We start from the raw sequence: 115,343 nt of genomic DNA, 5'->3' as shown, positions 1-115,343 counted from the left end.
TTTTCAGCTTTAAATGCTATTGTGAAGTGAAGGTACTTTTAGAAAAGAGGGGAATTCCAATTATGGAGGAAAGACTTTTTCGGGATGCAATGGGCAAATTTGCGACCGGCATTACGATTGTCACAACTGACTACAATGGTGAAGTTATGGGAATGACAGTAAATGCATTTATGTCAGTATCATTAAAACCTAAATTGATTGCCATATCGATAGATGAAAGAGCTAGGATGTATGAAAAACTGCAAGAAACGAAAGAATTTGGTTTAAGTATATTATCAGAAGACCAAAAAGAGTTATCGATGATTTTTGCAAAACAAATGGAAAAAGACAGAGATATCCCAATTATTAAACAAAACAATATACCTGTTATTAAAGATTCGATAGCTACTTTATCTTGCCATGTAAAAGAAACAGCAGTAGCGGGAGATCATATGATTTTCATTGCGGAGGTTTCTGAGGTTAGGATGGAAAAGGCTGATCCAGACCCTATATTATTTTATGGTGGTAAATACCGAAACATCCAGTCCTTATAGGGGTACCGCCAACATTTCGGGAATTTTGTACGCTAAGCAAATTTCGACATGATTAAAGCCAAATTCTTGTACGTTAAGTAATTTGGCTTTTGTTATTGGTTTAAGTTTTATTTAATGGTCTGAGAGAATTAGGTGGTTGATTTGTGTGAAAGCTCATGAAAACCCGTCCATTTCGCAACTTCCATTAATAAATCAGTGAGTTTAACTCTTGGAAGCATATTATAAAGAGATAAACTAAATTTTCTAGATTCTTCAGGTGTATCGGCTTGCAATCTCTCCACATGTATCTTTTGTTTTTCTATGTTGATACTTTCAATCTTATCTATATTCTTTGAAATCCATTGAATTTTTGCGTTTAGAGTTTCTATCCTCTCCTGAATATACTTATCAAAACTGATATTAGCAGCTAGCTTAGTTCCTTTGACTTTTACTAATTCCCAATCGTCTTTAGATACTAAATACTCTTCAAAATCCTTATGTAACCGACTACCTTCAACCCAAACATCTCCTGAATGTATGTGGTTTTTGAGTTCTGTTAAAGCTACCATTTCATAATATTGACGATTAATGTTTCCTTCATCATCAAAAACATGTTTTTGCCAACGTTTAGGAACAAAATCTAAAGGTGAACCATCAGGAATTTTCCTTTTCCCAGAATCATTTAATTCACGTATGGTTTCTAATGCTTTCAATAAAGGCTCTGCTGATTTAATCGATTTAAACTTTAAAGACTCTAATAGACTGGGTGTATATTTCCTTAAATAATTAAATCGAGTTTTGATTAAATCTAAATAGTCATAACATTGGTCTTGATAACACTTTAGCTTCTTCAATGGATTCCACGATTTTCTCCCAAGGCATTACCCTTTCTAGTGCGACATAAGGATCAATTCCCTATTCTTTTGCAGTAATTAAAGCAGCACCAATATCTGCGTAATGTACAACTTTTTCATTAACTGATTTACCATTCTGTTTTTGCATTTCTTCCTGAGTTTTTCTGCCTTTAGCTTGTAACACCATCATTTGCCTGTCATGAATTTCAATAGCATGATCAGTTAGGTCTTGAGAGAGAGTTAATAAGTGGTCGATCAATAATGCATATCTTTTTTCTTCTTTAAATCGTCTAAAAGAATAGGTTCATATCTTGATCCAATTCGAGCCAATTGTAAAAGTTTATTAGAATGTATCAATGAAGCTTCCACTGTAATATTCATTTCTTTAATATACTTTAATCTTTGTATGACCTTTAAAAAAGAATCTGGTGATGATTGACCGGGAATTTCCCTAAGCCAAGCCAATTTTGTTTTACTATTCTTTACAGTTAAATCAATCAGTTTTTCTAATTCATGTTTATGGATCCCTGAAAGATTACTGTTTAATATGGAATAGATTTTCTTCTCTGCACGGGTCTTAGCAAACCAAACCATTCTCTCGATTGTTGGAATTGCTGGCAGTATTATTTTTTCCTTGCGTAATACATCTATCGCATTGCGAATTAAATACACGGTATTCCCATTCTCTAATGCTAAGTTGATACAGATAATCAGTTACATCAAATTGCTAAAGAGCATTTAAGTAATGACTCTCGAGTCGAATTTGTTACAGGTGATGGTGAAAAATTGATCAAGTCCCTGCACGATCATACGTTTGATTTCATATTTGCGGATACATGGCCGGGTAAACTCCGAGTATTAGATGAAACGCTACAGCTATTAAATAAAGGCAGTTTTATATTATTGATGACCTCCTTCCTCAAGAAGGATGGCCTAAAGAGCATGGAGAAAAGATAAAGAATTTAATAAATGATCTAGAATCCAGAACAAGTTTAACGGTTATAAAACTCAATTGGTCAACTGGATTGATGATTGCTATAAAGACATAAATATAAATGGATTCTTTAATAACCGAAATGATTCCTTTATGTGAAAAAGATATTTTGGTCCATAGTTAATATGACAAATACAAGGTCGTTTCCTTAACGTACAGGAAATCGACCTTTTTTGGGTGGAGTGCTTTCTTATCGTACAAAATTTCCGGAATGTTGGCGGTACCCCTTTATTCATCATCGGTTTTAGGGTGGAAAGCGATGGTTTTCTTTTTCCAACCAAAAAGAAAACACCCGCCAGAACAGCAGGTGCGTCTATATCATTTACAATTACTCAAGATAATATAAGAGTGCTTATATACCAAAGTATTGCGATGTGCAGAGGGTAAAATATGTAGAATAAGTACTTCATCCCGATCCCTTTTTTCCCGTTATATAAAAACAACAATGGCAAAGCGAAAATCATCATCCATTGATAATTAACAAACCCAAATAATTCTTGGTTTATTCCCGCCAAACTCCACCCCCATCTTCGCACAGAGTAGAACATCGCGAGGCAATAAAAACTATAACCCACCGTAACTCTCCATTTATTATCATTCGCAAAATAAAAGAAAAGGCCCAATAAGATCATTAGAAGGCCACCCTCAACTACAAGAAGGTTTCCAGAAATTTGCGTTGTGAATATTGCGATTGGACGAACTAGCAACCCAGCGTTTTCCAGTAAGCTGAATAAGAAAAGAGAAGCAAATTGCCAACCAAAGAACAATAGAAGAAGTTTTATTTTCTTATTTTTCAGCAGCATAATTAGAAAGGTTATTAAAAATAAAGTAGAGAAGAAGTTCAGCTCAAGATACAGGTTGTTCAAATCTGTATAGTAAACACGTAAGTTTATAAATAGATTCAGGAAACTCATTCCAACTGCAGCTACGCCCAAGCGTACCAAATACTTTGTTCTGTTGGAAGTGTTTTTGAAACCGATAACTACGCAATAGATAAAGACCGGAGCTGCAATCCTCCCTATCCACCCCATCCATTCGGGTGTCCCTGGTATAAAGTATCCGTAATGGTCAATAAACATGGCGATCAGTGCAATGATTTTTAGCTGAGTACTTGTCATGAGTTTTCTCCCTTAATATAAATGCGTGTATAAAGACAAACGCCAAAGTTTTTCTTTGGCGTTTGAAAAATACTATTATGCAAATCTATGTTTTTATCTTATCGTATGTTTCCGGAAAATTCACTAGGAGCATAAAATTTTAAGTAATAGTGGCCTGAACTATCCAAGCCGCTTGGGAACGTATAACGAGTTGATTTAGCACTTAGGTTATAAGTTGCAACTCTGGAGTCTATCCAACTATTCCTTTTCATAAGATCTACCCTCAAAGTGTCATTCTGAATATTTTTAATTTCTAACCTATAAGAGCTTTTACCAGTTATCAAATAATTTGTATACAAAGTAGACCCCGAGGCTTTCCCGGCAAAGTCATATTGACCCTTTCTAGTAACATCCCATACAGAACCGGGTGGGTCTAAACCATGTATGGATACTTCTCCTTCTTCCCCATCATCGAAAACAGGAGGTTCGGAGGACACTCCAACATTCTCTAATATCTCTGCCTCATCGTTGTGCTTAACTTCAAATGATTCTTCTGCGGATACGGCTGTGAACGAAACTAAAACTGCTAAAACACCAATTACTAAAACTACTAATTTTTACATATTATTCCTCCTTTAATTTTGTTCTGCTCCATAATACCACAATATTTTCGAAATTATGTTATAATTTATAAAATTTGTTCCGTATGTGAGAAAAAATACCTGTCACCCTGGCCGGCAATGCGATTATTCGATTTGTTAATCTATCTTCCGGTTTTTTTATACTAAACAAAAACACCACCCCTTTTAGAAAGGAGTGGTGTCATGAATTTGTTTATTCAGATGGTGCCTCTTTATTCATTCGCTGTTTGGCTATTACCTTACGGCGCTCACGCAAACGCTTGGCGTAAGCAGGGCTCGTTCTGAACGCCATCGCTTCTCGCTCCGGGACGTCAAATTCCTCCCCGGTGACTGGGTTCCTACCAATGCGAGAAGAACGTCTTGATAAGTAAAAGAGTCCTTTGATGGTTGGTTTTTATGTAAGAGTACTAAAAGCTATTCTGCTGTTATTATGGTACATTTATCCTGAACAAAAGATAAAACACAACTTATGGAGGAACATATGAAGATAAAAGATTTTATGATTAAGGATGTAATTAGTGTTACTAAAGAAACGACAATTAAACAGTTGTTGGAAATTTTGTCCACGAATAGTATCGGTGGAGTTCCTGTGGTTGATAAGGACAATAAATTAATAGGTATGATTAGTGATGGTGATGTGATCCGCTATTTGCAGCCGAAAAGCAGAACAGTGTATGACATGTTCCCACTTGTAGTGGTCAGTGAAAAAGAAGAGCTAACCCATCGACTATCTTATTCCATGAACAATCTTGTAGGGGAGATAATGCGTAAGAAAAATATCCATAATGTTCAACCGAATGATAATATTGATGAGGCGCTATCTATATTCTCCCGATACCGCTTTAAGAAGATACCAGTAATTAATAAGGATAATCAGGTGGTCGGTGTTCTTAGTCGAGGAGATTTAATACATTATATTACGACCAAACTGATAAAAGATTTTAGGGTGTAATATAGCGATATTAGGTAGAAAAACACTGCTGAATCTCGTATAATAGACGCTAGTATGGATAAGAGAAAGGACATGAACAGCTTGATATTAAAAGATAGAATAAATTCACATGTAAAGTTACACCATTTAGTCGCTTTGTATCAAGTGATGATTGATAACAATGATAAGACAAATGCTGCAAAAATACTTGAACTGTATGAAAAGCTAGAAAAAAAAGAATTATTGGTCAGTTTCGCTGGTCATTTTTCTGCTGGGAAATCATCAATGATTAATTCGCTTTTCAATGCAGATATCCTTCCTAAGAGTCCGATTCCCACAAGTGCAACTATAGTCAAATTAACTTCTGGAGAAGGTGTAGCTCGTGTTTACTTTCATCATGATCAACCTGTTGAGTACAATGAGCCTTATGACATTGATATGATTAAAGATTATTCTAAAGACAGAGATGCAATTAGAAAGATCGAAATCAGTACATCAGAGTCAATCATTCCTATTGGCTGTTCGATAATGGATACCCCTGGAATTGATGCAGCAGACGACGCTGATCGATTAATGACATTATCTTCGATGTATTTAGTAGATGCTCTTTTTTATGTAATGGACTATAATCATGTCCAATCAGAGGTTAATATGCAATTCCTGCAATCACTACAGGAAAAATCGATTCCATTTTATGTAATAGTCAACCAGATTGATAAGCATGATGAGGAAGAATTACCATTTACTATGTTTGATACAAGTATTAAACAAACGTTTGATCAATGGGGAATTGAACCAAAAAGTATATTCTATTCTTCGTTACTAAATCCTTCTGTGAATTATAATCAATTTGAAGAGATTAAAGATAAACTTTTTTCTATAATGTATGAAGAGAAAGAGCAATACTTTAGCATCGAACGTTCTATTAACCATGTTATAAATGAACATAAAGTATATCTGAAAACAGAATATGAAGATCAATATTCTATATTGTCGAATACACAAGATGACTTGGAAATAGACTTTTCAAAAATAGATCAACTGGAAAATAAAATAAATGATGTCCAAAATATGCCGACGGAATTGGAAAAGGATTTTCAAAACGAACTACAAAACACGTTAAAAAATGCATATCTCATGCCTTCTGACCTAAGAGATAAAGCAACTTCATTTCTGGAATCACAACAACATGATTTCAAAGTGGGTTTATTAGGCTCCAAGAAAAAGACAGCAGACGAAAGAAAGTCTAGACTTAATGTATTTTTGAATGCATTGCAAGCCAGTATAGATGCAACTATTCAGTGGAAGCTGCGTGATAAATTCACTAATTTACTAAAACAGTATGAGATAACCGATCCCAATATCCAGAAGCAAATTCAGGAATTGACAGTTATATATTCAGGTGATGAACTTATTAAATTGATTAAACCTGGAGCGAAATTAAACGGGGATTATGTGCTGCACTATACAAATGATGTATCAACTGATATTAAAAATAGCTTTAAGCAAAAGGCACGCAATTTAAAAGATATAATTAGAAGCAAGCTTACTGATCAAAACCAGAATCTGCTAGAATCCTATAATGATCAGTTGCATGATTTAACGGATGTTTATTCTTTAAAATTGAATAAGGATGCTATACAAGCAGAGCTAGAAGAAAAATTTAAACATGTTGACGAACAGCTTGATTCCCCAACTAATGAAATAGATGCATGGGAAGCCGTACAAAAAGCAATAAAGGCAAAACAAACATACGTAAAAGGTGATAGTTCGTCAAATAAACGTAATCAAACAACTACAAATGAATCCACATCAGTAGTTGGAGAAACAGGTAATAAAAAGAAGGTACAATCTATTCAATCCATTGAAAGTGTTATTGAAAGCGTGAAGATAACTGTTAACACGGTAGAGGACCTGCCTGGTTTTCAAGGTATTATTGAAGATTTAAAAAGAAAGCAAAATCGCTTAGCTAACCGCTCCTATACAATTGCTCTATTTGGTGCCTTCAGTGCAGGGAAATCATCTTTTGCTAATGCGTTACTAGGAGAGAAGTTGTTACCGGTTTCCCCTAATCCGACAACGGCAACAGTAAATCGCATATCACCAGTAACAGATAAACATAAGCATGGTACAGTGATTGTAACGATTAAAGACGACGAAACATTGAGTAAAGATTTAGCTCAAATTACCAAAAATTTCAAACCAGAAGCTACTGATTTTAAATCTTTGCTGCAATGGGTGCAAACCAATGGAATACATCAAAACCAGCAATTAAACAAAATGTATCAGTCATATTTACAAGCAATGATTACTGGATATGAGGAAAATAAAGAGTTTATCGGAAAAACAATTGAAATTACATTGGAGGATTTTGCAGAATTCGTAACAGATGAGACAAAGGCTTGTTATGCTGAGTCTATTGATCTTTATTATGATTGTGCTTTAACCAGGCAAGGAATTACTCTTGTTGATACTCCTGGTGCAGACTCTGTGAATGCCCGTCATACAAATGTTGCATTTGACTATATCAAACATGCAGATGCTATTCTTTATGTGACGTATTATAACCACGCATTATCCAGAGCAGATAAGGATTTTCTCACGCAATTAGGACGTGTGAAGGATACCTTTCAATTAGATAAAATGTTTTTCATAATAAATGCTTCTGATTTAGCAAAAGATGATGGAGAGCTTCGTGTAGTTACCAATTATGTGCAGGAACAATTAATACAGCTGGGTATTCGTTTTCCGAGACTATATCCGCTGTCCAGTAAACAAGCTCTCGAAGCTAAACAGAAAAATAAGGCCCTTAGTGAGCAAATGGCTACTTTTGAAGAAAACTTTAATAAATTTATTCATAATGATTTGACTGCTTTAACTACTGAATCCACGATATGGGATATAAAACGTACCTATGATACGTTACAACATTACTTAGCATCAGCAAATTTAGGTGAGAAGGAAAAAGGTGAATTTAAACGGGAGTTGTTTTCTAAGAAAGAAATGCTTGAACAGCTGGCTTCTGAACGGGTTACAGTAACTTATGAAGAACAAATCAGTCAAAAGATTGATAAGCAGCTATACTATGTATTAGAGAGATTAGGTATAAGATTTCATGATATGTTTAAAGAAGCATTTAACCCAACCACAATAACTGAATCAGGGAAAAAGGCTCACGTACAATTGCATAACAGTTTACAGAACTTATTGGATTATATTGCATTTGAATTGCTGCAGGAGCTGCAAGCTGTTTCCCTGAGGATCGAATCACATGTTACTAGTCTTGGAAAAGAAGTTTATAATGAGATCGCCAAAAGATCTAATCAAGTAGTTGAAACCTTTATTCTACCTAACATGGACCCAGTGAATCTAGAAACACCGACTTTTGAGCAAGCTTTCCGAATGATAGACACTCATCAATTTGACAGAGCACTATCGACTTTTAAAGGTACAAAATCTTTCTTTGAAAAAAATGAGAAAGAGGTAATGAAGGATAGCATCTATGATATATTGAAACCTATCGCCCAGCACTATATTGATGAAAATAGGTCTATAATGGACCAAGCCTATTTAATGGAATGGAATCAAATTATCGAGGAAATTAAAATGGATGTTAAACGAAATATAACTATGCATATAGACAGCAATTTAGAAATGTTGAGCGCTCCAGTGAATATGAATGAGCTTACAGAGAAAAACCAATTGATTGAAAGTATTTTGAAGAAATATGCTGTAGAGGAAGTGTCTTAATGAATAAAAACCAAGTTTTACTGGTAGATGGGATGGCTTTGCTATTCCGTGGTTTCTTCGCTACATCATTTCGGGGGAACTTTATGGTAACGAGTAAAGGGGTCCCTACCAACGGCGTTTATCAGTTCATGCGCTATTTTTTAGATGCAGTAGATACGTTTAAGCCTACCCATGTAGTTTGTTGCTGGGACATGGGTAGTAAGACATTTCGTACAGATTTATATGATGGTTATAAAGCAAATAGATCGGATCCGCCTGTGGAGCTCATTCCACAATTTGATCTTATTAAAGAAGTGGTTGAGGTATTTGATATGCCTAACATTGGATTGGAGAACTATGAAGCTGATGACTGCATAGGCACACTGGCAAAACTATATGCTATGGAAAACGAGGTGACCATTCTGACTGGTGACCATGATATACTGCAACTAGTTGATGAGCATGTTCGTGTTGCAATTATGCGAAAAGGTCAAGGAAATTACGAAGTTTTCGATCAGGAGAATTTTTACGATAAAAAGGGAATCCAACCAAAGCAGATAATTGACTTAAAGGCGCTTATGGGTGATGCTTCTGACAACTATCCTGGAGTTAAGGGTATAGGTGAAAAAACTGCACTTAAGCTTATCCAGGAATATGGAACAATAGAAGTTATATTGGATAATATTGATAGATTACCAAATGGAGTTCAAACAAAAATAAAAACAAACAAGGATATGCTGCACCTTTCCAGAGTACTTGCTGAGATTAAATGTGATGTACCTGTCAGTTGTCATTTAGAAGGCGCATTATGGGAATATGATAAACTAAAAGTAGAAGAAAAGTTTACCGAGCTGGAATTTAAAAATCTAGCCAAATTATTATAGAATCAGTTATAAAGCCCTGGCAAAATTCTGCTGGGGCTTTATTTATAAGGTAAGAAAGAAATTTTTGGCTGCAATTAATCCTTACACTTGAACAGCCAAGTCCAGCTCCGACGGAAAGGACGTCCTAGTGCCGATGAAGCCACAGGACGTGGCGTTTTCATCGGCCAGCGCCCAGGGACTAGCGAGACTTCCTTCACCTCCGTAATCTAACTCAACATCGGCTTCCTAAGGATAAGGAAGGCCGACTAAAACCGGGCTTTGCACCCAACGCCGGCATACCCCTAAGAAGGGGTATGTTTCCTTTTAGTCATTCATGTAGCGCAAAAAACCAGCGCTACACCACCTGAACTTGACTTATCGCCAGGAATGGCGAACATCTAAGTAAATCTTATACTTTGGAGTGAACCTCCTGCGGCAGGGGAAGATCGACTAAGTACGCCGCTTTGCGCGGCAACGTCGACCCACCCGCGAAGCTCAGGCGCAGTCCGTACGTCCCTAAACGGGCGCCCTGCGCTTTTGTTCTTTCTTGTAATATATATACCCTGCAAACCTCCAAACCACATATATAACATAGGTGCAACTGGTTAGCTAACCACAAGAATTAACCATACCCACCCCCGTACAACTAACGACATGTAGGGTATGTACAGGTACGGGGTAGGGTATGTTATTTATTGGATGGGGTATTTGAAATGGGCTGTGATGAGTGTCATTAATTATGTGTTTATGGGATAGAACTAATAAAGCAGCAGCATATACAAATATTGATTTGTTTAACTGGTAAACGTGAGCTATTTTAAATAAACTAGTAAATAAGAAGTAAGTGAATTGTTAATACGGAACAATAGATAAAGACTAGTTTATATGAATTTAGATCAATAACGGCTATTATTGAATTTGGTAGGGATATGAGGCCTAAATTATTTAATTGCATGTTCTAAAAAAGTAATGTAGTTAAAATAGTTTGGAGTGCTACTGGAATACTAAGTGAAGATTATAAGGATCGATTTATTATGCGAATTGATCCAATTAGCAGGGAGTTCTTAAACTTGTTTAAAATAGAGAATTTAAAAGTTGCAAATATAATAGAAATAAAAGAGTTGCAAATTGAGGATCAGTCTGTAACCTGTATTGTAGGCCAAAGTGGAAGTGGTAAATCGACTTTTTTAAGGCTTTTGAATAATTTAGATACACCTGATGAAGGAATAATTTATTATAGAAACGATGATATACGGAAGAGCGATCCGGTTGAATTACGTCGGAAAGTTATCATGGTTCCTCAGGCACCTGTGATTTTTGATGGAACAGTCCGTGATAATTTATTAATTGGATTAAGATTTGCAGAAAAGCCAGCAGTTGATGATGAACGGTTGAATAATGCACTAAAAGAAATGAAATTAAATAAGACATTAGAAGCTAACGCTGCTGATTTATCAGGCGGGGAGAAACAGAGATTGGCTTTAGCCCGGGTCCTTTTGATGGATGGAGATGTATTTCTTTTGGACGAACCATCCTCAGCGCTAGATGATTCTACTGCACTCCTTGTCATTAAAACGTTTGTTGCATATGTAAAAGCGAATCAAAAATCAATGGTTATGATTACCCACGACAAACAATTGGGGGAATTGGTTGCAGATAAAATTATATATATGGATAGATTCAGTAAAACTGTGGCAATGAAGGAGCATAATGATGAATGAAGCAGATGCAATAGACCTGGCCTTATGGCAGTTAATAGCTGCATACCTTTTTATTATTGTTATATTAATTATTGTACGAATAAAGAAAATTCCTCGTGAGAAATTAATTGTCATAGCTACAGTCAGAATGACAGTCCAACTCGTTTTGGTCGGCTATTTATTAATGTATGTATTTGAATATCCTCATCCAATCATCACGTTGCTAATTGTCCTGATTATGTTAGGCTTTGCTATTTTCAATGTCTACCAGCGATCCACTATCAGTATTCAGCCGCCGGTTAAGAAAATGATTGCTTTAGCAATGGGCTCAGGAATCAGTGTGAGCTTGGCCTTCTTTATACTTGTTGTTTTAAATCTCGATCCCTGGTATGATCCGCGGTTTTTTATTCCGATAGGTGGGATGGTTATTGGAAATGCCATGACAGGTATCACTTTAGGTATAAACAATCTATTGATTGGCATGAAAGAGCAGAAAGAAAAAGTAGAAGGTGCCCTAATGCTTGGAGCATCTCCAAAGGAAGCTTCAAAGACAATACTGAATCAGGCGTTTGATTCAGCGATGCTGCCAACAATTAATTCCATGGTAGGTATGGGCATTGTATTCCTGCCAGGTATGATGACAGGTCAGATTATAGCAGGTGCTTCACCGGTAACTGCCGTAAAATACCAGATAGCTATCATGCTCGGAGTAGCTGGTACTGTTTCTATAACAGTAGTTATATTTCTTCATTTAGCATACAAAACATTTTTTAATGAACAAAAACAATTTACATTTAATAGAACTAAAATCGATTCCAGTAAATAGTTGATTTTAGTTCTTTACCAGGGAAAGAAAGCGGGAATAGTTCCAATTATGGTGATTCCGCTCTTGTCAAGGATGCCAACGACCTGAATAACAAACAGGGGATATATTGTAAATGTGCAAGGAGAAGTTGTCGGAGCATACAGGGATGAAGAGGGAAGCCTTCATTTGGTTGACTTATTAACATGTATCCACCCGGGTTGTAATGTGAGAGTCATGGATCGAGTTTCCGCGAGATTGGAGAAGTCATAGAAGGACCTGCTGTAAAAGCATTAAAAAACTAAAATAAAAATGACAATAAACCTGTATCACGTATATAAATTGTGATACAGGTTTATAAACATGTTTAAGTTCATTATCTATTGCGGTTATTATTGTTGTTACGGTTGTTGTTGTTATTATTGTTTCTGTTATTATTATTGTTGTTATTGTTGTTGTTATCAAGAAATTCATTCGCAAATTCTACGTTGTTTACCTCTTGATTGTTATTATTGTTGTTATTGTTGTTGCGGTTATTGCGGTTGTTTCGATTATCGTTATTGTTATTGATATTGCGGTTGTTTTCCATTATTTAACACTCCTTTTGATTTTTTTAAATGAAAGCAGACCAATTATGGCACATCTAATATAACGATGTTGATTCCAAAATGGTTTATTTTCATTTATAGAAGTTAGTCTGTCCGTAATATAAAATATAACTCATTATTTTAAATCCAATATATACCAAATAAGTGCCGGTTAGTTAAGGGAAACAATGAAATGATATGTAAAATTTTTGGTTATAATAAGCATGTAGGATATAATTATAAATAGGCAATTTATAATGAAGAATTAACAGGTATGGAGAGGAGGAATTAACTATGTATTTTCCTTCAAAAAAAGATTGGTGGCTGACATTATTATTATGGGGTGTAGCATCAGTAGGAGTTGTGGTTCCCTTAATTACAGGGGATGTTACAGCAGCTTTATTTATGTTACCTTTGGCTTTAGTTCTTTTATGGTTCTGGTTTAAGACTGATTATAAAATTGAAAATGAACAGATCAAAGTAAGGTATGGACCCATTCGACAAACAATACATATTAAGGATATAAAAAGAATAAATAAGAACAAAAATCCATTTATGGCTCCTGCATTATCAACGGATAAAATCGAGATATTGTGCAGTAAATATGACGTAATCTCGATTTCACCTGTGGATCAGCAAAAGTTTATAAAAGATCTTCTAGAGATAAATCCAACTATTTTATTAGATAATCGTTTGAATGTAAGTAATTAACCTCAATAAGATATAGAAAGGTTGTATACATATATGAAAGTAGTAGAAAACATAACTGAACTCATTGGGGATACGCCTATAGTAAGGTTAAACAGGTTAGTTCCTGAAGATGCAGCAGATGTATATGTAAAGCTGGAAATGTTTAATCCCAGTAAAAGTGTAAAAGACAGAGCTGCATATAATATGATAAAAGTTGCAGAAGAAAAAGGATTTATTGAACCAGGAGACACGATCATCGAGCCGACAAGCGGCAATACTGGAATAGGTCTAGCCATGACTGCTGCAGCTAAGGGATACACAGCAATTCTGGTTATGCCAGATAACAGTACAGAAGAAAGAAGGAACTTGCTAAAAGCCTATGGCGCAAAAGTGGTTTTAACACCTAGCGAGGAAAAAATGCCAGGTGCTATTAGAAAAGCACTGGAAATCCAAAAAGGAATACCAGGAAGCTATATACCGCAGCAGTTTGAGAATGAAGCTAATCCAGATATACATCGGACAACTACTGCATTGGAGATCTATAAACAAATGGATGAACACTTGGATGCATTTGTTTGCACGGCAGGAACCGGAGGAACTGTCACTGGTACAGGAGAAGCACTTAAAGAGAAATTACCTGACCTGTATATTACAGTAGTAGAACCAAAAGGATCACCAGTACTATCCGGTGGTAAACCAGGAAAGCATAAATTGGTAGGGACGAGTCCTGGATTTATTCCTGAAATTTTAAATACAGCTATTTACGATGAAATAATGCAAATAAAAGATGAAGATGCCGTAGACATGTACAAGAAAATAGCTCAAACAGAAGGGATTTTTGTTGGATTATCAGGTGCGGCTGCAATATTTGCTGCGATTAAGGTTGCGAAGCGATTAGGAAAAGGAAAAAAAGTAGTCTGTATAGCTCCCGACGCAGGGGAGAGATACTTGAGTATGAACCTGTTTGACGAAAACTAAAAATAGAGCCAAACTTTTTAACCATACAAAGTCTGGCTCTATGCTATTTAATTCATTAATTGTTAGTAAGTGAAACGAATCGTACAATCTGGTTCTCAGATTATTATAAGGTATCTTTTGTTTTGCAATGTTCCATTTTATCCTTGTTTTTTTTGACATCCCAATAGTAAAGTCGGGGAAGTCCATAATAAATCCAGTAATCGTGCACGATAGAAACTCCCGTGAATAATAACATTTGCCAATCAAGATGTTTCATGTTTTCACTCCCCTTATTGCTCATTATTAGATATATTTAACATCTAACTTGTCTAAGAACAGAAGGGAGGAATTTATTAATAATGAGTACATTTAAAATTGCGGTTGATCTTTTGAACGCAGTAATTGTTGAGCATATTTTTCTTATTACGCAGATTAAGCGGCTTAATTCCTTCCATACAAGTGCCGGAACAACTACAAAGAGTCTATCCAAAGATTTCCTTTCAAAAATATAACCGAATAAGTAGAGAGAATTTTTATTTCTGGGTCATAATAAAGATGATTACTTTGAAAGGTGGGAATAAGCATGGACTTAGAATGGTTTGACAGAGTCTGTAGTGAGTTGGGGGATAGTCTCGATTCTATTTGCAGTAAATATGGTGAAAACGGCAATATGTCAATAGTACGTGGGGCAAAGCACCCGAGGATTGATTTTTTTACAGATAGTGAAGCAGTTGACAGAGAGTATTTTTGTACCATTCTGTTTGATCCTTATAATGAGGAATTCTACATTCAGTCTTTTGAACCTGAGCTTGGCCATGAAAGTAAGGTAGTGTTAGATGATATAGAGGATATCATTGATGCTGTCCACGAAAGTTTCCATATTTATATGGAAGATGATCTTATCGAGAGTGAAATTATTGAAGTTGAAACGAATTTCCATGATTCAGATGAAATGGAAGAGGAGTTACTAGTAGAAGACATTGATATTCAATGGGAAACCCCTGAGGTTACTGCATATTTCCAAGAAAACGAAGTAGAAGTGTCTTATCAGTTTGGGGTTGTCCAGGAGACGGGGGATGGTGTTTTAAAACGAACCAACCGTATCTGGACAGAGGATGAGGATTTATTAAAAGATGAAACAAGCTTTATGTTTAGTAAGGAAGAAGCCAGTACCATTATAGCCATGGTAGCAAGTCATATGGACAGTATAGGTTCCATGGACTATCATGCATAAATTATAGAATGACCACCCAATTTGGGTGGTCTTTTCGGTTTAGGAAGGGAAGTACCAGATGAATCAAACCAAGCATCTAACTATGTTCCCTTGAGACAAAATACTATTCGAAGAAAAAAATTGTCGTTAATGTTAAAATAACAGCGAAGGCAGCGTTACACATTTAAATCCTGCCGAAAACAACATGAGGAGCGGGAATAGTATGAAAAAGTTATTCTATGTTTTTATTCCTATTTTTATTATTTTAATTATCGTTAGTATCTATGGAGATGGGGAATGGGGGGCTTCAACCGAAATGCCGGATAAAGATAATTGGGTAGGTGCTTGGACTGCAAGTATGCAATCTCCTTATGACGAAGGAGTTTCTCATAAGGGCTTTGAAAATCAAACCCTGCGATTAATTATCCACCCTCAAGTTAGTGGCAAAGAAATGCGCATTCGTTTAGCTAATACATATGGGTCGAATCCGTTATCTATCGAAGAGGTACATGCAGCAGTATCAAAAAATGGAGCTGAGATTGTTCCCGAAACAGACCAACAGGTTACATTTGGAGGTGAACAAAAGGTAACTATCGCTCCTGGAGAGAAAGAATTTAGTGATCCAATCTCCTTTGAGGTTAACGGTGAAGATAATCTCGCGATAAGTCTTTATGTCAGCGGTGATACTGGACCTGCAACATGGCATCCACATTCTATGCAAACGACATATATTTCATCTGGAAATCATGTTTCGGATGCTGATAATTCAAGGTTTGAAAAAGAGGAAGCCTGGTTTTGGCTGGATGGGGTGGATGTTATACCTGACCCTCCTGTAAAAGGTGCCATTGTTGTATTGGGAAGTTCTATTGCTAATGGAAATCATTCGACTGTCGATGCCAATCATCGATGGCCTGATTTTTTAGCGACACGATTGAACCAGGATACGTCCGGTATTAATATGTCTGTACTGAATGCAGGAATCTCTGCCAATCAATTAATCAACAGTAAACCAGATAAAGGTGAGAATGCATTTGCAAGGCTAGAGCGAGACGTGTTTAGCCAGTCAGGTGTCAAAGCAGTAATCCTCCATCAGGGACTGAATGATATTAGACATCATCCGGAATATGATGCAGAAAAAATCATTGAGAGAATGAAACAGATTATTAAATCTTCCCATAATCAAGGACTAGAAATCTATGGCGGGACTTTAACTCCTTTTAAAGGTTCAGGAATGTACACATCGAGAGGGGAAGAAACACGTCAGGAAGTAAACCATTGGATCAGAACTAGTGAGGAATTTGATGGTGTGATAGACTTTGACGAAGCACTAAGGGATCCTGAAGACCCTGAACGCTACCTTCCTAAATATGATGCGGGAGATTATTTGCATCCCAATGATGCCGGTTATAAGAAAATGGCTGAGACAGTTGATCTTTCATTTTTTAAATAATTACAAGCCTTGTACGGTGCAGGGGGATCAGAGGTCGGGGTAACTAACCCCGACCTCTAGAATTTAATACATTTTTTATTGCTTTTTCATGAGCAATTACTGTCTGATTAATGTTTTCTTCACTGTGGACTATAGACATAGAATAACGGTTCAACGGCTTAATATAAACACCAAGATTAAGCAGTTCTATATCTATTTTATGGCGAAGATTAGTATCAGCCTGCCACATATCACGGTAATTTCGTATGGAATGATTCGTTAATACGATATTAAATATACTGCCCATTCCAACCGTTTGCATAGGTATTTCATAAGTATGATACAGTTTTTCTAATTTTTTACGCAGCATATCTGTTTTCATGAAGAGATCCTCCATACAACCATCTTGTTCCAGTAAAAGGATTGTTTCCAACCCTGCCGCCAAAACAATTGGATGCCCATTATAGGTTCCACTATGGAAGACGACATCGTTCTTTGCTCGACTAGCTCCACCGACTGAAAAAATATCACTGTCGCTTGTCGGTGCACTGATCATCATAATCTCTCGTTTACCACCTACTGCACCAACTGGAAAACCACCTCCAAGAACCTTCCCTAATGCAGTTAGATCTGGCTCTATCTGATAAACAGATTGAGCACCACCAAGGTGAACCCTAAAGCCAGTTTTTACCTCATCAAAGATGAGTAAAATGTCCAATTCAGACGTCAGTTCACGTAATCTGACTATAAAATCCTGTTCTGCAGGGATGAATCCCCCTTGGACTGGTTCCATTATAATAGCTGCCAGTTCATGTGCGTGTTTACGTAAAAGTCTTTCAGTTGCCTCGATATTATTGAAAGGTAAAACGATCGTTTGTTTTAATTCATGAGCAGGTATGCCTTTTGATTCGGGTACTATATTTGGCTCTTCTTCATTACCTGATTCCTTTTGATCGGGGTTTACACTTACCAATACATGATTATAGCCACCATGGTAATGACCTTCAAACTTACCGATCTTTTTCTTGCCTGTATAAGCAGTAGCCATTCTAATTGCTAATAGCGTAGCCTCAAGTCCAGAATTTGTATAACGTACCATATCAATCCCGGGGTAGAGCGCAGTCAGCTTATCGGCCATGGTGACTTCCAGTTCATGCGGTGTACCGAAAATGGTAGTACCAATCTTATGCATATAGTCAGTAGTGGCTTTAACTACTTGTTGATGACCATGTCCTGTAATCAATGCACCATAGCATAGCAAATAATCAATGTAGGTATTCCCATCCACATCGACTAATTGACTTCCCTCTGCACTTTTCATAATGATAGGATGCGGGGCGAAATATTTAATATTTGCAGAGACTCCCCCTGGAATAACCTGTTTAGCTCGGTGGAACATTGCTTCTGACTGAATTTTACTTACTTTTTCATAAGAAGTTTGAACACTCATTTATACACGGCTCCTCACATAATAACTATCTTTAATTAGATTATATGCAAGTACACCAAATTATGCAATAAACATTTCATAATTTAATTTAAATGAAATATTTATTTCATAATCAGTTCTTTTTTTGATAAAACACATCATATTGATCCCATAATACTTCTAGATCCTCCAGTCGGGCATCAATATCTTCTGACTTATGTTTTCCGATATGTGTAATCAGCGTGTTAATCAAGCTGAGGGGTGCAACAAATGAGTCCATAAATGAAGGCATCTTACTTGAGGCATGGAGTGAGACAGTTGCATACTGTGTGATCGGTGACAAGAGACTATCCGTAATCGCAATTATTTTAGCTTCTTTATCCTGCGCATGGGAAACAATCTCAATAGTGCTCTTTGTATAGCGCGCAAAACTGATTGCAATAACAACATCCTTTTTAGTTAATGGGTACATTCGCTCAAATGCCGACTCACTTGAAGACACCAGCTGGCTGTTTCCGAAAATAATATCTAAATAATATTGCAAAAATACCCCTAAGGAAACGGCGCTTCGATTTGCAACAATGTAAATGTTCTCTGCTTCAAGTATATAGTTAGCAGCTTCGTGAAATTCATCCAGATTCAGATTTTCCATCGTTGAGCGGATATTAGTAATATCATCTTCAAATATTTCATAAATTCCTTTTTCTGCTTCACTGTACACGGCTCGGGACATCTGTAGCCGTTCTACTGTGTTTAACTGTTTTTCAACAGAATCATACAAGTATTGCTGCAACTCATTGTAGCCACTATAGCCCAGAAAAGTAACAAAGCGTACAACGGTTGCCTCACTTACGGCAGCTTGTTTGGCTAGTTTACCGACTGTCAAAAAAGCAGCTGAATGCGGATTTTTTACGATATATGCAGCTATTTTTTTATGTGACTTACTCATTTCAGGCATTTTATCTGCTATCATGTTTAATACATTTACTTGGTGCATTTCAACTCCCCCTGCATACTGTTTCTCTCTTATAAATTTTATTTATATTCTCTTACCTATATATCTAATCGGATGGAAAGGTATTTGTCAAATTAAAATGGGGACACGTTTAGAAGAGGGAGGAGGTATACTTTTTTTAAATATCCTCACCAAATGAATAGGGGTGCACCAAAAGCAGATTTGGTACACCCTCGTTTTTGTGAAAATACGATAGTCTTATTTTAAATTTTTACTAATGTATTGGATGATTTTTCTTAACTCAGTTGGAGTTGGCCTTCCAAATGGGCTTGTTTGCCTTTGTTGATACAAAAGGTTTCCTTGCTCATCAACCAGGAAGTAGGCTGGTTCTCCATGCAAACCATGATCTTCATAAGGTGCATTCTCACCATGATAATGGACTTCATATTTTTTTAAGACCTCGAGATTTTCATCTGCAAGCACCTGAAAGGTATACTTGTGATCTTCCACCATGTTCTTTAAAGCATCTAGGTTCTCTGTGGAAATCGTGGTGAGATGAATGTTTTTCCCTTGAAAGTATCCTTTGCTTTCTTCGAGTTCCTTCAATTCGCCCATGCAAGCAGGACACCAAGAACCTCGGAAAAAGATGATTAACTGCCATCCGCCTGTTTGCTTGCGATAATTTTCAAAGTTATATTCCTCTCCATTTACAGTAGGCAGTGAGAAATCGGGTACAGGTTTACCAAGTTCAAATTCAGACATGAAAACTCCTCCTTTATATATTTCATTCCCTAATATAATATCATTTAAAACACCTTAATAATGTAATTAAGCTTACATTGACTATTTGGGAGTTATGAATTTTACAAGTGGATACAGTTAATTAAAGCTAACTGAAGGAGGAATTAAATTGAGTGAATGTTAATGCATCCTTAAAAATAGTAGGGAAGTATCCAATACAGATATCTTGTCGTTAATAAAAGAATGGGAAAAGGAAACGTCTAATTCCAAAAAATGGTAAAGGGAAACGATGGAATCTTCTAAACCTAAATGGGAAGCCACCATAACCAAAAAACTGCCTATTTTCATTTATATCTTCATGGCGCTGTTCCCCTACAGGCATTAAGATCTGCACAGTGTCGGCTTCTACGTTAATAATAATCCCATCATATACCACCATGACATAATGATCTTTGTGTTTCTTGCAAAAATCATACATTTCCTTTTGGTGACTATAATCTTTCATTGTACCTTCATGCATAGGGTTTTGCATTTTTGGGTAAGCCATTGGATATTGCATATCATGTTGTTGATGCATTTTAAATTAAACCTCCTTTTTGATTTACAATTTTATCCTAAGTATGGCCGTTGACCTATGTACTAGGCATTTGTCATAATTTTAATACAAGATCCAGTTCTAATTTACTTACCATTACGTAATAAGATTATACATTGTCCAATTTCATATTGGAATCCCCTTTTTCGATGTTAAGTAGTTACAAAGGGGTATCCAATCCAGACGGAATTGACCAAAAGACCTTTGGGATGATTGATTTTTAGAATAATTGATCCAGATGGATATTATTTAAGAATTACATCAAAATTCAACCTTTAAAACTATTTCAACACCTAAACCAATTTGTTGACCACTACGGGAAACTTTAAGGGGGTGAAGGTCAGGTAAAGAAAAGCAGAAAAAACAATTGATATTATTTTTGTTCTAACGGAGATAAGCACCCTATTTGTTGAATCTATAAACGGAGTAGTGAAATAAACTCAAACCAAATAGTGAATTATATCGTACGGATTATTAAACAATTGATCAATAATATGAAAGGATGAACATTTGTTTCGTAAGTTTAAAAGTAACTTACACTCTAAAGGAAAATTTGATGTTATTGGTATTGGGAACATTATTAATAGGAAATTGCCGCTATGAGTTAACGCTTAAAAATAAGACTGTGACTTTATATTTTTGTTATACGTCTAAATGATGAATAAACAAATGCAAGGAAGGGTGAGTTATTTGCCAGACAATACAAAGGAGGAAATTACGAATTGGTATCATCTTTATAGTGATTCAATATTTAAGTATATCTTGATGATGATTAACGATTATCAACAAGCGGAAGATTTGACCCATGATACGTTTATAAAAGCTTATAAAAAGCATCATTCCTTCCAAAAAAGGGCAAAACCTAAAACTTGGCTATTCAGCATTGCACATAATATCACAGTAGACTATATCAGAAAACAAAAACCTATAAAGATTTTTCAAGAAATTTTCCAAACAATTAAGGACCCCGCACCTTTGCCAGAAGATAGTGTAGAAATCAGAGAAAGTTCAATCGAGTTGTATAAAGCGTTAAGCAGGCTAAAGCCCTCCTATCGTGAGGTCATCGTACTCAGGAAAATAAAAGAGTTTAGTACAAGGGAAACCAGTGAAATTTTAAACTGGTCGGAAGGAAAGGTTAAAACAACACTTTATCGAGCAACTCCAGCTTTAGAAAAGGAACTGTTAAAGGAGGGGTTTTTGAATGAGAAATCAATCTAAGGATAAGTCTTACGTCGATGAGCAATTAAAAAAATTAGATAAAGATATTATTTGGAAAGAGAAAAGAAAAAGCAAACTTGAAAATGAAATTTTATTTACGATGGATAGTGATCGTTATAAAACTAAATTACTCGCTGGCTTTAAATATGCTTTAAGTATAGGAGTAATGGGTATTTTATTGTTATTTGGTTATAACTTCTTATCTGACAGCATAACTCATCAAAGTGGAGAGAATTCAACAGGCAACCAAGGTAATCAAAGAAATAATAATCTAATCATCGATGATAAAAATGATCATGAAGAAGCGGGAAAAGAAGCTCCGGAAAATGATGAAAACCAATTGAACTCAGAAGATGTGGTCGAAGATAATGAAACTGACATGGAGATTCATACAGGTTCTACCGAAACAGTAATAAGAAAAGTCGAAGGTATCGACCAGGAAGTTAAAGTAATTAATTATCACATACAAACCTATGGTATTGCTTATCAATTAGATGAAGTATTCGGTGTTCCTGAAGTGAACCAAAACCAAATAACTTATTCAACTCAAAATGATGATTATAAAATAATAGTAGAAATGATTGAACACACAAGTCTCGAAAAAGCTGTATCGAACCTGCAAGAAAGATTTGAAACAGAAGGGTATGAAGAAAATTTTGAATTGGAAAGCACACTGTTAGAAGAAAATGATTTGATGGGAAAAATGCAGTTTTATGGCTATCCTGTAAAAGGATTTTTTGCTTATGAGATTAATGAACATGTACTAGTGATTACTTTTCAATATCCAGAAGAAGGTGGGGATGGCATGTACCCACTTTTAGAAGACTTACGAAAATCGATTCATGTACAATAATTATTTAACCATTCTAATTATCAATCTTTTAGTAAGTAAAGTTTTCTTGTAATAATGGGTGCTGATCTTCACAAGAAGGTATAGTACCTTTTTTTCTGGCCACTATTTTCCATTTATTCATCTCTGATAAAACATAATTTTAGGGGAAGTCTAACAACGATATTAGACGTAGACTTAGCTCTTTATATTTTTTAATTTAATACTGATGTATCTTTCAAGTAGTAATTATTTAAGACAACGGAAAAAATCCGTAATGGTTACTATAAAAATATCAATCAAAAAAGCGGAAAAGGAGAATGAACTAGTGAAAGTAGTAGTAACACGAGCAGCAGGTAAAATTGGCAGATGGGCTGTAAGGGCAATCTTAGAAGCCGGTCATGAGGTAATTGCATCAGATAAAAAACTCAGAGGAGATGAGAGAACTAAAAATATTACTCAAGCTGGTTTACGTTATTATGGCCAGTTATGCAAGCTTTTGAAGGGGAGTGATGCAGTTGTCCATCTTGGGAATATCCCTACCGAATAAGGAATAGATCACAAGCTATATTGGAAAATAATATGCTCGTTAACTTTAATATCCTTGAAGCTATTAAGTATTTCAAAATTCCTAAGCTCGTCTGTGCATCAAGTGAAACGTATTAGGTTATCCCTTTGTTCCGGAAGAACTTAGCTATCTTCCATTAGACGAGGAGCACCCAATTAGAGTAAAGTCATCCTATGCTATGGCAAAACGGTTGACTGAAAATCTTGCTGAAATGTTTCAAAAGCTTACGAAAGCACAGATTGTTACTCTACGCTTTGCGAACATATATGAGCCAGATGAATATGAAAAAATTCCTATTATGCACTGGAACGATGAGAGACAAAAGGATGTTCAAAAGAAAAATGTTTGGGCTTATTGTGATGTTAGGGACGCAGCAATGGCATGCCTTCTTGCCATTGCAAAGAGTAATTTAGGAAATGATATATTCCATATTACGGCTCCGGATACAATCATGCCTGACCTCAGTAAAGATTTAGTTGATAGGTATTTCCCTAATGTAACTTTAAAAAGGCCTATAGAAGGACATGAAACACTTATGTCACATGATAAAGCCAAGAAGATTCTAGGATATGAACCACGCTATACATGGCGTAAGGTACTAGATAGGGAAGGCATTACCAAGCCAATGCCCGAGGATCAACTTGCTTTATCAAAAACAAACATATAAATATATCCTACAGTTAAACTTTTCCCTTACTAATGATAGTAATCATCATAAGGTTATTTAACAGTAGGGCGTTTTAATGAAGTAACGAAAAAACCCATTTTCTCTATTTTTAATTAGCAGAGAAGTAGGGCCTTTTTATTAATGGTTTTAAAACCACAGGCTATGCCTGTGTGAGAATTAAACTTGTAGAGTTGTAACAGTAAAAATCTCCAAACGTTATAATAGAGTTGGCCGTAAACCAACTTTATAAAACGAGAGGAGAGGTACTTATGTCGAGTCTATATATTAAAAACTTAATGTTATAATTTATAGATAGAAAGTAGGTTGATATATATGAGTAATGATTCGATTATTAAAATGTGGGATGATTATCGAAAAAATAATCCCAACGCACCGAAAGAATATGAAGCTTGGGCATTTGGCGATTCAAAAGAAATGGCTGATGAACTTGCAAAATTAGTGTTAGACGGAACTAAAACAGCAACAGCGTCAAATTATACATTATATGAATTGGATAATGAGGAATTACCGTATGTAGGTCTTCACAATATTATCCTCGACGGAGATGGAAAGGCAGTTGCAGTAGCAGAAACTACATCAGTAGAAGTGGTTCCTTTTGATGAAGTTACGGTTGAACACGCGTACTTGGAAGGTGAAGGTGACCGTACATTAAATTATTGGCGGGAAGTTCACGAACCCTTCTTTAAAACAGAATTTAATAATATAAAACAGAATTTTAATTACAAAATTCCTGTTGTTTGTGAAAGGTTTAAGCTGTTATATAAAAAATAAAGTGCATTATATATTTTTATAAACTAGTGCTTTTGTTCAATAAGCTATGGCAGTAATCATTATCTTGATCTTCCTGAAACGGGCGCTTAGCCGAATAACACATCAAGGTTTTATCAATATGGGAGATTTAGTATGTAAAAATATATTTTAAACGATAAAAATTGCTGAATATTTTGAATTTGAATTGCATTTTAATAAATAATTATATACAATTAATTTACCTAATGTCCCAGTAGAGAAGGAGGAAATCGTATGATTCGTTTTATGGTGTGAACAAACTAACTGAATTCCTTTTTAAAAATAAAAAACACGAAAAACAAAAAGGGAATTCAGGAGGAATCATAATGAATAAAGAAGAAAACAAATTGAACTACCTAGAAGAAAAACAGGAGGAGCTCCTTTTTTCTGGCGCTTTTTACGCTACAAAAGGCAATGAAATCCTAGAAGGAAGTAACGGATTCGCCAATCGTTCGGAAAAAATTGTTAATCAGTTAAATACGAGGTTTGCGATCGCTTCAGGCTGTAAAATATTTACATCAGTTGCTATTTGTATGTTGGTTGAGGCTGGGAAAATTTCTTTTAAATCAAGATTAAAGGACTGCATTGATACAGAATTTCCGTATTTTGACAAGGATATCACCATCCACAACCTACTGACACATACGTCGGGTGTGCATGACTATTTTAATGAAGAAATACTGGATAATTTCGAGTTGCTGTGGAAATCACGGCCTATGTACCACATTCGTTCGCCAAGAGATTTCTTACCCATGTTTCAATATGAAAGGATGCAAGCAAATATCAACAGTTCGTTTCAGTACAACAACGCTGGTTATATATTACTAGGTCTTATTGTAGAACATGTGGCCAAGTGCAATTTTACCGAATTCGTCGAGGAACATATCTTTCATAAAGCTGGCATGAAGAGCTCCGGATACTTCGAAATAGATCGTTTGCCAGAAAGGACTGCACTAGGCTACATTGAAGATTCGGAAGGGACTTGGAAAACAAATATTTATTCCTTGCCAGTAAAAGGCGGACCAGATGGAGGAGCGTATGTCTCAGTTGAAGACATGTTTAGATTCTGGCAAGCATTAACGAACCACCAACTGTTGTCCAAAAAGATGACCCAAACATTATTGAAACCGCGTGAAGTTGTTGTTGCAGAGGACAATATATATTATGGCTATTGCGGTTATATGGAATTAGACGATGATAAAAGGGTAGTTAAGTATATTCAGATGGGATATGATCCAGGTGTAAACTTCCGTGCGGTATATTACCCTGGCACTAAAACGATAATCGTAGTCTGTTCCAATGAATCAGAAGGCGCTTATGAACTATTGAAAGAGATTGAAAATATCTTATAACCGGAAAAATAATCATAGCAAAAGGGATTAACGAATATGTTAGTCCTTTTTGTTCGTTCGACCAGGCTGTATATTCGAATTATTGGCTAAATACGTATATGGCGAAGCAAGGTTCTTCAAAGCGTTTTAGATTTTTGTAAGAAGGAAGAATTAGACAGGCAGAATGGTTATATGATCATTACGAAGATGAAATTGTTTATGGACTGTTAGCTTGGACAGGAAGATGCTGCTTGTGTTTATTAAGCTAACGCCGCAGAAGAGTTGAATAAGAATATGTCTTGGGGGTGGGATTTAAATGGTAAAAAAAATATCTTTTTTTATTACAGTGTTGGTTACACAACTAATTGCAATCATTATGTGGGGGGAACACGTTTGGTTATATAAGTTTTCTAATGGTGGAGTTGGTGGTTCTCCTGTGGAACAAATTCAACCAATATTGTGGGTAATATTGATTATAGAAGCCACCTTGTTTATTTTATTAGCCGTCGATTATAAAAGAAAAACGAATAAGTAAATTTTTGCTAAATGGATCAACCCCCGGGGATTTAACTTAACCCCGTTTTTATTTAGCAAAATTGGTTCATCCGCATGCAGCTGGTGTTCGGACAACGTTTTTTTTTAACTATGAAACAACGGAATAACTATCGAATGGAGAGGGAGGAGGCGTTCTTTTTTTCCCTTACTAAATACCCGAATCGTATGATTTGTTAAATCCACTTGCTGCCAGGTTAAATCAACCAATTCCTGTCTTCGCATGCCGGATGTTGCAAGCAGTTTAAACATAAGATTGTTTCGAAAAGCAAGTGTGCGTGTATCTTTCTCTAGAGAGCGAAATAGTTTTCCAAGTTCCTCCAGGGTCAGATAGACCGGTAATTTACTATCGGCTTTTGGAGCCTGGATTCCAGCCATAAAATCGGCTTTCATAAAGTTCTCTTTCAGACAAAATTGACTTAACGATTTTAAACACGAGATACGGCGTTGTAATGTCCGGGGGTGTATGTTGTGATTCAATACCTGGTCTTGAATAAACCGGCGGCATGTGGAAGCTACCAAATCATCCAGCTGCATGGAACGCTGTTGAACCTTAAGAAACGTTTCAAAACACGTAACATCATAAGCATACCCACGGAGTGTATTGTCCGAGTTCTTTTTTTCGACTTGCAAATAGTTAAGAAATTCATCACAGGTGGGACGACGCAGCAGCTTATGAGACCCGAACCGTTAATTATCGTCAAGTTGGAGGAGGCAAGTTGCTGATATGGATTATTATCAGAACTTAGGAGGATACTTATTGTTCTGGCGGAGTTTATTCCTAGTTTACATAATATTTATTCTGTGTTGAGAAAGTATTACTTATTGGGTTAAGTCAATTGTTTTGTTTCATCCCTACATATTATCAGGTCTGTCCTCAAGAGTTATATTCATATTAATTCTGAACATAATATTTACTAATTATTCTTCTCAGTAAAAAATAAAATTTATGATGGCCGGGTTTAAAGGGGAGTAATGGTGAGTCAGTCTTGGTAATTATTGAACTTCAGTGGACGTAGTTAAAAAGCATTATCTTTACTCTAAAATTATAGAATTTCGTTTTTCATTTGACTTATGTATTATTGCTTGGGATTGTTCCACATTACAGCCGAATTCAATTGCAAAATAATAATAGATTATTTTTTAAAATTAAGATTTTTATAGCAGAACTGAATCTTAACTAACATAAGATTCAGTTCTTCAATATTTATTTATTTATTTTATTCACCTATCCCATTCTGCTATTAGAAACTTCTTTTTATCATTGAGTTTACAGAACATAAACTATATCAAATAGTAGCTCCACGTTAGCACCTTGGCGAAGTTTAACAGAAATTGAACTAAAGGGAACGAATTCAGATTATTGGTCAGAGTGGCTTAATTTTCATCTTTCATATTTATTGACGTTCAGCCACTGAGTATCAGTTTCCCAAAACTGAAGTTTGATTTCTTCCAAATTTCGAACCCAATAGAATGTTAAATTTACATAAATTAAGGGGAAAAGAAGGAGCATTGTCTCCCTTTGCTGAATTATACTAGGTAGAATTTAAGAGGAGGCTAGTACATTGAATTTATCTTTTGACATTAAAGTGAGCGACAGTGTTATCACTGAAATAAAAAGTCTTATAATTACTTCTATCAACAATATGGGCTTATATAATGTAAAACGTATTAGTTTTGTTAAGGATTTTCCAAAAAGAGTAAATGAGATAAGAAGTGAATATGGATACGAAACAAAAGATCCAAGATTAGTAAATGGTTATGGCTATTATCTCAAAGTAAACAATGAATATATTCTTATATATGATAACGATGTGGTTCTTGAGGGTCTGACTGAATCAAATGAACAAAGATTTAAGCAGGCTCTGAATTTGTTTATTCATGAATTTTTACATGTATATGATGATATATGTCAGTCAGGGATGAAAATACTCAGCGAACAAAATAAGCTGTTTTATAAGGAACCGTTGGGTATTTGGGCAGAATATTATGCTCATAGAAAATCAGCAGAATATTGTAAGGTTCACGACAATAAACTTTATTATGAGATATTAGATGAATATGCCAAAAACACCCCTTACACTCTCCACAACATCGAATCTATTGCTAGGCAGATTGGATAGGCTACACTAAGTTGGACAGATAAAATGAGGGCTTGTAAACTTAGACTATAACTTAAGGGAGCGTGACTACGATGACACGTCAACGTCGAACTTTTACAACCGAATTTAAACTGCAATTAGTGAAGCTTTATGAAAATGGTAAATCGCGTGCAGATATTACGAGAGAGTATGATATCACGCCTTCCGCGTTAGATCGCTGGATTAAAAATCATCAAGAAACAGGTTCATTTGTCGCCAAGGATAATCGTTCTGAAGAAGAGAATGAACTAGCTCGGTTACGTAAGGAAAATCAACGTCTCATGATGGAAAATGATATTTTTAAGCAAGCAGCGCTGATCATAGGACGAAAATAGATGTGATGCGAAATAACGCTCACATCTATTCGGTATTAGTAATGTGTGACGTCCTCCAGATTCCCAAATTGCGTATTACTATCTTGCCAATTTGCATGGCCGACGTGTGCTAAAAATGGAAGATAAAGAGATTTCTTAGGAGATCTCTCGAATTTTTAAAAAAAGCCGAAACAATTATGGCACGCGCAAAGAATTAAATAGATTACCACAGCCAAAACACGTATCGCGGCGTTGAATTGGCCGTTTAATGACTGAGCTTGGACTTGTATCAAACTATACGGTAGCACAGTATAAGCCGCATAAATCATCATGTAATGAAGCGTTGATAAAAAACGAATTACAGCGTCAATTTGAACAAGACAAGCCGTTGGCTGTCATTGTGAGTGATTTAACTTACGTCCGCGTTGTAACAAAATGGCATTACGTATGCTTATTTGTCGATCTTTTTAACCGTGAAATCATTGGCCGTAGTGCTGGTGCTAATAAGAATGCAAAGCTGGTCTATCAGGCTTTATCGAGCATTAGAGGTAACTTGAACGACGTTCAAATGTTCCACACAGATCGTGGTAAAGAGTTTGATAATAAGCTTATTTCTGAAGCACTTGAAACATTTGGCATCCGAAGATCACTGAGCATGAAAGGATGTCCTTATGATAATGCCAAGCGATGTTTAAGGTATTCAAAACAGAATTCGCTAACAGTGCTCATTTCTCTTCTCTTGAACAGCTAGCTATTGAACTGGATGATTATTGGTTTAATAACATTCGAATTCACGGAACTTTAGACTATTTAACCCCAATGGAATTCAAACAAAGGCCCCTATAATTTTTGTCCAGTTTAGTGTTGACATACCAATAGGGATAGGAGATCATAGTGATAAAAGTAGATCACGAAATGTTGGAGATTTAGATAGTGTTGCTAATTTGGAAATACCTAATGAACAAAAGTTAAATTTGCTTAATTATTTTGGAGTTTGTGCAGGACATTTTTTAGAAATTAGAGCAGTTGAAGATATTTATGACAAAAAAATTTATGAAGAATTAGGATTAGTAAATGGACAGTTATTAATCATAATTCACTCAGGTGCTATGACAGGTAAGGACATATTGTTAGAAAATTATTATTATAAAGCTATAGATTATGTAGTTCATAATAAACTTTTTGAAGAAAAAGATATATATGAAGGGGTATTTGGTATACCTATTCAATCTCGAATTGGAAAATCTTATCTTCAGGCAGCGATTGCACTAATTAATTACAGTTATGCTAGTAGACATTATTCCCATTATTTGATAGAAAGCCTGTTTAAAAAGCATATTGATGCTAAATCATCTTTTGAATTAATTAGTGATATTTGTCATAGTAAAATAATTTCTAATGATGATGGTAGCATATTGCATGCTAGAGGGTTACAAACTCTCTATCCTGCACAACATGAGCATTCATTAGAACCCTTCAAGAAAACTGGAGATATAGGCTTATTAGCAGGCGAAAAAGGGACTAGTTCTCATTTAGTTGTTCCTAAGAATAACATAAAAAATACCGATTACCAATGTAGCCATGGGACTGGTAAATTTAACAATCCCGGTAAAATCGATGAATTACCTCAGTATGTCCATGACGATATAAAGGCAACAGTATTTGATACTGAATACGATATTGAAAATATGTTACTTCAGGATTTTTTAAATACTAAAACTACCTTAAATACTTTAGAAAATGAATTTGAGATGATAAAACCAGTAGTAAGACTAGCGCCGTTTATTAATTTTTGGGGAGAAAAAAATACGTACAATTGATTGGGTGAATACAATTGAAAAATAACGATGTGGCTCTTATTACTATTATACATGACATAAAGGGCTTAATATATAGACCGTTGAGTAAAGTTATAAACTTAATAAAAGCTTATTTCCCCCAGGCATATGTAGCTGTGAGTAATCAGACTTCTGAGGAAATAATCAATATTTTGAAACAAGCTGAATTTAAAGTGTTTATCATTGAAAAGAAAGGTGTTGCTAATGCTAGGCGTAAAATAGCTGAGTACATGAAAAATTATTCACATGAATACTACCATTATTGTGATTTGGATAGACTTGTTACATGGTTCTCTGAATACCCAAATGAGATTAGTTTAGTAAAACAACAAATTATAAAGTATGACTACTTAATTATAGGTAGAACCCTTAGTGCTTTTAATTCTCACCCTGTTCAATGGAAAGATACAGAACATATAACAAATAGAGTTTTTTCATATGAATTTAGAAAGAATGTTGACGTAACTGCTGGGTCCTGTGGAATGAGTAGAAAGTCTTTGCTAGAAATAACGGATAAATCCAAAGCAAAAATGACGGATGCTGAATGGCCACTAATAATACGAAATTCACATAAAGATAATGACATTGGTTACATAGAAGTTAACGGTCTAAAGTATCTAGAGTACAACAAGTCACAATCTAAAAATGAACTTGACGAGTGGACTAGTAGGACAAGATTAACTTATCTAATATGTCAATCAATAAACGAGCTAAAAAGAGCCCATAAATGATTATTAATACGCATATTTTGGTTTAATACCTGATCTTGAATAAACCGACGGACGGTGGAAGACGTAATTTCAGACAACTCGCAGGAACGGCCATATTTCTTCAGAAAACTTTCAAAACAGCGTAGATCAAAAGCATAAGCCTGGATTGTATGCGGAGAACAGTTTTTTTCAACTTCGACATACATGAGATACTCATCCATAGCATGATACAGTTTCATTAACAACAACCTCCAAAAATTGTGTTACAAGGACGAGCTGCAATATTATGGGCTGATACTGTAAGTTATAAGAACCGAATCATGTATTATGTATTCCGAACTAAAAGTTAGAGGCTAGGAATAAAACAACTTCTCAATAATCAATCTTATAGGAATAAGGAACTTAGAGTTATTGTTCTGTTTCAGTTTTTTTCTAGTTTACATAATATTTATTATAGGAAGTTAATAAAAATAAAACAAGTTTCATCTCAATAACCAAGTATACTTTTTATAGTGAGATGAAACGGAAATTTTTCGATAAAACTACATTATTTTAATACATAGGTTTTTTAGTTACCGATGTATTTTACGGTTGGTCTGAAAATCGTATTGTTATTAGACTGCTCTATAATATGTGCACACCAACCGACAATTCTGCTTGCACTAAATATTGCAGTAAATAATTCAGGGTCTAAATCGATTGATTTCATAATTGCAGCAGCGTAATATTCTACATTCGTATATAGTTTTTGTTCTGGTTTGAACTCATCTAAAATTTCTATTGTCTTTTTTTCAGTTTGCAATGCTAAATCCATCCATTTTGGCAGCTTTTCAAATTCAAGAATTTTAGACTTCAATGCTTCAGCACGCGGATCAACTGTTTTGTAAACTCTATGTCCAAAGCCCATAATACGCTCTTTATTTTTAAGTTTCTTGTGAATTACTTCACTGATACATTCTTTTGTCTTAATTTGATCAAGTAATTCCAGGACTCCTGATGGTGCGCCACCATGCAATGGGCCTTTCATCGTTCCTAAAGCACTAGTAACTGCTGAAATAAAGTCACTCTCGGTTGATATCGTTACTCTAGCTGAAAAAGCAGAAGCATTCAGACCATGTTCCATTGTCATAACCATATATGTTTCCAGTAACCCTGTGTGTATGGGATCCATTTTTTCAGTCAGCATATACAGGAAATTATCTACATGATTGAGTTTACTATCCGGTACAATTACTGGCTTGTTATTCAATTTTCTATATCGATAGGCTATAATTGTTGGTAAAACAGCAATTATTGATACAGGAGCAGTATGCTCTTTATCTACTGTTAAGGATGAGACCGCTGTCCTTAATACATCCATAATCGAATGGCTTGACGGCAGCTGGTCAATGATCAGTTTTACATAGGCAGGTATACATCGGAATTCCTTTAATTGGTTTTGGAACGTTGTTAACTCGCTTTCAGTTGGAAAGCTTGCATACAATAAATAATATGCAGTTTCTTCGAACGTATATCGACCTATAATTTGTTGAATTGGAACACCTCTATAGGTTAATACACCTTTCTTCCCGTCAATTTGACTTATTTCTGTTTCTACAGCTTCGATACCCTTCAACCCTGGCTTAAACATATCGTTCTCCCCTTCCCTTCTATCTATTTTAATTATAGAACAATTCATTGATTATTAATATTCAGGAACATTTAGTATAATAATAAATAAATCTTATTAATAAGGGGTGAGAGCATCGATATACGAACGCTTCAGACATTTATTCTGTCAGCTGAACATGAAAATTTTAGATTAGTTGCTGAGAAACTATATATTACCCAGCCAGCTGTTACTTTTCAAATTAAACATTTAGAAAAAGAGCTTGGAGATAAATTGTTTATTAAAAATGGTAGAAATATTGCTCTAACCGAATTTGGCCGTCTGTTTTATAGAGAGGCAAAAGATATGATGCTTCAATTTGATAAAAGTATTGAAGCAGTTACCCGTTTTAAACAGGGGTTTAGTAAAACTGTTCGGATTGCTATTTCACCAATGCTTGCCGATACAATATTACCCAGTATTTTACGTGAATTCATTAAAAAATTCCCAACTATTGAACTGTCTATTCGTGTTTTAGAGTCAAATGAGATTTCAGAAGTTATAGAAAAAGGAGAAGTTGATATTGGTTTATCATGTATGGAAGGCTTTACTACGATTAAATCGGTAAAATTTCATGAAGAAACTGTTAGTCTCGTCTGTGCCCATGATGGTTATGATTCAGAGTCGGGCCCGGTTATCGATGCAAAAGATCTTTTAGAGCATAATATTATCTTCTCAGATAGTCACCCAACGTATTGGAATTCCATTAAAGAACAATTTAAATCTTCTGGAATGAACTATAGATTAATGCGTGTAAATCAATCTCATGTTACTAAACGTTTTGTGCTGGAAGGAATTGGGGTCAGCTTTTTACCAAGATCCATTATTAACCGTGAAATTATGGAAGGCAGATTGTTGGAAGTACCGGTCCCTTTTATAGAACTACCAACTGCCAGTATGTATATACTTTATAAATATGAGTATCAGTTGGAAAGTGATTTTGTAAAGTTTGTATCCAACTTTCATTATAGTTAAAAATTAAAAGCAACCATCAGGCTGCTTTTAATTATTTATAAAATCAAAATGCTCTAGTTATTCTTATTTTACTCTGGATCTATTTTTGATAATGGCTTCGTTGCAGGTCCGGTAACAACCTCACCAGTATAAGAAAATCTCGATCCGTGACACGGACAGTCCCAAGTTCTATCACCTGAGTTCCATTCAACCTCGCATCCCATATGGGTACAAGTGGTATCAACCATGTGCAAGCTTTCGCCTTCGTCTTTATAAACTCCTGCACGCTTCCCGCCAATGCGTGTAACGGTTGCATCATCTGCTGCTAATTTATTAATATTATTCTCTGTATATTCAAGCTTCCCCTTAATCAAATGTTTAGCTACATCCGCATTTATACTTGCGAATTTTCTAATAGAAGGATCGGCTTGAAATCGAGATGGTGAATATAAATCTTCATATTGGTTTTCTTTCTGTGTAATTCTATCACTAATAACCTTTGCTGCGACCGTTCCATTTGTCATGCCCCATTTGCGATATCCTGTAGCTACAAAAATCGCATCATTATTATCTGTAATCGGGCCGATATATGGTACTTTGTCTAAGGTTGTTATGTCCTGTGCTGACCAGCGGTATGGAATTTGATCGATACCGACATATTCAGCTGCAAACGAATGCAGTGCATTATAATGCTCTATAGTTGACTGTCCTGTACCAGTCTTATGATTTTCTCCTCCAATTAGCCACAGGTCTTCACCATTCATGGATGTAGTTCGAATAGACCTTGTTGGTGTTTCAGCATTTATATACATGCCACCAGGGAATGTTTTTGGGGATTTAACAGCAAGTACATATGACCGGTCCTGATACATTCGTGCAAAATAAAAGCCTTCTTTATCATAAAATGGAAATTGAGTTGCAATAATGATATTGTCACAAGAAATTCGATTTCCGTCTCTTGTAATAATAGCAGGATGCTTGTTATGTTCTATATCTGTGGCTGTAGTATTTTCAAAAAATTGAACGCCATTTTTGGCACTTTCCTCTACTAATACTTTCAAATATCTTAATGGGTGGAATTGAGCTTGATCTTTCATTATTAATGCAGATTTCAATGGAATATCGAGTGGTATAGTTTCTGTCAATTGACTTTGAATATTTAATTTATCATATGCTTTTTTCTCATTTTCCAATTGAGAAATATATGAATCGGAATTTGTATATATATAAGCATCTTCTTTTTGAAAATCACAATCGATTGCAAGACTACTAATAGTTTCTTGAATAAGCTTTTGTGCATCATCAGCTGCTTGGTAATACTGTGAGGCTTTGTCTTGACCAAAATGCTGTATTAATTCATCGTAGATTAATCCATGTTGCGCAGTAATTTTTGCTGTTGTATGCCCAGTTGTCCCATTTAAAATAACTCCTGCGTCGATTAACGTTACATTTACATTCTGCTTGGATAATAAATAAGCTGCAGTTATCCCTGTAATGCCGCCCCCTACGATTCCAACATCAACATTTATAGATTGTTCTAGTTTTGGAAAGGATGGCAGTGATACAGAATCGCGCCAGAAAGGCTCGGGAAACTGTGGCAGTTGAATATCAGTCACTATGTATTCACTCCTTATATGAACATAATTATATACATTCTTCCCATATTTCTTAAAAAGTATGTATATTCTTTTAAGAGGTTTTAATGGTTTTACAATGTGTAACAAGGGTTATAGTAATGGAAAAGAAAAATTATGTGAGGTGATTAATTGAATAAGCATCTAATAATAAGTGGACGTGTGCAAGGTGTTGGGTTTAGATATGCCGCTAAACAAAAGGCAGAAGACTATAAACTGGCTGGTTGGGTAAAAAATAAGGATGATGGTACAGTAGAGTTAGAAGTTGAAGGTACTGAGATCTATGTCAACTCCTACATCTCAGAACTTAAAGCTGGACTAAATAAATTTATTCGTATAGAAAATATCATTAGTGAGAATTCAGAGGAAAAAGGCTACAGTAACTTTACTATTAAATAATATTGCCAGTTAAACTGTCAATGCATCATCGAATTCAGTTCAAAATAAACAAAGTCGCAACTGGTTGCGACTTTGTTTATTTACTGATCTTCGAAAAATTTGCGGTTTATTTCTATATATTCATTCTCTTTATCAGGAACTTCGTCTTCCATGTAGATAGCTTCAACAGGGCAAACTGCTTCACATGCTCCACAATCAATACAGATTTCAGGGTCAATGTAAAACATATCTTTACCTTCTTCTATACAATCAACAGGACAAACTTCCACACACTCTCCTGCTTTTTCATCTTTACAAGGTGACGTAATAATAAAAGCCAAGTAATTCTCCTCCTTCAATAAGTAAACAAAAAATAGTAAGTAAAGACTTCAACGTTTAATTTTTAATAAACAGTTACTATTTATTATAACGTATAACTTAATAAAAACAAAAGAGTTCACATTGAGTTGTCCATATTATAATCATCTTTTTAAATACAGGTCATATGATTAATTATCTGTATTTAAAGGGAGAGATATAATGGAAATTTTTGTGCGTGGTGGGGATACGTTATGGTACTATAGTCAATTGTTTGGAATACCATTAATTCTGATTGAGGATTCTAATCCACAACTATTACCAAATCAATTATCAATAGGCCAGCAAATACAGATTCCAGGATATTTGGCTGAAGAATATACAATTAAAGAAAATGATACCCTTTGGACGATAGCATTCACTAATAACATTTCGTTAGATATTCTACAATTACCTAATCCGATGATTGATCCAATCAATCTTCAAGCAGGTCAAACCATTATAATACCTCGAAAAGTCAATAACATGATTGTTTCCGATAGTGACAGGTATACGTATGAGAAAATGCAGGCAGATATTGAACAGCTTGAACTTGTTTACCCATTTATTTTAAAACAATCCATCGGTAATACTGTTATGGGAAAAGAAATCGTTGAACTGCAGATTGGTTCAGGAAATAAAGAAGTCCATATAAACGGTTCATTCCATGCGAATGAATGGATAACTACTCCGGTTATAATTAGGTTTTTGAACCAGTACGCCCTCTCCCTAACCAATCATATGCCAATTAGAGGTGTGTTCACACTACCTTTATATAGCGATACAGTTCTGTCCCTTGTGCCAATGGTTAATCCAGATGGCGTTAATTTGGTTATAAATGGACCTGCTGCAGCTGGAGATTACGAAGAGGAAGTAGTAGCTATAAATAATCAGAGTGCAGATTTTTCTGGTTGGAAAGCCAATATAAACGGCGTAGATTTAAACAATCAGTACCCCGCATTGTGGGAGGTAGAAGCGGAGCGTAAGCCTACATCCCCGCAACCCAGAGATTATCCTGGGCCATACCCCTTATCAGAACCAGAAGCAATCACAATGGCAGATTTAGCAAGAAGCCGCAATTTTTTAATTGTAAATGCCTTTCATACACAAGGTGAAGTGATTTTTTGGGGGTTTGAAGGACTTGAACCTCCACAGTCCGAACAAATAGTGAACGAATATGCAAGAGTCAGCGGGTATAGAACTGTCCGGTATGTGGATAGTTACGCAGGATTCAAAGATTGGTTTATTCAGGAATTCCAGCGTCCTGGTTATACCATAGAGCTTGGTAGCGGCATTAACCCGTTACCAAGCGAACAATTCCCGGAAATATACGAGAAAACATTAGGTATTATGTTGGCGAATCTGTATATTTTATAAGTAGGATTTTCTTTTATCTATTCCCATACACATTCAATTTTACTATTTCCCTTTTGTTGACTCAGTAGATAAACGTCTGGGCTTCTTAATGCTTTCCATTGTTCAAAACCGAAATTATTATCATGTTGTTTCAATAATAGAGCCAGGAGATTACCATGACTTACTACTATCACATTAGTAATGCTATCATCAGTGTAAATCATTTCAAGCACGTGATTTGCCCGCTGAACTGCCTCATTAGCAGATTCACCACCTGGTAGAAAAAAATCGGGTTCTTGAAAAGAACGATCTAACACTTCCAGCCAATCATCAATCGGTTCTTCACTTAGGATGCGTTCGTGCAACCGTACATCGATTTCAATATCCATTTCCAATTTTTGAGCAAATGGCTTTATGCTTTCAATTGCTCGTAAGTAAGGACTGGATATTATTTTATCCACTTTAATATCCTGCTTGGAGAAAAATCTCGACACATGTTGGGCTTGCCTAATTCCAGTGTTGGTTAAAGGTGAATCTTTATGTTGTCCATACGCAGAGCAATGACGTACTAAATAAATATTTTTCATATTTAATCATTCCTTTTCCCTGGATTTAGGAAGCTTTACATCTTTTTTGTTTAAAAAGTAAAAACAATAAGTAAGTTATACCACCGATTGATACATTAATAAACTTATAAAAAATAACAGGGCACTCCCCCTGTTATTTAAGTTCCTTAAAATATTCTTTGCGGAATCCGCCAATGCGAGTACTATTATCAATGATAAAATAAAATTCATCTGTCTCGTTTTTTACATCATATTTCTTTCCAGGAGTTAATTTATTATGCACAATAAACTTTTTTGCATCTGCATGTACGCATTCTATTTGTTTAATTGTTTCGGTTGTTTCCCAGTTTAGATGGATCATATTAAACGCTCCCTTTATAGTTAGTTGACATAATAATATTATGGTATACCGGTATTGTTATGAAAACAGATACAAGTATTTTTCATATCCTTCTTCCTTCATTTTTTCTTTTGGAATAAACCGCATTGCAGCTGAATTCATACAATAACGCAGTCCGCCGGCTTCTTCTGGCCCATCTTCAAACACGTGACCAAGGTGTGAATCTGCTGTTTTACTTCTTATTTCAGTACGTCTCATACCATGCGTAGTATCTGTTTTCTCTGTCACTTCATATTTATCAACAGGTTTTGTAAAGCTTGGCCATCCACAGCCTGCATCATACTGATCATTTGATGAAAATAGTATGTTTCCAGAAATTAAGTCAACATAGATTCCTTCTTTTTCATTGTCCCAATATTCATTTTGAAATGGTCTTTCTGTTCCATTCTCTTGTGTTACATTATATTGGATTGGACTTAATTCTTGCTTAAGTTTCTCTTTATCGATCTTCGCGCTCCAGTTGTCTGTTATAAAGTCTTCTCTGCCAGATCCTTTTTTATATAAACGATAATGAAATGATTGTTTTTTATAATAATCCTGATGCTTGTCCTCTGCCGGATAAAAAGTTTTTGCTGGAAGAATTTCCGTTGCAATTGGTTTATGGAATTTACCGCTCGCAGCTAATTTTTGCTTCGAAGCTTCTGCAATGCTTTTTTGTTCTGCATTATGATAGAATATGGCAGTTTTATAAGATTCTCCCCTATCATTGAATTGTCCACCAGGATCTGTAGGATCGATTTGCTGCCAGAATGTATCAACAAGCTGCTCGTACGGCATGACTGCTGGATCGTATGTGATTTGCACTGCTTCCAAATGTCCTGTTGTATTTGAACAAACTTGCTCATACGTCGGGTTTTCTACCTCCCCACCTGTATATCCAGAAACGACATTTATAATACCGGGACGTTGATCAAATGGTTCTACCATACACCAAAAACATCCACCTGCAAATGTTGCTATTTCTTTATTTAAATTCAATTAAATCCCTCCTGCTATATCATCTTCTACCCCTATTTTTCCGTTTATAGCCAGAAAAAGCAAGCCCCAAGACTTATTCTACTTAAATAAATAATTTGGGAGTTGATTCGCCTGTTTTTTGCCTGGTATATTTAGTTCTGATTTTATCATTTGCTGATTTCTTCTTTTGAGTTCTGTCTTCTTTCTTGTCTTTCTTGTTCATATTACTTGAGCTTTCTCTATCTTCCATAGATTCGCTTTCGTCTGAGCTCTCCAAGTCTTTAAACGCTTTCATCATTTTATACATAGCAGGAAGATTTTTCACCATCGGTCCGTATTGTTGAATAATAGGTGCACCAGATTCAACAACTTTTAATACCTGCTGTATGTTAGTTAATGTATTAGATATCCCTCCTGCCCCCTTAGTTACCACGCCACCGGCCCCGGTCGCACTGCCACCAGATGATTGTGGTGAAATAAATTTTTGAATCAGGCCCTGCAAGCCGCCTTTAGTAGGTGCTTGGTTGACCAAACCTCTATTTTGCATCATAAAGGGATTCATCCCTTGTTGCCCCTGAGCAGGGTTAAAATTACCTGGTCTTTGAGTCGGAAATAACATATTCATCCCCCTTTAAGTATAAATCATCTAGATTAGTGTACGTGATGAATAAAAAAGGGTGTAGGCTATATCCATACTAGTTTTCAGGAGCTACGGATAAGTTCTGGTGGGCTGTAAATAATATTTATTATTTCCCGGGTAACCGCAGAATAAAACAATTTATACCTAATTATGACAAATATCTATCGTCAACTGCCCTGCCTTATTCGAATATATTAGTGGTGTATCCTTGGCGATTTTGACGAGACGTTACCATTTGGTTGTATATTGCGTAATTTGTGCCTTTCATGAATGTTTACCGGTTACTTAGATTTATTGATCAAACGTTTGTTTGAATTTTATATTCCTCTATTCCCCTTTGTTTCCAACAAATAGATTTAAGAAGTTGATACTTTAAATTGCATAAGGATCGTATGTTCGTATATACTTGGAATGAGGTGATTAAAGTGGTTAGAGACAGAGGGTCAATAAAGTGGACTTCCCTAATGCTGCCTGAGCATGCAGGGTTACTGAATGAACTTTGGCAGGAAGATAAGAAAACAGTAAAACCAATTCTGGACTCCCAGGAAATTGAAATGATTAATAATGGATTAATGGCTGCGTACGAGACACAGAAACCGGTAATCCTCTCCGTTTATAGAAATGGTTGCGTAACAGATTATATTGGAACGATCGTTAAATTAGATAAGGGTGGAGTCTATCTTATGCTAACAAAAAAACATGCGAAAAACTTCTTCGCCTTCCAAGATATTATAGCTCTAATTGAAAACTAATGGCTCTGGTAATTTCCAGAGCCATTAGTTTATACTATTAATTAACTTGTTGTATTATATATATCCCATAGATCATCAAAAGTAACCAATGCATTAGAGAAAGGGCTATTCCATTCTAAATAGTTGCTGATTTCATCATAATCTATTGACTGTTTAGGAAAGTTATGATCAAAAAATGCCCAATCGGCTAAACGACTATTGTCATCTGGTGTTTTTTTCCCTCTGTATGTCATCAAAAAATGATAGAATGAACGCATTATTTCCCCACCTCGTTAATTAAAGCTGTCCTCTTCCATAAACTCTTTATGTTTTCGTTGTTTTTTACGATATACAATCATAGCAAGATAAATACTGATTTCATATAAAATAATTAAAGGAACTGCCACAGCTATCTGTAATATGAAGTCGGGAGGAGTTACAATGGTTCCAATAATAATGAGTATCAGATATGCATACTTTCTTGTTTTACGCATGAAATCGGGTGTAATTACCCCTAGAGCCGTTAAAAACATAGCTACAATTGGTATCTCAAACAATACTGCAAATGGAAATGTTATTCGAAGTAAAAATCTAAAATATTTATCAACGGTAAACATTTCATTAAACATGCCATTATTTAATGATAGTAAAAAGGGCAGGATTAATTTTATAAACATAAAGTAGCCAAATACTAAGCCACCAATAAATAAGAGAAATATAGCAGGAATGTAAGCTAAAGATGCTTTTCTCTCATTCGGTGTTAACCCCGGTTTTATAAATGACCAAACTTGAAAAGCCAGAATCGGGATAGTTCCGGTGATCGCAACGAGGCTTGCCATTGTAAAATGTATCCATATTATTTCTCCAGGACTTATAACAGTCAGTTGGAAGTCTAGATCATTAACAAAGAACCAGTAAATATCTTTTACGAAAATAAATCCAACAATAAAAAATAAAACAAAGAAGACTGCTGTAACGATCAGCCTGTTCCTTAATTCCGATAAATGCCCTGTCAGGTTCATTTCCTTATCGCTAAATTGAGCGTTGTTATCAGCCATTCTTTCACACCCCTACTACTATGTACAAAAAACTATGAGGAACTTCGTCAATCAAACACAAAAGAAGATGCAAGGGTATTTACCTTACACCTTCAACACATTAGTTTTTATTTGATGTATGATTATCATTCTTTGTCGACGAATCGTCGTCAGATACTATATCCTTGGTAGCACTTTTAAATTCCTTTAATGAAGTTCCTACAGCTTTTCCGATTTCCGGTAACTTGGAAGGTCCAAAAACGATTAATGCTATAATTAGAATTAATATTAATCCAGGGACACCAATACTACTGAACATTTAATTCACTCCCCAAGATCTATTTAACTTCTTTACCTTGTACTATATTCTTTGCGTCTTTAAATTCGTCTGAAACATCACTTGTTAAATCATTTGTAGACTTCTTAAATTCACGTAAGGTCTGACCGGCCGCTTTACCAATTTCCGGCAGCTTTTTCGGTCCGAATATTACTAACGCAATGATTAAGATTAAAATTAATCCTGGAAAACCTATACTTGAAAACATCATTACACCTACTTTATATAATTGACTTAACCTCATAAATTCTATTGTAGAAGTTATCTCTATTATAAGATACTTTCTCTGCTGCGTATATAAAAGACCACAAAATACACATATTGTTCATAGATTCCCGCCTGTATTAATCGTCTATAGTTTAACATGTTTACTATCCATTAAACAACCTATAATAACTTTGCTTGTTCATATTCTTCTGGATTATTCATATTAAAAAAGTGTTTTCTTACAACCTCATCAGCCAGGTCACCGTATTCATTAATATAGTTTACATGAATTTGATCATAAAAACCTTTCACTTGAAGCTCATTATTCTCAAGCCTTTGCTGCATTAGAGGTAAAACACTTCTTTTATATACTGCAGATAAAGGATGTATTTGCCTATTATAAATTGGCACAGCTGCATCGTAGTTTTCTGTTTGTTGAAGTAAATGAGCGTATACACTCTGTTTTACAAAAGGCATATCGCATGCTGCAACAACAAAAGTGTCCGCATTTATATGATGAAAGGCGGATTCAAGACCTGCTAATGGACCTTTATCCTGATGTCTATCGCAAATCAGCTGTAAATCAAGAAACGTATATAAGGATGGTTCATTGGTAACAATGATCACTTCGTCAGTTAGTGATTGAAGCTCATCTGCAATATGTTCAATTACCTTCTTATTACCCAACTTAAGTAATGCCTTGTTTGTCCCCATTCGGGAAGATTTCCCACCGGAAAGAATTACTCCACATGTGCGCATAGTATCCCTCGATTTTTATTTTACTTACGGTCATATTGCAAAAAATAATAATCGTAGGGGTTTGTATCATTTCTCTCCCCTTTTTCTTTTGAAGTAAGAATCCATTCCTCTTCTGTATAATCAGGGAAATACGTGTCCCCATCAAACGATTCGTCAATCCAGGTTATATACATTCTGTCAGCATATGGTAGTGCCTGTTCAAAAACAGCACCGCCACCTATAACAAAAAATTCTTTCTCGGGATTTTCTTTACTCCATTTCTGTACTGTTTTCAGATCATTGATTGTATCAACTCCAGCTGGATAGTCCGCTTCATTTCTCGTGAGAATGACATTCTTTCTATTTGGTAAAGCACCACCCATTGACTCGTAGGTTTTTCTTCCCATAATTATTGTTTCGCCTGTTGTTTTTTCTTTAAAAAATCGTAAGTCTTTTGGTAAATGCCATGGTAAGTCCTTGTTTAAGCCAATCACACGATTGCGATCCATCGCTAATAATAATGAAATCATGATGAAATACCCTCCTTGAATTTTTATACAGCAATTGGTGCTTTAATTGATGGGTGTGGGTTGTAATTGATTAGCTCGAAATCAGTTAGTTCAAAATCAAAGATAGAATCTTTCTCTTTGTTAATGACTAATTTAGGAAGAGATCTCCTATCACGGCCCAGCTGCATATTTACTTGTTCAATATGGTTTGTATAAATATGTGCATCTCCTAATGTATGAACAAACTCCCCCACTTCCAGATTACACTCGTGAGCTATTAAATGGGTTAATAATGCATAGCTTGCAATGTTGAAAGGTACGCCCAGGAAAACATCAGCACTTCGCTGGTATAATTGGCATGATAGCTTTCCATCAGCGACATAGAACTGAAATAGCGTATGACATGGTGGTAAAGCCATTGTTGGTATGTCTTCTGGGTTCCACGCTGAAACAATATGCCTGCGTGAGTCTGGATTTGTACGAATAGATTCAATTACTTCTTTTAATTGATCAATCGTTTCATTTTGGGAAGTTTTCCATTGACGCCATTGCTTGCCATACACAGAACCAAGATCACCAAATTTACGTGCAAAATCATTATCTGTTAAGACTTTTTCTTTAAAAAGATCCATTTGGCTTTGATATAGTTTGTTAAATTCAGGATCCTGTTGACTGCGGTTTCCGAAATTTGTCATATCTGGACCTGTGTATTCATTACTATCCACCCATTTTTCAAATGCCCACTCATTCCATATATTATTTTTATTTTCTAATAGATAGCGAATGTTTGTATCTCCTTTAATAAACCAAAGAAGCTCACTTGCTACTAACTTAAAAGGTACTTTCTTTGTCGTAAGTATCGGAAATCCTTCACTTAAATCAAAACGCATTTGTTGTCCAAAAACTGAATATGTTCCTGTATTTGTTCGATCTTCTTTCTTAGTTCCTGATTGTAGTATATATTTACATAAATTTATGTATGCTTGTTCTCCCTTTACCATAGTAATCTCCTCCATATAGTACTCTGTTAAGTAACCTGATAGTGCCTACATTGTAACATAAACGTAACTCATAAAAGTATTTTTTTGTACATAAAGTTGTTAGGGACAGTCACAAAAAGAAAGGGGATAAATGCATGCTAAATGGTACAATTGAACATGTAGTAAAGCATTCCATTCTATACAGCTATGTGTTAAGTCAGCCGCTCGCTACATATGTTGATGCATATCCTGAACTGCAAAACAAAATTTTACTTAAAACAGAACAACTAGAATATGGTGAACACGGGGAATCGGTTCGCCTGCTGCAAAAAAAACTAAATAAATTATCTTATTTTGAAGATGAAATTGACGGTGAATTTGACTTATTAACTGAACATGCACTAAAAAAATTCCAGGCAGATCATAATATTACAATAAATGGCCAAGCGGATAAAGAAACAATATATGCATTAATAAAAATTGAAAAAAAGAAATATATAGCACAATTAGAAGACATAAAAGAATCGATTTACCCTGGAATGCACGGTGAAGAAGTAAAAATTGCACAAAAAGCCCTGCAATACTTTGGTTATTACGATGGTGAGCTTGATGGCATCTATGGCCCGCTTACTAAAAATGCTCTAAAAATTGCCGAGGAAGAGCACGGAATTGAAATGAACGAGGAAATTACAAAAGAAGCCTTAACAGCTTTGTATGATAAACCAATGGACGAAGAGGTTGAAGAAGAAAAGGCAGAAGTGAAAGTTGAAACGAAAAGTAAACAGGAATCAAAGGAAAAGGAAGTTAAGAAAGTTGAAGTGAAAGGGTCAAATAATAAGGATGTCATTCAAGCAGCAAAATCTTTTATTGGAACACCTTACACTTGGGGGGGAACTAGCCCAGGGGGCTTTGACTGCAGTGGATTTATACAATATGTTTACCAAACACAGAGTATAAGTACCCCCCGAACTGTTAGTGATACATGGAATTTCGCACAGCCGGTCTCTTCAGCATCAGTTGGTGACCTTGTGTTTTTTGAAACCTATAAACCTGGTCCTTCCCATATGGGCATATATCTAGGTGACGGAAAATTTATTCACGCTGGTGAATCACGTGGGGTAGAAATAAGTGATATGAACAATTCTTATTGGGGACCAAAGTATTTAGGAGCCAAACGAGTTAACTAATAAAATGTCAGTAGCATGTATTATTTTCTAAAGTTAACAAACACTACCTTTATATTTGTGTGAAGGTGGATGAGGATGACTGGATTAGTTGTAAAATTAATTGTTACGCCTATTGGTATTATACTTGCTTCCTGGATCTTTCCCAATGTAAACTTTGCCTACTGGTTTCAGCCGATAGTACTCGGCGTGTCGTTAGCGTTTATAGGTGTTGCACTGGAAATGGCGCTATTGAGAGAAAATACTATTTGGTTAAGTACTTTATTGGATTTTATTGCTTCCGCCGTGATAATTTATTTAGGAGCTTTGTATTTATTCGATACGTATGTTACCTTTTGGGGCGCGGTACTGACTGGAGCTTTGTTGGCAGTCACTGAAATATTCCAGCATTATTGGTTGGTGAACAGTAAACGTGTACAAAAAGAGCCTGTTGGCTAATAAGTAAAAAAACAATCAAGCTGGGTTGTCTCTGCCAACTTGATTGTTTTTTATTACCACTCATTATGAAACTGCACTAAAAATTCTTCCACGAAGATATGACGTTTCATTGCGATTTTTTTAGCTGAATCTGTATGCAATAATCCTTTTACCTTCAATAACTTATCGTAGAAATGCTGGATAGACGTATTCTCTACCTCATGATCGTGATGGATCAATTGATTCATTGCGCCTCCGTATGCAAACGTTCGTGCAACTCCTATAGCGCCTATGGCATCAATTCGGTCCGCATCCTGAACGATTTTCCCTTCAATAGTTTCCGGAATCGCGCCTTTACTGAACGATATATTCCTAATTGATGTTTTGACTTTATTAATTTCCTCGCTTGACATGTGTAAGGACTCTAAAAAGTTTTCCATCTCTTCAATAGACTTCCTCGGGTCAGTAAATAGCTTTTTATCACCAATATCATGCAACCAGGCAGACGTTTCACATATAAATGGGTCTGCTTTTTCTTCCTCAGAAATCTCTTGGGATAGGCGTGCTACGCGTCTCATATGATAAAAGTCATGACCGGTGGCGTCGTTGTGAAATATCTTGTAAGCATAGTTTTTAATTGCTGCTAGTTGTTGCCGTTTTTCCATTAAAATAGTCCAACAATCTTTCCATCATTTGTTACATCCATCTTAAGGGCTGCTGGTTTCTTAGGTAATCCAGGCATTGTCATTACATCACCAGTCAATACAACAATAAAACCAGCACCGATAGAAGGACGCAACTCTCTAATCATAATGGTAAAACCTTTAGGTCTGCCTAATAATGCAGGGTTGTCAGATAGTGAGTATTGTGTTTTTGCCATACAAACAGGCAATTTACCCCAACCTTGCTGCTCATAAAATGTAATTTGTTTTTTTGCTTTAGATGAGAATTCAATATCATCTGCTCCATAAACCGTTTGAGCAATTTTGCGGATTTTGCTTTCCAGTGTCTCTTCCAGTTCATAAAGACGTTTAAAATCTCTCTCAGTGGATTCCGCTTTGTCAATGATCTTTTCAGCTAAAAGAATGCCGCCCTCTCCACCTTTTGCCCATACATCTGTTAAAGCTACTTCTATCCCCCTTGACTCGCACCAGCTTTCAACGAAATCCGTCTCTGCAGTAGTGTCTGTTGGAAACTTGTTTATAGCTATAACAAATGGCAAGCCAAAGTTTTCAATCGTTTCAGTATGTTTCTTTAAATTTTCCATTCCCTTTTTTAATGCTTTTACATTTTCTTCCTTCAAATTATCTTTTGCGACCCCTCCATGCATCTTTAACGCACGTACAGTTGCTACTATAACAACAGCATCCGGTTCGAAATCACCTGCACGCGATTTTATATTTAGGAACTTTTCTGCGCCAAGATCGGCTCCAAACCCTGCTTCTGTTACTACATAATCTCCTAATTTTGCTGCTGTTTTTGTTGCGATAATGCTGTTACATCCGTGCGCTATATTAGCAAATGGACCACCATGAATAATCGCTGGTGTATTTTCAACTGTTTGTACTAAGTTTGGTTTCACTGCATCTTTCAGTAATAAAGTAAGTGCCCCTTCAATTTCTAATTCTTTAGCAGTAACTGGTATGTCATCGTATGTATAGCCAATTACGATGTTGGCGATTCTTGCCTTTAGATCTTCCAGTCCAGTTGAAAGGCATAGTATAGCCATGATTTCAGAAGCAACAGAAATGTTAAACCCATCTTCTCTTGGGACCCCTTTTAAAGGTCCCCCAAGACCAACCACAATTTGTCGTAACGAACGATCATTCATATCCATTACACGCTTCCATTCAACTTTTCTTGGATCGATGTTCAGTTCATTACCTCGATGTATATGATTATCAATAATGGCAGACAGGGCATTATTTGCACTAGTTATCGCATGGAGATCACCAGTGAAGTGCAGATTTATATCTTCCATTGGAAGTACCTGAGAATAACCGCCCCCAGCAGCCCCTCCCTTTATTCCCATGACAGGTCCTAAAGACGGCTCACGTAATGCTATCACAGCTTTTTTTCCAATTTTATTTAATGCTTGTCCAAGACCTACTGTTACAGTAGATTTACCTTCTCCCGCAGGAGTTGGATTTATGGAGGTTACTAGGATTATCTTCCCATCTGGCTGATCTTTTAATTTACCCAGTAATTTATCGGACAGCTTTGCTTTTGTATGACCGTATGGCTCCCAGTCCTCTTTAGAAAGGTTTAACCCTGCTGCTATTTCTCCAATTGGTTTAAGTTTTGCTTCTTGTGCAATAGTGATATCAGTTTTCATTATTGTGTCTCCTTTCCTATTCCTATCTATATTGTACATCCTTTGTAAACGTTTTTATACTTTTATCTCTATTTAGTTCTAGTTCCATAACTAATAATAACAAGCAATTGTGGGAAAGTTATTTATAGTTGATTCTTACTGCCAATTTCTTGACTGGGCTGGAGAATTAAGCTATATTAGACACAAGCAAAGAAGATGTACGGGATCATGTAAAACATAGGCAGCTTCTATAGAAGTGGATGCAATTATGATCCTACCTTTTATAGTTGTTGTCTTTTTTAAATCCGTTTGTCTGCTTTGTATTAACACGTTTATAACAAATAAAGTTCATAAACGTGAAGTTTTTAGGAGGATTATTCACATGGAAAATGGAGTAGTAAAGTGGTTTAACGCAGAAAAAGGTTTTGGTTTTATTCAATTGGAAGAAGGAAATGATGTATTCGTACATTTTTCAGCAATCCAGGAAGAAGGCTATAAATCATTAGAAGAAGGTCAAGAAGTATCTTTTGAAGTTGTTGAAGGTGAACGTGGCCCTCAAGCTGCTAACGTGACGAAAAGATAATAACAAAAACGTATATAAAGTGGTAATCTTAATTGATTACCACTTTTTTTGGTTATATCCGTTGCATTACCCGGGGATAATCGATATAATAATTGCTATTGTTCTTCCGCGGTTCGCAATCTCCCGCGTTATCAAAACTATGGAGGTATTTAACCATGTCCAACGAAATAATCTGGATTTTATTTGCACTCGTAAATTTTTCGCTGCTTTTACTGTTTTACCGATTGTTTGGTAAGATGGGTTTATTTGTATGGATTGGTATGGCTACAGTTATAGCTAACATACAAGTTTTAAAAACAGTTGAACTACTGGGACTAACCGCTACGTTAGGAAATATAATGTACGGAACAGCTTTTTTAGCGACCGATATACTAAATGAAAAGTACGGTAAAAAAGAAGCTAAGAAAGCTGTTTGGTTAGGGTTCACTACATTAATTACGATGACCCTTGTCATGCAGGGAGCACTTCAGTTTGAACCAGGGGCGGATGATATTGCTCAAGGTGCATTAGAAGGTATTTTTGGTTTGATTCCCCAAGTCGCTGCGGGAAGTTTAGCTGCTTATATTATCAGTCAGTATTCTGATGTATGGATATATGACAAACTAAGAAAGTTATTCCCCACAAATAAACATTTATGGATCAGAAATAATGGAAGTACTGCAATCAGCCAACTACTGGATACAGCAGTGTTTTGTACAATAGCATTTTATGGACAGTTTCCACTTTCTATCTGGATTGAAATTTTCATTACTACGTACATTATAAAATTTGTGGTTGCATTAATGGATACGCCATTCATGTATATTGCAAAAAGCATGCATAATAATAAAGAAACAAAATCGGATAGCTATTAGTATAGCTGTCCGATTTTGTTAAAGGGAAACTTTTGAAAAGGCAGGTTCCTTCCTTGTTAAGCTGATTTTACTTAGTATTATATACAGAATTGGATAAACAAACGCGCTAATATATGCTCCAAAAATCAATGGTGTTATGAACATAGATGCTATTGTAAAGATATTGTAGGGCTGTTTGGCGTATTTATATGGCCCCTTTTTAAGAATATAAACTCCCGGTACTACGATTTGTTTCAAATTCCAAAACTTTTTCAGAGAATATATGCACCAAATCTTCCCTCCAATTATAAAACTGAGTATAAAAAGAAGGAAGTAGTTTAGGTGTAAATCTGGTACAGAACGTGTTGTAGCTTCCCAAAAAATTGATACCAGAAACGACATATAGAGCAGCTTAGACCACCTATATCTTCTTTCTTCTTTCAGTACCCCTCCCCTTTCCTTCAGCCATATTTCATTTTCTCTTGCAATTTTTAACTCCATAACTCTTTCGCATAGCACAAACACAAATAATACCCACATCCAATATGTCATATAACCCCACTCCCATTCTGCACTATGTTATGGATCGTTGTTATTTTCTAGTAACGTCTGATCTCCATAGATATAGATAGTTTGTTCTGTTTTTCAAGGATTATTAACAAAAAAGTCACAAAAAAGCCATATAGTTTATTAACTTAAAAGTTAGTAAAACATCTAAACAGCGTCCCTTGAGTCTTCTTGAACAATCTGTGAAACGTGCGCTATTCCAATTAATTCTATTACTAATTTGTGTATGATAAAAACAAGAGGAATTAATCTGCTTTGAAGGGGTGATTGGAATGAGCAGTGTACAGGAAAGAAAGCCTCAAACAGATACACAAAAAGAAGAACCAAATTTAAAGGGCACTTTTATATCTGTAATGTTAATTGGGTTATTTATTATTGTTAGCTGGGCTGGTGTTTTTGCATTATTTATTGGCAGGTAGAAAAAGTATATATTGGGGAGTGATTAAGCATGCATTTACACAAATATGAAAAGGTGTGGTTGATCTTTGGAATAGGGTCATTAGTAGTATTTTTAATGGTCTTGGGTTTCGGAGCGTTTTGGCAAGGTACTCATCCACAAAGTCATGGTGTTACTATCGATCCGGAAAATATTGAGGCACATGAAGCTTTTCAGCAAGAGAACTTAGGAATTACACAAGTGGCCGATGATAAATATATTGTCAATATTGTAGCCACGGCATTTAATTATGACCTGGGACTGGATGAGGACGGTGCTCAGGTAAGGAATTTACGTATTCCCAAAGGGTCAACCGTGTTGTTTCAAGTAACTACCCCTGATGTGGTACATGGATTTAATATAGCAGGGACAAACGTAAACATGATGGTTGAACCAGGTTATATAAGTAGTTTAGAAACAGTAATGGATAAAACTGGTGAGTATACAATTGTGTGCAACGAATATTGCGGTCTCGGCCATCACTTAATGTTTGCAACTGTGGAGGTGTATGAATAATGGCGATTGAAAATATAAAGACAACTACAACGAATAATTCGAGGCTACCTTTGACTATTTCTAAACAAGAATCCAGACTGTATATGTCCTTCCTGCATGTTGCATTTATATCTTTATTTATTGGAGGATTAATGGGACTTCTTCAAACATTAGTAAGGTCAGGAACTATCACATTACCTTGGGGTATTGATTATTATCAGGTGTTGACTGTTCATGGCGTAATTCTGGGGCTTGTATTGACAACTTATTTTATTATCGGATTTCAGTTTTCTCTAATGGGTAAAACTGTAGGAATGTCAGACAAACAACGTAAAGTAGCTTGGTTGGGATTTTGGGTAATGCTTGTTGGTACAGTAATGACTGCAATAACCATTTTATTGGGAAAAGCAAGTGTTCTTTACACTTTCTATGCACCATTAAAAGCCCATCCAGCGTTTTATATGGGATTGGCTCTGGTTATTATTGGAAGCTGGATTGCAGGAGTTGTTAATTTCCGTCAGTTATATGTTTGGAAAAAGAAACATCCTGGTGAAAAATCACCGCTGCTGGCGTTTATGGTTACAATTAACATGCTTATGTGGATCATTGCATCCATCGGCGTTGCAGTCGCAGTACTTGTTCAATTCATCCCATGGTCACTTGGCTATGCTGAAACGATTAACGTTCTAGTAAGTAGAACATTATTCTGGTATTTTGGACATCCGCTAGTGTATTTCTGGTTATTACCAGCTTATATGGCATGGTATGCTATAATACCAAAAATCATCGGTGGGAAATTATTCAGTGATTCACTTGCAAGAATGGCATTTATCTTATTATTGTTCTTCTCTATTCCTGTAGGGTTCCATCACCAATTAACGGAACCTGGAATTGACCCAACATGGAAGTTTATTCAGGTTGTCCTAACTTTTATGGTTGTAATACCTAGTCTGATGACAGCGTTTTCCATCTTTGCCACATTTGAAGTCACTGGACGTCGCAAAGGTTTTGGAAGTTTGTTTGGCTGGTTCAGGCATTTGCCTTGGAAGGATGTTCGTTTCCTTGCTCCTGTAATTGGTATGTTAGCCTTTATACCGGGTGGCGCTGGTGGTATTATTAATGCTTCCCATCAAATGAATGCCGTTGTTCATAATACCATTTGGGTCACAGGGCATTTTCATTTAACTGTTGCCACTACTGTAATATTGACGTTTTTCGGGATAACTTATTGGCTTGTGCCGCATTTAACAGGCAGAACACTAACCAAATCAATTAACCGACTCGGTATTATTCAATCAATTATCTGGACTGTTGGTATGACTATTATGTCTGGAGCCATGCACATACAAGGTCTTCTAGGAGGGCCAAGACGCTCATCCTACTCCGAGTATGGCGGAACAGAGCAAGCAACTGAATGGATTGGATATCAAATGGCACAAGCTGTTGGAGGATCCATCCTATTTATAGGTATTCTGTTGATGGTATATATTTTTGTCAAACTATCATTCTTCACGCCTAAAGGGGAAGAAGAATATCCTATCGCTGAAGAAGAAGATGATGCTGAACCAACACCGAAATTCCTGGAGAACTGGAAGTTGTGGATCGCTATTACGATTGCTTTGATATTATTTGCATACACGATTCCTTTTGTAGATATAATTCAAAATTCACCACCAGGCTCCCCACCATTTGATTGGCCGATAGGGAATAATTAAAAATAGTAAGAGGACAGTCTATACACAGCTGTCCTCTTTTAATATAAAAGGCTGATTTTAATGATTCTCATTTCTTTCCCGGGAAAACTTCACTTCAGCAAGTGCTTTTTCTTCACTTGGTATTCTTATTGTTAGTAATAAGACATGTAAAATTGGAAATACCACAGCTGTTATGTAAGCACCGAACAACAAAGGAATAACTATTAGCTCAATACCTACAATAATGTAGTTCGGGTGCTTCACAAATTTATAGGGTCCTTCACTGACTAATGAAAAATTAGGAGAGATAATTATCTTTGTATTCCAAAATTTACCCAGGGTACGAATGCACCATATCCTAATTAATTGCGTAAGGATGAAAACAGCAAACAAGAAATAATTGAGAGTGACATGGGTAACATCCCGCATCATGGATTCAAGCAGCAGGCTTATAAAAAACAAGACGTGAAGAATGATAAACCATTTGTAGTGGCTTTGTCCTCTTTCAATACCCCCTCTTTCCTTCATCCATTTCTCGTTTTTTTTAGCAATATTCAGTTCAACTAAACGCTGAATAATAATAACACTAATTAAACCCCACATAAATAAAGGCATTTTTAACCCCACTCCAATAAAATTAATTCGGAACTGAATCCAGGCCCCAGTGCAGATAATATACTCTTTTCATTTTTGGCAACAGATTGTTTCATCCATTCACCTAACACATACATTACTGTAGCAGATGACATATTACCATGGTTATTAAGGACATTGTAAGAATGGCTAAGTTTTTCAGCAGAAGTCTGTAAGACACGTTCCATTGCGTCCAGCACTTTCTTACCTCCAGGATGCGCTATAAAGGAGTGAATCATTTCTTCTGTAAGTTCAGTCTCCCTTAAAAAGGCATTAATATGCTCTACCCAGAAAGAGTCTACAAGGGCAGGGATGCTTTTTGAGAATACTACTTCTAACCCGCTGTTTGTTACTTTCCATCCCATAACAGAAGTGCTGTTTCTTTTAGTTAAGGAGCTGGTGTACATAATTTTTGGGGTTGTACTTCTACGGTACGAGAGATATGGCGATTGATCACCAGTAACCAGGGTTGCACTTATTCCATCACCAAAAAGCGCAGTCCCTATCATATTGCTCTTTTTCATATCTCCTTTTTGAAATGTCAAGCTGCAAAGTTCACAACAAATTAGTAAGGCTGTTTTCTCCGGATGTGATGTTATCCAGTCATGTGCCCGGGATAACCCTATCGCACCTCCAGCACAGCCTAGCCCCCATAATGGCATACGATTAACATCTTGACGGAATGGTCGCTCATTAAGCAGGTGAACATCCATGGATGGGGTAGCTATTCCCGTACTTGATACATAAATGATCATGTCAATGGCTTCATAGGGAATATCCGTAGTAAGAAATTGTGAATTAGACAGGCAGTTATCGATAGCTTTTAATGCATATTCTTTAGAATAGTTTTGATATAAATCATTTCTTTCCTGAAATGAATGTTTTTCTTTGAACCAATCTTTTTCGACAACGAATTGTCTATCGGTTACTTGGGCATTATCAAAAACAGGTAATAATCTATTTATTTGTTTTTCAGAATAGATGAACACTTCTTTTACAAGTTGCTTTACCTCATTTTGTTTTAAAGTGTATTTGGGAATACCAATACCAGTTGAACAAATATATGTCATAAAGTCACCTTTTCCAAACCATATTTTATTCCACATCTGGCAGTAGAACACTCCCCAAATAATAAATCAATCAACGTCCTAATGCTCAGAGTTTATAAATATCTGTATATTTTGCAGTTAAATAATTTACGAGATAATCTGAATTTAGCTTTTCGTGTGTAACATCTTCAATAATCTCTAATGGTTTCTTCATTTTACCGTAATGGTGAATATTATCGCTTAGCCATTGCTTTATTTTAGTAAACTTACCAGTTGTTATGAGTTTATCCAAGTTCATTTCTTTATTTAATGCTTCCTTTAACTGTGCTGCGTACATATAACCTAAAGCGTAGGAAGGGAAATAGCCAAAATCTCCTCCTGCCCAGTGGATATCCTGCAATACTCCTTCTCGATCTGATGTTGGTCTTACCCCTAAATAATCCACCATCTTTTCATTCCAAAGGTGTGGTAAGTCCTTCACCTTAATTTCATCATTGATTAACGCTTTTTCCAGCTCATACCGAATCATAATATGAAGCGGATATGTTAATTCATCTGCTTCTATTCTGATAAAGGATGACTTAACTTCATTGACGGCACGATAAAAGTCATCGAATGGAATCTGTTGGTAATGACTTGGAGCAAAGGTTTTAAATAAATCATAATATGTTTCCCAATAGGCCTTACTTCTGCCTACAAAGTTTTCCCAGAAAAGTGACTGTGATTCATGAATTCCCATCGATGTTCCGGTTGCAAGCGGCGTGTTTACTAAATCTTGATTAATATTTTGTTCATACAATGCATGCCCACCCTCATGAATGGTGCCAAATACAGCAACACGAAAGTCTTGTTCATCATACCTAGTTGTGATACGAACATCATGCTTATTTAAGGCAATGGCAAAAGGATGCACAGTTTCATCAAGTCTACCGGAGGTGAAATCATATTCCATTTGCCTAAGTACTTCCATACTGAAGTTTTCTTGATTCCTTTTTGGAAAGTGACCTTTCAAAACAGTCGGATCAGGTTTGTAATTACTAAGATTAATTCTTTCTAATAAGGAACTTAGTGAATTTTTCAGTTGAGGAAATATGTCATCTAATTCTTTAGTTGTTACTCCCGGTTCATAATTATGTAAAAGTGCATCATAGATGTTATCTTCATAGCCCCAATAAGCTGCAAACCTTTTATTATATTCAACCAGTTTTTCCAAGTAGGGTTGAAAAAGGGCGAAATCTGATTTTTTTCTTGCCTCCTGCCATATCGCTTCAGATTTAGATTGGAGCATCACATATTCTTTATATTCATTATGAGGAATTTTACGGTTTCGATTATACTTCTCTTCACATTCAGCTACCGTTTTTATCATGATCTCATCATTCGTGTTATCTTTTAATAGATCAATAAAATATTTCATCTTTTCAGATGTCTCCAGCTGATGTGACTTTTCAGAGAGAAAACCTATAATTTCTGAGCGCTGTTCAATACCATTTTCAGGTATTTTTGTGCGCAAATCCCATTGTGCCAGCGCTATTGCTTCTTGATAAGCACTCTGTTCTTTCAATAAGTTTTTAAAGTCCTTTTCGATTAAATAGGTGTTATCCAAGCTTTATTCCCCCTTTATTTTAGTACCAAAATATTGATAGTAATCTGTTCGGATGAACCCGTTAAATAATTTTCTTTTTTTCGTTGCTTTTTTGCCAAACTGTTTTTCAAAGTTTTCAAAGGCAGTGAGGATATAGACACTCCAACTAGGGTGACTACGCATAACATTTCCAAGTTCCCTATAAATCTCTGCAACTGCATCTTCATCACCCAGTCTTTGTCCATAAGGTGGATTTCCTATTAAATACCCGTTCTCATTTCGAATAAACAAATCCCTTACTTGCATTTGTTTCCATGATATAAGATCACCAAGCCCTGCTTCAATGGCATTGTCGTTCGCTATTTTAATTAGGTTATAGTCAATATCAGACCCAATGATGTCAAGTTTTTGATCATAATTTGCCTTATCTTCCACTTCTTCAGCTGCTTCTTCCCAGTATTTATTTCTAATCCACTTCCAGTCTTGGGAGGCGAATTCACGATTAAAACCTGGAGCAATATTCTGGCCAATTAACGCTGCTTCAATGGCAATGGTACCAGAACCACAAAATGGATCTATCAAGGGATAGTCCGGCTTCCAATTCGTCAGCATGACCAGGGCTGCTGCCATTGTTTCTTTTAAAGGCGCTTCACCTTGACCCACACGATAGCCTCTCTTATGTAGACCTGCTCCGGATGTATCCATGGTTAATGTAGCAACATCTTTGAGTAGTGCTATTTCTAATTTGTAAGTTGCTCCTGTCTCTGGCATTTTTGTAGCGATTCCGTATTTCAACTTCAATCGATCTACAATTGCCTTCTTAACAATCGCCTGGCAATCAGGAACACTATACAGCTTTGAATTCAATGATTTACCGGTGACTGGAAACATTCCATCTTCTGAAATGTAATCCTCCCAAGGTAGTGCTTTCGTTGACTCAAAAAGTTCGTCAAATGTCGTGGCCTTAAACTTTCCAACAAGTACTCTTACACGGTCTGCTGTTCTTAGCCATAGATTACAGCGTGGTATTGCTGAAATGGGGGCTTCAAAGATAACCTTTCCATTCTCTACGGTTACATCATATCCTAATTGTTTTACTTCATTGGCGACTACAGATTCTAAACCCATAGCTGCTGTTGCAATTAATGTTACATTCTGCATAAAGTTACCTCTCATTTCAAAAATTAAGTTTGTTTTAGTTTATCATAACCTATTAGGTAAAATGAAAACATATCCATTCACTTGTTGAATGGATGAATATGATGTCTTAAACGCGAAAAAACCTTTCCAATAGCACTATGCCATCAAAAAGGTTTAATTATTCGTTATGTAGACCATTAAATACTCGATAAGCCATGTTCTGTACCAGTGTACTTCCAACGGTGGTCAGCCTCGTACGTCTGGTTGTAATCATCTATCTACAAGTAACACTTGTCCCTCTTTCGGTTGAATTCCCTACTAAAGGATGCCCCTACCATTGTTTGGGTTGCTCACTCGTGGGGTTTACCTCGTTCCACCCGAAATGTTTCCATTCCAGCTACGTCACTGTGGCACTTTCAAGGATAGTATTCCATATCATAAATGACTTAGGAATATCTCCTGCCGTTAACCTCATTGGCTACCTTGACTTATGATTTCGTCAAGCACGAACACTACAAACATCTCAGTCTGTGCGAGCATGGACTTTCCTCTGTAAATTAATACAGCGATCACATGAGTATTTAATATTTCCTTCTCTTATTCTAGCATGATATTACCATTGATTCAAGTGATGGGAAAAATTGGATAATCTTTTGTTTATCCATTCCCCTCTCCAGACTCAGTGAACTTTTTACCAAAAACTGCTTTTTCCAGGTTGGATAATCTTTTAAGAACATCATAATTTACTTGTGTTGCTGGTTGAGCAGTTCTTGTCCTTGTCTGTTCTTGTGAACCTTTTTTAAGTCGTTCATTTTCCTGGCGTAATCTGTCAATTTCTTGTTTGAAGATGTCGTAGTCCTGAATCACTGCATCCAGAAACTCATCAACCTCTTCTTGGTTATAGCCTCGCATTGCTACCTTAAATTCTTTCTCTAAAATATCTTTTCCATTGAGTTGCACACGACTTAAACTCATTTAATCACCTCATATAATTTACATATTTCTTTTCTGACTGCAAGCGTAAGTACACTTAACAGTTTATGGATGTCAACTCTTTTTTATGAATGAAATCTTTCGTTCTATTATACCATTAAAAAAGGAACCTGGAAAACCAGCCTCCTTTGATAAGGTATTTAGTAAGACGTGGATCCAATTATATTACAGGCAAATCTGTTTGTTGAAATGAAAAAGGTAATAGTTCTTCCATTGTAACAGTCTTTACTTCACTATTTAGATTCGTTAAGTGTATTGTCATGGTTGGTTTAAAGAACTCACTCATGACCTGGCGACAGGCTCCACAAGGTGGTACCGGTCTTGCCGTATCTGCTGCGACTGCCATTTCTTTAAATTCTCTCTCCCCATCTGCGACTGCTTTGAAAATAGCAACCCGTTCAGCGCAGCAGGATACAGGGTAAGAAGCATTTTCAATGTTGCATCCTGTGTAGATTTTTCCAGACACTGTGATCAGAGCTGCTCCTACAGGAAATTTAGAGTAAGGTACATAGGCTCTTTTTCTTATATTTATAGCTGTTTCTATTAGTTTATTTTTAGACATGTGTTTTCCCCCTTCTTTATAAGTGGAAGGTTATTATAAGGAATATCCCTATTTTTGTAAAGCGTTTGCATGTAGGTGTGTCAGTTGTAACCAAGCATTTTATTGAGATGACGGTTTTAGTTCTCTTATTAATTGGTCATAAATATAGCTTATAGAGTTATTCAGCTCCATAAAACGTTTTCGTTTTACGTCAATATAATAGCTGTGCATTAGGAGCAGCTCCATATTTTCTCTAGTGGATGTAATTTGGTGTGGATGTACAGTTACATTTCTTTCTTTCACTTCTTTTAATGCTGCCTTTTCCCATTCATGGATAAGTTCATATACAGGATCAGTTTCCTTCTTAACTTTCAAGAAAAAATCTCTGTCTTTTCTGTTTTGAGGAGGATCACTGTTCTCATATTGATCTTTGAAATAAATGAGATGGATTTTTAATTGTTCGGTTTGTTTTATTAGCTCCATGGTGTAATTATTCCACCTTTTTAAATTCATAATTCTACTACTTACTTTAACACTTTTAAGATGCTTTAGCACTTATTTTCTACTCTATATTTTTAACTTATTAATTTTAAATCTAGTGGAAATAATTTCCTCTTGCTGTTTTTGAAAATGATGCCATACTTCATTATCTATTTTTGTTGTTAATTTTTGATCAATCCAGCGTATTTGATCAGACATTCTTTGAAATGTAGCTTCAACTGTTCTTTTATCCATACCACTTGTATTGCTGTTTATTATTTTTACTGCTAAAGACATGAACATCACCCTCACTTTATTAATTTTTATTATCTAAACTAAGTATTCTCCAGCCTCCATGGACTCTCCTTCCTGTTCGACAAAACTAGAAAAAAGGTTACAAAACAAATGGAATTACTTATCATTTCGGTTAAATTAGACAGACTAATTAATGAAAGGAGGTTATTCGTAATGAAGAACAAAAAGAAAAATCAGAAGAAAACAGAAACAATAAAGTCAAAATCGTTAAAAACAGGTGACAAAAAGTTGGATGGCCCGAATCGCCCTTCCGTCTAATAGTTGGACTTAAGAGAAGGATTTGTCGCTGACGAATCCTTCTTTGGTTTAATTACGAAAATATATTCCTGATATAATAATATGCATATAACATATTCCGTTTTTGATAGAAAGATTTTTCTATAGCATAATTCTCGACGTTTATCGTATGTTTTTGTAACCATATGCGTCTTATGCCCCCCGACTTGTACCAATCATTACGTACTTTATCCTGATGGTTAATTACAGGATAGAGTACTCTTAACATGGGACTGTTTGGAAAAGTCCTGTTTGTGTACTGTTCATAATCACTACGAGAACCTGTATGTTCTACTGCTAAAGCAAAGTCTAATGATCTATAATATAGTTCAGGTGAAAAAATGAGTGAGGCAATGAGTTTCCCTAACATAATCCGGTTTGTTATGTTTGTAAAATCATGGACATAGGTACCGTATAAATTAGCAGAGGATGTTGGTATGATCACGGCGTTCATTAGTAAGTAATCCTGTAAAAGGTATGGTAACTTTTGAAATACATGCTTTTTAAAAAAGGACTGAGTGATAACTGGTTTTTGAATTACATTTTGTTCATTTATTATGAGGGCAGTCATCAGGTTATCTTTATCGTTACTTCTCCAAAAGCGATACCATTCTTGAATCATATAATTTGATACATCAAATGCTTTTAACAAATGAAACATTGGTTTTCTTATGGAACAAGAAAGCTTATAGACAAGGAGTTGAGGGTAAGCATCGGAAAATATCAACCAGTTTGCACGTTCGTATGTCATAAACAAACGTTCACGCTCTATATTACTGAGTATTTTTTGAAATGGAGATAAGTGCAAATCTGTCATGTTCCAACCGGCATTTCTTGAGACAATGCTGGCAACAAGTGCCCACTTAACTTCTGGGTACTGAATATAAAAGTTTTGGTAAGCTTTCGTACGACTAATGTTATCCACATTATGCGTTCTTGTTAGATTTGTTATATAATGTACATAGTTGGGTTGTTTCTTAAGTTCATGACGCATGGGTAACCCACCTTCCTGATTGTCTTTGTTTAACTTCTGCATTTATACGGAGATTTATGCTGTTATGGTTATCAAGTCAACCCATTTCTGATATGATACTGTAATATGCAAGGAGGTACAGCAGATGAATTATCCTAATGGAGCAAAAAAAGTTTTAGTAAAACAAGGAATGACTGAAACGGCAGATGCATTCAGCAATCGAGGAATGACTTTAGAGGAAGATATAAATACAACAAATAAATATTATTTAGATTTAGATAAAGCCATTGTTCATAAGAAACCTACCCCTGTTCAAATTGTGAAAGTAAATTACCCAAAAAGGAGTGCTGCTGTAATTACAGAAGCCTACTTCAAACAGGCTTCAACTACTGATTATAACGGTGTTTATCGTGGTAGGCATATTGATTTTGAAGCAAAAGAAACCAAAAACAAGACGTTATTTCCACTAGCCAATATTCATGATCATCAAATTAAGCATATGGAATCAGTTATAAAACATGGCGGTATTTGTTTTTTAATTATTCGGTTTGCAGCTTATAACGAAACTTTTTTTATGCCAGCCGAGAAACTTTTTTCTTATTGGAACGACAAACAAAAGGGTGGCAAAAAATCAATCCCCTACAATGTCATCAAAGAAAGTGGATATAGCATCCCTTTTCAGTATCAAGCAAGAATTGATTATTTAGCTATCATAGATAAGCTTTATTTTTAGAGACGGAGGAATGGAGCTATGGCGGATAATAGCCAGAGTCGTACAGCAAGAAGAAAACAAAAAAAATCAACCAAAAAGCCTATATGGAAAAAGATATTATTAATAGTGCTTATCGTATTTCTGGCCTTAGGTATCGGTGTGGGTACAGTAGCAGCTTACTGGATTGCAACTGCTCCAGAGATAGATGCTGCTAAACTTACTGATCCTTTCCCATCAGAGCTACTTGATAAGGACGGCGAAGTGTATGGTGTTTTAGGAACTGAAAAACGTACCAAAGCAGAATATGATGAATTACCTCAAGTATTAGTGGATGCGGTCATTGCAACTGAGGATTCACGATTCTTTGAACATTCCGGTATTGATATGAGAAGGATTGGCGGTGCAATTGTTGCTAATGTTACTCGAGGATTCGGCTCAGAAGGTGCAAGTACAATTACACAGCAAGTTGTTGAAAATGCCTTTCTTTCATCAGAAAAGAAAATAAGTTTAAAAGTCCAGGAACAGTGGCTTTCTTTAAAACTGGAAAGAGAATATACTAAAGAACAAATATTGGAAATGTATTTAAATAAAATCTTTTATGGAAGTCACGCTTATGGTGTGGCCAAAGCATCAGAAACTTACTTTGGAAAAAAAGATTTGAATGATCTCACGTTGCCGGAAGCCGCTATTTTAGCAGGTTTGCCACAAAGGCCAACAGCATATAACCCTTTTGAGAACCCTGATTTAACAGAAAAGCGAATGAATACGGTGTTAACATTAATGGTTAGACACGGAAAGATATCTCAGGAAGAGGCTGACGAAGCAAGAAATGTTGATATTACCTCCCTTCTGACAGACACCAGACCGCAACCAACACCATATGAAGCTTTTCTAAAGCAAGTAGAAGATGAAGTTAGCGAAAAAGTTGAAGGTGCAGATATTTATTCAGATGGATTGAAGATTCATACTACAATAGATACAAGTGTTCAGGATCATGTAGAATACTTACTGACTGATAGTGAAGCGAACCCTATTCCTTACCCGGATGATGAAATGCAGGCAGGAATGGTTGTATTAGACACCAAAAATGGTGCAATACGTGCTATCGGTGGAAGAAGGAACAGCAATCAAATTCGTGAATACAACTATGCTATCCAAGGTGGACAACAGCCAGGGTCTACATTTAAACCGATTCTTTCATATGGACCAGCAATAGAGCATAAGAAAATGTCCACTTACCACCAAATCAATGATGATAAGCCATACGAAGTTGGTGGGTCCAGTCCAATCAGAAACTGGAACAGAGCATATGGTGGCTGGATGAGTGCACGGCATGCGATGAATCAATCTTTAAACGTTCCAGCAGTTAAAACACTAGATGAAACAGGTTATGCAGAGGCTAAGTCATTTGCTGAAGGACTTGGTATTAACTTTGCAGATGACCAAATAACAATACGAGACGCAATTGGTGGGTCCAAAACAAACGTTACCCCCCTTCAATTGGCTGGAGCCTATCGTGCATTTGGTAATGAAGGAATATATAATGAACCTTATGCTGTAACCATGATAGAATTTCCAGATGGAAAAACAGTTGACTTAAAACCAGAACCGGAAGCAGCTATGTCTGATTATACTGCTTATATGATTACAGATATGCTTAAAACCGTTGTTACTGATGGTACTGGAACCCCAGCAAACGTTCCAGGATTACAAGTAGCAGGTAAAACAGGAACAACAAGTTTAGAAGACGAATCCGGTAGTCCTGACTCCTGGTTCAGTGGCTATACAACCAACTATACTATTTCCATTTGGACTGGTGGTTATACTAACGACGATGGAAAAAGAGCAGCAATTCCAGATGGTCATACAAGAATTCCACATGCACTATTTAAGAATACGATGGAAGAAATATCAAAAGGAATCGAGACTGCTGATTTCATCAAACCTGATTCAGTTGTAGAAGTTGGTGTTGAGAAAGGGTCTAACCCGGCTAGATTACCTAGCGATTATACCCCATCTTCTGAGATTGTAACCGAGTTATTTGTAAAAGGTACTGAACCAGCTAAAACATCTGAAAAGTTTGATGAACTTGATCCTGTCAGTGGTCTGAAAGCTAAATATGATGAAGATTCCAATTCGGTTCATATTGAATGGGATTATGATTCAGATGAAGATGTATCATTTGAAGTAAGTGCAAGTGTGAATGGTGGTCAGATGCAAAGTCTGTCATCAACTTCTGATAACTCTTTGGAAATTTCTGAAGTTGAAATTGGTGCAGAATACGAAATTCAAGTCATAGCGGTAAGTAACGATAATAATATGAAGAGTGAGCCAAGAACAACAACTGTACGTATTCCAGAAGAAGATGAAGACGAAGAAGAGGATGAAGAAAATGAGGGTAATATTCCTTCAGTAAGTGGATTGAGTGCAAACTATAATGACTCAGCCGGGCTTATTGACGTTTCCTGGAATTATAATGGCCCACCAGCAACGTTTGAAGTATCCGTTAATGGTCAAACAGAAACCGTACAATCTAATGGCATTGAAATATCCAATGCTTCTCCCGGGCAAAAGTATACTATTACGGTAACGCCAATAGGCCAAAATGGTGCTAATAGCGGAGTAAGAGGTGACCCGCAAAGTACAGAGGTGACTGTACCAGAAGAAAGTAACGGTAATGATGACGACGAAAACGGTGAAGAGGACGAAGAAGAAGAAGAAGAAGAAGAGGACGAGGAAGAAAATGAGAATAATTCAGAGTAATAATTAGGCGGTAGTTCAAGTTGTTCTATTGCCCTTACCCGAAAAAAATAGAGGTAAACTTCACTCGAAGTTTACCTCTATTTCTATTATAAACTAATTTCCTTTTTCATTCGCTTCTTCCCTTCCCTGCAGATCTCTAACAGTGGACATTCGGGACAATTTGGGTTTCTCGCCTTACAATGATACCTTCCAAAAAAAATCAAGCGGTGATGGGTTTCTGTCCATTCTTCTCTAGGTACTTTGCGCATTAACGTTTCTTCCACTTCTAAAACAGAGTCTTTCCATCTGCATATGCCTAAGCGTTTGGATACACGTTCCACATGTGTATCCACCGCAATCGCAGGTTCTTTGAAAGCCACTGAGGCAACCACGTTTGCAGTTTTCCTTCCCACTCCTGCCAACTTGACTAGTTCTGATTTACTACTTGGTACCTCGCCATTGTAATCACTCAGCAGTACTTGGCAAAGTTTGCGAATGTTTTTGGCTTTATTTCTATAAAGACCGATTGACCTTATATCCTGTTGCAGTTCTTCCAGTGAAACAGCCAAATAATCATCAGGTGTTTTATATTTAGCAAATAATTCCTTTGTTACTTTATTAACTAATACATCTGTACATTGGGCTGACAACAGAACAGCAATTACTAATTCAAATGGGTTTTTATGATTTAGCTCACATTCAGCATGTGGAAACATTTTGGTCATCTCATCCAGGCAGAATCTTACTTCAGACTTATTCAGCATAACTTAGTCTTCCCCTTCCAACCAGTTATAATAAAACGAGGTATCTCTCTTTTTTGTGTCGGTTTGCTTCACAGGCTGTTTATTATGGAAATTCTTACTTGCCTCTCTGGCTTGTTCAACTGAATGAATACCTTTTTTCTTCCATTCTCTAAGGATTCGATCAATATATTTAAAGTTTAATTTCCCCATTAACACAGATTCCCTTAATCCCGCTTTTATTAATGCGGGTGCTATCTCGTCCTCATCTAACCAGGCGTTAATTGTCTCAATTTCAAAAGGAGATAATGGTCTGCCGAATTCCTGTTCAAATAATATAAATATAGTTCCTTCCGTGTTATCCTGCTGTGGTTTTTCATTTGAGTATAATTGTAGCCAAAGAGGATCCAAACTATAAGCTTCACTTCTTTTATTCTGTTCATTTTCATGTTGTTCAATTGCTAAGAAACTTCTTTGAATTAGTTTCCGCAGCATATCCGCACATTCCTTTTCATCAAATGTCAAATGTTCAGCTAATTCAAAAGGAGTCGGAAAATCATTTTTCTCATGTAAAAATCGGTGAATCTGCAAGAGAAGCATCACTTCTTTCTCATTTAACCCTAATGACTTATACGAAGTAAGTAGCCGAATCGGAACAGGTAATTGGTTTAATACTATTTGTTGTATTGGAACAGATTTTGTCAAAATATCACCTCATCATTCTTAGTATAGCATGAAAATAATAGACAAGATTATAAAATCCCTTGCTCTTAAAGGGCAAGGGATTTTAAATTAGAAAGACTAAGAATAACTTATGGATATAGACGATTTAACAATCTTGGGAAAGGAATAGTTTCTCTAACGTGGTCGACACCAGATAACCAGGCAACGGTTCTCTCTAGACCCAATCCAAAACCAGAATGAGGCACGCTGCCGTATTGACTGAGCTCTAAATACCATTTGTAAGCTTGTCCTGTTAGCCCATGTTGCTCATAACGCTCTTGCATTAGTTGCAGGTCATCAATACGCTGAGAACCTCCTATGATCTCCCCATAGCCTTCTGGTGCAATAAGGTCAGCACACAAAACAACATCAGATCGGGTTGGATGGGGTTTCATATAGAATGCTTTGATTTCAGCCGGATAATTGGTAATGAAAATAGGCATATCAAAGTGTTCAGCGATCGCTGTTTCATGTGGTGAGCCGAAATCTTCTCCCCACTTAATATCACTAAAGCCTTTTTCTTTTAACAGTTCGATTGCATCATCGTATGATATTCTGGGGAACGGTGCTTTAATTTTTTCTAATTTACTTGTATCACGTTCTAAAACTTCCAGCTCCAATTTGCAATTAGTTAATACTGACTGTGCAATAAAACTTACATATTGCTCTTGAATTTGCAAGCTCTCATCATGATCAACAAAAGCCATTTCCGGTTCTATCATCCAAAATTCTATTAAATGTCTTCTTGTTTTAGACTTTTCTGCACGAAATGTTGGTCCGAATGAAAATACCTTTCCAAATGCCATGGCTGCTGCTTCCATATATAATTGTCCACTTTGCGACAAGTACGCCTCTTCATCAAAGTATTTCGTATGAAATAATTCTGTTGTACCTTCTGCAGAAGCGCCTGTTAATATTGGAGGATCAATCTTCACATACCCGCCATCATTGAAAAACTGATAGGTAGCACGGATAATTTCATTACGTATCTTCATAACAGCATGCTGTCTCTTAGAACGCAGCCAAAGATGGCGGTGATCCATTAGGAATTCAGTTCCGTGTTCCTTCGGTGTGATTGGATAGTTTACTGATTCATGGATTAATTCAATATTACTTACTTGCAATTCATAACCAAATGAAGATCGTGTATCTTCCACGATTTTTCCTGTTATGTACATAGATGATTCTTGTGTCATGTTTTTTGCCAGTTGAAATGTTTCTTCGCTTACATCACTTTTTGCGACCACACCTTGCATGAAACCTGTTCCATCCCGCAATTGTAAGAATGCAATTTTACCACTTGATCGTTTATTTGCTAACCATGCACCGATTGTAACTGTTTGTTCGCTATGTTGTGGTGCTTGTGAAATAGTTGTTTTCAAAAATATTACCTCCAAAAAACTAAGATTGATGAGTCATTATAAAACGTTTAATTCGTTTAGCAGCCTCTTCTAATACATCGGCTGAGGTTGCATAGGATAAACGGACATTATCAGGCGAACCAAAAGCAGAACCGGGAACAAGTGCTACCTTTTCTTTGTCCAATAAAGCTGCCACCCAATCATCCACTTTGGAATAACCATTCTTATCCGCTGCTTCTTTTACATTTGGGAATAGATAAAAAGCTCCCTTAGGTTTAATACATGTAACTCCAGGTATATCATCAATTAAGCCATGCAATAGATCCAGTCTTTCCGCAAATACACGCTTCATTTCTTCCAAAGGTTCTTGTGGGCCTTCATACGCAGCCAATGCTGCATATTGTGCTATTGAAGTAGGATTGGACGTTGAATGAGAAGCAAGATTAGTCATAGCACTTATTATCTCTTTTGACCCTGCAGCATACCCGATTCTCCACCCTGTCATAGCATGAGACTTTGATACACCATTTATTACTATTGTTTGTTCTTTTAGTTCGGAAGATAGCTGTGCAATAGAGATATGGTTATCAGATGAATAAATTAGTTTCTCATAAATTTCGTCGGAGATAATCAGCACATCATGTTTCAAGCAGGTTTCTCCAAGCTTCATTAAATCCTCTTTACTGTACATCATTCCAGTTGGATTACTTGGAGAATTAATAATGACAGCTTTCGTCTTGGCAGTAATTGCTTTTTCCAGTTCACTCGGCGTTATTTTAAATTCATTCTTCTCCTGAGCATTCACAATAACAGGTTCCCCACCTGCCAATTTAATTTGTTCCGGGTAGCTGACCCAATAGGGTGCTGGAACAATTACTTCGTCTCCCTCATTTATAAGGACTTGAAACAACGTATATAAAGCATGTTTAGCACCAGTTGTAATGATTAATTGTTCATTAGTATATTGAAGTTCATTATCCTCCAGCAGTTTGGTTGCAATCGCCTGTTTCAACTCGACGATTCCGCCAGCAGGTGTATACTTAGTCATCCCTTTGCTCATTGCTTTACTGGCGGCTTGAATAATGTAGTCGGGTGTATTAAAGTCGGGTTCACCTACACCTAAACCAATAACATCATGTCCTTGTTGCTTAAGTTCTTTCGCTTTTGCTGTGATCGCCAAAGTTGACGAAGGTGTTAGTGTTTTTACTCTTTTCGCTAAATCCATTTTCCAATCACCTTTCTATTTGAACATCCTTCTAAAACGATATTGTTCATATTGTGAACCATCATAAATGGATACATATTCCATTACGTAACGGCTTGAATTATCTATATACGTAATTTCCCATAATACCTCATCATTTACAAGGGCAGGAAGAATTTTTATCAATTCGCAATTAGTACAAGCTTGTTGTATTTGCTGAAGTACTGATTGCTCTGTTACGATTTCCGATTGATCAATAGTCGTTAGATTCTTTTCATTTCCCTCTAATGGGTAAAAAATTATTTTTTCTTCATTTTTATCATTTTTACCAAAAATAACATGATATGCTTCAGCACCATTAAATTGTTCTATCTTATCAATTTCAGTAATGGATGTAGCACGTAAGATCTGTTCAGCAGTTTGATCCTGTCCTGCATATTTACTTTCCTTTAAGTCAAGATATAAAAAAATACCAGCTATAAAACATACTATCGCAATAAGTGAAATTATCAACAAGCTCCATTTAAACCAGTTAAATCCTGTATAGCGCAAATACTTCACAATTTTCAACTTCCAGACTACGTGTTATATTTTTCTTTTTAATTCCTCGGTTCAGCATAGCAGTTGTTTTGTAAAGTTTTGATGAATAGTGGAGCTTAACCGTTGATAAGGCTTTTATTTTGTTATTCATCTTTTTCCCTCCAGATAAAATACTTCTTGTTTTATCAAAATTTGCTACTTATAGTGTGCCTGCAGAATGCAGATACTATAGCTGACTTAAGTAAAGTAAAACATACCTATAGTATAAAGGATAACGGACGTAGGTCAAAATTTGTTTTACATTTATTTAATTCAACAAATACTTCATTCCCTACCATCCTTTACTACTGATGCATAATGAGATGCATCAGTAGTTTTTTTGCTATTCGACTAATTGGGTACTTAGCGGGATTCCATCTCAAAACCAGTTTTTTGCTATTTTCATCAGTTCATTTGTTGAAGCTGTATTTATCGGTACATCTGGTATGGACTTGGTAAAGTAATTACCATAGCGGGATTTTATAATTCGCGCGTCACATATAAAAACAATTCCCCGGTCATTTGTTGAGCGGATTAGTCTTCCGAAGCCCTGCTTAAACCTGATTACCGCATTTGGTAGTGATAATTCCATAAATGGGTTTTTCCCATTTTCTTTAATATAATTTGATTTAGCTTCATATATTGGATGATCCGGTGGCTGGAATGGAAGGCGTACAATCATTAAGCAAGATAAGTCATCACCCGGGATATCTACACCTTCCCAAAAAGAACTTGTTCCAAGTAAGATGGCTTGATCAAACGTTTGAAAGTTTTTCTTCAATCTGGTTCTACTACCACTGGAGATTCCTTGTGCTATTAATATATACGTTGATATATCCAGTGTTTCTCTCAATAAGTTATATGATTTTCTAAGCATGTCATAAGAAGTAAATAAGACAAGCATTCGGCCCTCAGTAATCTCCGCCAATGATAATATGGCCTCACAGGTTGCGTATATGAATTCATCCATATTTCCATATTTAATATCTGGAAAGTCATCCGGTATCAGCAGTTGTACTTGGTCCTTATATGAGAATGGTGAGTCGATTTTTTTTGTGATTAACCGGTCTGATGTAAGCCCGAGTCTATTTTGTATGAAAGAAAAAGAATTCTTCATTGTTAGTGTCGCACTCGTTAGAATGACAGTTTGTTTTTTTTCAAAAAAGTCACTGGCTAATAAGGTGGAAATATCCGTTGGTTCACTGTATAGATAGACTGCGTTCTTAGCTCCCTGAGTTTCTACTTCAATCCATTTAACTTTTGAAAGTGAATCTTCTTCTAAGAATAGTTGTTCCATACTGTCTATAAATGTTTGAAGAATTTGAATGTGGCCTCTCAAATCATCTTTATCAAACTTTTCAAGCACTTCTTTCTTTTCCAGATGCTGTTCCATTATAACAAGTATGTGAATTAAATCTTTCAAATAGAAAATTAAACGTGTCGCCATTTCATTAATTGTGTTCCATTTGGCCGAATTCTCTTTTTTATTTTCAAATCGATATTGTGTTCTTCCAATGTCACTCAAGGATTTACTTTTCTTGTTTTGATCAATCACGTACTGTGACAACATACGAAACAAATCATCAATTTCGTATTTCACTTTAACTAATACATTGTTCCACTCTTCAAGAGGCAACTTATCCTGATCAAAAGAAGAATACTTTCCCAATATCCTTCCCAACGACTTTATCTCGTCGGTAGTACCAATCTGGTTAAGGGTATACTGCATATTTATGTAGTCTAGTTTTAAACCATAATGTCTTGATGCAGTTTCCTCCAAATGATGTGCTTCATCAATAATAACTTTATCATATCCTGGAAGCAGTTGATATTCATTAAACATATCAGTACAAAGTAGAGCGTGATTCGTTATAATTATGTCAGCCTGCTGTGCTCTTTTTCGTGCTTTCTGATAATAAGACCTAGTAAACCATGGCGAATGCGGATCCACATTTCCTTCCGTATCCGTGGATATCTTTTTGTAATAAAAGTATCCGCTTGAAGGTAGCTGAATTTCATCAATATCACCTGTATCTGTTTCCGTTAACCATACCAATATCATAGCTTTCGTGAGTGTAATATCATAATTATCGTGTTGGTGAGATACTAGTTCTCTTTCGAATTTTTCAAGACTGATATAGTGACTTTTCCCTTTAAGTAAAGCGACTTCAAACGGGAATTCAACTAAATTTCTTATTAAAGGTATCTCTTCTTCTAAAAGCTGGGCTTGCAGCTGTGTAGTATAGGTGCTAATAACTAGTCTCTGCCCTGTTTTGACTGCCTCATATATAGCTGGGATCAAATAAGCAAGCGACTTACCTGTCCCTGTTTCAGCCTCTATTAAGGCATGCTTATGTATTTGAAATGAATCAAATATTATTTCAGACATTTCGCGCTGTCCCGTTCTCTTTTCATAATTACGCATTTTCCGGTGCATTGTGCCATTTACCTCAAAAATACGATCAAGATATTCCCCGTAAGATACTTCCAACGAATTACGATTTGTCTCCGCTTCTTTTATGTGTTTAAAAGCAAGACCTCTGTATACTTCTATTGCAGAATTTTCTACGGCAGAGAAAGCAAGTTCTTCTTGTCTGTTGTGTAGTAGTTCATATAGATCAGACTTCAACATTTTCTCTATGTTTAGTAAATGGCTAATGGTTTCATAAGGCAACGATGCTAACTTTTCTTTAAGTTTTAAAAATAGCTTTCCGGTTACCACTGCGTCTGATAATGCCCGGTGTGGATCATCATGGTATATGCCAAGGTATTCTGCTAATTGACCTAATTTATAGCTGGGAGCTTTAGGATATAATATACGTGCAAGTTCTACCGTGTCCAAAACAGAATTTGTCAATATATCGAAGCCATTATTAGCCAGTTCAGCATTTATGAAGCCCAAATCAAAGGGTACATTATGAGCAATTAAGTAGCTGTTATCAAACATATCAACAATTTCTCCTGCCTTTTCTTGAAAAGTAGGAGCATCCATCACATCTTTATTATAAATGCCAGTCAAATTAGATATAAAAGGCGGAATCTTTTTATTAGGATTAAGTAAGGTTGAATAATTATCAATTATTTTATTGTTTTCAATTACAACCATTCCAACTTCAATAATTTTATCATCTTTAAGTGCAGAATGACCAGTCGTTTCCAGATCGATTACGACATATTTATCCATACTACCACCTCCTTTTCAAAACCGTTCTCCAGGTATTCTATAGTATTAATAAAACTCTTATCTTTTATTTAGATAAGAGTTTTACATCTTTTATAAGTGCCTACATCACCGTTAATGGAGGTTCTTGTTCAATAAGCTGCTCAATTTCGTTATGCTCATTCATGATGGCAACTTTTGGTTTAAAGGATGCTAACTCTTCATTAGAAACTAGTGCATAGGAGACGATAATTACTGTGTCACCTTCTTGTACAAGTCTTGCGGCTGCTCCATTCAGACATACTACTCCTGAACCCTTTTCTCCAGGAATCACATATGTTTCCAGTCGAGCGCCATTATTATTATTAACAATTTGCACTTTTTCGTGAGGTAATATGTCAACCTTTTCTAGTATGGACTCATCTATAGTTACACTTCCAACATAATTTAAATTGGCTTCTGTTACTCGGGCACGATGAATTTTCGCTTTCATCATTGTGCGGTACATATGGCTTCCCCCTATTTTATACCTTCGATTAACTTACCACTCGCATCAAATAGAAGGTTATCGATTAGTCTTGTATGTTCGAACTGGACGGCAACAGCTACTATAACCTGCTGTTCTATGACTGATACAGGTGTTAAATGAGGATAGCTTAACAATTCGACATAATCTATCTTTCCACTTGTTCTCCTAGTGATCGTATCGGCAACCTCTTTAACAATAATAGCAGGATTTTTTTCTCCGTCAACAACTAATTGCCGTGCTTCTTTTAGAGATTTAAATATCCAGATTGCCTCATCTCGTTCAACAGAGCTCAAAAAGACATTTCGACTGCTTTTAGCCAGCCCATCAACCTCCCTAATGGTCGGCAGACCTATTAATTCTATTGGGAAATTTAAATTTCTAATCAATGCATCTACGACTGCAACTTGCTGTGCATCTTTCATGCCAAAGTATACTCTATTTGGCCTTGTCATATTAAATAATTTTGTGAGTACAGTTATCACTCCATCAAAATGACCAGGTCGTGATTTTCCGCATAAAACATTAACCCGGTCTGTTATTGACATAGATACCTGCATTGGTCTCGGATACATCTCTTCGACATCAGGTAAAAATAAGATGTCAACCCCGGCTTGTTCCGCAAGTAGTGTGTCATGCCTTTCATCTCTCGGGTAGCGATCATAATCCTCATGTGGACCAAATTGCAATGGGTTAACAAAGATACTCGTTATAACAATATCATTCTGCTGTCTTGCCTCTTTCATTAAGTGGGTATGCCCTTCATGAAAAAAACCCATCGTAGCTACAAAACCTATACGTTTGTTTTTTCGGACCCATTCATCTGATTTTTGTTGCATTAATTCTATTGAATAAATAACTTCCATTATAATCCCTACTTTAAGTTTGGTAAGATTTCTTTATCTTTACTAATAAATGAATGTTTGTCCAGTGGAAATAATTCCTCTTTCACTTCTGATATATATGCTTTTATTGCTGCTACACTTGTCTCATTAATATTTGCATAGGATTTAACAAACTTAGGTAGACGATCAACACCATATTCCAATATATCATGATAAACCAAAACCTGACCATCACAATTTATACCGGCGCCAATCCCGATTGTTGGGATTGCTATATGATTTGTAATAATTTCTGCCAGTTCTTTTGGAACACACTCGAGTACTACTGAAATTGCTCCACACTCAGCAACTTGTTTAGCTTCCTTAAGCAGTTTCTCGGCGGCAACTTTGTCTTTCCCTTGGACCTTATAACCACCTAGTACATTTACCGTTTGAGGAGTTAAACCCAAATGAGCAACAACTGGTATTCCTGCATCTGATAAACGTCTAATAAGGTGTAACGTTTCTTCTGTGGCTCCCTCCACCTTCAATGCTTGTGCATCCGTCTTTTGGAAAATTTCACGAGCATTAGTTAAAGACTCTTCAAGTGATACATGGTAAGACATAAAAGGCATATCTATGACAGTAAATGTATTTGGTGCACCTCGCTTAACAGCTCTTCCGTGGTGAATCATATCTTCAAGCGTAACTTGAACTGTAGAGGAATACCCCAATACAACCATACCGAGGGAATCACCCACTAATATCATTTCAATGCCAGCAGCCTCTGCTGATTTTGCAGACGGATAATCATAAGCAGTAATCATTGTTATTTTATCATTATTTTGTTTCATTTTATGTAGGTCTAATCTAGTCAACATTATTGTTATCTCCTTCCTTGAACCATTCAATTTCCGCAGAATATAATTTTTTCGGTTCTTCATCTTCGGCCTTTGTCACTAATGCTCCGTCTTCCGCAATTCCTATAAATGTTGCTTTCCATCGCTTACGTAATGTCTTGATTGCTATTTCTTCACCAACCTTAAAGCCATAGCCTTCCCATTTCTTTTTTATTTTCGGAAAGCCACCTTGAATATAGGTGTCATAGGTATCTTCAAATGTTAATAAAATTGATTGAATAATTTCTTTAATGGCTAACGTGTTATTCGTTTCTATTTTTAACGAAGTAGCTTTCGAGCGGATGTCTTCTGGTAAATCAGCCTTTTCATGATTGACATTGAGACCGATCCCAATTACCACATACTGTATCTGATCTTGTTCTGCCTGCATCTCCGTTAATATACCGGCGGTCTTTTTTCCGTTCAGCAATATGTCGTTTGGCCATTTAATTAGAGGCCTTAAGCCAGCATGTGTATTTAACACATCTGCTAATACGGTAGCAGCCAGTAAAGTCAATTGTGGTGCCAGGTAAGGCAGGATAGCAGGCCTTAGAATGATACTTATCCAAATTCCTTTATTTTTAGTTGAGTGCCACTCCCGGTTCATTCTTCCCTTGCCCTGTGTCTGCTCGTCTGCGATAATAACCGTTCCATGAGCCGCACCTTCCTGAGCTGCCTGATGTGCGATAATTTGCGTCGATGGTGTCGTTTGTTTATGTATGATCGTTTTACCTATCCAGTTTGAGTTAAGGCCCCACTGTATTGTATTTTCACTAAGTTTATCTGGAAATTTCAGTATGCGATAGCCTTTATTGGATTTCCCTTCTATTTGGTATCCATCCTTTTTCAGTTCCTTCATGTGTTTCCAAATAGCACTTCGTGAAATATTTAACTGGTCTGACATAACTTGTCCGGAAATATACGTATCTTTATTCGCTGCTAACAATTCAATTAATTTATTTCGGGTGGATTGCATTTTATCCACTCCTTTATGTTATAGTTATCGTTTTTTAAATTACCTGCTACTATTTCCTTTTCAATACTGGTTATTGTCTGCTGAAGCCAAGGTCCTCTCTTGGCATGTGGGTATAAGTCAATAAGGTCATTTCCCTTTATTACGATATCTGTTCTGGATGTAATAGGTAAATTATTCATCCTGCTTATCAATTCCTGCAGAGAAACCTGCTTTTTGAGAAAAAGCGTGTTAATTAAACGGATAAATCCTTGATAGTAAGCAGGAGATAATTGATAAACTAACCAATCATTTATTCCGTTTGACTTATAATGATTGCAGGCTTCAACTAATTGTAATGCCTCCTGTTTTATTTGATTGGAACATTTCCACTCTTTCACCCATTCCTTTACTGTCACAGTGGGTTCTAGCAGATGCAATAACGCAAGTACTTCACCAAGTGAATACAGCGGTTTCAGATGTGTTGGCAGGAGACTTATAATTTGCGGATATTTCGTAAATACGGGAATATGCTTGTATGCCTCCGTATCTTTTAAATAAGTAATACCATTGTTTACATACTTACCAGCAAAAAATTTGCCTAACTCCGTAGTAATACGCTCCACTGCCAGATTATTAATAGCTTCTTTTACCTTTTTCATATAAAATAAGGTTTCTTTATCGATCTGAAACCCTAACTCACTGGAAAAACGTAATGCACGTATGATTCGTAAAGGATCTTCTGTAAATCGGTCAAATCCATTTCCTACTGTGCGGATAAGTTTATGTTGCAGGTCTGCCCTTGAAGCAAATAAGTCAATTATAGCACCACTCTTATCCATCGCTAATGCGTTAATAGTAAAATCTCTTCTTTCCAGGTCTTTATCAAGTTGGTCAATAAATTCTACATGGTCTGGATGACGACTATCTGAATAGGTTCCGTCTATTCGAAAAGTAGTTACCTCATAAGATTCCTTTTTATAACGTACCACAACCGTACCATGTTCAATACCGACCGGGATTACTTTTTCAAAGATACGCTGAATTAAATCAGGGGTAGCCGAAGTTGCTATATCAATATCACCAATGGGACGTTTAAGTAAAAAATCACGAACACACCCACCAACAAAGAAAGCTTGATGGTGGTGTTGTTCGATTTCCCTTAATATTGCTGTAGCTGTCTGAAATGGTTCTGGCAACATACTAATCACCATTTTCGTTAAAGTTATCTACTACATTATCATATAATGTTATATATTGGTTAACTATTTCCTTTGAGTGAAAATACTTTTTCGCGTGGTGCAGCGCGTTTTGTGAAAGCCTTTCTAATTCTTCTTCATTTTGCAATAATTGAATAGCGTATTCTGCTGCACTCTCTGTATCTCCTAATTCAACAATAAAGCCTGTCTCACCATGATTAATCACTTCAGGAACTCCACCTACATTTGTGCCAATACATGGCACCTGACACGCCATAGCTTCCAATAAGACTAATCCAAAGCTTTCTTTTTCGGACAGCAGTAATTTTAAGTCGGATATGGATAATAAATCACTTATATTTTTTTGTTTACCTAAAAATAAAACATTGCTCTCCAATTTTAACTGTTTGACTAATTGAAAAGCAGCAGAAAACTCTGGTCCGTCACCTATTAAGATGAGTTTGCTTCGTACTCTTTTACTTACTTTATAAAATGTATAAATTATATCTTCTATTCGTTTCACTTTACGGAAGTTAGATATGTGAATAACCACTTTTTCATCTGGTTTAATACCGTACTGTTTTTTAATAGATGGAAGTTCCTTTTTATAATATTCTTTTTCATTTACAAAATTGTAAATAACGGAGATCTCTTTATTTACTTCCAGCATTTCAATTGTCTGATTAACTAAACTGTTGGAAACTGCAGTGACTGCATCAGACTTTTCTATTCCATATCTAATCATTTTTTTAAAAGTAGGGTCAAATCCCAACACAGTAATGTCCGTACCATGGAGTGTGGTAACAATTTTCACATTATGTTGTGCTATATCCCTGGCTAATATGGCGCAAATTGCATGGGGCATTGCGTAGTGCACATGAAGTATATCCAGCTCCTCCCGGTCTATTACCTCGGCCATTTTTGTTGCTAATGCAAGGTCGTAAGGAGGATACTGAAACACTGGGTAATGGGTTAATTCCACTTCGTGATAGAACACTTTTGGATGAATTTGATTTAAACGAAATGGAAGGCTTGATGTTATGAAATGGATTTCATGACCGCGTTCTGCTAAAAGCATCCCCAGTTCTGTAGCAATTACGCCTGATCCTCCAACTGTGGGATAGCATGTAATACCTATTTTCTTCATTTGTTAAGTTCCTCTTGCTTTTTTCGTTTCACAACATCTCTCCAATGAAGATCTCCACGGTCTAATCCGCGTATAAAGATTTCAGAGGCAGCCACGTTAGTTGCAAGAGGTATGTGATGCACGTCACACAAGCGCATTAAAGCATTAACATCAGGTTCATGTGGTTGCGCAGTTAATGGGTCTCTAATAAAAATTACCATGTCCATTTCATTTTCAGCAATTTTAGCACCTATTTGCTGATCACCACCAAGCGGGCCGGATAGAAATAACTGAACAGGGAGCTCAGTTGCTTCGGTTATCATTTTCCCTGTAGTACCTGTTGCAAATAGGTTATGTTGTTTTAATACATCCGAGTATGCAATGCTAAATTCTATAATATCCTGCTTTTTTTTATCATGTGCAATTAATGCAATATTCATAGGATCCCCCCTTACAAAATGTTTTCTAATCCATATACAAGTCCGTCCAATTCAATAACTGCTTCTATTGAAAGTTTAATACCCTCCATAAATGACTCCCGATTAATAGAATCATGTTTAATTGACAGCGTTTGGCCGGAAGCTCCAAAAATAACCTCCTGATGTGCAACGAGGCCCGGTAATCGGATACTGTGAATCTTCATTCCATCCACATCTGCACCGCGTGCTCCTGGTATAACTTCTTTTTCATCTGGATGACCCTGATGTTTCGGTTTTCTTGTCTCCCTGATTAGTTCTGCTGTTTTAATTGCGGACCCGGATGGCGCATCTAACTTATTATCATGGTGTTTTTCAATAATATCGACATCAGGAAAGTATTTAGCAGCCATTTGAGAAAACTTCATCATCAGAATCGCCCCAATAGCGAAGTTAGGTGCTATGATACATCCAATTTTCTTATCACTTGCTAGATTATGCAGCTCTTCAAGTTGTTCTTCGGTAAATCCTGTTGTACCTATTACTGGTCGAATGTCATAATGCATAGCAGCCTTCGTATGTTCATAAGCGAAGTCAGGAACAGTTAAGTCAACAAAAACATCCGCTTTCACATCATGAAAGCATTCCTCAAGATCCTGATAAATGGGTGTCTCCAAATTCGGGAACCCAGGAATATCTTTTAGTTGTTTTCCATTGTTTTTCCGATCTATACAAGCTACTAATTGAAAACGGGGCTCATTCATCACCATTTGTATAGCTTCGAATCCCATTTTACCACGTGGTCCAGCAATAATTACGTTAACACTCATTCTTGTTATGCCTCCTAATGCAATTAAAATCGCTTCTGTTTTTATTCTTTACGTGTCCAACGTTCTTTATCTCTCGTCTCAATTTTGTTAATTGCTATATCAAATGATTCGGAAAGGTCAATATCCAATGAATTAGCAAAGCAGGAGAGAACGAACAATATGTCTCCAAGCTCTTCTTCAACTGTTTTAACTTCTTCAGTCGCTTTCTTAGGCTTTTCTCCATGATAGTGATTAACCTCTCGAGCAAGCTCCCCAACCTCCTCGGTTAATCTGGCCATTAGACTTAATGGCGAAAAGTAGCCTTCTTTGTATTGTGAAATATAGTCATGTACTCGTTTTTGTATTTGATTTGTGGTATATATAGGTTTATTAATAATTAAAAAGCCCCTTTACTTTTTTATATTACTATCATGTTAGCTAATAGGCGCTATTTTGACAAATTATTTACTCTGAATACAAGAAAGATTATTTTGTTAAGTTGCTATAATGATTATACTTTATAAGTGTAAAAAAATTCTGTTCTTAAATTGATCAACGTAATTCGATTACACATGGGATAACAATAAAGCGGGAGGTTTAATACTAGTGCTTGGTTTAAAGTTTAAAAATATTATCTTTATCGTATTGGGTTCAGCTGTTTTTTCTTTTGGAATTGTACATTTTAACATGCAAAATAACTTAGGTGAAGGCGGGTTTACCGGCATTACACTGCTTTTTTATTTTTTATGGGGATGGGATCCAGCAATAACTAATATCCTGTTAAATATACCTGTTTTCTTTATTGGTTGGAAATTTCTTGGTCGTAATACATTTCTTTATACAATTATCGGAACAGTTGCTGTATCTATATTTTTGATTATTTTTCAAATCAAGCCATTTCCAACTTATCTGCAGTCAGATATGACGCTGGCAGCTCTCTTTGCAGGTGTTTTCATCGGTGTGGGACTGGGTATCATTTTCCGATACGGTGGAACTACGGGTGGTGTTGACATTATTGCAAGGCTAGTCCACAAATATGCGGGCTGGAGCATGGGGAAAACAATGTTCTTGTTTGATTTCGTAGTCATTGTAACTTCAGTTTTTGTTATTTTGGATCTGGTAGAAGGAATGTATACACTGGTAGCCGTGTATATTGGTGCGAGGGTAATCGATTTCATTCAGGAAGGAGCTTATTCGGCAAAAGGAGCAACTATTATTTCAAGCAGAAGTGATGAAATAGCTGAAAAAATCTTAAAAGACATGGATCGCGGCGTTACTGTACTTGACGGCAGAGGGAGCTTCTCAGGAGAGAAAAGAGACGTGCTATATTGTGTAGTAGCACGTAATGAGATTGTCCGATTGAAAAATATAATTAACAGCATTGACCCACATGCTTTTGTTGCAGTTAGTACGGTACATGATGTGGTAGGAGAAGGTTTTACACTTGATGAAAATAAAAATCCATTAAATGAGTGATACAAAAAGGGATGCCAGCAATACAATGCTGGCATCCCTTTAAATACTATTCTTCTAGTCTCTACTTGCTGCATAAATTAAAATAAATCTGACTAATTCAGCTACTGCGACTACTGTAGCTGCTACATAGGTCATAGCTGCAGCATTCAATACTTTTTTAGTTTCACGCTCTTCATTATTTCGTATTACACCTGATGACACAAGTTGTCCCATTGCTCTATTTGATGCATCAAATTCTACAGGTAAGGTTACTACCTGAAACAATACTGCTGCTGACATGAATACAATTCCAAGTAACAACAAGTTTGGCATCGTAAAGATTAAACCAGCAATTATGAAGAAGAAAGATATATTTGAACCAAAACTAGCTACTGGTACTAATGCACTTCTGAATTTAAGAAAGGCATATTCCTGGGCATCCTGAATAGCATGTCCTACTTCATGTGCTGCAATCGCCGAGGCAGCCATTGACTGTCCATGAAAATTACCGCTTGAAAGCCTGACTACTTTTTTACGTGGATCATAGTGATCCGTCAGCTTTCCTTTAGTTTCTTGAATTTGTACATCATGCATACCGTTGTCATCTAATATTTTCCTGGCTACCTGTGCCCCTGTCATATAGGAAGATGTTGCTTTTTTTGAGTATTTATTATACGTACTTTTAACTTTTGACTGTGCCCACATAGGTACAATCAACAAAAGAGCTATATATATTAAATATCCACCGAGTCCACCAAACAAACTGCATTCCTCCATTAAATTATTATAATCTTACTAAGGTCAATTTTAGTCAAAAAGTAGAATTCAGTCAACTAACTTATCTTTTTTTAATCTTTTTTTTTCTTCCCCTTTATATTTTCTCCAACTAACATAAGATAATGTAAAGGCGATACACCCACCTACAGTTGCCACTATCCACAAGAGCGATGTTTGCGATGACTTATCCTCTTTAGTTACGGAAGAATCGGAGGCAGCATAACTTGCTATGCTGCTAAACACATCATAACCAAGGAAAAATCTAATTCCCAGATAAGCTGCACCTAACAGGAGTAATGCAACACATACTTTACCTTTCTTACTCATAAAGATCACCCCGCATACATATACCTATTATTAATGTATGATGGAAGGTTATATTATATAACGGCGATCAATAAGTCTTTACGTAAGTTCTTTTTTTATAGTTAATTTATAGGCAATAAAAATAGATATAATACTCAACCAAAAAGTAAAATAACCTATTTCATTCATTTGTTTTGTTAAAGAGGAGTAAATTGGCATCATTTCAAAAACATAGTCTATAACATCGTTATGTAATGTCCAAATCGCGGCTACAACAATATGTCTAAGTTTTATTTTATAATATGGAGCATAAAGTAATCCTTGAATCGCCATTGCCCCGTGAGATGCCATCAACATATACCCCTGCCAGCTGAGTGAACCGTCAATTACTAATGTTAAAAGATTCATGACAACAGCCCACACACCATATTTAAATAAAGTTATTATTGCCAGAGCTTCTATGTATGGTATGTTTTTTCCGACTAGAAAGAACAATAAAAATACGGTGAAAAACAGGCTAGCTGTGGGGCTGTCCGGAACAAAAATCAGAAAGATATCAGGGGTAATCGCTAGTTGACTCTCATACCACATAAACCCATAGATGGTTCCGAATAAATTTATTAAAAATAAAGCAATTAGAAAGCGTTTATCAAGCAGTATGTACCTAATCATTTTATAATTTTTCCTTTCTTAACAGCGCATATGTGTATAGTAGGTATTAAGAAAAACACCTTCACCAATATAAATGGTAAAGGTGTTTATAGTGTATATTCATGTTATTATTCAGCTTCTTCATTTACTGTGTTGATAAAATCAACTAATTGCTCTAACTCTTCATCAGTACCCTGGAATTGATCGGCAGGCATTGTGCCAATACCTTCTACTGCAATAGTAGCAATCTCTTCAGCAGAATATTCCGTTCCAATTAAGGCCGGCCCTGCTGCGCCACCTTGTAGATCGGTTCCATGACATGACATACAGCTGTTTTCATATACTGCATATCCTGAATGGTCTTGATCAATTTCCACTTCAGCGGTTGGAATCGGTTTATTTGCTTCCGCCCGTGCTTCCCAGTCAACGTGAGCAGCTGATTCGTATGTTAACCACATTACAGCTGTCAAACCAAGCAACATCATACCAACAGCTATAGGTCTCTGATGTGGTCTGCGTCCTGGTCCATTGTCCAGGAATGGAGCTAGTAACAGGGCACCAAATGCAAGACCAGGTAATACTAAAATACCCATTATAGTCCATGGCCCACTCGCGAATTCATATTTCAATAATTCATACAAGAACAAGAAGTACCAATCTGGTAAAGGTATATAAGCTGCATCAGTTGGATCAGCCACACCTTCAAGAGGTGATGGATGAGCTAAAGTTAAGCTAAGAAATCCAACTAGAAATACAGCACCTACCAACCATTCTTTTAATAAAAAGTTGGGCCAAAAAGCTTCTGTTCTTCCAGGATATTCGGAATAATCTTTTGGTATATTTGGTTTCCTTTCAGCAGAGATTCGTGAATCCCCGACAAACTTCATACCTTTTCCCTTATGCACAGCTTTCCCTCCTTTTTATAATGGTCCAGAAATACCTTGTCTGCGAATTAAGATAAAGTGTGCTGCTAACAGGCCGAATAATGCAGCCGGCAAGAAAAACACGTGTATTGCAAAGAATCTTGTTAGTGTCTGTGCACCAACGATACCTGGATCCCCTGCTAATAATGTTTTAAGTTCCATACCAATAAATGGTACTTGTTCGGCAATCTCCAGTCCAACTTGTGTTGCGAAATAGGCTTTGTTATCCCACGGTAATAAATAACCAGTGAAACCTAGTCCGAGCATAACGAAGAAGATTAACACGCCCACGACCCAGTTAAGTTCACGTGGCTTTTTATAAGCCCCCTGGAAAAAGACACGCAACGTATGTAATAACAGCATTACGATAACTACACTGGCACCCCAATGGTGCATCCCGCGTACAATTTGACCGTGCGCTACTTCCGTCTGCAAGTAGTAAACAGACTTCCATGCATTTTCAATGTCTGGCACATAGTACATGGTTAAGAACATACCAGAAAGAATTTGAATTACAACTACAAAGAATGTTAAACCCCCAAAGCAATATACAAAAGCTGAGAAATGGTGGGCGGGATTAACATGTTCAGGTACTTCATGATCCGCGATATCGCGCCATATCGGCGTAATATCTATACGATCGTCTATCCAATCATATATTTTCTGTAACATAAATAATTACGCCTCCCCTTTTGGTCTTGCATCACCCAGGAATAACATGCCATCTCTAACTTCTTGCTCATAGACATCTAATGGAGCTAAAGGTGGTGTGCCTGGCACGTTTGTACCATCTTTATAATAGCGGCCATCATGACATGGACAGAAAAACTCGTTAGGATGCTGCTCACTGCCTTCCCATGATACAACACAACCTAAGTGTTTACATACTGGGGAAAAGGCTTGAATCTCGTCATTTTCGTCTTTAAACACCCATGCTGATTTGTTTACTTCAGATTCATACCAGCCATCTACCTGGTTAATCTTCCAATCAATACGCTGTGGCTCAGTTGTTATATCTTCGATGGCCAAACTGACATTTGCAAAATCACCTGCACCAGTATCTTTCAATACGGGGTCAACTGCCATTCGTAACATGGGTACTAGCATACCAGCTGCCATGAATCCACCTACGCCAGTAAGCGTATAATTCAAAAATTGTCTACGGGATACTTGCTGCTTCTTTTCGCTCATGATTTTCCCCCCTCTTTAAGTTAATCACGGACAAATACATTTTAATCAGATTACTAGGACATTACCATGATAGCGCAAACTGTTTGTCCGGTCAATAAATAATAATATTTGTTAACAATTTGTTTCATTAAATAACACAATTCTGTGCTATTGAAATGTTTATTACCAGTAGGATCTGATTAATTCACTGATCTGTGTTACTTGATCCCTAATGACTGCATGCATCTCTTTCGTTTGTAAATCCCCTGATTGTATACCTGGCAACCATAATAGGTTTCCATTTAATTCACGCTCATTTTTCTTCCAGGTAGAATCAAAAGTAACAAAAAAAACAAATTTGAAAGGCTGCTTCTGAATATCCTCAGCCCAACCGTTAATTCTTTCTGTTTCTAATTCCTTTGATGTTGATTTTATATAATTGTATGTAGGAGTTAACAAGACTCTGCCGGTTAATTCTTTTTCAATTTCATTTGAAAAAACGGATAATACTTCACTTTGAAAAGTGTTTTTTTCTAAATCTGTTTCGTTGGATAATTGAAAAGGCACCAAAGGAATTAGTGCGGTGTCAATATATTCTTTAGCTTGTATATATTGCTGAATGTCAGCTCTTTTCCATTTCATATACTTAAATCAGCCCTTCTAGTCTATTCTCCATCAAAATTAGGATAATATTATATTATTATCTGAATCATATCCTATTTGCACAAAAAAAATCAACCTATTGCTTCAGCAATTTAGGTTGAGTAGATTTATTCGATTCTAGTTTAAGAAGTTGTTCTACTAATTTACTGAATTCAGCTTGGTCCCTCTGATCTAATGCGCAATCAATTTCTGACAGCAGTGCCTTCTTTTTAAACTCATATAAAGAGCTTTCAAGTAATTGTTCAGCAATTTCCTGATCTTTCTTAGTAATAAAATACTCATCAGGCAGATAGGGGTTCTCTTCTAATACAGTTGCATAGAATGAGTTTTGATACGATTTTTTAAAATTGAGTTGTAAATATAATGGTTCATCATGGTTTAATCGTATATCGTGAAATGATTTCTCTGCATCTGTTGTAACCAATTGATTCTTATAAAAACGAAATGGTGTCTCTAGAGAACAATGACTTGTCATTATTATACCTCTTGGACAAAACTTGGCTTCTCTTACAAAATGTACGTTAACTAATAGTTCATTATGATTTACCAGATAGTTTAAAATCCAGACACTCTCACGTTTTTTTAACTGATAATGATTTAAAAACCATTGTATAAAACTCTTTTTGTCTTGTGTGGAAACAGGAGTTTGCATACGTCTACGAGACCTCCTTTTCATCCATTATTTATAATTCTATCATATCAGTGCTCATTTGACTGCTTTAAACGACTTAAGAATTCTTCTGATTCATCATCTGAAGGTTGTTGGATTAAATATGCTTCAAATACTGCTATTGCCTCCTTCGTCCTCCCTTCCTCTGTTAGAAAATAGCCAAATTCTTTCATGAAGTCACTGTCTTCGTTAAGGTTATTATATGCTGACTTATAGTGCTTTAATGCATTATCGAATGATTCTATTTTATTATATGCGCGTGCTAACTCCCATTCATAAAGTGAATCGTCTGCACCAAGTCCTTTTATCTCTGTGAGTAAACTTACTATCTCAGAATTGTTATCATTTGTTTTAAATAGCTCAATTAGAAATAGTATTGCCTCTTTATAATCGGGTTCTAACGCGATTGCCTCACGGATCCATTTCTCACTTTCATCATTTCTATCTAGATGATGTGCAAAGACTCCTGCCAGGAAGAATAATTCTTTATTAAATTCATCAAAATCCAATCCTTTTTTTGCCGTTTCATAAGCTTCTTGTAACAGGCCTTCTTCTTCATAGGCTTTGGCCAGTTGATAATAGACTGTATGGTAATAAGCATCAATTTCAATAACCTGCTCCCATGCTTTAATGGCAATATCCTTTCTGCCGGCCTGATATGCTGTGTATCCATATTTAAATAAGGTGTCAGGATGTTCATTTTCTGTGTTTTGGTAAAAGGTTAAAGCTAATTCGTAGTCTCCCGAAGCAGCATGAGCCTCTGCTAACCTGTCATTAATTGAGACATTTGCTACTTCATTGAATTCAGGGAGGGTTTTTTCGTAATACGTGATCGCCTTCCTGTATTCACCCACTGAGAAAAGTAATTCCCCTAAAGCAAAATCAATGATAGGCTCATTTGGCTGATGTTGTTTGGCCACAAGTAATTTCTGTTCAGCCACTTCAAACAAACCCTGTGCCTGGTATAAATCAGCTAACTGTATTAATGCCTGCACATATGCTGGATCATTCTCCTCAATATCATTTAATAAATTAATAGCTGATTCATCATTATCCAGTTCGATGTATATATCGGCAAGCGTCACTTTTAACTCACTTTCATTCGGATATCTCTGTAACAGCTCGTTTAATATCACTGCAGCTTCTTCGAGAAATCCCCACTGAATGTATAATTCAGCAATTGTAAATTTTTCTTCCTCATCAGCTATCGGCAAATAATTTTCCAATAGTTCGATTGCTTTTTCTGATTGATTACCTTCCATTAAATTAACTGCTTGCCTAATCGTCTCCATCATGAACTTCCTTTCTATACTGCACTTACCTTCCTATCATAAATCCCTATTCAACCTGCAATGATTTTTATCATATCGAAAAGTTTTACGATGTTCAAATAAAACAAAAGAATCCACTATTTGGTGGACTCTTCTTGCATGTTCGAAAAATACAGCGCTTGCTCACCTATTGTTCTCAACTCATTACATCGTGTAAATCCGCAAAGAATGTTGGATAGGATATTGAAATGCAATCTTTATCATCAAGAATCACTTCTTCTGTTGCAACTAAGGAGGAAATAGCAGCCATCATTGCGATCCGATGATCATTATAGGAAGATACTGCTCCTCCCTTTAAAGATGTTTTCCCATGTATTATCATGCCATCGTCAGTTGCTTCCACAGAAGCACCTAAAGTTGATAATACATCCACAACAGCAGCAATTCGATCTGTTTCTTTTACACGCAGTTCTTCTGCATTTCGAATAACTGTTGCCCCACTTGCTTGAGTGGCTAATAAGGCAATGATAGGAATTTCATCAATTAACCTTGGTATAATTTCACCTTCTATGGTGATACCATGAAGATTACTGTACTTTACATGTATATCACCAAACAACTCCCCGCTCAACGTTCTTTGGTTTGTAACTTGAATAGATGCTCCCATTTCTGTCAGTACATCTATAATTCCGGTTCGTGTTACATTTAGCCCAACATTTTTCAACGTTATAACACTATTTGGTACGATAGCTGCAGCTACCAAGAAGAAAGCAGCAGAAGAAATGTCGCCAGGAACATAGACATCCGTTGCACTAAGTTCTTTCTTGCTTGTAATAGTTGTATTGTTCTCATTCGATATAATATCTGCCCCAAAAGCTTGTAACATATTTTCCGTATGATCTCTTGTATTAGTTTTCTCTGTAACTTGTGTTTCTCCATCGGCGACCAGGCCAGCTAGAAGAATAGCAGATTTAACTTGTGCGCTTTTAACTGGCAATGTATAGTCAATTCCTTTTAAGTTTTCTCCCCGAATGGACAAAGGTAAATAACTGCCATGCCCCCTGCCATCAAAACTAGCCCCCATTAGTCTTAACGGATCTACAACTCGATCCATGGGGCGCTTGGACAAGGATTCGTCTCCGTAAACAGTTGTGAAAAATGGTAATCCGGCTAACAATCCAAGCATTAACCTTCCAGTAGTGCCTGAATTTCCGAAATATAAAGGTACTGTAGGCTCGTTTAAACCTGATATACCTCTACCTTCAATCAAAAGTGTTGAGTCACTTCTTTCGATAGAAACTCCCATTGCCTGGAACGCATGTACAGTGCGCATACAATCTTCCCCATCTAGAAAGTGAGTCACTTTTGTTGTTCCTTTGGCTAAAGATCCTAAAATTACCGCTCTGTGAGATATGGACTTGTCCCCTGGTACTTCAATTACTCCAGATAGCGGTTTTGAATTCGGTGTTAACTTTATTTCATTCACTTCAGTTCACTTCCTTAGATAGTCATAATTTCATATTTATTTTCTAGTAATAGTTCATAGCTTCGCATCTGAGCTTCTTCCGTAGCAAGACTTACACGTAAAACCCCGGTTATTCCATCCCGTATTTCTAAGATTTGAATATTAGTAATGCTGATTTCTTCATTTGCAAGAAGCTGGGCGACAGAGGCAATTGCCCCTGTCTGATCCCTTATATCCACATATAAATCATAAAATGACGGGATGGCTCCTTTATCAGTTTTCCCTAAACCATCTCTGTAGGTTTTAGCGTTTTGCAGAAAAGCTACCATACGTTTTTTATCATTAGAATCAACCAAATGTTTCAATGTTTGCATCTCGTGGATCCATTCCTCCAGCAGTTGGCTCATTTTAGTCTGATTGTGAAAAAAAATATCCTGCCACATTGCAGGATTGCTTGAAGCAATCCTGGTTATATCCTGAAAACCACCTGCCGCAAGCTTAGGTAAGAAAGCATGTGTATCCGACCATTTATTAGCTTGGTGAACAAGAGATGATGCAATTAGATGTGGAAAATGAGAAACAACCGCTGTCATTTCATCATGTTCATCTGCATTCAGCAGTACAAATTTACTTTTTGTTGGTTCCAGAATATATTTTAGCAATTCCAATTTTTCATTCGTACTGTTTATGGACGGTGTTAATACATAGATCGCATTTTCAAATAAGTGAGCCTTAGCTGCTTGAATCCCTTTTTTATGGGAGCCAGCCATTGGATGCCCACCTATAAAACTAATATGCTTATTGTCCAGTGAATTAGCCACCTCTAAAATAGAACTTTTTACAGAAGCTACATCCGTAACAACAACATCATGTGATAAAGGAAGGTTATCCATAATTTTCATAAGACGTATTGTTTCTGAAATAGGAACAGCCAGAATGACTACATCTGCTGTTTGGACAGCTTGTTTAAAGTCTGGATTTGATTCATGAACAATACCATTCATAACAGCAAAATCCATTGTATCCTTGTTTACGTCGTAACCGACGACATGGACCTGGTTAAATTGCACGATTGCTTTTGCCAGCGAACCGCCGATAAGACCAAGTCCGGCTACTACAACATTATGTTTCATAATTTAAATCTCCTTGTGTGCTTCTTGAAGGTGAAATTTATAGAGTAAGTCCTGTAATTCTTTCATGTTCGTTTCATTTCCTATAGTTAACCTAATTGTGTTAGGGCATCCGAGCCCTTCTCCAGGTCTAACGATGAATCCATGCTTCAATAAGTAATCAAAAACATCATTTCCGGGAACAGGAGTAGTAACTAATAGAAAATTCGTTTGAGATTCGTAGTAGCCCCACCCTATGCTGTCTAAAAATTGCTGAAAAGATTCCTTGGCTTCTCTATTCATAAACGTGGTGTCTTTAATAAATTGGTCATCTTCTAATGCTATAAGTGCAGCTTTCTGTGCAAGTGAAGTAGTATTAAACGGTCCCCGTACGACATCCAACTTAGTTATTAAATTTTCGTTAGCTATCCCGTAACCTATTCGCAATCCAGCTAATCCATAAGCTTTTGAAAAAGTCCTTAGAATAACCAGATTAGGATAATTCGCTAAATACCTGATAGCTTCAACATCATTTTCAGGATCTATATACTCGTAATAAGCTTCGTCCAGCACCACTACTACTTCTTTAGAACAGTTGGCCATAAATGAATGAAACAAATCCTTTGGTATCAAACTCCCTGTTGGATTATTGGGTGAGCAAAGCCAAACGACACTCGTATTATGATCAATCACATCGAGCATCGATTGCAGATCATGATTGCCATCTACAGTGGGAACCTCCTTTATGGCCGCCCCTTCAACCAGTGCGTTATGTTTATACTGGGGAAACGTTGGTGTAGCCATAACTGTATTAACGCCTGGATATAAAAAAGCTCGGCTTATCATTTGTACTATTTCATCTGAGCCACTGCCAAACAACAACTGGTTTTCTTGAACGGATAGCTTTGATGCGATGGCACTGCGTAATTCGGATGTGTAACCATCAGGATATATAGCGAATTCCTGCACATTTGCTGTAATGTGTTCGGATACTTTCTTTGAGTAACCATATGGGTTTTCATTTGAAGCAAGTTTTACGATATGATCTAAACCATACTTCTCTTTAATTTCGTGAATTTGTTTCCCCTGTTGGTATGGAGCTAATTCTCTTAGTATCTTTTTTTCATGCATTACAAATTACTCCCTCATTTATCATAGTTATACTGGTTACAGCCGGGGCTGCACCGTTTTAAAAATTGTGCAACAAATTTTAATTCCACTCATCACGTATCATTCACTCGACAGCTTTGTAATAAATGATTTCAAGTAAGAATGAAGATCCTCATCATCCAGCTCCTGGATAGTAGGTTGACCAGTATCTTTCAGGAGAACCATCTGAATCATTTTATTCATAATCTTTTTATCTGACTTCATTATATTCAGTAATGATTTCTCATCAATATTTCGTAAGTCTAATGGATAGTGATTCTTTTTAAACCATTTAAGAAGTGGGTTATAAGGTAATTTAGTAGCGTACATTAATTCACTTACGTGTATAGAAAATAACAAACCTATCGCAACGGCTTCTCCATGGGTTATGGTACCGTATCCTAATTCCGTCTCTAAGGCATGTCCCAGTGTATGGCCTAAATTTAAGTATTTGCGATTTCCAGCTTCCTTTTCATCTTCTTCAACAATAGTAGCTTTAATTTTTATACCAGTTCGCAAGTGTTCTTCCAGCTCTTTTGTGGATAAAGAAAATAAGTCTGTTTCCAGTAATGAATTTAAAAAAGCGCCATCTGCAATTAATGCTTCTTTAATTAATTCGGCATAACCAGAGCGAACCTCTTTTTCACTTAAAGTTTGTAGTGTTTGCGTATCGTAAATAACAGCTTTAGGAGGATAAAAGCTACCAATTAAATTCTTACCCAATTCATGGTTAATTGCTACCTTTCCACCCACACTACTATCATGGGCAAGTATGGTCGTAGGCAGTTGAATGTAGTCAATGCCTCTCATGTAGGTGGAGGCTACAAATCCTGCTAAATCACCGATTACCCCACCTCCGAGTGCGATAATCAATGATTGACGATCCAGACCATGGTTTATAGCTTCTGTATGGAGCTGATAAAATAAACGAATATCTTTAGACTGCTCGCCTACAGGGACAATAGACAGAAAAGTATTTTCCCCTTTTAGACTATTCATAATATCATTCGCATACAAATCAGCTACCGTTTTGTCTGAAACAACTAATATTGACGAGTATTTCTTTGTTACATAGTTATCTACCAGAAAACGGACATTTTCCCCAATTGTAATAGCATAAGAATGAGAACTTGATTTAACTATAATATCGTCCACTAGAAACACCTTATCTCTTCGCGGTATTGAGCTACTGCTTCTTGCAGTTTGGGAAACTGATCACTTGGAAACTGTTCTGTAATAGCTTTAGCTAATTCAAAAGCTACAACATGTTCCATTACTACAGCTGCAGCCGGGACAGCACAGGCGTCAGACCTTTCTACCGTAGCTTTAAATGGTTCTTTTGTTTCAATATCTACACTTTGCAGTGGCTTTTTCATTAACGTAGGGATTGGCTTCATAACACCTTTAATAACTAGTGGCATACCAGTAGTCATCCCGCCTTCAAATCCACCCAAGCGGTTAGTCTTCCGGTAATAGCCCTCATTTTCACTCCAGCCAATTTCATCATGAACCTGACTGCCATTCCTTTTTGCTGCTTCAAAACCAATTCCGAATTCTACACCTTTAAATGCATTAATACTAACTACGCTGCCAGCTATGCGACTATCCAGTTTACGGTCATAATGAACATATGAGCCTATTCCAGCAGGCATACCTTCTACGTACACCTCTACCACACCGCCAATAGAATCACCTTCTTTTTTTGCCAGGTCAATTGCATCCATCATTGGTTGTTCTACACTTTTATCTAGTACACGTACAGGAGATTGATCCGAAGCAGCCGCACGCTCTTCTACTGTACGCAGATTACTGTCCTCAGCAATAATTCCTGCTATCTCTTTTACATATCCAGTTATATTTATTCCCAATTGCTTTAATAATGTCTTTGCTACTGCTCCTGCTGCTACTCGTACTGTAGTTTCCCGAGCAGAAGAACGTTCTAATACATTACGTATATCGCGGTGACCATATTTCATAGCGCCATTGAGATCTGCGTGACCAGGTCTTGGTCTCGTTATGACCCTTCTTATTTTTGTATCTTCCTCAATAGGATCCTCGCCCATAACATCTATCCAATGCTTGAAGTCATCGTTATGTACAACTAGTGAAAGCGGTGAACCCAATGTATAACCATGTCGTACACCACTTGTTATTTCCACAAGGTCTTTTTCTATTTGCATTCTCTTGCCCCGTCCATGTCCTTTCTGTCTGCGTAATAAAGACTCATTTATATCCTGTCTAACTAAAGGCATTTTAGCTGGTATACCTTCTATTATGGTTGTTAGTTGTTTTCCATGTGATTCTCCTGCAGTTAAGTAGCGCAATTTACATTCTCCTTCACTTAGATTTTTCTAATAACTATATCATATCTGTTTTTATTATTGTTATAAGAATTAAAAATATGTTAAAAAACATTTAAATATACATTAATAATCTCTTATCCAGACAAGAGACTCAATCAGTATGTCACCACAAAAAGTTATGCTATCAGAACCTAAAAGTAACATACAGAAATAAAATAGTATTTTTATTGTTTTTGGTAGAAGAAAGTATCTACCAAACTTAAATTATATTTACCAGGGCTGAAAATCTGTTCCGTACTACCGACAAACAAAATACCGTTCTGCTTAAGAGCCTTGCTGAAGTTCTGATAAATACTATCTTTTGCTTCCTCGGTGAAGTAAATTAAAACATTCCTGCAAATAATTAAATCCATATGTCCGGGATATACGTCGGCTAATAAATTATGCTTTTTATAAGTTATGCGGTGTTTCAGATCTGGATGGATATAATATAGCCCATGTTTCTCAGTAAAATACTTTTTTATTATTTTATCTGGCAACTCTTTGAGGGCCTGCAGGTGATAAACACCCTGTTTTGCCTTACTGAGAGCATTTTCATCGATATCTGTCGCTATAATTTGGACATCAGCTTGTGGGAAGTGTTCTTTCACCATAATAGCAACACTGTATGGTTCTTCCCCCGTGGAACATGCTGCACTCCAGATTGTTAATCTATTATTTTGTTTAAGTAGAAGTGGAACTATCGTATCTTTCAATACGTCCCATCTTTTTGGATTTCGATAGAATTCCGACACATTGATAGTAAGGCGATCAACAAATTCTTTTAACAAGACATCTTCTTTATTCAGTGCTTGATAATAGGATGGGAAATCGTGATAGCCCCGTTTATTTCTTAGAGAGGTGAGCCTTCGCTTCATTTGAGCCTCTTTATATAGAGTTAAGTCAATCCCTAGTTTTTGTTTAATACGAAAAACAAAGTCTATGTATTCTTCAGCCATTTTCATATGCCTCATTCACTTTCCAGTTGATTGTGTAAAAAACCTCCGTTAAGGAAACGGAGGTTTTAAATTGCATTAGTAAATCCATACACTATCTTGTTTTGAATAAGTTACGACTTCACTCTTATCGAAAAACAAACCGATTTCTCTTTCAGCACTTTCAGGCGAATCCGAACCATGGATAACATTCTTACCTACAGTCATACCAAAGTCTCCACGAATAGTACCAGAGGCAGCTTCTAATGGATTTGTTTTCCCCATCATATCACGAGCAGTTAAAATTACATTTTCACCTTCCCAAACCATTGCAAAAACAGGACCTGAAGTGATGAAGTTAACCAATTCACCAAAGAAAGGTCTTTCTTTATGTTCCCCGTAATGATTTGCTGCTAAATCGTTAGAGATAACCATTAATTTTGCTCCAACTAATTTAAATCCTTTTGCTTCAAACCTTTTTACGATTTCTCCAACCAAATTACGCTGTACACCGTCTGGCTTTACCATTAAAAATGTTTTTTCCATTTTTTACACCTCATTAAGTAGTATATATAATTGTCCAACCCTTAAAATTTTATCAAATTTATAGAAAAATAACAATTAGATTATGATCTTCTTTTTCCAATATACTTTGCTATATCCTGTAATGTTAGCTTTGCTCTACTGTTTGGAATGTCATCTAGTGCCTTTAAAGCCTTTTGTAGATAGAGTTCACTAAGTTTATAGGATTTTTCAATTGCATTCGTACTTCTCAGTTTCTCTAATAGCTTCTTAATATCATTTTCATCAATTTCTTCTGGATTTTGGAACATATTCTTAACCAATTGATCAAATGATCTATTATCCATAGCAAACAAAACAGGAAGGGTTATGTTTCCCTGAAGTAAATCGTTACCCGCAGGTTTCCCAAGTTCTTTAGCCGAAGAAGTAAAATCAAGTATATCGTCAATTATCTGATAGGACATTCCTATGTAGTAACCGTACTTATATAATTTAGTTGCTTCCTTTTCAGACAGTCCAGAAACGATGGCACCTAATTCACAACTTGTAGCTATTAGCAGCGCTGTTTTACGCTTTATTCTCCGAAGATAATCACGCAAATTTTGATCCCAATTGTATTTATCCTGTATTTGTTCTATTTCGCCTAAACAAACATCAACAATTGTTTTAGATAGCAGACGATGTACATGTGGGTCTTTCAGTGTTGCTATTTCTTCTAATGCCCGCGCTAATATATAATCTCCTGTGTACATAGCTACCCGATTACCATACAGGTGCTTTATGGTCGGCTTCCCTCTGCGCAGCTCAGCATCGTCTATAACATCATCGTGTACGAGTGTAGCCATATGGATAAGTTCCAATGTAACAGCAACTGTTTTTATACGATTGATGTTATAATTGCCTATTTGACCGGACAGCAAGACAAAAACAGGACGAATTCGTTTTCCGCCTGCCTCCAATAATTCTGTAGATGCCTCGCGTAATACCGGGTGTTTTGCTTGGATAACTTTATTTAATGATTCCTCGATTACATCTAAGTCTTTTCTTAGATAATTATATGTTTTAGCTAATTTCATGAGTGTCACCTTTTATTGTTAAACCTATAATTTTGGTAAATTTAGTTTTATTATTTGAAGCCCATATGCATTGCTGCAACCCCGCCAGTAAAGCTTTTAATTTTGACATGAGAAAACCCCGCATCTAAGAACATTTGTTTCAACTCTTTTTTATCTGGAAAATCCTTAGCTGATTCATGAAGCCAAGCATATTCCTTATAACTCTTTGCAAATAACCTTCCGATCAAAGGCATGATAAAACGGAAATAAAAGTAATATAACTGGCGAAATCCAAATACAGAAGGCTGAGAAGTCTCTAGGCAGACAACTTTACCATTTGGTTTCACTACACGATGCATTTCCTTTAGCACAGTCTGGTAATCCGGTACATTTCGCAGACCAAAACCGATCGTGACATAGTCAAAATAATTATCTTCAAACGGAAGCTCCATTGCATTTCCATGTATAAGACCAAGTTGGGTCAGATTCAATTCTTCTTTTTTTCTTTCAGCAACTGAAAGCATGTTTTTACTGAAGTCCAAACCAACCACTTCCCCATTGGATCCTGTTGCTTCGGCTAAAGAAATGGACCAGTCACCTGTGCCGCAGCATACATCAAGTGCTTTGGAGCCCTTTTTGACGTTCATTCTTTTCATAACGTCTTTACGCCATGCTTTATGCCGCTGAAAAGATATAATTGAATTCATGGAATCATATTTTGTGTAGATCTTTTCAAAGACGTGATGAACACGTTCTTCCTTTGATTGTTCAGACATAGCTTACCCTTCTTCCACAATAGAAGTCTTTTTTAATAGTAATTCATGTAACGACGAATTAATATGTTCTTTAAGCGTTTGGTGTTGTAAAGGGAGTTGTAATAACATTTCATCAAGTTGAATTAAGTTAGTATTAATAATAGATTCGACAATATCTAGAATAGAATCATCCGTGCTGGAAGAATTGTTTATCCACTCAGCCAAAAGTGAAGAAAATCCATATTTACCAAATTTGTTTCTTTCATGAATTAACTTATTCGTTATCAACCAATTGTAAGTAATGGAACTTACAATGGAGTCATTTACATACTCACCCACATAACGTATTAATAAAGATTCGACCTCTTTGATTAAATCGATATAATCCTGAAATGAATCCGCTTCTTTATAATATAATTTCATCTTATACTCATTTATCTCTTTTATAGCAGAAGCCAACTTATGTATTAGATCAAAGTCTTCAATCTCGGATAAAAGCAAGTAGTACAGACCGCTAAAGTAATCACCTGCTAAAACGTTTAATTGTTTTGGCAGTTTAACTTCTGCATTTTCATCAGGATAATTCACTTCAGGGACCAGGTCATGTGTATCCAGAGCTATTTGAACTAGCATTGTCGTAATAATATAGTGTTCTTTTTGTGTAGCAGATAAAGTTGTATTCTTTATAACAGCTGTCAATAAGATAAGCTTTTCTTCATCGATTACGGGCTTTTGTATGTGCTTTTCTAGATATGTGTGTTTTATCTTCTTTTCAATAAGGATTCTGAGGTGTCGAGTGTCCATACTAGAAGTTTTCAAAAGTATCACCTGCGCCCTTTCGTCCATTCATTAATTTATGTAGTTATTATAGCATAATTTATGTGTTTTCGATAACTATCAATTCCTGACAAGTACTTATCAGCGGCAGCTAAAACTTTAACCAATCTAGTTGTTATCTATTTGACCATGGCTAGTTTGTATAATTGCCTTTCCTCTAACTTTGACAGCAGATGTGTGTTCTGTGAATTGTGCAATCATTACCTCATCCTTATCCAATTTTTCAGAATGGTGAAAACGGGTGTCGTTCCCTCTGGTCAAACCAATTACATTTACACCATCTTCAAGCGCCCTTATTACAAAAAAGTCAGATTTAAAAGTTGTATCACTCATAGGCTACCTCCTCGTTTATTCTATAGTTAAATATGTCTTATTAATAGTCCAAAGTCAATGAATACAGTATTTAGTAACACATAAAAAAAAGGGCGCGCATAAACGCACCCTTTTGCCCTATGTATATATTACTTAACGCTATCTTTAAGGGCTTTTCCTGGTTTAAAAGCAGGAACTTTACTTGCAGGAATTTCGATCTCTTCTCCAGTTTGTGGATTACGACCCTTACGAGCTGAACGCTCACGTACTTCAAAGTTACCAAATCCGATTAACTGTACTTTTTCACCTTGTTTAAGTGAATCCATGACAGATTCGAACACTGCATCAACTGCTTTGGTAGCATCTTTTTTAGAAAGTTCGCTTTTTTCTGCTACAGCATTTACTAAGTCTGTTTTGTTCATGACATTCACCTCCTCCCAAATAGTTTCAATCGACATTGGTTCAAATAATAATTCTATCATCATTTGTTTACCAATTTGCCAGCTTTTATACTTAGACGCCACTTATTTCATTAGTGACAAGGCTTATATTAACCGAGTTTGCTACAAAATTCAACAATAAGTACCCAAATTTCCGGTATTTAATTGTTAAAACATGGTGTTTAGTTAAATTTGATTGTTTTTAATACAAATTTTGGAAAAAACAAACAACTGTAGTTAAACTGCGGTTTAAACCTCTAATAAATATATACGACAATTTTTCGTAAAATCCTGCCGTCCAAAGAAATAAATATAAATAGTATCCATGTAATTAATTGTAAAATCAGAAAGTATATGAAAAATAATTCCAGTTAAGTGATCAATTTAAACTAAATTTAATCAAACAGCAAAAAAGCAGCTAGTATAAGCTGCTATAAAATAATTGCTATTAGGCCACCAGAACCCTCATTAATTATTCGTTCCAGTGTATCTTTTAATTTATATCTTGCATTCTCTGGCATGAGTGCGATCTTGGCCTGTATTCCTTCTCTTACAATCGAGCTGAGAGACCTTCCAAATATATCCGATTCCCAAATCGATAGTGGATCTTCTTCAAAGTCCTGCATTAAGTACCTGACTAACTCTTCACTTTGCTTTTCTGTCCCTATTATTGGCGCGAATTCTGATTCAACTTCTACCTTTATCATATGGATGGAAGGAGCAACTGCTTTTAAACGGACACCGAATCTGGAGCCTTGTCTGATTATTTCCGGTTCATCTAAAATCATATCTTCCAGAGTAGGAGCAGCAATCCCATAACCTGTCTGTTTCACCATTTGCAGGGCTGCAGAAACTTGATCGTATTCTCTTTTTGCATGAGAAAAGTCCTGCATGAGCTGTAGTAAATGGTCTTTTCCTCGAATCTCTTCGCCAACAATCTCTTTTAAGATTTGATCATATAAGTGATCAGGGGCATGTAAATCAATTTCTGCAACGCCTTCTCCCATTTCCATCCCGGCCAAATTTGCTTTGTCAATATAATCATAACCCGAGAAATCCCCAACAATTTGATCAACATCTCTTAATCTTTTAATATTCTTAACGGTTTCCTGAATTGCGTCCTGATAATTAGACCGTAGCCAATGGTTTTCTTTAAGTACCATTACCCAACTTGGAAGGTTAACATTTACTTCCAATACCGGGAACTCATACAAAGCTTCACGCAACACGTTATAAACATCATGCTCAGTCATTGACTCGATACTCATAGATAATACCGGGATATCATATTTTTCAGATAGATCCTGCCGCAGCAACTCTGTTTGTTGACTTGTAGGGTTTACTGAGTTAACAACCATAATAAATGGTTTGCCAACTTCTTTAAGCTCTTCTACTACTTTAGCTTCAGAGTCTATATAGTCACCTCGGGGGATTTCTCCAAAAGATCCATCTGTTGTAACAACTACTCCAATAGTGGAGTGTTCTTGTATTACCTTGCGAGTGCCTATTTCTGCTGCATCATGAAATGGAATTGGATCTTCATACCAAGGTGTATGAATCATTCTTGGTCCATTTTCATCCTCAAACCCTTTTGCACTGTCCACTGCGTACCCAACGCAATCAACTAATCGTATATTTACATTAAGGCCATCTTCAACATTTACTGAAACTGCTTGATTTGGTACAAATTTTGGCTCGGTAGTCATTATCGTCTTACCAGCAGCACTTTGTGGTAATTCATCATGTGCTCTTACACGTTCACTTTCATCTTCAATGTTAGGTAGTACAACCAACTCCATAAATTTCTTAATAAAAGTTGACTTGCCTGTACGGACTGCTCCTACTACTCCTAAATAAATATCACCATTAGTCCGTTTCGAAATATCTTTAAAAATATCAACTCTTTCCAAAAGATCCCCTCCCGATCTCCGTACTTTTAATTACGAACAAACTACGAATAATTGACATTACAAGTCTATGATGTTGTCCTATCAAAATATGACTTAAATATTTGCAAAACTCATAAAAAGTCAGTGATAAGATTAAAAAACATTTAAACTGAAATAGAGTAAACAATTAAACCCTTGCAACAATATATGTCACAAGGGAGTTAATATGATATATTTATTTAATTATTTTGGGGTAAAAATACAGGTTCGCCATCCTTAATTGTATATGGCAATGAATATGCTGGGACAAAAGGTGTGTTTTCAGCTAGAATGTAACGAATATCATCACCTTCTGCATACGTATGGTCATATTCCTCCAACGCCTGATTTAAATCTATTCTATAGTCTATATAAAGATTACCATTTACATCCATAACAATAGGAAGATTTTCTCTAGAGTATGGGCTTACCGCTGTAGGAGTAGAATCAAAACCGAGCTTTTCAAAGTCAATTGAATAGATACCATCTTCAATTTCTGCTTTAAACGGCGGATATGTATGCTTGCTCCGGTATATTTCTAATTGCACGTTAACTGAACGTATAGCTTCAGTTATTCGTAAGTCGATTAACTTTACACGAGGGTTCTCATCAGGTGTTATTATAGTGTATTGATAAATACCACCATTTTCATATGCGTTTCCAGGTAACTCAGATAGTACGTTTAATTCTTTTAACGCTGTAAAATCAATTAAATATTTTTGGAAAATAGGCGTGTCATTCATTTTTGTTTTAATGGGTACTAACCCTTGTTTTTCTTCCCTGTACGCTTCAACAGCATTTTGTACAATTTCTAATTGAGTTTCATTAGGGGCTTGGTTTTTTGATAGCTCGCTTTGTGGATAAAGACAGCCGCTTAACATTACAATACAAAGTAATGTCAAGCATAATTTAATATATGTAGAATTCACTTGATAGCCTCCTCATATGGACCTACCTTGTCGGGCCACTAAACACGATATAAAAAATAATTAATCCGCCAACTGTTAACGAGATATATGCAAAAATAGATACGATTCCTGCTAACCAGCCTTTCAGCTTATATCTGCTAAGCAAGATCAGTCCGATCGCCAAGAATAAAAGTATCATTCCTGCAAACGAAATATACATTTTCAGCATTGATTCTGACATTTCTTCAACTCCTGTTTTAAAAGGGTATAGTTTGCACAACGTATTATAACATATGGTACTTAATCCAAGTATCAAAATGTTTTATTTCAAAAATTAAGTATATAGGAGAACATTTATCCCAGCCATAAAAAATCCGAGATGAAGGGGGCTAGCCTCATCCCGGTTGACTAAATAACGTCCACGGCAACTCTATCCATGAATGCTTGTGCGATTTATTTTATGCAAGTATACGCTTTAATGTATCCTCACTTGCCCAAGTATGACTATTTTTTGAATAATTGATTTAACGATTGCATATCCATCGGCATTTTATTCTTTACAATCGATTGAACAATTTTGTCTTCTTTACTCTTAGATATTGGTTTATTAGCCATCTTTGATAAATGACGAACTAATCTTCTTACCGTTTTTTCATCTGAAAAATCTGCATGCTTTACAGAATCTGCTACTTTATAAACATCATCTGGATTGATATCAGCATTTTGTTGTAATTTGTCGAAAAGTCCTTTTTGAAAATTATTCACACACTCGCCTCCTTGCAATGTTAATTCAACATATTATATGCAAGGAGGGTAATTACGTGTTATGGTGAAACGCCTTTAACTCAATAATTTAGCGAGGTCATCCATCTCTTCACGTTTCGTTCTGTTCATTAATTGCTCAACAACATCTTTAGGGTCTTTTTCCTCAAAGAGTATTTGGTATATACCAGTCGTTATCGGCATTTCCACTTGCTGTTCTTCAGCAAATTGGTACGCTGCCTTAACTGTTCTAACACCTTCTACTACCATTCCCATCTGTTCTAAAACATCTTCCAGTTTATTCCCTTTACCGAGTAAATTTCCTGCTCTCCAATTACGACTATGAACACTTGTACAAGTTACAATTAAATCTCCTACTCCTGGCAGTCCCAAAAAACTAAGCGGGTTTGCACCAAGTGTGGTACCTAATCTTGCAATCTCAGCCAAGCCTCTTGTTATAAGTGCAGCTTTTGCATTATCACCAAAACCTAATCCGTCAGATATCCCCGCACCAAGCGCAATAATATTCTTCAACGCACCTCCTAGTTCTATACCTATAATGTCCGGACTTGTGTAAACACGAAAAGATTTATTAATAAACAGATCCTGAGCAATTTCTGCTTTTGTTAGATCAATAGATGATACAGTGACTGTTGTAGGTTGTCTTAAACCAACTTCTTCTGCATGACTTGGACCTGAAAGAACTACAATATCCTCATATGAATAGCTTTCCATTTCTTCACTAATCTGTTCAGATACTCTTTTTAAAGAAACAGGTTCAATACCTTTGGAGGCATGAATTATCGTGGGGGTATGGGTCAGTATGTTGTTTAACTGCTTGCAAACCTCACGTATTGCTTTTGTAGGCACTACAATTATAATTGCAGTGACATCTGCAATAGCTGCTTCTAAATCATGGTATGCACGTATACCTTCTGGAATCATCACGTCCAGATACTTTTCATTTTTACTGTTTTTATTAATGTTCTCTGCCTGTTCCTTACGATGAGTCCAGAGTCGGACATCATGACCATTATCAGCTAACACAATACTTAAAGCTGTTCCCCAGCTACCTGCACCCAACACTGCTACTTTTGACACAACGATCCCTCCTTATTGTCGCTTTCTTGCAAATAGTTTAATTGGAGTACCAACAAAACCGAATGCATCCCTGATTTTATTTTCCAGAAATCTTTCATAAGAAAAATGCAGTAATTCAGGATCATTAACAAACACGACAAAACTTGGTGGCTTTACCGCAACTTGTGTTGCATAAAGTACCTTCAACCGTCTTCCTTTAAAAGTCGACGTCGGATTCATCGCTATAGCATCCATGACCACATCATTTAACACGTTGGTTTGGACTCGTTTTGCATGATTCTCACTCGCCAATTTTACAGATGGCAATAATGTGTGGAGTCTTTTTTTCGTTTTAGCGGATAGAAATACAATTGGAGCATAATTAAGGTACAGGAAGTGTGCTCTAATCTTTGTTTCAAAGTCCTTCATAGACTTTTCACTTGTTTCAATTGTATCCCACTTATTAACAACGATAACAATCGCCCGGCCGGCTTCATGTGCATACCCGGCAATTTTTTTATCCTGTTCCCTTATTCCAGTTTCAGCATCAAGCAAAACCAATACGACATCGGAACGTTCAATTGCTTTTAAGGCGCGCAGCACACTATATTTTTCGGTTGTTTCATATACTTTACCACGTTTTCGCATACCTGCAGTGTCGATAATGACATAATCCTGATTATCTTTATGCAGGTGGGTGTCTATAGCGTCTCGGGTAGTTCCTTCTATTTCACTTACAATGACGCGCTCTTCATTCAGAAAAGCATTTACCAATGAGGACTTCCCTACATTCGGTCTTCCAATTAAACTAAAATAAATAGTTTGTTCGTCCGTATTATCTGCTTCTCTTTCCGGAAAATGGCTAACTACTTTATCTAGCAAATCTCCAAGCCCCAATCCATGCGACCCTGATATCGGATACGGTTCCCCAAATCCTAAAGAATAGTACTCATATACTTTCTCACGCATTTCTGGATTATCTATTTTATTTACACCAAGTACAATTGGTTTATTCGATTTGAATAAAAGCTTCGCAACTTCTTCATCGGCTGCTGTAATCCCTTCTCTCCCGTTAACCAAAAAGATGATTACATCTGCTTCGTCAATAGCAACCTCTGCCTGATGGCGCATTTGTACCAGAAGAGGTTCATCACCTATCTCAATTCCACCAGTATCAATAATATTAAATGTTGATGCCAACCATTCTGCCTGTGCGTATATTCGGTCTCTAGTGACACCAGGAATATCTTCTACAATAGAGATTCTTTCGCCAACTAATCTATTAAAAATAGTTGATTTTCCAACATTGGGCCTTCCTACAATTGCTACAACAGATTTCCTCATGAAAGGAACATCCTTTCTCTTTACGTTCTATTTGCCTTAACATTAACTAATTCTAGCAAAAGTTACACCTATTAACAATATTTTTAGTGCTTTACAATTATAAATAATTCCTCGCTCAACGCATGTGCTATACCATCGATTATTGCTTCCAGGTTTGCAGCTATCTTTTCCAGCTCTTCTTTATCATCGCAAATAAATATAGGTGCACCACCAGCTATCTTTGCATCATTAGTAGTTATGACCGCCAAAATTGCTTTTTCAATATTCACTAGCTTTTTTTCCTCCTTCTATGTGTTTTGGATTTGGATGGCATTCTAATTGCTGTTTCCAAAACTGGTACAGAACCAATTATTTGAATTGCTTTGCTTTTTTCCCGAATCTGTGGCAATAAGAATACGCCTATCCGACCATCATCTAAGTCACGTTTTATTAATGGGGTCAATGCTGGTGTTCCAGAATCCCGAAACACACCCAGGGAAATAGACACATCATGCAATATAGCCTGTCTCTGACCTAAGTTGCCTATAGTTGTTATAACATCCATACTTTTAGGAACTAATACAAATCCCATGCCGTATTTAAGTATTTCTTCTTGTCTTTCTTGCAAACCGATATTCATAATATAAATATTATCTATATAAAGTCCAGACCCTTCAAAGTGAACAGGATGGTACTCGATATCTACAATATCTTTTATAGTTGAACCGCTCATTAGCTTTTTGGCCACTATCAATCCTATCACACCACCTAATACAGCGAAGTACACATTCCATATAATATAAAATAACGTGACCAAAAAAGCAGTAAATATAACGAGGTAATTTCTGCTTTCAAAAGAGATTGCAATTCCTTCTATGTAGGTTTTCCCTCGAGAAACCAATTCAAATTCATCCACTTCTGTCAATGTATTCCTCTCCATGTTACGAACCTCTCTAAATTGAGTCGCAGCTAATGTTAAAAAGGTTACAGCTGTAAACTCCATTTCCATAATAGCCGGGACGGCAACTGCACCTAGGGACGCAGCTATAAAACCCAAAGATAAATGAATGACTTTTCCATGTAAATAAGTTGGATATTGTCTATAATCTGTTCGCAGCATCATCATTCTGGCTATGGTACCAATTGCCACACCAAAAACTATTGGAAGTGTATATTCATTCATTACGCCACCTCACCAATCCTTTATAGTTCTCCATAAATAAAAATAACTTGTTTTTCCCATTATGTAGTATGTCTAATATAGCTAGAATTACTATGATAAAAAATAAACTGTCGAAAAAATGCATTTCTCCTATAGACTCTTGAAATCCGTAACCGAATAATGTAAGGCTGTAAATCATTTCACCACCGCAGACACCCAATAAGCAGATGCTTAATCTACCGTATAATGATTTTTCCAATAAAATGATTGTGAGAGTAAGTATTAGAGGTATTTGAATATGTCGTGGCAGAATCATCCATACCGGGGCGTTTTTTTCCCACATTAAAATGGCCGCATATCCAATCGTTATCGTGTAAGAAGAAATTAAATGGTACATAAGATTAGGAAGCTTTATGAGTAATATTATTGAACCTCCAAGTATGATTAGAAATGCAACTGAAATAGAATAACTCTCAAGCGTTATATAAAATCTCGAAAAGCTTATGGAAAGTAATATCCAACAAGCAAAAAATAATCTTTTTTTAGTTTTTTTCATGAAAAATGTAATGAGAACCCAAATAATCCAACTAGTCCAATAAAAAAAAATACCACTAACCAATACGTCACCACCTACCATTAGCATTATTGCTTAAAACAAAAAAACTATACTTGTGAGAGTATCCTCAGTTTAATGAACAAGGAAAGTATTCCCGGTTTTAGTTGGCCTTCCCTATCTGTAACGTAATCGATGTTGAGTTAGATTACGGCGGTGAAGGAAGCCTCGCTAGTCCCTAGGCGCTTGTGTTGGACCTGTCTAGATAGCTTAGTTTGCTATCTACAGGCCTCAAATCATAGTTTTCTACAAAATAAAAAAGGTTCTATCTCAAAATTACTGAGAAAGAACCTTGTCTTTGTTTTTGTGTTTATTTATATTTATCTAACTTGTTACCAATAAAGTCACCAATTTGGAAGCCTGAATGCTCGTCATCTTTAGCATATTGTTTAAATTCTTTAGCTTCCTGTTCTTGTTCAAGTTCTTTAATACTTAAAGAGATACGCTCTTCTTTTTCATTCACATCCAATACCTTTACCTTTACTTGCTGACCGACTTCCAATACTTCTTGTGGAGTACCAATATGGCGGTTTGCGATTTGTGATATATGAACCAAGCCTTCTACCCCATCCGATACTTCAACAAACGCTCCGAAATTAACCAGCCTTTTAACGGTACCTTCCAGTGTATCCCCGCTTGAGATTCGATCATCTATATTAGCCCAGGGTCCAGCAAGTGTCTTTTTGTGAGATAATGAAATTCGTTCATTGTCTAGATCAACCGATAACACTTCAACCTTAATTTTCTCACCTTCTGTTACTACATCAGAAGCTTTTTCTACGTGTTTATGGGCTAATTGTGATATATGAACAAGACCATCAACGCCTCCAATATCTACAAAAACTCCAAAGTTTGTAATACGCTGCACGGTACCTTCCAGCACTTGTCCTTCCTCTAAAGACTGCAGGACAGATTGCTTTTGGCTGCTGGCTTCTTCTTCAACTACTGCACGGTGTGAAAGAATAATTCTATTTTGATCTTTGTTCAGATCAACAATTTTTACGGATAATAACTTATTTTTATATTCCGTAAAATCATCTACGAAATAAGTTTCAACCAGTGAAGCTGGAATGAATCCACGTACTCCAACATCTACAACTAATCCGCCTTTAACAACTTCCTTTACTTCTGTTTCAAAAACTTCTTCATTATTATATTTTTTCTCCAATTCGACCCATGCTTTTTCTGCATCAATCGCTTTTTTAGAAAGAATAACCTCATCCTCATCTACTTTCTTCACTTTTAGCGTAAGACTGTCGCCTTCTTTAACGACATCGCTCGTCAGTTCAACATGAAGACTTGATAACTCACTAATTGGTAATATTCCTTCTGATTTATACCCAATATCAACAAGAACCTGTTTTTCTGCCACTTTAACAACTGTTCCGGTTACCGTGTCTCCAACTTGTACTTCTGTTAACTCATTGTTAGTTTCACTCATATCCATAGCCCTCCTAATGCAATTCGAAAAGTTTAGATCATCTTATACCTTCTATAATAACAATCTAACATTTTTGCGTTGGTACCCTAATACTACTAAATGTTAATGAATAAATACAATCTTCTTTTAATAACTTCTAATAATTCTAATTATTTGTCAAGTAAAGTAGTTTTTGCTTCATGGTTTTCAATAAGTGTCTTGATCTCCAGCATTATTGCATCTGCTGCTTCCTTTGCAGAGGCTTTAGAGTTGCGATAGTGTTCTATGTTCATTGGCTTCCCATAAACTACATGAAGCCTTCTGAAGGGTTTGTAAGGACCTATTATCGCGCAGGGAACAATTAATGCATTAGAGCGTAACGCAAAGAAACCAGCACCTGCTAATGGATCACCTAATTCTCCAGTTTTACTTCTGGTACCTTCTGGAAAAAGACCCAGCGTTTCATTTTTTTCAAGAATCTCAAGTCCCTTTCTTAGCGCATTGCGGTCTCTCATACCTCTTTTCACAGGAAAAGCTTGTATACCTACTAGTAATTTACCCATAAACCGTTTTTCAAACAGTTCCCCTTTAGCCATAAAATGAATGTCTCTTGGTGAGGTTATTCCTACCACTGGGGGATCTAAGTTGGAAATGTGATTAGAACATATGATGACCGGGCCCTGCTTAGGTATGTTTTCTTTTCCATATACCCTGATTCGATAAAGAGGGTAAAAGATAATTGCTACTAGGTTTTTTGCTATTTTATATAGGCTCATATCAAATCTCCTTTGACAAATCCAGATTAGTGCTTTGATTTATTCTTTACGAGTACTAGCTACTTCCTTTAAAATCAGTTGTGCGACATCCTGTATTGATAGTGATGTTGTATCTATCTCTATCGCATCTGTTGCCTTTATTAAAGGTGCTGTCTCCCTTTGTGAATCAAGAAGGTCTCTTTGCTCTATTTCTTCTTTTAATTTTTCCAGATTAGAATGAAAACCCTTCTTAGTGTTTTCTTCATACCTTCGTTTAGCTCGTTCTTCCACAGTGGCGATTAGAAAGATCTTCACTTCAGCGTCTGGCAGGACATGAGTCCCAATGTCTCTTCCATCCATAACTACGCCGCGTTTATCTGCTAATATCTGTTGTCTTTTCACCATCTCTTTACGAATACGAGGGTGTTTTGCAACGTAAGAAACACTATTTGTAACACTTTGAGAACGTATTTCAGCTGTAACATCAATGCTGTTCACCAAAACGAGTTGTCCATTCTCACTCTGCTCTAATTCAATTGTTGTATTTGTGAGTAATTCAATTAAAGGTTCTTCGTTATCTAAATCCAATTTATTCTCTATTGCCTTTAGTGTTAAAGCGCGATACATTGCTCCAGTATCGATATAAATATAAGATAATTTTTCTGCTACTATTTTTGCAACCGTACTTTTACCAGCTGCAGCTGGACCATCTATTGCGATTGCTATTGCACTTTTATTCATTAATGCTGTTCATTCCTCTCATAACCTCTAAAGATAGGTACTATATACTTCATTTAAAAAACTTGGCGTATGCCAAGTTATTAACGTATGCCAAGTTATTAACGTATGCTTATATAAATAATAACATAATCAGTGAACTGCCTGCCACTTTTGATTTGACTAAGCCAGTTTGCAGAATCTCTGTAAGAATTGTAAACTCATATCCCAGTAGACTTTCGAATTATATATTGTATAGCCATCCTGTTACGATTATTTGTTAAAAATCTTCGCTTACTTTGAACAGGAAACTATTCCTATGTGCTCTGTTAATAAGGCTTTTTTCTAAAAGATCGTTGCTATTCAACGATAAGTAATACTTGATTTAAAAGACGAAGTAATGAAAATTTAAATTCTGCTGTTATTGAGTGTGGCTTTCTCACCCCGCTACGGAAAATACACTTCGCTAGGTATTGTGCAGTGTTATGAAAAATTCACTTAATGCTTTATAAATTTCGCTGTGGACAGTCGACTCTTGCGGAAAGCAACATTTCTTTTCGGTGGAGCGAACCAAAGGTGCAGTCCCAAAGCTTTTTGGGAGAAGAGTAATCACAGTCCCAAGTCCCAACTGAAGACCCCGCAGTAAAGCTTCGGCAATATTAAATCGCACGAAGAAAATGCAGATGTATTTTAAATGAGTCTTGCATTTCCACAGCTAGAAAATCAGGAAATCTCTATTAGCGAAGGCAGAATACGCAGACTCCTATGGGAACAGCACGTGTCCGAAGACCCCGGAAGAAGCGTTCTTTACTTCTGAGGAGGCTAAGGCCGTGCCCATGGAAAGCGAAGTGTTCTGACGGAGCGAATTGAAGCACTCCACCATCATCAGAAAGAGAAAAAGTGTCATGAAAGAGAATTTTCATTACTTCGTCTTTTATTTATTTTGTGCACTTAATTATGTGAAGAGGACTTTTAATAAAAGTTATCTTGTGTAAGGTTGGGTGTTGCACTAAATTGATAATTCCTTTTTTCTCGTTTCACGTTGCTTTTCAAAGCAATATCGTATGATGGTTTGTTGCGCCTGTTTCGTAATATCAGTAAATTTTAACGAGGCAGTTTGAATCGTATTATTTATTGATTTCAATAGTACAACTTCAGCCTCAGCGGTGATATATTTATATTGACCTGAATGCATATGAAGCACAATCCACATAGTTACTTTACTGCCCTCTTCCAGTGTTCTTCCCCTGGGGATTATAATCGATACACCACCGCCACTGATGTCAGATGTCACAGTCACTATAGGTGCGATAGAGTTAGTTGCACTATGTATGGCTACATCAATAGCTGTATCAATTCTTACAAATTCTCTCCGCTGAATTCGTTGAACTTTATCATCGTCAGGCAATGGAATAGCCAAAGCGGGAACGACTAATTTAACCTTTTTAACAATCTCTGTACGGAAATTATAAATGGATTGGTCATTTCCTATATACGTAGCTGATAGTTTTGTCCCTTTTGATAAATATGCTGTTTTCTTTGTTTCAGTATCGATTGGATAATCGATAAATAAGTATTTTTCATTTTTTTCGATAACCTTACAGCGGTATTTAATTGTTTGTTGAGCTTTTTTAAATTCTAAGGTAAGCAATGTACCTATTTTCATAAATAGTCCCCCCTTAAGTTACTACTATTACCATTGACATATCCGTTTTATAAATTCATATCGCGTTACTATAGTCCTATTATTACAGAAAAGTCAAAAAAGGGAAAGACTTTTGTCCCTCCCTAAAAACCTCCTGCAAAATTTATTTCTGTACCATTCAATTTTTCTACTTTTTCTTCACTTCCATCCATTGCGTTAATAAAGATTCGATATGTTTCATTATCAAGTACACCTAAGAACTCGTACACCAATACCTCTTCACCTAAATCATTGTCAATTACAGCTAAAAATTCTTCTTGAATATCAACGTTTGGATTGACCATTTCCTTAGCATCCGATTCGGAAATATCTGGTTCAGGAATATCTCTATCCGTATGATTCATAAAATAGTTGCTGGCAGTAAATCCTAGGATATCTCCATTATCCAATGCTACTTTTACTTCCATTGCATCTGAATAAATACGGATTTCATCTTCGTTGTGTAAAAATGAGTAATGCCCAGTGTTATTATATTCACTACTTTGAAAAAGTGTCATATTTTCAAAGTCCTGCTCTTTAATATATTCTTCCGCCTTTTCCAATCCTTCGTTCAAACTGATCTCTTTGTCGTTAATGGGTCTGTTTACCAGGACGGTGAGTGGATGGCCACCTTTTTTCGACATATCCATATAAGCGCTTTTTTCGTCATTTCGATAAGAAATGCTATATAACGGGATATCAGATCCATCGCCGCTCTCTGTAATTGTTACATCTTCTTGATTTTTAACATTAAATATTTCTCTGCCTTTCGTTAATGCTTCCTCTTTACTGATTTCATCTCCAGTTAAGAATTTATATTCGTGTTCTTTCGTAGAAGAGGTTCCAATTAATGCTGTGTTAGCATTAGCCTCAGAAAAGCCATCCACCGTTTTCTCCACTGTTTTAAAACCATCAACAATTGAATTAGTAACTGGTTCATCTTCATTTGCTAATGCAACTTGTACATCCATCCAACGTAAATTGTTTTCCAAAACGATATGCTGAACTTGTCTTAATTCGTCTTTAATTTCACCTGATTGCTTGTATAAATTCTCCAGTGATTTAGTTTCTTCCTCAGATAGAGGGTCCGATTCTAAATCTCTTACCGCTGTTCGATATGTGAAATCTCCAATATTGGAAAGAAACTCTTCCGTCTTATTGAATGGAAGTAATCCTAGTGGAAGCTGACCAACATCAGCGAGTGATTCAGACGTTAAGCGCCATATGTCCACTAATTGTGGCGACAACCTTTGTGTAGAGTTCATTGCCAGGGCTGTACCGATCTTATCATGTAATAGATCAATATGATAAGAGAGGTCATGAAATGAGCGTTGGTACGTGTTTTCTGCTTGAATAAGAATTGCATTCTTCTCCTGGCGCTCTTGATAACCCCAAACGCCCGTTCCAATAATTCCAATAGTTAGTACTCCAATTACTATCCACCGTATCATTTACATCACACCTTTCTAATGACAAAATATATGTTTTCCGATTTTTTTGATTTGTGGTCTTGTCCAAATCCAACCAGATGTAGCGGTATCAGGATTAAAATAGTACTCTGCATTACCACTTGGGTCCCAACCATTTATTGCATCCAATACTGCCTCTCTTGCAGTATCATCGGGTGTTAGCCAAATTTGTCCATCGGCAACTGCAGTAAAAGCACGTGGCTCAAAAATGACCCCTGATGCAGTATTGGGAAATGTTGGACTTTCAATACGATTTAAAATAACCGCAGCAACTGCTACTTGCCCGACATATGGTTCTCCTCTTGCCTCACCGTATACAGCATTGGCCATTAACTGAATATCGTTTTGGGAATATCCTTGAGGAACATTAACAGATGTGTTTGTAGCCGCTTCTGTTTCACCAGTTTGGTCTTCTCCTGCTTCACCTCTCCCCGTATCCTTCGCTGGTGCGGGGCCGGTTTGTTTTTGCTTATCCACTCCACCATAGTGTGTGAACCTTCTCCCTTGATTAATTTGTTCTTTAACAAAATTCTCATCATAATTACTTGCTTGTACTAATTTCTGCTTTGTAGTCTCTCCAGCTAAACCATCTATTTCCATACCAAACTCATATTGAAAATTACGTAAAGCCCAATAGGTACCCCAGCCGAATACACCATCAATTTTTCCATTGTAAAAACCCAGATATTGTAACCTGGCTTGTAATTCAATTACATCCTCACCCACTGCACCTTGCTGGATCACTTGCCCACTAAAAGCATTAACTGACTTGGGCGATTGTGAATCCAGAAGTCCTGCAAACAAGAAACATAGTATTAAAAACAAAAGAGACAGTCTTCTATAGTTCATCCTATTTCCTCCTGGTTTCCATTGTATTGTTTGTACTACCTATTTTTTGAATAAAAGTCTTTTTTATTCATGATTATCAAATGTCTTTAATATAAGTAAATAATTCCAGCAAAAAACCCTTCCATATTTGTTTATATAGAAGGGTTATGCTTGCCTTTTATTTTTTTTATAAATAGTATTAGAATTAACAGGTTCGTTAGCTTTTTTGACCCGTTGCAGTCCTAACACCCATAAACCAATCATGAAAGGAATCAGTAAAAATAACCATCCACTTGTAATGGCTTTTAAAATATAATTGTAGATTCCATGTAAGAGGAAAGGGATTATAAATGCATATGCTATATTTCTTTTTTTATAGAAATCATTCGTTTTAGCCTTACCAAAGTAATATCCCATAATAACTCCAAACAGAGCATGTGATGAAACAGGAAATAAAGCTCTTGAGAATGCATATTCAATACCATTAGTAAATAAATACAAGATATTTTCTACTGTGGCAAATCCAAGGCTGATCGCCACCGCATATACGATACCATCATAATGTGCATCAAATTCAGAATGATGATAAATAGCGTAAATAAAAATAAACCATTTGAAAAACTCTTCAGGTAAAGAAACGATAAAGAACGAGTGAATAAAAGTACTGGTATGTAAAAACTCTGCAGTTAAAACGTATTGTATAAACATTATTGGAAATACAAATAATGCTCCCAACAAAAAAGTTCTTATAATTAATGGTATTGGTTCAGTAATACGATCTTTTAAATAAAAAAAAGACATTAATGCTAATGTGGGTGCTACTCCCGCTGATAATATAGCAAACATGGCTAACTCTACCTCTTTCCAAATTCAATACAATCATCGTATCATTAAGTAATAACATTGAAAATAGCTAAAAAGCAGGTGACAAAAATGAAAGATATATTAATTATTCATACAGGTGGTACTATATCAATGATCGAAAATAAAGAAACCGGAGAGGTTAATACGACAAATACACATCCCCTGACTGATTTATCTTTCCATTTTAAAGCATATGGAAATACGGAAGAGATTATTGTGTATTCATTACCATCACCCCAGATTACACCACATCATATGTTAAATCTTGCCTTAAAGATAGAAGAATTGATACATTCATATGATGGTATAATAGTTACTCATGGTACGGACACCTTAGAAGAAACAGCTTACTTTCTTGATCTCGTACTTAAAACCGAAAAACCCGTTATTATCACAGGAGCAATGAGATCAAGTAATGAGATTGGCTCAGATGCACTTTATAACCTGATAAGCTCCCTCAGAGTTGCTGTAGAAGATGAAGCATCAAATAAAGGAGTACTTGTTGTAATGAATGATGAGATTCATACTGCTAAAAATGTTACAAAAACATCTACAAGCAATGTGGCGACTTTTCAAAGTCCACAATATGGACCTTTAGGAATAATTACGAAAGAATCTGTCTTTTTTCATCATACGGTAATATCCCGCTATTCCCATCCGATTAAAGAAATATCAAATAAAGTATTCTTACTAAAAGCATATGCTGGGATGGATGATGTTCTGTTAGAGGGGGTTTACCAAGTAAAACCTGATGGATTGGTAATCGAAGGGTTCGGGCAAGGTAATTTACCAATAGAGACCGTAGCACCAATTAGAAAGATGATTAAAGCAAATATCCCCGTAATTCTTGTTTCAAGATGTTATGAAGGAGTAGTACAACCAACTTACGGCTATGAAGGTGGGGGTAAAGACTTAAAAGAAATGGGAGTTATTCTTGCAAACAGCTTAACTGGGCCAAAAGCCAGGATAAAATTGTTAATTGCTCTTGAGGAGACGAATGATTTTCGTAGATTGAATGAAATATTCGAAGATGAGTTTTAAAAGCAGAAAGAGGTTGGGACAAAAAGAGGAATTATTCAGGAAAACCCGAACATTAACGCCTGAGCAAATGTATCGCTTCGGCAAAATACTTCGCTTTTTCGTGGGCACGGCTTCAGCTAACTGTGTGAAGAAGAGCACTTCACACAGTGGATCTTAAGCTCGTGCTGTTCCCACAGGAGTCTGCGTATTTTGCCTACGCTAAGTTCCGATTGTTCGATTTCCATTCTTCCCATTTAGTTATGTCCCAGCCTCTTTCAATTATATATTTTCACTGATAGCTTTAGCTATCAACTGACCATGAAAACGTCCATTTTCTATAAAAATCGCATTATTATTATAACCTGCAGCAACCACACCTGCAATGTAAACGTCAGCC

General features: G+C 36.2%; 127 protein-coding genes, 1 other RNA gene and 3 pseudogenes (1 of these 131 only partly in view). 39 read left to right on the top strand and 92 right to left on the bottom strand.

Features of this window, described 5'->3' with window-relative positions; all coding sequences use genetic code 11:
- Nucleotides 1-62 precede the first annotated feature (62 nt).
- On the top strand, nt 63-533 hold the full coding sequence (locus QGM71_RS03545; RefSeq protein ID WP_327606127.1) for a flavin reductase family protein: 471 nt from the start codon (nt 63-65) through the stop codon (nt 531-533).
- Nucleotides 534-667: 134 nt separating this feature from the next.
- Here QGM71_RS03545 and QGM71_RS21780 read toward each other — a convergent pair.
- The 4 genes and pseudogenes from QGM71_RS21780 to QGM71_RS03515 form a co-directional block, all read right to left on the bottom strand.
- Nucleotides 668-2,059, bottom strand: a pseudogene (locus QGM71_RS21780) (Tn3 family transposase); the annotation flags it as partial.
- A 633-nt stretch (nt 2,060-2,692) separates the two neighbouring features.
- Nucleotides 2,693-3,478 (bottom strand): TraX family protein, encoded by a 786-nt coding sequence (locus QGM71_RS03525; protein WP_327606123.1) that lies wholly within the window; start codon nt 3,476-3,478, stop codon nt 2,693-2,695.
- 98 nt (nt 3,479-3,576) lie between these two features.
- Nucleotides 3,577-3,954 carry a hypothetical protein gene (locus QGM71_RS03520; RefSeq protein ID WP_327606122.1) on the bottom strand — a complete coding sequence of 126 codons (378 nt, stop codon included), beginning with the start codon at nt 3,952-3,954 and terminating at the stop codon, nt 3,577-3,579.
- A gap of 337 nt (nt 3,955-4,291) precedes the next feature.
- Nucleotides 4,292-4,483 carry an HU family DNA-binding protein gene (locus QGM71_RS03515; RefSeq protein ID WP_327606402.1) on the bottom strand — a complete coding sequence of 64 codons (192 nt, stop codon included), beginning with the start codon at nt 4,481-4,483 and terminating at the stop codon, nt 4,292-4,294.
- A 96-nt stretch (nt 4,484-4,579) separates the two neighbouring features.
- On the opposite strand from QGM71_RS03515, the gene QGM71_RS03510 reads away from it, so the two are divergent.
- The 11 genes from QGM71_RS03510 (at nt 4,580) to QGM71_RS03455 (ending at nt 17,020) form a co-directional block, all read left to right on the top strand.
- On the top strand, nt 4,580-5,050 hold the full coding sequence (locus tag QGM71_RS03510; protein WP_327606121.1) for a CBS domain-containing protein: 471 nt from the start codon (nt 4,580-4,582) through the stop codon (nt 5,048-5,050).
- A gap of 72 nt (nt 5,051-5,122) precedes the next feature.
- On the top strand, nt 5,123-8,779 hold the full coding sequence (locus QGM71_RS03505) for a dynamin family protein (RefSeq protein ID WP_327606120.1): 3,657 nt from the start codon (nt 5,123-5,125) through the stop codon (nt 8,777-8,779).
- The gene (locus tag QGM71_RS03500) at nt 8,779-9,642 is read left to right on the top strand and encodes a 5'-3' exonuclease (protein WP_327606119.1); all 864 of its coding nucleotides are present in this window, start codon (nt 8,779-8,781) and stop codon (nt 9,640-9,642) included. Before QGM71_RS03505 ends, QGM71_RS03500 begins: the two co-directional genes overlap by 1 nt.
- Before the next feature lie 1,049 nt (nt 9,643-10,691).
- Nucleotides 10,692-11,342: an ABC transporter ATP-binding protein gene (locus QGM71_RS03495; protein WP_327606118.1), complete on the top strand. Its 651-nt coding sequence runs from the start codon at nt 10,692-10,694 to the stop codon at nt 11,340-11,342.
- The gene (locus tag QGM71_RS03490; protein WP_327606117.1) at nt 11,335-12,147 is read left to right on the top strand and encodes an ABC transporter permease; all 813 of its coding nucleotides are present in this window, start codon (nt 11,335-11,337) and stop codon (nt 12,145-12,147) included. The genes QGM71_RS03495 and QGM71_RS03490 overlap by 8 nt, the downstream gene beginning before the upstream one ends.
- Nucleotides 12,148-12,622: 475 nt before the next feature.
- Nucleotides 12,623-12,775 carry a hypothetical protein gene (locus tag QGM71_RS03480; protein WP_327606116.1) on the top strand — a complete coding sequence of 51 codons (153 nt, stop codon included), beginning with the start codon at nt 12,623-12,625 and terminating at the stop codon, nt 12,773-12,775.
- Nucleotides 12,776-13,004: 229 nt separating this feature from the next.
- On the top strand, nt 13,005-13,421 hold the full coding sequence (locus tag QGM71_RS03475) for a PH domain-containing protein (RefSeq protein WP_327606115.1): 417 nt from the start codon (nt 13,005-13,007) through the stop codon (nt 13,419-13,421).
- A 33-nt stretch (nt 13,422-13,454) separates the two neighbouring features.
- Nucleotides 13,455-14,378 (top strand): cysteine synthase A, encoded by a 924-nt coding sequence (gene cysK, locus QGM71_RS03470; protein ID WP_327606114.1) that lies wholly within the window; start codon nt 13,455-13,457, stop codon nt 14,376-14,378.
- A gap of 338 nt (nt 14,379-14,716) precedes the next feature.
- The gene (locus QGM71_RS03465; protein WP_327606113.1) at nt 14,717-14,869 is read left to right on the top strand and encodes a hypothetical protein; all 153 of its coding nucleotides are present in this window, start codon (nt 14,717-14,719) and stop codon (nt 14,867-14,869) included.
- Nucleotides 14,870-14,940: 71 nt separating this feature from the next.
- A complete protein-coding gene (locus tag QGM71_RS03460) occupies nt 14,941-15,591 on the top strand; it encodes a hypothetical protein (protein WP_327606112.1) in 651 nt (216 codons plus the stop codon).
- Nucleotides 15,592-15,793: 202 nt separating this feature from the next.
- Complete coding sequence (locus tag QGM71_RS03455; RefSeq protein ID WP_327606111.1) at nt 15,794-17,020, top strand: SGNH/GDSL hydrolase family protein; 1,227 nt, start codon at nt 15,794-15,796, stop codon at nt 17,018-17,020.
- Between the two features lie 43 nt (nt 17,021-17,063).
- Here the strand turns inward: QGM71_RS03455 and QGM71_RS03450 are convergent, their stop codons facing one another.
- The 4 genes from QGM71_RS03450 to QGM71_RS03435 all read right to left on the bottom strand — a co-directional run bounded on the left by QGM71_RS03450 (nt 17,064) and on the right by QGM71_RS03435 (nt 20,701).
- Entirely contained in the window at nt 17,064-18,449 is a 1,386-nt protein-coding gene (locus QGM71_RS03450; protein WP_327606110.1) for an aspartate aminotransferase family protein, read from the bottom strand.
- Between the two features lie 112 nt (nt 18,450-18,561).
- Complete coding sequence (locus QGM71_RS03445; protein WP_327606109.1) at nt 18,562-19,425, bottom strand: MurR/RpiR family transcriptional regulator; 864 nt, start codon at nt 19,423-19,425, stop codon at nt 18,562-18,564.
- 216 nt (nt 19,426-19,641) lie between these two features.
- Complete coding sequence (locus tag QGM71_RS03440; RefSeq protein ID WP_327606108.1) at nt 19,642-20,145, bottom strand: peroxiredoxin family protein; 504 nt, start codon at nt 20,143-20,145, stop codon at nt 19,642-19,644.
- A 211-nt stretch (nt 20,146-20,356) separates the two neighbouring features.
- On the bottom strand, nt 20,357-20,701 hold the full coding sequence (locus QGM71_RS03435) for a hypothetical protein (RefSeq protein WP_327606107.1): 345 nt from the start codon (nt 20,699-20,701) through the stop codon (nt 20,357-20,359).
- Nucleotides 20,702-21,376: 675 nt separating this feature from the next.
- Here QGM71_RS03435 and QGM71_RS03430 point away from each other — a divergent pair.
- From QGM71_RS03430 to QGM71_RS03400, 7 genes are all read left to right on the top strand, one after another.
- Nucleotides 21,377-21,937: an RNA polymerase sigma factor gene (locus tag QGM71_RS03430; RefSeq protein ID WP_327606106.1), complete on the top strand. Its 561-nt coding sequence runs from the start codon at nt 21,377-21,379 to the stop codon at nt 21,935-21,937.
- On the top strand, nt 21,921-22,790 hold the full coding sequence (locus QGM71_RS03425) for a hypothetical protein (protein WP_327606105.1): 870 nt from the start codon (nt 21,921-21,923) through the stop codon (nt 22,788-22,790). The genes QGM71_RS03430 and QGM71_RS03425 overlap by 17 nt, the downstream gene beginning before the upstream one ends.
- 304 nt (nt 22,791-23,094) lie before the next feature.
- Nucleotides 23,095-23,316 (top strand): NAD-dependent epimerase/dehydratase family protein, encoded by a 222-nt coding sequence (locus QGM71_RS03420; RefSeq protein ID WP_327606104.1) that lies wholly within the window; start codon nt 23,095-23,097, stop codon nt 23,314-23,316.
- Between the two features lie 196 nt (nt 23,317-23,512).
- Nucleotides 23,513-24,001 carry an NAD-dependent epimerase/dehydratase family protein gene (locus QGM71_RS03415; RefSeq protein WP_327606103.1) on the top strand — a complete coding sequence of 163 codons (489 nt, stop codon included), beginning with the start codon at nt 23,513-23,515 and terminating at the stop codon, nt 23,999-24,001.
- Between the two features lie 333 nt (nt 24,002-24,334).
- Nucleotides 24,335-24,793: an ASCH domain-containing protein gene (locus QGM71_RS03410; protein WP_327606102.1), complete on the top strand. Its 459-nt coding sequence runs from the start codon at nt 24,335-24,337 to the stop codon at nt 24,791-24,793.
- A gap of 344 nt (nt 24,794-25,137) precedes the next feature.
- Nucleotides 25,138-26,163 carry a serine hydrolase domain-containing protein gene (locus QGM71_RS03405; RefSeq protein WP_327606101.1) on the top strand — a complete coding sequence of 342 codons (1,026 nt, stop codon included), beginning with the start codon at nt 25,138-25,140 and terminating at the stop codon, nt 26,161-26,163.
- A 295-nt stretch (nt 26,164-26,458) separates the two neighbouring features.
- Complete coding sequence (locus tag QGM71_RS03400) at nt 26,459-26,677, top strand: hypothetical protein (RefSeq protein WP_327606100.1); 219 nt, start codon at nt 26,459-26,461, stop codon at nt 26,675-26,677.
- A 104-nt stretch (nt 26,678-26,781) separates the two neighbouring features.
- On the opposite strand, the gene QGM71_RS03395 is transcribed toward QGM71_RS03400, so the two are convergent.
- Nucleotides 26,782-27,087, bottom strand: a complete 306-nt coding sequence (locus QGM71_RS03395) for a tyrosine-type recombinase/integrase (RefSeq protein ID WP_327606099.1) — start codon at nt 27,085-27,087, stop codon at nt 26,782-26,784.
- An 18-nt stretch (nt 27,088-27,105) separates the two neighbouring features.
- Nucleotides 27,106-27,363 (bottom strand): annotated as a pseudogene (locus QGM71_RS21775) (site-specific integrase); the annotation flags it as partial.
- A gap of 896 nt (nt 27,364-28,259) precedes the next feature.
- Between QGM71_RS21775 and QGM71_RS03390 the strand changes: the two are divergent.
- The 4 genes and pseudogenes from QGM71_RS03390 to QGM71_RS03375 all read left to right on the top strand — a co-directional run bounded on the left by QGM71_RS03390 (nt 28,260) and on the right by QGM71_RS03375 (nt 31,718).
- A complete protein-coding gene (locus QGM71_RS03390) occupies nt 28,260-28,817 on the top strand; it encodes a hypothetical protein (RefSeq protein WP_327606098.1) in 558 nt (185 codons plus the stop codon).
- Nucleotides 28,818-28,888: 71 nt separating this feature from the next.
- Nucleotides 28,889-29,995 (top strand): annotated as a pseudogene (locus QGM71_RS03385) (IS3 family transposase).
- A complete protein-coding gene (locus QGM71_RS03380) occupies nt 29,974-30,969 on the top strand; it encodes an RtcB family protein (RefSeq protein ID WP_327606401.1) in 996 nt (331 codons plus the stop codon). Before QGM71_RS03385 ends, QGM71_RS03380 begins: the two are co-directional and overlap by 22 nt.
- A gap of 14 nt (nt 30,970-30,983) precedes the next feature.
- Nucleotides 30,984-31,718: a hypothetical protein gene (locus QGM71_RS03375; protein ID WP_327606097.1), complete on the top strand. Its 735-nt coding sequence runs from the start codon at nt 30,984-30,986 to the stop codon at nt 31,716-31,718.
- Here QGM71_RS03375 and QGM71_RS21770 read toward each other — a convergent pair.
- Complete coding sequence (locus QGM71_RS21770; RefSeq protein WP_407702991.1) at nt 31,682-31,903, bottom strand: site-specific integrase; 222 nt, start codon at nt 31,901-31,903, stop codon at nt 31,682-31,684. The genes QGM71_RS03375 and QGM71_RS21770 overlap by 37 nt on opposite strands.
- Before the next feature lie 362 nt (nt 31,904-32,265).
- The gene (locus QGM71_RS03370; protein WP_327606096.1) at nt 32,266-33,327 is read right to left on the bottom strand and encodes a citrate/2-methylcitrate synthase; all 1,062 of its coding nucleotides are present in this window, start codon (nt 33,325-33,327) and stop codon (nt 32,266-32,268) included.
- Between the two features lie 90 nt (nt 33,328-33,417).
- Here QGM71_RS03370 and QGM71_RS03365 point away from each other — a divergent pair, with 90 nt between their 5' ends.
- A complete protein-coding gene (locus tag QGM71_RS03365) occupies nt 33,418-34,320 on the top strand; it encodes a LysR family transcriptional regulator (RefSeq protein WP_327606400.1) in 903 nt (300 codons plus the stop codon).
- A 68-nt stretch (nt 34,321-34,388) separates the two neighbouring features.
- Here QGM71_RS03365 and QGM71_RS03360 read toward each other — a convergent pair whose 3' ends face one another.
- A complete protein-coding gene (locus QGM71_RS03360; protein WP_327606095.1) occupies nt 34,389-35,915 on the bottom strand; it encodes an FAD-dependent oxidoreductase in 1,527 nt (508 codons plus the stop codon).
- Nucleotides 35,916-36,065: 150 nt separating this feature from the next.
- Here QGM71_RS03360 and QGM71_RS03355 point away from each other — a divergent pair, with 150 nt between their 5' ends.
- Entirely contained in the window at nt 36,066-36,332 is a 267-nt protein-coding gene (locus tag QGM71_RS03355; RefSeq protein ID WP_327606094.1) for an acylphosphatase, read from the top strand.
- A gap of 80 nt (nt 36,333-36,412) precedes the next feature.
- On the opposite strand, the gene QGM71_RS03350 is transcribed toward QGM71_RS03355, so the two are convergent.
- Nucleotides 36,413-36,652 carry a 4Fe-4S dicluster domain-containing protein gene (locus tag QGM71_RS03350; protein WP_327606093.1) on the bottom strand — a complete coding sequence of 80 codons (240 nt, stop codon included), beginning with the start codon at nt 36,650-36,652 and terminating at the stop codon, nt 36,413-36,415.
- A gap of 199 nt (nt 36,653-36,851) precedes the next feature.
- On the opposite strand from QGM71_RS03350, the gene QGM71_RS03345 reads away from it, so the two are divergent.
- Nucleotides 36,852-38,045, top strand: a complete 1,194-nt coding sequence (locus tag QGM71_RS03345) for a M14 family metallopeptidase (RefSeq protein ID WP_327606092.1) — start codon at nt 36,852-36,854, stop codon at nt 38,043-38,045.
- A 17-nt stretch (nt 38,046-38,062) separates the two neighbouring features.
- Here QGM71_RS03345 and QGM71_RS03340 read toward each other — a convergent pair whose 3' ends face one another.
- From QGM71_RS03340 to vrrA, 4 genes are all read right to left on the bottom strand, one after another.
- Nucleotides 38,063-38,611: a histidine phosphatase family protein gene (locus QGM71_RS03340; protein ID WP_327606091.1), complete on the bottom strand. Its 549-nt coding sequence runs from the start codon at nt 38,609-38,611 to the stop codon at nt 38,063-38,065.
- Nucleotides 38,612-38,744: 133 nt separating this feature from the next.
- A complete protein-coding gene (locus QGM71_RS03335; RefSeq protein ID WP_327606090.1) occupies nt 38,745-38,951 on the bottom strand; it encodes a DUF6501 family protein in 207 nt (68 codons plus the stop codon).
- 57 nt (nt 38,952-39,008) lie between these two features.
- Nucleotides 39,009-39,968, bottom strand: a complete 960-nt coding sequence (gene msrA, locus QGM71_RS03330) for a peptide-methionine (S)-S-oxide reductase MsrA (RefSeq protein WP_327606089.1) — start codon at nt 39,966-39,968, stop codon at nt 39,009-39,011.
- Nucleotides 39,969-40,050: 82 nt separating this feature from the next.
- Nucleotides 40,051-40,566: a VrrA/YqfQ family protein gene (vrrA, locus tag QGM71_RS03325; protein ID WP_327606088.1), complete on the bottom strand. Its 516-nt coding sequence runs from the start codon at nt 40,564-40,566 to the stop codon at nt 40,051-40,053.
- 446 nt (nt 40,567-41,012) lie between these two features.
- On the opposite strand from vrrA, the gene QGM71_RS03320 reads away from it, so the two are divergent.
- Nucleotides 41,013-41,339 carry a YolD-like family protein gene (locus QGM71_RS03320; protein WP_327606087.1) on the top strand — a complete coding sequence of 109 codons (327 nt, stop codon included), beginning with the start codon at nt 41,013-41,015 and terminating at the stop codon, nt 41,337-41,339.
- A 41-nt stretch (nt 41,340-41,380) separates the two neighbouring features.
- On the opposite strand, the gene QGM71_RS03315 is transcribed toward QGM71_RS03320, so the two are convergent.
- The 7 genes from QGM71_RS03315 to QGM71_RS03285 form a co-directional block, all read right to left on the bottom strand.
- Nucleotides 41,381-41,596 carry a YozE family protein gene (locus tag QGM71_RS03315; RefSeq protein WP_327606086.1) on the bottom strand — a complete coding sequence of 72 codons (216 nt, stop codon included), beginning with the start codon at nt 41,594-41,596 and terminating at the stop codon, nt 41,381-41,383.
- 15 nt (nt 41,597-41,611) lie between these two features.
- The gene (gene tatC, locus QGM71_RS03310) at nt 41,612-42,376 is read right to left on the bottom strand and encodes a twin-arginine translocase subunit TatC (protein ID WP_327606085.1); all 765 of its coding nucleotides are present in this window, start codon (nt 42,374-42,376) and stop codon (nt 41,612-41,614) included.
- 100 nt (nt 42,377-42,476) lie between these two features.
- Nucleotides 42,477-42,674 carry a twin-arginine translocase TatA/TatE family subunit gene (locus QGM71_RS03305; protein WP_327606084.1) on the bottom strand — a complete coding sequence of 66 codons (198 nt, stop codon included), beginning with the start codon at nt 42,672-42,674 and terminating at the stop codon, nt 42,477-42,479.
- A gap of 19 nt (nt 42,675-42,693) precedes the next feature.
- Nucleotides 42,694-42,900, bottom strand: coding sequence for a twin-arginine translocase TatA/TatE family subunit (locus tag QGM71_RS03300; RefSeq protein ID WP_327606083.1), 207 nt, complete (start codon nt 42,898-42,900; stop codon nt 42,694-42,696).
- A 179-nt stretch (nt 42,901-43,079) separates the two neighbouring features.
- Entirely contained in the window at nt 43,080-43,658 is a 579-nt protein-coding gene (gene mobA / locus QGM71_RS03295) for a molybdenum cofactor guanylyltransferase (RefSeq protein WP_327606082.1), read from the bottom strand.
- Between the two features lie 20 nt (nt 43,659-43,678).
- Complete coding sequence (locus tag QGM71_RS03290; RefSeq protein WP_327606081.1) at nt 43,679-44,167, bottom strand: dihydrofolate reductase; 489 nt, start codon at nt 44,165-44,167, stop codon at nt 43,679-43,681.
- Nucleotides 44,168-44,190: 23 nt separating this feature from the next.
- Complete coding sequence (locus QGM71_RS03285) at nt 44,191-45,147, bottom strand: thymidylate synthase (protein WP_327606080.1); 957 nt, start codon at nt 45,145-45,147, stop codon at nt 44,191-44,193.
- 134 nt (nt 45,148-45,281) lie between these two features.
- On the opposite strand from QGM71_RS03285, the gene QGM71_RS03280 reads away from it, so the two are divergent.
- Nucleotides 45,282-46,313 (top strand): C40 family peptidase, encoded by a 1,032-nt coding sequence (locus tag QGM71_RS03280; RefSeq protein WP_327606079.1) that lies wholly within the window; start codon nt 45,282-45,284, stop codon nt 46,311-46,313.
- 75 nt (nt 46,314-46,388) lie between these two features.
- Nucleotides 46,389-46,748, top strand: coding sequence for a hypothetical protein (locus QGM71_RS03275; RefSeq protein ID WP_327606078.1), 360 nt, complete (start codon nt 46,389-46,391; stop codon nt 46,746-46,748).
- A 53-nt stretch (nt 46,749-46,801) separates the two neighbouring features.
- On the opposite strand, the gene QGM71_RS03270 is transcribed toward QGM71_RS03275, so the two are convergent.
- A complete protein-coding gene (locus tag QGM71_RS03270) occupies nt 46,802-47,392 on the bottom strand; it encodes an HD domain-containing protein (protein WP_327606077.1) in 591 nt (196 codons plus the stop codon).
- Nucleotides 47,392-49,062: a formate--tetrahydrofolate ligase gene (locus QGM71_RS03265; protein ID WP_327606076.1), complete on the bottom strand. Its 1,671-nt coding sequence runs from the start codon at nt 49,060-49,062 to the stop codon at nt 47,392-47,394. Before QGM71_RS03265 ends, QGM71_RS03270 begins: the two co-directional genes overlap by 1 nt.
- A gap of 361 nt (nt 49,063-49,423) precedes the next feature.
- Here QGM71_RS03265 and QGM71_RS03260 point away from each other — a divergent pair, with 361 nt between their 5' ends.
- The gene (locus QGM71_RS03260) at nt 49,424-49,624 is read left to right on the top strand and encodes a cold-shock protein (protein ID WP_327606075.1); all 201 of its coding nucleotides are present in this window, start codon (nt 49,424-49,426) and stop codon (nt 49,622-49,624) included.
- Between the two features lie 155 nt (nt 49,625-49,779).
- Nucleotides 49,780-50,478: a queuosine precursor transporter gene (locus QGM71_RS03255; protein WP_327606074.1), complete on the top strand. Its 699-nt coding sequence runs from the start codon at nt 49,780-49,782 to the stop codon at nt 50,476-50,478.
- 18 nt (nt 50,479-50,496) lie between these two features.
- On the opposite strand, the gene QGM71_RS03250 is transcribed toward QGM71_RS03255, so the two are convergent.
- A complete protein-coding gene (locus QGM71_RS03250; protein ID WP_327606073.1) occupies nt 50,497-50,958 on the bottom strand; it encodes an isoprenylcysteine carboxylmethyltransferase family protein in 462 nt (153 codons plus the stop codon).
- Between the two features lie 338 nt (nt 50,959-51,296).
- Between QGM71_RS03250 and QGM71_RS03245 the strand changes: the two genes are divergently transcribed.
- The 3 genes from QGM71_RS03245 to QGM71_RS03235 are packed head-to-tail and all read left to right on the top strand — an operon-like array spanning nt 51,297 to nt 53,670.
- A complete protein-coding gene (locus tag QGM71_RS03245) occupies nt 51,297-51,443 on the top strand; it encodes a cytochrome c oxidase subunit 2A (protein ID WP_327606072.1) in 147 nt (48 codons plus the stop codon).
- 29 nt (nt 51,444-51,472) lie between these two features.
- Entirely contained in the window at nt 51,473-51,976 is a 504-nt protein-coding gene (locus tag QGM71_RS03240; RefSeq protein WP_327606071.1) for a cytochrome c oxidase subunit II, read from the top strand.
- On the top strand, nt 51,976-53,670 hold the full coding sequence (locus QGM71_RS03235; protein WP_327606070.1) for a b(o/a)3-type cytochrome-c oxidase subunit 1: 1,695 nt from the start codon (nt 51,976-51,978) through the stop codon (nt 53,668-53,670). The genes QGM71_RS03240 and QGM71_RS03235 overlap by 1 nt, the downstream gene beginning before the upstream one ends.
- 57 nt (nt 53,671-53,727) lie before the next feature.
- On the opposite strand, the gene QGM71_RS03230 is transcribed toward QGM71_RS03235, so the two are convergent.
- From QGM71_RS03230 to QGM71_RS03190, 9 genes are all read right to left on the bottom strand, one after another.
- A complete protein-coding gene (locus QGM71_RS03230; RefSeq protein ID WP_327606069.1) occupies nt 53,728-54,264 on the bottom strand; it encodes an isoprenylcysteine carboxyl methyltransferase family protein in 537 nt (178 codons plus the stop codon).
- A 2-nt stretch (nt 54,265-54,266) separates the two neighbouring features.
- Nucleotides 54,267-55,388: a type III polyketide synthase gene (locus tag QGM71_RS03225; protein ID WP_327606068.1), complete on the bottom strand. Its 1,122-nt coding sequence runs from the start codon at nt 55,386-55,388 to the stop codon at nt 54,267-54,269.
- A 49-nt stretch (nt 55,389-55,437) separates the two neighbouring features.
- Nucleotides 55,438-56,937: a carboxypeptidase M32 gene (locus QGM71_RS03220; RefSeq protein WP_327606067.1), complete on the bottom strand. Its 1,500-nt coding sequence runs from the start codon at nt 56,935-56,937 to the stop codon at nt 55,438-55,440.
- A gap of 3 nt (nt 56,938-56,940) precedes the next feature.
- Entirely contained in the window at nt 56,941-58,077 is a 1,137-nt protein-coding gene (locus QGM71_RS03215) for a THUMP domain-containing class I SAM-dependent RNA methyltransferase (protein ID WP_327606066.1), read from the bottom strand.
- 183 nt (nt 58,078-58,260) lie between these two features.
- An RNA gene (gene rnpB / locus QGM71_RS03210) (RNase P RNA component class B) lies at nt 58,261-58,637 on the bottom strand.
- 76 nt (nt 58,638-58,713) lie between these two features.
- Nucleotides 58,714-59,031 (bottom strand): cell division regulator GpsB, encoded by a 318-nt coding sequence (gpsB, locus tag QGM71_RS03205; RefSeq protein ID WP_327606065.1) that lies wholly within the window; start codon nt 59,029-59,031, stop codon nt 58,714-58,716.
- A gap of 178 nt (nt 59,032-59,209) precedes the next feature.
- Nucleotides 59,210-59,611, bottom strand: coding sequence for a cytidine deaminase (locus tag QGM71_RS03200; RefSeq protein WP_327606064.1), 402 nt, complete (start codon nt 59,609-59,611; stop codon nt 59,210-59,212).
- A gap of 99 nt (nt 59,612-59,710) precedes the next feature.
- On the bottom strand, nt 59,711-60,073 hold the full coding sequence (locus QGM71_RS03195; RefSeq protein ID WP_327606063.1) for a DUF1798 family protein: 363 nt from the start codon (nt 60,071-60,073) through the stop codon (nt 59,711-59,713).
- 84 nt (nt 60,074-60,157) lie between these two features.
- On the bottom strand, nt 60,158-60,367 hold the full coding sequence (locus QGM71_RS03190) for a hypothetical protein (RefSeq protein ID WP_327606062.1): 210 nt from the start codon (nt 60,365-60,367) through the stop codon (nt 60,158-60,160).
- 171 nt (nt 60,368-60,538) lie between these two features.
- Between QGM71_RS03190 and QGM71_RS03185 the strand changes: the two genes are divergently transcribed.
- Nucleotides 60,539-60,643 carry a spore protein gene (locus QGM71_RS03185; RefSeq protein WP_327606061.1) on the top strand — a complete coding sequence of 35 codons (105 nt, stop codon included), beginning with the start codon at nt 60,539-60,541 and terminating at the stop codon, nt 60,641-60,643.
- Nucleotides 60,644-60,695: 52 nt separating this feature from the next.
- On the opposite strand, the gene QGM71_RS03180 is transcribed toward QGM71_RS03185, so the two are convergent.
- The gene (locus QGM71_RS03180; protein ID WP_327606060.1) at nt 60,696-61,655 is read right to left on the bottom strand and encodes a DUF2515 family protein; all 960 of its coding nucleotides are present in this window, start codon (nt 61,653-61,655) and stop codon (nt 60,696-60,698) included.
- A 124-nt stretch (nt 61,656-61,779) separates the two neighbouring features.
- On the opposite strand from QGM71_RS03180, the gene recU reads away from it, so the two are divergent.
- Complete coding sequence (recU, locus tag QGM71_RS03175; RefSeq protein ID WP_327606059.1) at nt 61,780-62,367, top strand: Holliday junction resolvase RecU; 588 nt, start codon at nt 61,780-61,782, stop codon at nt 62,365-62,367.
- Between the two features lie 18 nt (nt 62,368-62,385).
- A complete protein-coding gene (locus QGM71_RS03170) occupies nt 62,386-65,109 on the top strand; it encodes a PBP1A family penicillin-binding protein (protein WP_327606058.1) in 2,724 nt (907 codons plus the stop codon).
- 86 nt (nt 65,110-65,195) lie between these two features.
- Here QGM71_RS03170 and nth read toward each other — a convergent pair whose 3' ends face one another.
- From nth to QGM71_RS03090, 16 genes are all read right to left on the bottom strand, one after another.
- Nucleotides 65,196-65,852: an endonuclease III gene (gene nth / locus QGM71_RS03165; protein WP_327606057.1), complete on the bottom strand. Its 657-nt coding sequence runs from the start codon at nt 65,850-65,852 to the stop codon at nt 65,196-65,198.
- Between the two features lie 3 nt (nt 65,853-65,855).
- A complete protein-coding gene (locus tag QGM71_RS03160) occupies nt 65,856-66,533 on the bottom strand; it encodes a DnaD domain-containing protein (protein ID WP_327606056.1) in 678 nt (225 codons plus the stop codon).
- A gap of 107 nt (nt 66,534-66,640) precedes the next feature.
- Entirely contained in the window at nt 66,641-67,933 is a 1,293-nt protein-coding gene (gene asnS / locus QGM71_RS03155; RefSeq protein ID WP_327606055.1) for an asparagine--tRNA ligase, read from the bottom strand.
- Between the two features lie 19 nt (nt 67,934-67,952).
- Nucleotides 67,953-69,137, bottom strand: coding sequence for a pyridoxal phosphate-dependent aminotransferase (locus QGM71_RS03150; RefSeq protein WP_327606054.1), 1,185 nt, complete (start codon nt 69,135-69,137; stop codon nt 67,953-67,955).
- Between the two features lie 15 nt (nt 69,138-69,152).
- Nucleotides 69,153-69,677, bottom strand: a complete 525-nt coding sequence (locus tag QGM71_RS03145) for a cell wall elongation regulator TseB-like domain-containing protein (protein WP_327606053.1) — start codon at nt 69,675-69,677, stop codon at nt 69,153-69,155.
- Nucleotides 69,649-69,807 carry a hypothetical protein gene (locus tag QGM71_RS03140; RefSeq protein ID WP_327606052.1) on the bottom strand — a complete coding sequence of 53 codons (159 nt, stop codon included), beginning with the start codon at nt 69,805-69,807 and terminating at the stop codon, nt 69,649-69,651. The genes QGM71_RS03145 and QGM71_RS03140 overlap by 29 nt, the downstream gene beginning before the upstream one ends.
- A 267-nt stretch (nt 69,808-70,074) precedes the next feature.
- Nucleotides 70,075-72,879 carry an ATP-dependent DNA helicase DinG gene (gene dinG / locus QGM71_RS03135; RefSeq protein ID WP_327606051.1) on the bottom strand — a complete coding sequence of 935 codons (2,805 nt, stop codon included), beginning with the start codon at nt 72,877-72,879 and terminating at the stop codon, nt 70,075-70,077.
- Between the two features lie 100 nt (nt 72,880-72,979).
- The gene (gene panD / locus QGM71_RS03130; protein WP_327606050.1) at nt 72,980-73,363 is read right to left on the bottom strand and encodes an aspartate 1-decarboxylase; all 384 of its coding nucleotides are present in this window, start codon (nt 73,361-73,363) and stop codon (nt 72,980-72,982) included.
- Nucleotides 73,364-73,374: 11 nt separating this feature from the next.
- Entirely contained in the window at nt 73,375-74,247 is an 873-nt protein-coding gene (gene panC, locus QGM71_RS03125) for a pantoate--beta-alanine ligase (protein WP_327606049.1), read from the bottom strand.
- Between the two features lie 8 nt (nt 74,248-74,255).
- Nucleotides 74,256-75,086 carry a 3-methyl-2-oxobutanoate hydroxymethyltransferase gene (panB, locus tag QGM71_RS03120; protein WP_327606048.1) on the bottom strand — a complete coding sequence of 277 codons (831 nt, stop codon included), beginning with the start codon at nt 75,084-75,086 and terminating at the stop codon, nt 74,256-74,258.
- The gene (locus tag QGM71_RS03115) at nt 75,076-76,080 is read right to left on the bottom strand and encodes a biotin--[acetyl-CoA-carboxylase] ligase (RefSeq protein WP_327606047.1); all 1,005 of its coding nucleotides are present in this window, start codon (nt 76,078-76,080) and stop codon (nt 75,076-75,078) included. Before QGM71_RS03115 ends, panB begins: the two co-directional genes overlap by 11 nt.
- Nucleotides 76,056-77,258: a CCA tRNA nucleotidyltransferase gene (locus QGM71_RS03110; protein WP_327606046.1), complete on the bottom strand. Its 1,203-nt coding sequence runs from the start codon at nt 77,256-77,258 to the stop codon at nt 76,056-76,058. The genes QGM71_RS03115 and QGM71_RS03110 overlap by 25 nt, the downstream gene beginning before the upstream one ends.
- A gap of 1 nt (nt 77,259) precedes the next feature.
- Nucleotides 77,260-78,402 (bottom strand): N-acetyl-alpha-D-glucosaminyl L-malate synthase BshA, encoded by a 1,143-nt coding sequence (gene bshA, locus QGM71_RS03105; protein ID WP_327606045.1) that lies wholly within the window; start codon nt 78,400-78,402, stop codon nt 77,260-77,262.
- Nucleotides 78,399-78,821, bottom strand: coding sequence for a methylglyoxal synthase (gene mgsA, locus QGM71_RS03100; RefSeq protein WP_327606044.1), 423 nt, complete (start codon nt 78,819-78,821; stop codon nt 78,399-78,401). Before mgsA ends, bshA begins: the two co-directional genes overlap by 4 nt.
- Before the next feature lie 11 nt (nt 78,822-78,832).
- Complete coding sequence (dapB, locus tag QGM71_RS03095; RefSeq protein WP_327606043.1) at nt 78,833-79,627, bottom strand: 4-hydroxy-tetrahydrodipicolinate reductase; 795 nt, start codon at nt 79,625-79,627, stop codon at nt 78,833-78,835.
- A gap of 41 nt (nt 79,628-79,668) precedes the next feature.
- Entirely contained in the window at nt 79,669-80,004 is a 336-nt protein-coding gene (locus QGM71_RS03090) for a nucleotide pyrophosphohydrolase (protein WP_327606399.1), read from the bottom strand.
- 208 nt (nt 80,005-80,212) lie between these two features.
- Between QGM71_RS03090 and QGM71_RS03085 the strand changes: the two genes are divergently transcribed.
- Nucleotides 80,213-81,082 carry a YitT family protein gene (locus QGM71_RS03085; protein ID WP_327606042.1) on the top strand — a complete coding sequence of 290 codons (870 nt, stop codon included), beginning with the start codon at nt 80,213-80,215 and terminating at the stop codon, nt 81,080-81,082.
- A gap of 54 nt (nt 81,083-81,136) precedes the next feature.
- On the opposite strand, the gene QGM71_RS03080 is transcribed toward QGM71_RS03085, so the two are convergent.
- The 37 genes from QGM71_RS03080 to prsW form a co-directional block, all read right to left on the bottom strand.
- Nucleotides 81,137-81,838: a zinc metallopeptidase gene (locus tag QGM71_RS03080; RefSeq protein ID WP_327606041.1), complete on the bottom strand. Its 702-nt coding sequence runs from the start codon at nt 81,836-81,838 to the stop codon at nt 81,137-81,139.
- A gap of 48 nt (nt 81,839-81,886) precedes the next feature.
- Nucleotides 81,887-82,165 carry a sporulation protein YpjB gene (locus tag QGM71_RS03075; protein WP_327606040.1) on the bottom strand — a complete coding sequence of 93 codons (279 nt, stop codon included), beginning with the start codon at nt 82,163-82,165 and terminating at the stop codon, nt 81,887-81,889.
- 78 nt (nt 82,166-82,243) lie between these two features.
- Entirely contained in the window at nt 82,244-82,816 is a 573-nt protein-coding gene (gene lhaT, locus QGM71_RS03070) for a lipoprotein heptaprenylglyceryl N-acetyltransferase LhaT (protein ID WP_327606039.1), read from the bottom strand.
- 107 nt (nt 82,817-82,923) lie between these two features.
- Nucleotides 82,924-83,700, bottom strand: a complete 777-nt coding sequence (locus QGM71_RS03065) for a menaquinol-cytochrome c reductase cytochrome b/c subunit (RefSeq protein ID WP_327606038.1) — start codon at nt 83,698-83,700, stop codon at nt 82,924-82,926.
- A gap of 15 nt (nt 83,701-83,715) precedes the next feature.
- Complete coding sequence (qcrB, locus tag QGM71_RS03060; protein WP_327606037.1) at nt 83,716-84,390, bottom strand: menaquinol-cytochrome c reductase cytochrome b subunit; 675 nt, start codon at nt 84,388-84,390, stop codon at nt 83,716-83,718.
- A 6-nt stretch (nt 84,391-84,396) separates the two neighbouring features.
- The gene (locus tag QGM71_RS03055; RefSeq protein WP_327606036.1) at nt 84,397-84,909 is read right to left on the bottom strand and encodes a QcrA and Rieske domain-containing protein; all 513 of its coding nucleotides are present in this window, start codon (nt 84,907-84,909) and stop codon (nt 84,397-84,399) included.
- 162 nt (nt 84,910-85,071) lie between these two features.
- Complete coding sequence (locus tag QGM71_RS03050) at nt 85,072-85,530, bottom strand: YpiF family protein (RefSeq protein WP_327606035.1); 459 nt, start codon at nt 85,528-85,530, stop codon at nt 85,072-85,074.
- Nucleotides 85,531-85,627: 97 nt separating this feature from the next.
- Nucleotides 85,628-86,203, bottom strand: coding sequence for a ReoY family proteolytic degradation factor (locus tag QGM71_RS03045; protein ID WP_327606034.1), 576 nt, complete (start codon nt 86,201-86,203; stop codon nt 85,628-85,630).
- A 47-nt stretch (nt 86,204-86,250) separates the two neighbouring features.
- Entirely contained in the window at nt 86,251-87,513 is a 1,263-nt protein-coding gene (locus tag QGM71_RS03040; RefSeq protein ID WP_327606033.1) for a tetratricopeptide repeat protein, read from the bottom strand.
- Nucleotides 87,514-87,688: 175 nt separating this feature from the next.
- On the bottom strand, nt 87,689-88,978 hold the full coding sequence (gene aroA, locus QGM71_RS03035) for a 3-phosphoshikimate 1-carboxyvinyltransferase (protein ID WP_327606032.1): 1,290 nt from the start codon (nt 88,976-88,978) through the stop codon (nt 87,689-87,691).
- A 14-nt stretch (nt 88,979-88,992) separates the two neighbouring features.
- Complete coding sequence (locus QGM71_RS03030) at nt 88,993-90,090, bottom strand: prephenate dehydrogenase (protein WP_327606031.1); 1,098 nt, start codon at nt 90,088-90,090, stop codon at nt 88,993-88,995.
- Between the two features lie 3 nt (nt 90,091-90,093).
- Nucleotides 90,094-91,197: a histidinol-phosphate transaminase gene (gene hisC, locus QGM71_RS03025; protein WP_327606030.1), complete on the bottom strand. Its 1,104-nt coding sequence runs from the start codon at nt 91,195-91,197 to the stop codon at nt 90,094-90,096.
- Nucleotides 91,198-91,296: 99 nt separating this feature from the next.
- Nucleotides 91,297-92,370, bottom strand: a complete 1,074-nt coding sequence (gene aroB / locus QGM71_RS03020; protein WP_327606029.1) for a 3-dehydroquinate synthase — start codon at nt 92,368-92,370, stop codon at nt 91,297-91,299.
- On the bottom strand, nt 92,370-93,539 hold the full coding sequence (aroC, locus tag QGM71_RS03015) for a chorismate synthase (protein WP_327606028.1): 1,170 nt from the start codon (nt 93,537-93,539) through the stop codon (nt 92,370-92,372). Before aroC ends, aroB begins: the two co-directional genes overlap by 1 nt.
- A gap of 203 nt (nt 93,540-93,742) precedes the next feature.
- Nucleotides 93,743-94,516 (bottom strand): CheR family methyltransferase, encoded by a 774-nt coding sequence (locus QGM71_RS03010; RefSeq protein ID WP_327606027.1) that lies wholly within the window; start codon nt 94,514-94,516, stop codon nt 93,743-93,745.
- Nucleotides 94,517-94,591: 75 nt separating this feature from the next.
- Nucleotides 94,592-95,038: a nucleoside-diphosphate kinase gene (gene ndk, locus QGM71_RS03005; protein WP_327606026.1), complete on the bottom strand. Its 447-nt coding sequence runs from the start codon at nt 95,036-95,038 to the stop codon at nt 94,592-94,594.
- Nucleotides 95,039-95,118: 80 nt separating this feature from the next.
- Nucleotides 95,119-96,090 carry a heptaprenyl diphosphate synthase component II gene (gene hepT / locus QGM71_RS03000; RefSeq protein ID WP_327606025.1) on the bottom strand — a complete coding sequence of 324 codons (972 nt, stop codon included), beginning with the start codon at nt 96,088-96,090 and terminating at the stop codon, nt 95,119-95,121.
- 50 nt (nt 96,091-96,140) lie between these two features.
- Entirely contained in the window at nt 96,141-96,845 is a 705-nt protein-coding gene (gene menG / locus QGM71_RS02995; protein ID WP_327606024.1) for a demethylmenaquinone methyltransferase, read from the bottom strand.
- Nucleotides 96,846-96,848: 3 nt separating this feature from the next.
- Nucleotides 96,849-97,643 carry a heptaprenyl diphosphate synthase component 1 gene (locus tag QGM71_RS02990; RefSeq protein WP_327606023.1) on the bottom strand — a complete coding sequence of 265 codons (795 nt, stop codon included), beginning with the start codon at nt 97,641-97,643 and terminating at the stop codon, nt 96,849-96,851.
- A 126-nt stretch (nt 97,644-97,769) separates the two neighbouring features.
- Entirely contained in the window at nt 97,770-97,994 is a 225-nt protein-coding gene (gene mtrB / locus QGM71_RS02985) for a trp RNA-binding attenuation protein MtrB (protein WP_327606022.1), read from the bottom strand.
- A gap of 128 nt (nt 97,995-98,122) precedes the next feature.
- Nucleotides 98,123-98,395 carry an HU family DNA-binding protein gene (locus QGM71_RS02980; protein WP_327606021.1) on the bottom strand — a complete coding sequence of 91 codons (273 nt, stop codon included), beginning with the start codon at nt 98,393-98,395 and terminating at the stop codon, nt 98,123-98,125.
- A 449-nt stretch (nt 98,396-98,844) separates the two neighbouring features.
- Nucleotides 98,845-100,323, bottom strand: coding sequence for a stage IV sporulation protein A (gene spoIVA, locus QGM71_RS02975; RefSeq protein WP_327606020.1), 1,479 nt, complete (start codon nt 100,321-100,323; stop codon nt 98,845-98,847).
- 218 nt (nt 100,324-100,541) lie between these two features.
- Complete coding sequence (locus QGM71_RS02970) at nt 100,542-101,270, bottom strand: hypothetical protein (protein WP_327606019.1); 729 nt, start codon at nt 101,268-101,270, stop codon at nt 100,542-100,544.
- Nucleotides 101,271-101,292: 22 nt separating this feature from the next.
- Nucleotides 101,293-101,490 carry a DUF2768 domain-containing protein gene (locus QGM71_RS02965; RefSeq protein WP_327606018.1) on the bottom strand — a complete coding sequence of 66 codons (198 nt, stop codon included), beginning with the start codon at nt 101,488-101,490 and terminating at the stop codon, nt 101,293-101,295.
- Nucleotides 101,491-101,753: 263 nt separating this feature from the next.
- Entirely contained in the window at nt 101,754-102,014 is a 261-nt protein-coding gene (locus tag QGM71_RS02960) for a stage VI sporulation protein F (protein WP_327606017.1), read from the bottom strand.
- A gap of 75 nt (nt 102,015-102,089) precedes the next feature.
- On the bottom strand, nt 102,090-103,112 hold the full coding sequence (locus tag QGM71_RS02955; RefSeq protein WP_327606016.1) for an NAD(P)H-dependent glycerol-3-phosphate dehydrogenase: 1,023 nt from the start codon (nt 103,110-103,112) through the stop codon (nt 102,090-102,092).
- Nucleotides 103,113-103,124: 12 nt separating this feature from the next.
- Complete coding sequence (gene der, locus QGM71_RS02950) at nt 103,125-104,435, bottom strand: ribosome biogenesis GTPase Der (protein ID WP_327606015.1); 1,311 nt, start codon at nt 104,433-104,435, stop codon at nt 103,125-103,127.
- A gap of 83 nt (nt 104,436-104,518) precedes the next feature.
- Nucleotides 104,519-104,704 carry a capping complex subunit for YIEGIA gene (locus tag QGM71_RS02945; RefSeq protein WP_327606014.1) on the bottom strand — a complete coding sequence of 62 codons (186 nt, stop codon included), beginning with the start codon at nt 104,702-104,704 and terminating at the stop codon, nt 104,519-104,521.
- Nucleotides 104,704-105,597, bottom strand: coding sequence for a YIEGIA family protein (locus QGM71_RS02940; RefSeq protein WP_327606013.1), 894 nt, complete (start codon nt 105,595-105,597; stop codon nt 104,704-104,706). The genes QGM71_RS02945 and QGM71_RS02940 overlap by 1 nt, the downstream gene beginning before the upstream one ends.
- On the bottom strand, nt 105,590-106,195 hold the full coding sequence (locus QGM71_RS02935; RefSeq protein ID WP_327606012.1) for a YphA family membrane protein: 606 nt from the start codon (nt 106,193-106,195) through the stop codon (nt 105,590-105,592). The genes QGM71_RS02940 and QGM71_RS02935 overlap by 8 nt, the downstream gene beginning before the upstream one ends.
- 304 nt (nt 106,196-106,499) lie before the next feature.
- Nucleotides 106,500-107,630: a 30S ribosomal protein S1 gene (gene rpsA / locus QGM71_RS02930; protein WP_327606011.1), complete on the bottom strand. Its 1,131-nt coding sequence runs from the start codon at nt 107,628-107,630 to the stop codon at nt 106,500-106,502.
- A gap of 149 nt (nt 107,631-107,779) precedes the next feature.
- On the bottom strand, nt 107,780-108,385 hold the full coding sequence (locus QGM71_RS02925; RefSeq protein ID WP_327606010.1) for a lysophospholipid acyltransferase family protein: 606 nt from the start codon (nt 108,383-108,385) through the stop codon (nt 107,780-107,782).
- A gap of 39 nt (nt 108,386-108,424) precedes the next feature.
- Nucleotides 108,425-109,105 carry a (d)CMP kinase gene (cmk, locus tag QGM71_RS02920; protein ID WP_327606009.1) on the bottom strand — a complete coding sequence of 227 codons (681 nt, stop codon included), beginning with the start codon at nt 109,103-109,105 and terminating at the stop codon, nt 108,425-108,427.
- Nucleotides 109,106-110,090: 985 nt separating this feature from the next.
- Complete coding sequence (locus QGM71_RS02915) at nt 110,091-110,747, bottom strand: flagellar brake protein (protein WP_327606008.1); 657 nt, start codon at nt 110,745-110,747, stop codon at nt 110,091-110,093.
- A 122-nt stretch (nt 110,748-110,869) separates the two neighbouring features.
- A complete protein-coding gene (gene ypeB, locus QGM71_RS02910; RefSeq protein WP_327606007.1) occupies nt 110,870-112,216 on the bottom strand; it encodes a germination protein YpeB in 1,347 nt (448 codons plus the stop codon).
- 15 nt (nt 112,217-112,231) lie between these two features.
- Complete coding sequence (sleB, locus tag QGM71_RS02905; protein ID WP_327606006.1) at nt 112,232-113,083, bottom strand: spore cortex-lytic enzyme; 852 nt, start codon at nt 113,081-113,083, stop codon at nt 112,232-112,234.
- A gap of 144 nt (nt 113,084-113,227) precedes the next feature.
- A complete protein-coding gene (prsW, locus tag QGM71_RS02900) occupies nt 113,228-113,908 on the bottom strand; it encodes a glutamic-type intramembrane protease PrsW (RefSeq protein WP_327606005.1) in 681 nt (226 codons plus the stop codon).
- A gap of 87 nt (nt 113,909-113,995) precedes the next feature.
- Between prsW and QGM71_RS02895 the strand changes: the two genes are divergently transcribed.
- A complete protein-coding gene (locus QGM71_RS02895) occupies nt 113,996-114,967 on the top strand; it encodes an asparaginase (protein ID WP_327606004.1) in 972 nt (323 codons plus the stop codon).
- 258 nt (nt 114,968-115,225) lie between these two features.
- Here QGM71_RS02895 and QGM71_RS02890 read toward each other — a convergent pair whose 3' ends face one another.
- A protein-coding gene (locus QGM71_RS02890) for a YpdA family putative bacillithiol disulfide reductase (RefSeq protein ID WP_327606003.1) crosses the window boundary here: on the bottom strand, nt 115,226-115,343 show its 3' end. The gene runs 860 nt beyond the window's last position; only the last 118 of its 978 coding nucleotides appear in the window; its start codon lies beyond the right edge, outside the window; its stop codon occupies nt 115,226-115,228.

This window comes from Virgibacillus tibetensis (assembly GCF_036026595.1).
Lineage (GTDB): Bacteria > Bacillota > Bacilli > Bacillales > Amphibacillaceae > Virgibacillus_P > Virgibacillus_P tibetensis.
The sequence above is the reverse complement of the archived record's forward strand: the minus strand, read 5'-3'. Positions and strand labels throughout refer to the sequence as shown.

What these genes read in the sequence shown, in the direction of transcription:
- QGM71_RS03545 (WP_327606127.1), top strand. Translation starts at nt 63, where the DNA reads ATGGAGGAAAGACTTTTTCGGGATGCAATGGGCAAATTTGCGACCGGC.
- QGM71_RS03525 (WP_327606123.1), bottom strand. Translation starts at nt 3,478, where the DNA reads ATGACAAGTACTCAGCTAAAAATCATTGCACTGATCGCCATGTTTATT.
- QGM71_RS03510 (WP_327606121.1), top strand. Translation starts at nt 4,580, where the DNA reads ATGAAGATAAAAGATTTTATGATTAAGGATGTAATTAGTGTTACTAAA.
- QGM71_RS03505 (WP_327606120.1), top strand. Translation starts at nt 5,123, where the DNA reads ATGAACAGCTTGATATTAAAAGATAGAATAAATTCACATGTAAAGTTA.
- QGM71_RS03500 (WP_327606119.1), top strand. Translation starts at nt 8,779, where the DNA reads ATGAATAAAAACCAAGTTTTACTGGTAGATGGGATGGCTTTGCTATTC.
- QGM71_RS03490 (WP_327606117.1), top strand. Translation starts at nt 11,335, where the DNA reads ATGAATGAAGCAGATGCAATAGACCTGGCCTTATGGCAGTTAATAGCT.
- QGM71_RS03475 (WP_327606115.1), top strand. Translation starts at nt 13,005, where the DNA reads ATGTATTTTCCTTCAAAAAAAGATTGGTGGCTGACATTATTATTATGG.
- cysK (WP_327606114.1), top strand. Translation starts at nt 13,455, where the DNA reads ATGAAAGTAGTAGAAAACATAACTGAACTCATTGGGGATACGCCTATA.
- QGM71_RS03465 (WP_327606113.1), top strand. Translation starts at nt 14,717, where the DNA reads ATGAGTACATTTAAAATTGCGGTTGATCTTTTGAACGCAGTAATTGTT.
- QGM71_RS03460 (WP_327606112.1), top strand. Translation starts at nt 14,941, where the DNA reads ATGGACTTAGAATGGTTTGACAGAGTCTGTAGTGAGTTGGGGGATAGT.
- QGM71_RS03455 (WP_327606111.1), top strand. Translation starts at nt 15,794, where the DNA reads ATGAAAAAGTTATTCTATGTTTTTATTCCTATTTTTATTATTTTAATT.
- QGM71_RS03450 (WP_327606110.1), bottom strand. Translation starts at nt 18,449, where the DNA reads ATGAGTGTTCAAACTTCTTATGAAAAAGTAAGTAAAATTCAGTCAGAA.
- QGM71_RS03445 (WP_327606109.1), bottom strand. Translation starts at nt 19,425, where the DNA reads ATGCACCAAGTAAATGTATTAAACATGATAGCAGATAAAATGCCTGAA.
- QGM71_RS03440 (WP_327606108.1), bottom strand. Translation starts at nt 20,145, where the DNA reads ATGTCTGAATTTGAACTTGGTAAACCTGTACCCGATTTCTCACTGCCT.
- QGM71_RS03435 (WP_327606107.1), bottom strand. Translation starts at nt 20,701, where the DNA reads ATGCATCAACAACATGATATGCAATATCCAATGGCTTACCCAAAAATG.
- QGM71_RS03430 (WP_327606106.1), top strand. Translation starts at nt 21,377, where the DNA reads ATGAATAAACAAATGCAAGGAAGGGTGAGTTATTTGCCAGACAATACA.
- QGM71_RS03425 (WP_327606105.1), top strand. Translation starts at nt 21,921, where the DNA reads ATGAGAAATCAATCTAAGGATAAGTCTTACGTCGATGAGCAATTAAAA.
- QGM71_RS03415 (WP_327606103.1), top strand. Translation starts at nt 23,513, where the DNA reads ATGGCAAAACGGTTGACTGAAAATCTTGCTGAAATGTTTCAAAAGCTT.
- QGM71_RS03410 (WP_327606102.1), top strand. Translation starts at nt 24,335, where the DNA reads ATGAGTAATGATTCGATTATTAAAATGTGGGATGATTATCGAAAAAAT.
- QGM71_RS03405 (WP_327606101.1), top strand. Translation starts at nt 25,138, where the DNA reads ATGAATAAAGAAGAAAACAAATTGAACTACCTAGAAGAAAAACAGGAG.
- QGM71_RS03400 (WP_327606100.1), top strand. Translation starts at nt 26,459, where the DNA reads ATGGTAAAAAAAATATCTTTTTTTATTACAGTGTTGGTTACACAACTA.
- QGM71_RS03395 (WP_327606099.1), bottom strand. Translation starts at nt 27,087, where the DNA reads ATGAAAGCCGATTTTATGGCTGGAATCCAGGCTCCAAAAGCCGATAGT.
- QGM71_RS21770 (WP_407702991.1), bottom strand. Translation starts at nt 31,903, where the DNA reads ATGTATGTCGAAGTTGAAAAAAACTGTTCTCCGCATACAATCCAGGCT.
- QGM71_RS03370 (WP_327606096.1), bottom strand. Translation starts at nt 33,327, where the DNA reads ATGTTTAAGCCAGGGTTGAAGGGTATCGAAGCTGTAGAAACAGAAATA.
- QGM71_RS03345 (WP_327606092.1), top strand. Translation starts at nt 36,852, where the DNA reads ATGGAAATTTTTGTGCGTGGTGGGGATACGTTATGGTACTATAGTCAA.
- QGM71_RS03340 (WP_327606091.1), bottom strand. Translation starts at nt 38,611, where the DNA reads ATGAAAAATATTTATTTAGTACGTCATTGCTCTGCGTATGGACAACAT.
- QGM71_RS03335 (WP_327606090.1), bottom strand. Translation starts at nt 38,951, where the DNA reads ATGATCCATCTAAACTGGGAAACAACCGAAACAATTAAACAAATAGAA.
- vrrA (WP_327606088.1), bottom strand. Translation starts at nt 40,566, where the DNA reads ATGTTATTTCCGACTCAAAGACCAGGTAATTTTAACCCTGCTCAGGGG.
- QGM71_RS03315 (WP_327606086.1), bottom strand. Translation starts at nt 41,596, where the DNA reads ATGCGTTCATTCTATCATTTTTTGATGACATACAGAGGGAAAAAAACA.
- tatC (WP_327606085.1), bottom strand. Translation starts at nt 42,376, where the DNA reads ATGGCTGATAACAACGCTCAATTTAGCGATAAGGAAATGAACCTGACA.
- QGM71_RS03305 (WP_327606084.1), bottom strand. Translation starts at nt 42,674, where the DNA reads ATGTTCAGTAGTATTGGTGTCCCTGGATTAATATTAATTCTAATTATA.
- QGM71_RS03300 (WP_327606083.1), bottom strand. Translation starts at nt 42,900, where the DNA reads ATGTTTTCAAGTATAGGTTTTCCAGGATTAATTTTAATCTTAATCATT.
- mobA (WP_327606082.1), bottom strand. Translation starts at nt 43,658, where the DNA reads ATGCGCACATGTGGAGTAATTCTTTCCGGTGGGAAATCTTCCCGAATG.
- QGM71_RS03290 (WP_327606081.1), bottom strand. Translation starts at nt 44,167, where the DNA reads ATGATTTCATTATTATTAGCGATGGATCGCAATCGTGTGATTGGCTTA.
- QGM71_RS03285 (WP_327606080.1), bottom strand. Translation starts at nt 45,147, where the DNA reads ATGGTAAAGGGAGAACAAGCATACATAAATTTATGTAAATATATACTA.
- QGM71_RS03280 (WP_327606079.1), top strand. Translation starts at nt 45,282, where the DNA reads ATGCTAAATGGTACAATTGAACATGTAGTAAAGCATTCCATTCTATAC.
- QGM71_RS03275 (WP_327606078.1), top strand. Translation starts at nt 46,389, where the DNA reads ATGACTGGATTAGTTGTAAAATTAATTGTTACGCCTATTGGTATTATA.
- QGM71_RS03270 (WP_327606077.1), bottom strand. Translation starts at nt 47,392, where the DNA reads ATGGAAAAACGGCAACAACTAGCAGCAATTAAAAACTATGCTTACAAG.
- QGM71_RS03265 (WP_327606076.1), bottom strand. Translation starts at nt 49,062, where the DNA reads ATGAAAACTGATATCACTATTGCACAAGAAGCAAAACTTAAACCAATT.
- QGM71_RS03260 (WP_327606075.1), top strand. Translation starts at nt 49,424, where the DNA reads ATGGAAAATGGAGTAGTAAAGTGGTTTAACGCAGAAAAAGGTTTTGGT.
- QGM71_RS03255 (WP_327606074.1), top strand. Translation starts at nt 49,780, where the DNA reads ATGTCCAACGAAATAATCTGGATTTTATTTGCACTCGTAAATTTTTCG.
- QGM71_RS03250 (WP_327606073.1), bottom strand. Translation starts at nt 50,958, where the DNA reads ATGGAGTTAAAAATTGCAAGAGAAAATGAAATATGGCTGAAGGAAAGG.
- QGM71_RS03245 (WP_327606072.1), top strand. Translation starts at nt 51,297, where the DNA reads ATGAGCAGTGTACAGGAAAGAAAGCCTCAAACAGATACACAAAAAGAA.
- QGM71_RS03240 (WP_327606071.1), top strand. Translation starts at nt 51,473, where the DNA reads ATGCATTTACACAAATATGAAAAGGTGTGGTTGATCTTTGGAATAGGG.
- QGM71_RS03235 (WP_327606070.1), top strand. Translation starts at nt 51,976, where the DNA reads ATGGCGATTGAAAATATAAAGACAACTACAACGAATAATTCGAGGCTA.
- QGM71_RS03230 (WP_327606069.1), bottom strand. Translation starts at nt 54,264, where the DNA reads ATGCCTTTATTTATGTGGGGTTTAATTAGTGTTATTATTATTCAGCGT.
- QGM71_RS03225 (WP_327606068.1), bottom strand. Translation starts at nt 55,388, where the DNA reads ATGTGGAATAAAATATGGTTTGGAAAAGGTGACTTTATGACATATATT.
- QGM71_RS03215 (WP_327606066.1), bottom strand. Translation starts at nt 58,077, where the DNA reads ATGCAGAATGTAACATTAATTGCAACAGCAGCTATGGGTTTAGAATCT.
- gpsB (WP_327606065.1), bottom strand. Translation starts at nt 59,031, where the DNA reads ATGAGTTTAAGTCGTGTGCAACTCAATGGAAAAGATATTTTAGAGAAA.
- QGM71_RS03200 (WP_327606064.1), bottom strand. Translation starts at nt 59,611, where the DNA reads ATGTCTAAAAATAAACTAATAGAAACAGCTATAAATATAAGAAAAAGA.
- QGM71_RS03195 (WP_327606063.1), bottom strand. Translation starts at nt 60,073, where the DNA reads ATGGAGCTAATAAAACAAACCGAACAATTAAAAATCCATCTCATTTAT.
- QGM71_RS03190 (WP_327606062.1), bottom strand. Translation starts at nt 60,367, where the DNA reads ATGTCTTTAGCAGTAAAAATAATAAACAGCAATACAAGTGGTATGGAT.
- QGM71_RS03185 (WP_327606061.1), top strand. Translation starts at nt 60,539, where the DNA reads ATGAAGAACAAAAAGAAAAATCAGAAGAAAACAGAAACAATAAAGTCA.
- QGM71_RS03180 (WP_327606060.1), bottom strand. Translation starts at nt 61,655, where the DNA reads ATGCGTCATGAACTTAAGAAACAACCCAACTATGTACATTATATAACA.
- recU (WP_327606059.1), top strand. Translation starts at nt 61,780, where the DNA reads ATGAATTATCCTAATGGAGCAAAAAAAGTTTTAGTAAAACAAGGAATG.
- QGM71_RS03170 (WP_327606058.1), top strand. Translation starts at nt 62,386, where the DNA reads ATGGCGGATAATAGCCAGAGTCGTACAGCAAGAAGAAAACAAAAAAAA.
- nth (WP_327606057.1), bottom strand. Translation starts at nt 65,852, where the DNA reads ATGCTGAATAAGTCTGAAGTAAGATTCTGCCTGGATGAGATGACCAAA.
- QGM71_RS03150 (WP_327606054.1), bottom strand. Translation starts at nt 69,137, where the DNA reads ATGGATTTAGCGAAAAGAGTAAAAACACTAACACCTTCGTCAACTTTG.
- QGM71_RS03140 (WP_327606052.1), bottom strand. Translation starts at nt 69,807, where the DNA reads ATGAATAACAAAATAAAAGCCTTATCAACGGTTAAGCTCCACTATTCA.
- dinG (WP_327606051.1), bottom strand. Translation starts at nt 72,879, where the DNA reads ATGGATAAATATGTCGTAATCGATCTGGAAACGACTGGTCATTCTGCA.
- panD (WP_327606050.1), bottom strand. Translation starts at nt 73,363, where the DNA reads ATGTACCGCACAATGATGAAAGCGAAAATTCATCGTGCCCGAGTAACA.
- panC (WP_327606049.1), bottom strand. Translation starts at nt 74,247, where the DNA reads ATGGAAGTTATTTATTCAATAGAATTAATGCAACAAAAATCAGATGAA.
- panB (WP_327606048.1), bottom strand. Translation starts at nt 75,086, where the DNA reads ATGTTGACTAGATTAGACCTACATAAAATGAAACAAAATAATGATAAA.
- QGM71_RS03115 (WP_327606047.1), bottom strand. Translation starts at nt 76,080, where the DNA reads ATGCAATCCACCCGAAATAAATTAATTGAATTGTTAGCAGCGAATAAA.
- QGM71_RS03110 (WP_327606046.1), bottom strand. Translation starts at nt 77,258, where the DNA reads ATGTTGCCAGAACCATTTCAGACAGCTACAGCAATATTAAGGGAAATC.
- bshA (WP_327606045.1), bottom strand. Translation starts at nt 78,402, where the DNA reads ATGAAGAAAATAGGTATTACATGCTATCCCACAGTTGGAGGATCAGGC.
- mgsA (WP_327606044.1), bottom strand. Translation starts at nt 78,821, where the DNA reads ATGAATATTGCATTAATTGCACATGATAAAAAAAAGCAGGATATTATA.
- dapB (WP_327606043.1), bottom strand. Translation starts at nt 79,627, where the DNA reads ATGAGTGTTAACGTAATTATTGCTGGACCACGTGGTAAAATGGGATTC.
- QGM71_RS03080 (WP_327606041.1), bottom strand. Translation starts at nt 81,838, where the DNA reads ATGGAGGAATGCAGTTTGTTTGGTGGACTCGGTGGATATTTAATATAT.
- QGM71_RS03075 (WP_327606040.1), bottom strand. Translation starts at nt 82,165, where the DNA reads ATGAGTAAGAAAGGTAAAGTATGTGTTGCATTACTCCTGTTAGGTGCA.
- lhaT (WP_327606039.1), bottom strand. Translation starts at nt 82,816, where the DNA reads ATGATTAGGTACATACTGCTTGATAAACGCTTTCTAATTGCTTTATTT.
- qcrB (WP_327606037.1), bottom strand. Translation starts at nt 84,390, where the DNA reads ATGTTACAGAAAATATATGATTGGATAGACGATCGTATAGATATTACG.
- QGM71_RS03055 (WP_327606036.1), bottom strand. Translation starts at nt 84,909, where the DNA reads ATGAGCGAAAAGAAGCAGCAAGTATCCCGTAGACAATTTTTGAATTAT.
- QGM71_RS03050 (WP_327606035.1), bottom strand. Translation starts at nt 85,530, where the DNA reads ATGAAATGGAAAAGAGCTGACATTCAGCAATATATACAAGCTAAAGAA.
- QGM71_RS03045 (WP_327606034.1), bottom strand. Translation starts at nt 86,203, where the DNA reads ATGCAAACTCCTGTTTCCACACAAGACAAAAAGAGTTTTATACAATGG.
- QGM71_RS03040 (WP_327606033.1), bottom strand. Translation starts at nt 87,513, where the DNA reads ATGGAGACGATTAGGCAAGCAGTTAATTTAATGGAAGGTAATCAATCA.
- QGM71_RS03030 (WP_327606031.1), bottom strand. Translation starts at nt 90,090, where the DNA reads ATGAAACATAATGTTGTAGTAGCCGGACTTGGTCTTATCGGCGGTTCG.
- hisC (WP_327606030.1), bottom strand. Translation starts at nt 91,197, where the DNA reads ATGCATGAAAAAAAGATACTAAGAGAATTAGCTCCATACCAACAGGGG.
- QGM71_RS03010 (WP_327606027.1), bottom strand. Translation starts at nt 94,516, where the DNA reads ATGGCTGAAGAATACATAGACTTTGTTTTTCGTATTAAACAAAAACTA.
- ndk (WP_327606026.1), bottom strand. Translation starts at nt 95,038, where the DNA reads ATGGAAAAAACATTTTTAATGGTAAAGCCAGACGGTGTACAGCGTAAT.
- hepT (WP_327606025.1), bottom strand. Translation starts at nt 96,090, where the DNA reads ATGAAATTAGCTAAAACATATAATTATCTAAGAAAAGACTTAGATGTA.
- menG (WP_327606024.1), bottom strand. Translation starts at nt 96,845, where the DNA reads ATGTCTGAACAATCAAAGGAAGAACGTGTTCATCACGTCTTTGAAAAG.
- mtrB (WP_327606022.1), bottom strand. Translation starts at nt 97,994, where the DNA reads ATGAGTGATACAACTTTTAAATCTGACTTTTTTGTAATAAGGGCGCTT.
- QGM71_RS02980 (WP_327606021.1), bottom strand. Translation starts at nt 98,395, where the DNA reads ATGAACAAAACAGACTTAGTAAATGCTGTAGCAGAAAAAAGCGAACTT.
- QGM71_RS02965 (WP_327606018.1), bottom strand. Translation starts at nt 101,490, where the DNA reads ATGTCAGAATCAATGCTGAAAATGTATATTTCGTTTGCAGGAATGATA.
- der (WP_327606015.1), bottom strand. Translation starts at nt 104,435, where the DNA reads ATGAGGAAATCTGTTGTAGCAATTGTAGGAAGGCCCAATGTTGGAAAA.
- QGM71_RS02940 (WP_327606013.1), bottom strand. Translation starts at nt 105,597, where the DNA reads ATGAATGAATATACACTTCCAATAGTTTTTGGTGTGGCAATTGGTACC.
- rpsA (WP_327606011.1), bottom strand. Translation starts at nt 107,630, where the DNA reads ATGAGTGAAACTAACAATGAGTTAACAGAAGTACAAGTTGGAGACACG.
- QGM71_RS02925 (WP_327606010.1), bottom strand. Translation starts at nt 108,385, where the DNA reads ATGAGCCTATATAAAATAGCAAAAAACCTAGTAGCAATTATCTTTTAC.
- cmk (WP_327606009.1), bottom strand. Translation starts at nt 109,105, where the DNA reads ATGAATAAAAGTGCAATAGCAATCGCAATAGATGGTCCAGCTGCAGCT.
- QGM71_RS02915 (WP_327606008.1), bottom strand. Translation starts at nt 110,747, where the DNA reads ATGAAAATAGGTACATTGCTTACCTTAGAATTTAAAAAAGCTCAACAA.
- ypeB (WP_327606007.1), bottom strand. Translation starts at nt 112,216, where the DNA reads ATGATACGGTGGATAGTAATTGGAGTACTAACTATTGGAATTATTGGA.
- sleB (WP_327606006.1), bottom strand. Translation starts at nt 113,083, where the DNA reads ATGAACTATAGAAGACTGTCTCTTTTGTTTTTAATACTATGTTTCTTG.
- prsW (WP_327606005.1), bottom strand. Translation starts at nt 113,908, where the DNA reads ATGTTTGCTATATTATCAGCGGGAGTAGCACCCACATTAGCATTAATG.
- QGM71_RS02895 (WP_327606004.1), top strand. Translation starts at nt 113,996, where the DNA reads ATGAAAGATATATTAATTATTCATACAGGTGGTACTATATCAATGATC.